101 protein-coding genes (1 of these 101 running past the window's edge) are annotated in these 114,345 nt (G+C 73.5%); 59 read left to right on the forward strand and 42 right to left on the reverse strand.

The window, feature by feature from the left end; all coding sequences use genetic code 11:
• Positions 1-277: 277 nt before the first annotated feature.
• The 3 genes from ABT263_RS00265 to ABT263_RS00275 all read left to right on the forward strand — a co-directional run bounded on the left by ABT263_RS00265 (position 278) and on the right by ABT263_RS00275 (position 3,843).
• Positions 278-1,663, forward strand: a complete 1,386-nt coding sequence (locus ABT263_RS00265) for a DUF1254 domain-containing protein (protein WP_352286114.1) — start codon at positions 278-280, stop codon at positions 1,661-1,663.
• 135 nt (positions 1,664-1,798) lie between these two features.
• A complete protein-coding gene (locus ABT263_RS00270; RefSeq protein WP_352286116.1) occupies positions 1,799-3,133 on the forward strand; it encodes a DUF1254 domain-containing protein in 1,335 nt (444 codons plus the stop codon).
• A gap of 38 nt (positions 3,134-3,171) precedes the next feature.
• Complete coding sequence (locus ABT263_RS00275) at positions 3,172-3,843, forward strand: GAP family protein (protein ID WP_352286118.1); 672 nt, start codon at positions 3,172-3,174, stop codon at positions 3,841-3,843.
• A 92-nt stretch (positions 3,844-3,935) separates the two neighbouring features.
• Here the strand turns inward: ABT263_RS00275 and ABT263_RS00280 are convergent, their stop codons facing one another.
• Complete coding sequence (locus ABT263_RS00280) at positions 3,936-6,014, reverse strand: sigma-70 family RNA polymerase sigma factor (RefSeq protein ID WP_352286120.1); 2,079 nt, start codon at positions 6,012-6,014, stop codon at positions 3,936-3,938.
• A 169-nt stretch (positions 6,015-6,183) separates the two neighbouring features.
• On the opposite strand from ABT263_RS00280, the gene radA reads away from it, so the two are divergent.
• Both radA and disA read left to right on the forward strand, forming a co-directional pair.
• On the forward strand, positions 6,184-7,695 hold the full coding sequence (gene radA, locus ABT263_RS00285; protein ID WP_352286122.1) for a DNA repair protein RadA: 1,512 nt from the start codon (positions 6,184-6,186) through the stop codon (positions 7,693-7,695).
• A gap of 140 nt (positions 7,696-7,835) precedes the next feature.
• Positions 7,836-8,942 carry a DNA integrity scanning diadenylate cyclase DisA gene (disA, locus tag ABT263_RS00290; RefSeq protein WP_329488361.1) on the forward strand — a complete coding sequence of 369 codons (1,107 nt, stop codon included), beginning with the start codon at positions 7,836-7,838 and terminating at the stop codon, positions 8,940-8,942.
• A gap of 185 nt (positions 8,943-9,127) precedes the next feature.
• Here disA and ABT263_RS00295 read toward each other — a convergent pair whose 3' ends face one another.
• A complete protein-coding gene (locus ABT263_RS00295; RefSeq protein ID WP_352286124.1) occupies positions 9,128-10,033 on the reverse strand; it encodes a hypothetical protein in 906 nt (301 codons plus the stop codon).
• Positions 10,034-10,270: 237 nt separating this feature from the next.
• Between ABT263_RS00295 and ABT263_RS00300 the strand changes: the two genes are divergently transcribed.
• On the forward strand, positions 10,271-11,218 hold the full coding sequence (locus ABT263_RS00300) for an iron-sulfur binding domain-containing protein (protein WP_352286126.1): 948 nt from the start codon (positions 10,271-10,273) through the stop codon (positions 11,216-11,218).
• Positions 11,219-11,321: 103 nt separating this feature from the next.
• Here the strand turns inward: ABT263_RS00300 and ABT263_RS00305 are convergent, their stop codons facing one another.
• On the reverse strand, positions 11,322-12,929 hold the full coding sequence (locus ABT263_RS00305) for an MDR family MFS transporter (protein ID WP_329488358.1): 1,608 nt from the start codon (positions 12,927-12,929) through the stop codon (positions 11,322-11,324).
• A gap of 237 nt (positions 12,930-13,166) precedes the next feature.
• On the opposite strand from ABT263_RS00305, the gene ABT263_RS00310 reads away from it, so the two are divergent.
• Positions 13,167-13,793 carry a TetR/AcrR family transcriptional regulator gene (locus ABT263_RS00310; RefSeq protein WP_352286128.1) on the forward strand — a complete coding sequence of 209 codons (627 nt, stop codon included), beginning with the start codon at positions 13,167-13,169 and terminating at the stop codon, positions 13,791-13,793.
• 81 nt (positions 13,794-13,874) lie between these two features.
• On the opposite strand, the gene ABT263_RS00315 is transcribed toward ABT263_RS00310, so the two are convergent.
• Positions 13,875-14,801, reverse strand: a complete 927-nt coding sequence (locus ABT263_RS00315; protein ID WP_352286130.1) for a M23 family metallopeptidase — start codon at positions 14,799-14,801, stop codon at positions 13,875-13,877.
• A 357-nt stretch (positions 14,802-15,158) separates the two neighbouring features.
• On the opposite strand from ABT263_RS00315, the gene ABT263_RS00320 reads away from it, so the two are divergent.
• Entirely contained in the window at positions 15,159-16,322 is a 1,164-nt protein-coding gene (locus tag ABT263_RS00320; RefSeq protein WP_352286132.1) for a threonine aldolase family protein, read from the forward strand.
• Between the two features lie 162 nt (positions 16,323-16,484).
• Here ABT263_RS00320 and ABT263_RS00325 read toward each other — a convergent pair whose 3' ends face one another.
• The 19 genes from ABT263_RS00325 to ABT263_RS00415 form a co-directional block, all read right to left on the reverse strand.
• On the reverse strand, positions 16,485-18,839 hold the full coding sequence (locus ABT263_RS00325) for an immune inhibitor A domain-containing protein (RefSeq protein WP_352286134.1): 2,355 nt from the start codon (positions 18,837-18,839) through the stop codon (positions 16,485-16,487).
• Between the two features lie 351 nt (positions 18,840-19,190).
• The gene (locus ABT263_RS00330; RefSeq protein WP_329488353.1) at positions 19,191-21,710 is read right to left on the reverse strand and encodes an ATP-dependent Clp protease ATP-binding subunit; all 2,520 of its coding nucleotides are present in this window, start codon (positions 21,708-21,710) and stop codon (positions 19,191-19,193) included.
• A gap of 709 nt (positions 21,711-22,419) precedes the next feature.
• Positions 22,420-22,770 carry a histone-like nucleoid-structuring protein Lsr2 gene (locus tag ABT263_RS00335; protein ID WP_329488352.1) on the reverse strand — a complete coding sequence of 117 codons (351 nt, stop codon included), beginning with the start codon at positions 22,768-22,770 and terminating at the stop codon, positions 22,420-22,422.
• 92 nt (positions 22,771-22,862) lie between these two features.
• On the reverse strand, positions 22,863-23,399 hold the full coding sequence (locus ABT263_RS00340; protein ID WP_329488351.1) for an amino-acid N-acetyltransferase: 537 nt from the start codon (positions 23,397-23,399) through the stop codon (positions 22,863-22,865).
• A 9-nt stretch (positions 23,400-23,408) separates the two neighbouring features.
• Positions 23,409-23,846: a BlaI/MecI/CopY family transcriptional regulator gene (locus ABT263_RS00345; RefSeq protein ID WP_352286136.1), complete on the reverse strand. Its 438-nt coding sequence runs from the start codon at positions 23,844-23,846 to the stop codon at positions 23,409-23,411.
• Between the two features lie 116 nt (positions 23,847-23,962).
• Positions 23,963-24,085 (reverse strand): hypothetical protein, encoded by a 123-nt coding sequence (locus ABT263_RS00350; protein ID WP_329488349.1) that lies wholly within the window; start codon positions 24,083-24,085, stop codon positions 23,963-23,965.
• Between the two features lie 4 nt (positions 24,086-24,089).
• Complete coding sequence (gene lysX / locus ABT263_RS00355) at positions 24,090-25,652, reverse strand: bifunctional lysylphosphatidylglycerol synthetase/lysine--tRNA ligase LysX (RefSeq protein WP_329488347.1); 1,563 nt, start codon at positions 25,650-25,652, stop codon at positions 24,090-24,092.
• Between the two features lie 123 nt (positions 25,653-25,775).
• Positions 25,776-26,504, reverse strand: coding sequence for a hypothetical protein (locus ABT263_RS00360; protein WP_352286138.1), 729 nt, complete (start codon positions 26,502-26,504; stop codon positions 25,776-25,778).
• A 99-nt stretch (positions 26,505-26,603) separates the two neighbouring features.
• Entirely contained in the window at positions 26,604-27,839 is a 1,236-nt protein-coding gene (locus ABT263_RS00365) for an ABC transporter permease (RefSeq protein ID WP_352286140.1), read from the reverse strand.
• Positions 27,836-28,531 carry an ABC transporter ATP-binding protein gene (locus ABT263_RS00370; protein ID WP_352286142.1) on the reverse strand — a complete coding sequence of 232 codons (696 nt, stop codon included), beginning with the start codon at positions 28,529-28,531 and terminating at the stop codon, positions 27,836-27,838. Before ABT263_RS00370 ends, ABT263_RS00365 begins: the two co-directional genes overlap by 4 nt.
• A complete protein-coding gene (locus tag ABT263_RS00375; RefSeq protein ID WP_352286144.1) occupies positions 28,528-30,090 on the reverse strand; it encodes a peptidoglycan-binding protein in 1,563 nt (520 codons plus the stop codon). The genes ABT263_RS00370 and ABT263_RS00375 overlap by 4 nt, the downstream gene beginning before the upstream one ends.
• A 323-nt stretch (positions 30,091-30,413) precedes the next feature.
• The gene (locus ABT263_RS00380) at positions 30,414-31,199 is read right to left on the reverse strand and encodes a type III pantothenate kinase (RefSeq protein ID WP_352286146.1); all 786 of its coding nucleotides are present in this window, start codon (positions 31,197-31,199) and stop codon (positions 30,414-30,416) included.
• Positions 31,200-31,234: 35 nt separating this feature from the next.
• Positions 31,235-32,197 (reverse strand): carboxylating nicotinate-nucleotide diphosphorylase, encoded by a 963-nt coding sequence (nadC, locus tag ABT263_RS00385; protein WP_329488339.1) that lies wholly within the window; start codon positions 32,195-32,197, stop codon positions 31,235-31,237.
• 4 nt (positions 32,198-32,201) lie between these two features.
• A complete protein-coding gene (locus ABT263_RS00390) occupies positions 32,202-33,875 on the reverse strand; it encodes an L-aspartate oxidase (protein WP_352286148.1) in 1,674 nt (557 codons plus the stop codon).
• A gap of 17 nt (positions 33,876-33,892) precedes the next feature.
• Positions 33,893-34,342: an aspartate 1-decarboxylase gene (gene panD / locus ABT263_RS00395; RefSeq protein ID WP_329488337.1), complete on the reverse strand. Its 450-nt coding sequence runs from the start codon at positions 34,340-34,342 to the stop codon at positions 33,893-33,895.
• A gap of 116 nt (positions 34,343-34,458) precedes the next feature.
• Positions 34,459-35,367 carry a pantoate--beta-alanine ligase gene (gene panC / locus ABT263_RS00400; RefSeq protein ID WP_352286150.1) on the reverse strand — a complete coding sequence of 303 codons (909 nt, stop codon included), beginning with the start codon at positions 35,365-35,367 and terminating at the stop codon, positions 34,459-34,461.
• Complete coding sequence (locus ABT263_RS00405) at positions 35,367-36,311, reverse strand: Rossmann-like and DUF2520 domain-containing protein (RefSeq protein ID WP_352286152.1); 945 nt, start codon at positions 36,309-36,311, stop codon at positions 35,367-35,369. Before ABT263_RS00405 ends, panC begins: the two co-directional genes overlap by 1 nt.
• Positions 36,312-36,504: 193 nt before the next feature.
• On the reverse strand, positions 36,505-37,194 hold the full coding sequence (locus ABT263_RS00410; RefSeq protein ID WP_329488334.1) for a response regulator: 690 nt from the start codon (positions 37,192-37,194) through the stop codon (positions 36,505-36,507).
• Between the two features lie 31 nt (positions 37,195-37,225).
• Positions 37,226-38,452 carry a sensor histidine kinase gene (locus ABT263_RS00415; RefSeq protein ID WP_352286154.1) on the reverse strand — a complete coding sequence of 409 codons (1,227 nt, stop codon included), beginning with the start codon at positions 38,450-38,452 and terminating at the stop codon, positions 37,226-37,228.
• A gap of 128 nt (positions 38,453-38,580) precedes the next feature.
• Here ABT263_RS00415 and ABT263_RS00420 point away from each other — a divergent pair, with 128 nt between their 5' ends.
• Together ABT263_RS00420 and ABT263_RS00425 are read left to right on the forward strand one after the other, a co-directional pair.
• Positions 38,581-39,600 (forward strand): SAM-dependent methyltransferase, encoded by a 1,020-nt coding sequence (locus ABT263_RS00420; RefSeq protein WP_352286156.1) that lies wholly within the window; start codon positions 38,581-38,583, stop codon positions 39,598-39,600.
• On the forward strand, positions 39,597-40,766 hold the full coding sequence (locus ABT263_RS00425) for an NADH-quinone oxidoreductase subunit D (RefSeq protein WP_352286158.1): 1,170 nt from the start codon (positions 39,597-39,599) through the stop codon (positions 40,764-40,766). The genes ABT263_RS00420 and ABT263_RS00425 overlap by 4 nt, the downstream gene beginning before the upstream one ends.
• 63 nt (positions 40,767-40,829) lie before the next feature.
• On the opposite strand, the gene ABT263_RS00430 is transcribed toward ABT263_RS00425, so the two are convergent.
• The gene (locus ABT263_RS00430; protein WP_352286384.1) at positions 40,830-41,666 is read right to left on the reverse strand and encodes a DUF3109 family protein; all 837 of its coding nucleotides are present in this window, start codon (positions 41,664-41,666) and stop codon (positions 40,830-40,832) included.
• Positions 41,667-41,923: 257 nt separating this feature from the next.
• Between ABT263_RS00430 and ABT263_RS00435 the strand changes: the two genes are divergently transcribed.
• From ABT263_RS00435 to ABT263_RS00475, 9 genes are all read left to right on the forward strand, one after another.
• The gene (locus tag ABT263_RS00435) at positions 41,924-42,340 is read left to right on the forward strand and encodes a hypothetical protein (protein ID WP_329488330.1); all 417 of its coding nucleotides are present in this window, start codon (positions 41,924-41,926) and stop codon (positions 42,338-42,340) included.
• Positions 42,341-42,521: 181 nt separating this feature from the next.
• Positions 42,522-45,407 (forward strand): toxin glutamine deamidase domain-containing protein, encoded by a 2,886-nt coding sequence (locus ABT263_RS00440; protein WP_352286160.1) that lies wholly within the window; start codon positions 42,522-42,524, stop codon positions 45,405-45,407.
• Positions 45,408-45,531: 124 nt separating this feature from the next.
• Positions 45,532-46,836: an SUKH-4 family immunity protein gene (locus ABT263_RS00445; protein WP_352286161.1), complete on the forward strand. Its 1,305-nt coding sequence runs from the start codon at positions 45,532-45,534 to the stop codon at positions 46,834-46,836.
• A 211-nt stretch (positions 46,837-47,047) separates the two neighbouring features.
• Entirely contained in the window at positions 47,048-47,908 is an 861-nt protein-coding gene (locus tag ABT263_RS00450) for a glycerophosphodiester phosphodiesterase (protein ID WP_352286162.1), read from the forward strand.
• Positions 47,909-48,016: 108 nt separating this feature from the next.
• Positions 48,017-48,979 (forward strand): Ppx/GppA family phosphatase, encoded by a 963-nt coding sequence (locus ABT263_RS00455; protein ID WP_329488325.1) that lies wholly within the window; start codon positions 48,017-48,019, stop codon positions 48,977-48,979.
• Between the two features lie 651 nt (positions 48,980-49,630).
• Positions 49,631-50,434 carry a sugar phosphate isomerase/epimerase family protein gene (locus ABT263_RS00460; protein ID WP_352286385.1) on the forward strand — a complete coding sequence of 268 codons (804 nt, stop codon included), beginning with the start codon at positions 49,631-49,633 and terminating at the stop codon, positions 50,432-50,434.
• Positions 50,435-50,462: 28 nt separating this feature from the next.
• A complete protein-coding gene (locus ABT263_RS00465; RefSeq protein ID WP_352286164.1) occupies positions 50,463-51,242 on the forward strand; it encodes a class I SAM-dependent methyltransferase in 780 nt (259 codons plus the stop codon).
• Between the two features lie 118 nt (positions 51,243-51,360).
• The gene (gene ilvD / locus ABT263_RS00470) at positions 51,361-53,205 is read left to right on the forward strand and encodes a dihydroxy-acid dehydratase (RefSeq protein WP_352286166.1); all 1,845 of its coding nucleotides are present in this window, start codon (positions 51,361-51,363) and stop codon (positions 53,203-53,205) included.
• Positions 53,206-53,311: 106 nt separating this feature from the next.
• Positions 53,312-53,845, forward strand: a complete 534-nt coding sequence (locus tag ABT263_RS00475) for a hypothetical protein (RefSeq protein WP_329488322.1) — start codon at positions 53,312-53,314, stop codon at positions 53,843-53,845.
• Positions 53,846-53,849: 4 nt separating this feature from the next.
• Here ABT263_RS00475 and ABT263_RS00480 read toward each other — a convergent pair whose 3' ends face one another.
• The gene (locus tag ABT263_RS00480; protein ID WP_352286168.1) at positions 53,850-55,199 is read right to left on the reverse strand and encodes an SCO2583/SCO2584 N-terminal domain-containing protein; all 1,350 of its coding nucleotides are present in this window, start codon (positions 55,197-55,199) and stop codon (positions 53,850-53,852) included.
• Positions 55,200-55,313: 114 nt separating this feature from the next.
• The gene (locus tag ABT263_RS00485) at positions 55,314-55,763 is read right to left on the reverse strand and encodes a hypothetical protein (protein ID WP_352286170.1); all 450 of its coding nucleotides are present in this window, start codon (positions 55,761-55,763) and stop codon (positions 55,314-55,316) included.
• A 187-nt stretch (positions 55,764-55,950) separates the two neighbouring features.
• On the opposite strand from ABT263_RS00485, the gene proC reads away from it, so the two are divergent.
• The 3 genes from proC to ABT263_RS00500 all read left to right on the forward strand — a co-directional run bounded on the left by proC (position 55,951) and on the right by ABT263_RS00500 (position 58,760).
• Complete coding sequence (gene proC, locus ABT263_RS00490; RefSeq protein WP_329488318.1) at positions 55,951-56,778, forward strand: pyrroline-5-carboxylate reductase; 828 nt, start codon at positions 55,951-55,953, stop codon at positions 56,776-56,778.
• A 22-nt stretch (positions 56,779-56,800) separates the two neighbouring features.
• A complete protein-coding gene (locus ABT263_RS00495) occupies positions 56,801-57,454 on the forward strand; it encodes an HAD family hydrolase (RefSeq protein ID WP_329488317.1) in 654 nt (217 codons plus the stop codon).
• Positions 57,455-57,554: 100 nt separating this feature from the next.
• The gene (locus tag ABT263_RS00500) at positions 57,555-58,760 is read left to right on the forward strand and encodes an MFS transporter (RefSeq protein WP_352286172.1); all 1,206 of its coding nucleotides are present in this window, start codon (positions 57,555-57,557) and stop codon (positions 58,758-58,760) included.
• 24 nt (positions 58,761-58,784) lie between these two features.
• Here ABT263_RS00500 and ABT263_RS00505 read toward each other — a convergent pair whose 3' ends face one another.
• Positions 58,785-59,264, reverse strand: coding sequence for a MarR family transcriptional regulator (locus ABT263_RS00505; RefSeq protein WP_352286174.1), 480 nt, complete (start codon positions 59,262-59,264; stop codon positions 58,785-58,787).
• 129 nt (positions 59,265-59,393) lie between these two features.
• Here ABT263_RS00505 and ABT263_RS00510 point away from each other — a divergent pair, with 129 nt between their 5' ends.
• The 6 genes from ABT263_RS00510 (at position 59,394) to ABT263_RS00535 (ending at position 64,027) form a co-directional block, all read left to right on the forward strand.
• Entirely contained in the window at positions 59,394-59,759 is a 366-nt protein-coding gene (locus ABT263_RS00510; protein ID WP_352286176.1) for an HGxxPAAW family protein, read from the forward strand.
• 86 nt (positions 59,760-59,845) lie between these two features.
• Positions 59,846-61,042: an acetoin utilization protein AcuC gene (locus ABT263_RS00515; RefSeq protein WP_352286178.1), complete on the forward strand. Its 1,197-nt coding sequence runs from the start codon at positions 59,846-59,848 to the stop codon at positions 61,040-61,042.
• A gap of 226 nt (positions 61,043-61,268) precedes the next feature.
• The gene (locus ABT263_RS00520; protein ID WP_148644250.1) at positions 61,269-61,478 is read left to right on the forward strand and encodes a helix-turn-helix domain-containing protein; all 210 of its coding nucleotides are present in this window, start codon (positions 61,269-61,271) and stop codon (positions 61,476-61,478) included.
• A gap of 190 nt (positions 61,479-61,668) precedes the next feature.
• Positions 61,669-61,767: a 30S ribosomal protein bS22 gene (locus ABT263_RS00525; RefSeq protein ID WP_003948845.1), complete on the forward strand. Its 99-nt coding sequence runs from the start codon at positions 61,669-61,671 to the stop codon at positions 61,765-61,767.
• 147 nt (positions 61,768-61,914) lie between these two features.
• On the forward strand, positions 61,915-63,009 hold the full coding sequence (locus ABT263_RS00530; RefSeq protein WP_352286386.1) for an NAD-dependent epimerase/dehydratase family protein: 1,095 nt from the start codon (positions 61,915-61,917) through the stop codon (positions 63,007-63,009).
• A gap of 7 nt (positions 63,010-63,016) precedes the next feature.
• The gene (locus ABT263_RS00535; RefSeq protein WP_352286180.1) at positions 63,017-64,027 is read left to right on the forward strand and encodes a lysophospholipid acyltransferase family protein; all 1,011 of its coding nucleotides are present in this window, start codon (positions 63,017-63,019) and stop codon (positions 64,025-64,027) included.
• Positions 64,028-64,229: 202 nt separating this feature from the next.
• Here the strand turns inward: ABT263_RS00535 and ABT263_RS00540 are convergent, their stop codons facing one another.
• The 3 genes from ABT263_RS00540 to ABT263_RS00550 form a co-directional block, all read right to left on the reverse strand.
• Positions 64,230-65,528, reverse strand: coding sequence for a DUF5667 domain-containing protein (locus tag ABT263_RS00540; protein WP_352286182.1), 1,299 nt, complete (start codon positions 65,526-65,528; stop codon positions 64,230-64,232).
• Positions 65,529-65,808: 280 nt separating this feature from the next.
• On the reverse strand, positions 65,809-66,693 hold the full coding sequence (locus ABT263_RS00545) for an ECF subfamily RNA polymerase sigma factor, BldN family (protein ID WP_352286184.1): 885 nt from the start codon (positions 66,691-66,693) through the stop codon (positions 65,809-65,811).
• A gap of 504 nt (positions 66,694-67,197) precedes the next feature.
• Positions 67,198-68,214: an HAD family hydrolase gene (locus ABT263_RS00550; RefSeq protein ID WP_352286186.1), complete on the reverse strand. Its 1,017-nt coding sequence runs from the start codon at positions 68,212-68,214 to the stop codon at positions 67,198-67,200.
• A gap of 151 nt (positions 68,215-68,365) precedes the next feature.
• Here ABT263_RS00550 and ABT263_RS00555 point away from each other — a divergent pair, with 151 nt between their 5' ends.
• The 7 genes from ABT263_RS00555 (at position 68,366) to hemB (ending at position 75,758) form a co-directional block, all read left to right on the forward strand.
• The gene (locus ABT263_RS00555; RefSeq protein ID WP_329488307.1) at positions 68,366-68,650 is read left to right on the forward strand and encodes a glutaredoxin family protein; all 285 of its coding nucleotides are present in this window, start codon (positions 68,366-68,368) and stop codon (positions 68,648-68,650) included.
• A gap of 150 nt (positions 68,651-68,800) precedes the next feature.
• Entirely contained in the window at positions 68,801-69,544 is a 744-nt protein-coding gene (locus ABT263_RS00560; protein WP_352286188.1) for a 3'-5' exonuclease, read from the forward strand.
• A 101-nt stretch (positions 69,545-69,645) separates the two neighbouring features.
• Positions 69,646-70,545, forward strand: coding sequence for a redox-sensing transcriptional repressor Rex (locus ABT263_RS00565; protein ID WP_329488305.1), 900 nt, complete (start codon positions 69,646-69,648; stop codon positions 70,543-70,545).
• Positions 70,546-70,645: 100 nt separating this feature from the next.
• Positions 70,646-71,980, forward strand: coding sequence for a glutamyl-tRNA reductase (locus ABT263_RS00570; protein ID WP_352286190.1), 1,335 nt, complete (start codon positions 70,646-70,648; stop codon positions 71,978-71,980).
• Between the two features lie 41 nt (positions 71,981-72,021).
• The gene (hemC, locus tag ABT263_RS00575; RefSeq protein ID WP_352286192.1) at positions 72,022-73,035 is read left to right on the forward strand and encodes a hydroxymethylbilane synthase; all 1,014 of its coding nucleotides are present in this window, start codon (positions 72,022-72,024) and stop codon (positions 73,033-73,035) included.
• Positions 73,032-74,699 carry a bifunctional uroporphyrinogen-III C-methyltransferase/uroporphyrinogen-III synthase gene (locus ABT263_RS00580; protein ID WP_352286194.1) on the forward strand — a complete coding sequence of 556 codons (1,668 nt, stop codon included), beginning with the start codon at positions 73,032-73,034 and terminating at the stop codon, positions 74,697-74,699. The genes hemC and ABT263_RS00580 overlap by 4 nt, the downstream gene beginning before the upstream one ends.
• 78 nt (positions 74,700-74,777) lie before the next feature.
• Positions 74,778-75,758: a porphobilinogen synthase gene (gene hemB / locus ABT263_RS00585; protein ID WP_352286196.1), complete on the forward strand. Its 981-nt coding sequence runs from the start codon at positions 74,778-74,780 to the stop codon at positions 75,756-75,758.
• Between the two features lie 68 nt (positions 75,759-75,826).
• On the opposite strand, the gene ABT263_RS00590 is transcribed toward hemB, so the two are convergent.
• The 3 genes from ABT263_RS00590 to ABT263_RS00600 all read right to left on the reverse strand — a co-directional run bounded on the left by ABT263_RS00590 (position 75,827) and on the right by ABT263_RS00600 (position 77,070).
• Entirely contained in the window at positions 75,827-76,084 is a 258-nt protein-coding gene (locus ABT263_RS00590) for a hypothetical protein (RefSeq protein ID WP_329488300.1), read from the reverse strand.
• Between the two features lie 221 nt (positions 76,085-76,305).
• Positions 76,306-76,650 carry a rodlet layer protein gene (locus ABT263_RS00595; RefSeq protein ID WP_329488298.1) on the reverse strand — a complete coding sequence of 115 codons (345 nt, stop codon included), beginning with the start codon at positions 76,648-76,650 and terminating at the stop codon, positions 76,306-76,308.
• A gap of 75 nt (positions 76,651-76,725) precedes the next feature.
• Positions 76,726-77,070 (reverse strand): rodlet layer protein, encoded by a 345-nt coding sequence (locus ABT263_RS00600; protein ID WP_313764319.1) that lies wholly within the window; start codon positions 77,068-77,070, stop codon positions 76,726-76,728.
• Positions 77,071-77,371: 301 nt separating this feature from the next.
• Between ABT263_RS00600 and ABT263_RS00605 the strand changes: the two genes are divergently transcribed.
• Positions 77,372-78,028, forward strand: a complete 657-nt coding sequence (locus ABT263_RS00605) for a hypothetical protein (protein ID WP_352286198.1) — start codon at positions 77,372-77,374, stop codon at positions 78,026-78,028.
• 89 nt (positions 78,029-78,117) lie between these two features.
• Here the strand turns inward: ABT263_RS00605 and ABT263_RS00610 are convergent, their stop codons facing one another.
• The 4 genes from ABT263_RS00610 to ABT263_RS00625 form a co-directional block, all read right to left on the reverse strand.
• Positions 78,118-78,504, reverse strand: coding sequence for a hypothetical protein (locus tag ABT263_RS00610; RefSeq protein WP_329488295.1), 387 nt, complete (start codon positions 78,502-78,504; stop codon positions 78,118-78,120).
• A gap of 119 nt (positions 78,505-78,623) precedes the next feature.
• A complete protein-coding gene (locus ABT263_RS00615) occupies positions 78,624-78,893 on the reverse strand; it encodes a chaplin (RefSeq protein ID WP_329488294.1) in 270 nt (89 codons plus the stop codon).
• A gap of 110 nt (positions 78,894-79,003) precedes the next feature.
• The gene (locus tag ABT263_RS00620) at positions 79,004-79,246 is read right to left on the reverse strand and encodes a chaplin (protein ID WP_329488293.1); all 243 of its coding nucleotides are present in this window, start codon (positions 79,244-79,246) and stop codon (positions 79,004-79,006) included.
• Between the two features lie 311 nt (positions 79,247-79,557).
• Positions 79,558-79,809, reverse strand: a complete 252-nt coding sequence (locus tag ABT263_RS00625; RefSeq protein WP_329488292.1) for a chaplin — start codon at positions 79,807-79,809, stop codon at positions 79,558-79,560.
• A 231-nt stretch (positions 79,810-80,040) separates the two neighbouring features.
• Here ABT263_RS00625 and ABT263_RS00630 point away from each other — a divergent pair, with 231 nt between their 5' ends.
• From ABT263_RS00630 to ABT263_RS00650, 5 genes are all read left to right on the forward strand, one after another.
• Complete coding sequence (locus ABT263_RS00630; RefSeq protein ID WP_329488290.1) at positions 80,041-80,280, forward strand: chaplin; 240 nt, start codon at positions 80,041-80,043, stop codon at positions 80,278-80,280.
• Between the two features lie 250 nt (positions 80,281-80,530).
• The gene (locus ABT263_RS00635; protein WP_352286200.1) at positions 80,531-82,216 is read left to right on the forward strand and encodes an RICIN domain-containing protein; all 1,686 of its coding nucleotides are present in this window, start codon (positions 80,531-80,533) and stop codon (positions 82,214-82,216) included.
• A 214-nt stretch (positions 82,217-82,430) separates the two neighbouring features.
• Positions 82,431-83,702, forward strand: a complete 1,272-nt coding sequence (locus ABT263_RS00640; protein WP_352286202.1) for a putative hexosyltransferase — start codon at positions 82,431-82,433, stop codon at positions 83,700-83,702.
• 111 nt (positions 83,703-83,813) lie between these two features.
• Positions 83,814-84,302 carry a MarR family winged helix-turn-helix transcriptional regulator gene (locus tag ABT263_RS00645; RefSeq protein ID WP_329488286.1) on the forward strand — a complete coding sequence of 163 codons (489 nt, stop codon included), beginning with the start codon at positions 83,814-83,816 and terminating at the stop codon, positions 84,300-84,302.
• Between the two features lie 93 nt (positions 84,303-84,395).
• Positions 84,396-85,913 (forward strand): DHA2 family efflux MFS transporter permease subunit, encoded by a 1,518-nt coding sequence (locus tag ABT263_RS00650; RefSeq protein WP_352286203.1) that lies wholly within the window; start codon positions 84,396-84,398, stop codon positions 85,911-85,913.
• A 627-nt stretch (positions 85,914-86,540) separates the two neighbouring features.
• On the opposite strand, the gene ABT263_RS00655 is transcribed toward ABT263_RS00650, so the two are convergent.
• Positions 86,541-87,785: a helix-turn-helix domain-containing protein gene (locus ABT263_RS00655; protein ID WP_352286205.1), complete on the reverse strand. Its 1,245-nt coding sequence runs from the start codon at positions 87,783-87,785 to the stop codon at positions 86,541-86,543.
• A gap of 111 nt (positions 87,786-87,896) precedes the next feature.
• Positions 87,897-88,070 carry a hypothetical protein gene (locus ABT263_RS00660; protein ID WP_329488283.1) on the reverse strand — a complete coding sequence of 58 codons (174 nt, stop codon included), beginning with the start codon at positions 88,068-88,070 and terminating at the stop codon, positions 87,897-87,899.
• A gap of 193 nt (positions 88,071-88,263) precedes the next feature.
• On the opposite strand from ABT263_RS00660, the gene ABT263_RS00665 reads away from it, so the two are divergent.
• The 4 genes from ABT263_RS00665 (at position 88,264) to yczR (ending at position 92,262) form a co-directional block, all read left to right on the forward strand.
• The gene (locus ABT263_RS00665; protein WP_352286207.1) at positions 88,264-89,241 is read left to right on the forward strand and encodes a ParB/RepB/Spo0J family partition protein; all 978 of its coding nucleotides are present in this window, start codon (positions 88,264-88,266) and stop codon (positions 89,239-89,241) included.
• A 210-nt stretch (positions 89,242-89,451) separates the two neighbouring features.
• A complete protein-coding gene (locus ABT263_RS00670) occupies positions 89,452-90,447 on the forward strand; it encodes an NAD(P)/FAD-dependent oxidoreductase (RefSeq protein WP_352286209.1) in 996 nt (331 codons plus the stop codon).
• 61 nt (positions 90,448-90,508) lie between these two features.
• A complete protein-coding gene (locus tag ABT263_RS00675; RefSeq protein ID WP_329488280.1) occupies positions 90,509-90,829 on the forward strand; it encodes a hypothetical protein in 321 nt (106 codons plus the stop codon).
• Positions 90,826-92,262: a MocR-like transcription factor YczR gene (gene yczR, locus ABT263_RS00680; RefSeq protein WP_352286211.1), complete on the forward strand. Its 1,437-nt coding sequence runs from the start codon at positions 90,826-90,828 to the stop codon at positions 92,260-92,262. Before ABT263_RS00675 ends, yczR begins: the two co-directional genes overlap by 4 nt.
• Before the next feature lie 16 nt (positions 92,263-92,278).
• On the opposite strand, the gene ABT263_RS00685 is transcribed toward yczR, so the two are convergent.
• Positions 92,279-93,556, reverse strand: a complete 1,278-nt coding sequence (locus ABT263_RS00685; protein ID WP_352286213.1) for an MFS transporter — start codon at positions 93,554-93,556, stop codon at positions 92,279-92,281.
• An 87-nt stretch (positions 93,557-93,643) separates the two neighbouring features.
• On the opposite strand from ABT263_RS00685, the gene ABT263_RS00690 reads away from it, so the two are divergent.
• The 10 genes from ABT263_RS00690 to ABT263_RS00735 all read left to right on the forward strand — a co-directional run bounded on the left by ABT263_RS00690 (position 93,644) and on the right by ABT263_RS00735 (position 105,002).
• Positions 93,644-94,621 carry an ArsR/SmtB family transcription factor gene (locus tag ABT263_RS00690; RefSeq protein ID WP_352286215.1) on the forward strand — a complete coding sequence of 326 codons (978 nt, stop codon included), beginning with the start codon at positions 93,644-93,646 and terminating at the stop codon, positions 94,619-94,621.
• Between the two features lie 53 nt (positions 94,622-94,674).
• Positions 94,675-95,961: an MFS transporter gene (locus ABT263_RS00695; RefSeq protein WP_352286217.1), complete on the forward strand. Its 1,287-nt coding sequence runs from the start codon at positions 94,675-94,677 to the stop codon at positions 95,959-95,961.
• A 355-nt stretch (positions 95,962-96,316) separates the two neighbouring features.
• Positions 96,317-97,018, forward strand: a complete 702-nt coding sequence (locus ABT263_RS00700) for a hypothetical protein (RefSeq protein ID WP_352286218.1) — start codon at positions 96,317-96,319, stop codon at positions 97,016-97,018.
• A gap of 89 nt (positions 97,019-97,107) precedes the next feature.
• Positions 97,108-98,364: an ATP-grasp domain-containing protein gene (locus tag ABT263_RS00705; protein WP_352286220.1), complete on the forward strand. Its 1,257-nt coding sequence runs from the start codon at positions 97,108-97,110 to the stop codon at positions 98,362-98,364.
• Positions 98,357-99,598 (forward strand): ATP-grasp domain-containing protein, encoded by a 1,242-nt coding sequence (locus ABT263_RS00710; protein ID WP_352286222.1) that lies wholly within the window; start codon positions 98,357-98,359, stop codon positions 99,596-99,598. Before ABT263_RS00705 ends, ABT263_RS00710 begins: the two co-directional genes overlap by 8 nt.
• Positions 99,595-100,335: a GNAT family N-acetyltransferase gene (locus tag ABT263_RS00715; RefSeq protein ID WP_352286224.1), complete on the forward strand. Its 741-nt coding sequence runs from the start codon at positions 99,595-99,597 to the stop codon at positions 100,333-100,335. The genes ABT263_RS00710 and ABT263_RS00715 overlap by 4 nt, the downstream gene beginning before the upstream one ends.
• A gap of 143 nt (positions 100,336-100,478) precedes the next feature.
• On the forward strand, positions 100,479-101,819 hold the full coding sequence (locus ABT263_RS00720; RefSeq protein ID WP_352286226.1) for a hypothetical protein: 1,341 nt from the start codon (positions 100,479-100,481) through the stop codon (positions 101,817-101,819).
• Positions 101,820-101,885: 66 nt separating this feature from the next.
• A complete protein-coding gene (locus ABT263_RS00725) occupies positions 101,886-103,106 on the forward strand; it encodes an ATP-grasp domain-containing protein (protein WP_352286228.1) in 1,221 nt (406 codons plus the stop codon).
• Positions 103,107-103,296: 190 nt separating this feature from the next.
• On the forward strand, positions 103,297-104,241 hold the full coding sequence (locus ABT263_RS00730; RefSeq protein ID WP_352286230.1) for an EamA family transporter: 945 nt from the start codon (positions 103,297-103,299) through the stop codon (positions 104,239-104,241).
• Between the two features lie 308 nt (positions 104,242-104,549).
• Positions 104,550-105,002 (forward strand): very short patch repair endonuclease, encoded by a 453-nt coding sequence (locus ABT263_RS00735; RefSeq protein ID WP_329492148.1) that lies wholly within the window; start codon positions 104,550-104,552, stop codon positions 105,000-105,002.
• Here ABT263_RS00735 and ABT263_RS00740 read toward each other — a convergent pair.
• Positions 104,995-106,332, reverse strand: a complete 1,338-nt coding sequence (locus ABT263_RS00740; protein ID WP_352286232.1) for a DNA cytosine methyltransferase — start codon at positions 106,330-106,332, stop codon at positions 104,995-104,997. The two genes, ABT263_RS00735 and ABT263_RS00740, sit on opposite strands and share 8 nt — an antisense overlap.
• 448 nt (positions 106,333-106,780) lie before the next feature.
• Here ABT263_RS00740 and ABT263_RS00745 point away from each other — a divergent pair, with 448 nt between their 5' ends.
• The 4 genes from ABT263_RS00745 (at position 106,781) to ABT263_RS00760 (ending at position 113,165) form a co-directional block, all read left to right on the forward strand.
• A complete protein-coding gene (locus ABT263_RS00745) occupies positions 106,781-108,169 on the forward strand; it encodes a PIN-like domain-containing protein (RefSeq protein WP_352286234.1) in 1,389 nt (462 codons plus the stop codon).
• Between the two features lie 90 nt (positions 108,170-108,259).
• Entirely contained in the window at positions 108,260-110,785 is a 2,526-nt protein-coding gene (locus ABT263_RS00750) for an ATP-binding protein (protein WP_352286236.1), read from the forward strand.
• Positions 110,782-112,551, forward strand: a complete 1,770-nt coding sequence (locus ABT263_RS00755) for a DEAD/DEAH box helicase family protein (RefSeq protein WP_352286238.1) — start codon at positions 110,782-110,784, stop codon at positions 112,549-112,551. The genes ABT263_RS00750 and ABT263_RS00755 overlap by 4 nt, the downstream gene beginning before the upstream one ends.
• A gap of 5 nt (positions 112,552-112,556) precedes the next feature.
• Complete coding sequence (locus ABT263_RS00760; RefSeq protein ID WP_352286240.1) at positions 112,557-113,165, forward strand: KpnI family restriction enzyme N-terminal domain-containing protein; 609 nt, start codon at positions 112,557-112,559, stop codon at positions 113,163-113,165.
• A gap of 796 nt (positions 113,166-113,961) precedes the next feature.
• On the opposite strand, the gene ABT263_RS00765 is transcribed toward ABT263_RS00760, so the two are convergent.
• Positions 113,962-114,345, reverse strand: partial view of a hypothetical protein gene (locus tag ABT263_RS00765; RefSeq protein WP_380383597.1) — the 3' portion only. It continues 246 nt past the right edge of the window; the window shows 384 of its 630 coding nt (coding positions 247-630); its start codon lies beyond the right edge, outside the window; its stop codon occupies positions 113,962-113,964.

Raw genomic sequence — 114,345 nt, forward strand, 5'->3', positions numbered from 1 at the left:
CGCCACAGGCTTCCGTTCGCGGCGGGCGGACGCACCCGGAGGTACCCCGGGCGTACCCCGGAGGCATCCGGACGCACCCGGAGCTGCCTCGGCGGTACCCCAGGCGTACTCCGGAAGCATCGCGAACCCACTCCGGACGTACCCCGGACGCCCGGGTGCGCGGGCGGGGCCCCTTCCGGCATCGCCGACATGCTGATCGACTGGGCCGCCCCTAGGATCCGTTTGAACCTGTATGTCCGGATAAGGGGCATGCGCCGAGGCAGGGGAGAGCGACAGCATGGGCAACCCGGCACTCGTGGATCCGGCCACCGTCCGCGCGACCGCCGCCGAGGCATGGATCTGGGGGTTCCCGCTCCTGGAGAACTACCGGACGCTCTACCCGCAGGCCGTCGACGACGCCGACCCGCGCCACATCGGCGGCTTCGGCGTCTTCCGGCACCATGCGCAGCCCTCCACCCCGGCGACCACCGATGTCGTCACGCCCGACAACGACACCCGGTACTCCTGGGCCTGGCTCGACCTCCGGGCCGAACCGTGGGTCGTCTCGGTGCCCGCCGAGGACCGCTACTACGTCCTCCCCCTGCACGAACTCGACACCTCCTACGCCGGGTTCATCGGTACCCGGGCCACCGGCCGGGAGGCCGGCGACTACCTGGTGGCGGGCCCCGGCTGGCAGGGCGCGGTGCCCGAGGGCACGGCCGGTGTCATCCGCACCGCCACCGAGCTGATCGGCATCGTCGGCCGCACCCACCTCGGCGGTACCTCGCCGGAGGCGGTCGAGGAGCTGAAGGGCCTCCAGCGGCAGTACCGGCTGCGCCCGCTGCACGAGTACGCGGGTACCGCGGCACCGCCGCCCGCACCCAACCCCGTCTGGCCGGTCTGGCGGGAGGAGGTGCTGGGCACCATCGAGTTCTTCGGCTTCCTCGACTTCCTGCTCGGCTTCTGCCCCGTGCTGCCCGCCGACGCCGACCTGCGCGGCCGGCTCACCGATCTGGGCATCGACGGCCGGGGCGAGTTCGAGCCCGCCGCGCTGCCGATCGAGGTCCGCGCCGAGATCGGGCGCGGCATCGCCGACGCCCGGGCCGAACTCACCCGGGCCGCCGAACGGGCCGCGGATCGGACCGAGGAACGGACCGAGGAAGGGGCCGGGCAAGGGACCGAGGAAGGGGCCGGAGACACGGCCGGCCTCTCCGGCACGCGGGAGCGGCTCGGCACGGACCACCTCCGGCGGGCCGTCGGCGCCTCGCGGGACCTGTACGGGCTGCCCGTCGAGGAGGTCTGGTACGGCGCCTGGACGGCCGACAGCGACGGCAACAGCCCGCCGAACACCGGCGAGCACGACTACGTCCTGCGCTTCGGACCGGACTCGCTGCCGCCCGCGCGGTTCTTCTGGTCGGCGACCATGTACGCGCTCCCCGGGCGCCGGCTGGTCGACAACCCGCTGGACCGCTACTCGATCGGCGACCGCACCCCCGGGCTGGCCCACGACCCGGACGGCGGCCTCACCCTCTACCTCCAGCACAAGCGCCCGGCCGACGCCCAGCACTCGGCCAACTGGCTGCCCGCGCCCGACGGCCCGTTCGAGGTGGTCGTCCGGCTCTACGGACCGGACGAGCGGGCCCGCGAAGGCCGTTGGGCGCTCCCACCGCTGACGCCACGCTGAGCCCGGCACCTCCTCCAGCCCCGCGAGCGGCACCACCCACCCACGACCCACCACCCACCCACGACCCGCCACCCACCCACGACCCGCCACCGACACACCCCGACCCCGCCACCCGGACCCCGGGAAGGACTACCGATGACCCAGCCCGAGCTGGAGGCCCTGGCCGCCGACGCCTACGTCTACGGCTACCCGCTGGTCTCCGACCTCACCATGGTCGAGCGCTTCACCGCAGGCGGCCTGGGGACCCTGCCGGCGGCCCCCTTCAACGACTTCAGCCACGCGACCAGACTGGCCGGCCCGGACGACCCCTTCGTCTCCGTCAACAACGACACCGTCTACTCGATCGCCCAGCTCGACCTCTCCGAGGGTCCGCAGGTGCTGCGGGTACCGGACACCGACGGGGCCTACTACGTCCTGCAGTTCGTCGGCGCGTGGACCGACAACTTCGCCTACCTCGGCCGGCGGGCCACCGGCACCGGCGCGCAGACCTGGCTGGTCGTCCCGCCCGGCTGGCACGGGACCCCGCCGGACCGGGAACGCGTGATCGTCTCGCCGACCACCGTGGCCACCGTCGTCGGCCGCTTCGCCTGCACCGGCCCGGAGGACCTGCCGCGCGTCCGGGCCCTCCAGGAAGGGCTGACGCTCGAACCGCTGGAGCCGGGCGGCCTGGCCGCCGGGCTGCCCGAGCCGGACCCCGCGGTGCCCGAGCGGCTGGCCTTCTTCGAACGGCTGCGGATCTGGATGGCGGCCTTCCCGCCCGCCGGGCCGGACGTCGAGTACCAGCAGCGCTTCGCCCCGCTCGGCCTGCTCGACACCGGACCGTCGCCGTACCGCGCCGCCGAGCCCGAGTGGACCCTCGCCCTCCTCAAGGGCCTGGCCGCGGGCCGGGAACGGGTCGAGGCCGCCACCCGGCCGCCGGAGGACCACCCGGCCGGCGAGTGGCGCTCCGGGCTGCACCTGTTCGACTTCAACGTCGACTTCCTCGGCCCCGGCACCATCGACGACCCGGAGTGGCGCATCCCGGACCGCCGCGCCGCCTACCTCAGCCGCGCCGCCGCCGCCCGCGCCGGACTCTGGGGCAACCACGCGTACGAGGCCACCTACGCGATGACGTACGACGACGCCGACGGGCGGCCGCTGAGCGGCGCCCACAGGTACACGCTGCGCCTGGACCAGCCGCCGCCGGCCGAGGCCTTCTGGTCCGTCACCATGTACGGCCTGCCGGACTACTACCTGGTCGCGAACCCGATCGAGCGCTATTCGATCGGCGACCGGACGCCGGGCCTGGTCTACGCCGAGGACGGCTCGCTGACGCTCCGGCTGCAGCACGACCGCCCCACCGACCCGGCGGAGGAGGCGAACTGGCTGCCGACCCCGGCGGGGGAGTTCCGGCCGATCATCCGGCTCTACCAGCCGAAGCCGGCCGCCCTCGACGGCACCTACCGGGTGCCGCCGATCCGGCGGAGCTGAGCGGGTTGTCCGCACACCGGTGACCGGGAGGAGTCGGGATGGGTGACGCTGTCGGCCAGATGCTGGCCTCGGCCGTCGGCATCGCGCTCAGCCCGATGCCGCTGATCGCAGTGATCCTGATGCTGGCCACCCCGCAGGGCCGGACCAACGGGCCGGCCTTCACGGGCGGCTGGGTGGTGGCGCTGGGAGCGGTGGTCGCGGTGGTGGTGTCGGCCGGCTCCGGGCTGAGTACCGGCTCCGCCCCGCCGGCCTGGGCGTGGTGGCTGAAGCTGGCGCTGGGCGCGCTGTTCCTGCTGCTGGGGTTCGAGCAGTGGCGGGGCCGCCCGCGCGAGGGCCATGTGCACGCGCCGCCGACGTGGATGCGGGCGATCGACCGCTTCACCCCGGTCCGGGCGGCCGGCCTGGGCGCCGCCCTGGTGGTGGCCAACCCGAAGAACCTGGTGCTGGCGGTGGGCGGCGCGGTCTCGATCGCCACCAGTACGGCCTCCGGCGGCGGCAAGGCGGGCGCGGCCGCGCTGATGGTGGTGATCGGCTCGCTCTGCACGGTGGTGCCGCTGGCGGTGTCCCGGTTCGGCGGCGACCGGTCGTCCCGGGTGCTGGGTGAGTGGAAGGCGTGGATGGCCGCGCACAACGCGGCCATCATGATCGTCCTCCTGGTCGTCCTCGGGGCGAAGTACCTCGGCGACGGCATCGCCGGGCTGACCGGCTGACCGGCTGAGCCACGGGGCCGGGGGCGGGCGACGGGCCGGGGGCAGTGCGTCCCCACCCCGGCCCGTGCCTCCCGCTCCGCTCCCCTCCCGGTTCAGCGCGGCGAAGCGGGCGCCGACGCGCCACCCCTCGGCGCCGGTGACGCCGACCCGCCCGACGACGCGGCCCCGCTGGGCGTGCCTGTCCCCGTCCCCGGCCCGGTCGGCGCGCCCGTGGGCGCCCCCGTGGGCGCCCCTGTCGGCGCGCCCGTCGGAGCCCCGGTCGGTGTCGCCGAGGGAGCGGTCGTCGGCGTGCCGCTCGGCGCGGCCGTCGCCGTCGGTCCGGTCGGCGCCCCCGTGGGCCCGGGCCCGGTCGGGGTACCACCGGTCGGCGGGCCCGTCGGCGTACCGCCGGTGGGCGTGGGCCCCGGATCGGTCGGGGCCGAGGTCGGCTCGCCCGGCGCCGAGGTGCTGCCGCCCCGGTGGTGCGGGCCGCCCTCCAGGGTGACCACCGCCTGCGAGGGCGGCAGGGCGATCCGGGCGGTCCAGTGCGCGTCCGGCGCGAGGTCCTCGTCGACGGTGACGATCACCGTGATCCGCTGGCCCGGTGCGAGCGTTCCGGCGTCCCGGCTGAGGCGCAGCCAGGCGGCGCCCACCTCGGCGTGCCAGCGGATCTCGGTGGCGCCGGAGTTGGTCAGGGTGAGGACGGTGCGGTTGCCGTACTCGCCGGCCTCGACGGTCAGCAGCCCGATCGGCGCGGTGGCCGGTGCCCCCGGACCACCGGCGGGGCCTGCGGCGCCCGGTGCGGTGCCTGGGCCGCCGGTGACGGCGGGGGCCGGTGCGGCGACCAGTGTCGGACTGCCGAGCGGGGTCGCGCCCCGGCCGGGGACCGGAATCGCGGGGCCCTGGATCCCCGGGAGCAACGTTTCTGCACCCCTGGCCCCGGCCAGTTCCAGCCCCGCCACCGCCGGGGCCGCGCCCACGGCCCCCACCACCCCGCCGGGCAGCCCGGACTGCCCGGCCACCGCCCCCGGCCCGCCCGGCCGGTGCCCGGCGGACCGCGCGTCGTCCTCGACCCGGACCGAGGAGACGGAGGCCGCCGCCCCGGTGCCGCCGCCACCCCGGTGGCCGGCCCAGAGCGCCACCACCGGCGCGGCCAGGACGGCGGCCAGCACCCCGGTGGTCACCACCCGGCGGCGTACCGCCCGGGCCCGGCCGCTGTCCGGCGCCCGGTGGCGCGGGAACCCGCCCTGGTCGAACCGGAGACCGGGCTCGACCACCGGGGCCGGCCCCGAGGTCCTCCGCCGCGCCGCCTCCTCCGCCGCACGCGGCAGGAACACCGCCCCGTCGGGCCCTGCCCCGGTCGCCGCCGGGGCCGCCGGGGCGGACAGGACCGGCAGCCCGGACAGGCCGTCGGCGCCCTGCGTCACCTCGCCGGCCACCCGCTCGGCGGTGCCCCGACAGGTCGGGCAGTCCGCCACGTGCTGCACCAGCTCGCGGCGCAGCGCGGGGCCGAGCACCCAGTCCCGCCAGCTCTCCGCCCCGGCCCCGCCGAGCCGGTCCAGCTCGGGGCAGCTGCCGACACCGAGCACCAGCAGGGCCGCCCTGGTCCGGCCGACCTCGGCCTCGGCCGAGGCGAGCAGTGCGCGGCAGCTCTCGAAGGGGACGCCCAGGACGGCCGCCACCTCGATCGGGCTCAGCCGGTGGCGCACCGACAGCTCCAGCGCCTCGCGCTGCTCGGGGTCGGTGCCGGCCGCCTCGGGCCAGGCCAGCGAGGCCAGCTCCCGGCGCCGACGGCCCGCCTCCGCGGCCGAGGGACCGGCGGCGTCCGACGGGCCCGCGCCGCCGGTACCCGCACCGGTCACCGCGTCGAGCAGGCCGGCGACGGCGGCGGCCCCGGCGGCGGCCCCGGCGGCGGCACCAGGACCGGCAGCGCCACCGCCGCCGAGTCCGCCCCCGTCCTCCAGGCGCCGCAGGCAGCAGTACCGGGCCAGCGAGTACAGCCAGGCCCGGACCATCCCCGGTTCGGCGAGCCGGGCCCCGTGCCGCCGCGCCAGCTCGCGCACCTCGCGCAGGGCGGCCGCGGCCGCGTCGTGCTCGCACAGCACCGAGAGGCAGTAGGTGAACAGGCCGTCCACCTGCCGGTCGTACGCCGCGAGCACGGGGTCGCGCGGCCCTTCGATACGCGTTGTCACCCGTCCGACGGTAGAGAGACCCGGGCCCCCGCCCGGGCTCTTCCCTGCTGTTGTACTTCTTTCGGGTAACAACATCGCCCATTCGTGGACCGGAGGTGCCCGCACCGTCCCGTCCCCGCGCCGCGGCCGCCGGACCCGCGTTGTCGTACCCAGGCGCTACGGTGACCGCATGGCTGCCCGCACCAAGACCACCGCCAAGCCGCGCCCGGCGTACCGCTGCACCGAGTGCGGCAACCAGCTGCCCAAATGGGTCGGCCGTTGCCCGGAGTGCAACGCCTGGGGCACGGTCGAGGAGTACGGCGCGGTGCCGATCAGGACGACGGCCGCGGGGCCGGTGAGCGCGCCCGCGCGCCCGATCGCCCAGATCGACGGCCAGGTCGCGACGGCCCGCTCCACCGGTGTGCCCGAGCTGGACCGGGTGCTCGGCGGCGGCCTCGTCCCCGGCGCCGTGGTGCTGCTGGCCGGCGAGCCCGGCGTCGGCAAGTCCACCCTGCTGCTGGACGTCGCGGCCAAGGCGGCCAGTGCCCAGCACCGCACGCTCTACGTCACCGGTGAGGAGTCGGCCGGTCAGGTCCGGCTGCGGGCGGACCGGATCAACGCGCTCTCCGAGCACCTGTACCTCGCGGCCGAGTCCGATCTCGGCGCCGTCCTCGGGCACATCGACGCGGTGAACCCGGGCCTGCTGATCCTGGACTCGGTGCAGACCATCGCCTCCGCCGAGCTGGACGGCGCGCCCGGCGGGCCGGCCCAGGTCCGCGAGGTGGCCGGTGCGCTGATCCGGGCGTCCAAGGACCGCGGCATGGCCACCCTGCTGGTCGGCCACGTCACCAAGGACGGCCAGATCGCCGGGCCCCGGCTGTTGGAGCACCTGGTGGACGTGGTGCTGAGCTTCGAGGGGGACCGCCACGCCCGGCTGCGGATCATCCGCGGCATCAAGAACCGCTACGGCGCCACCGACGAGGTCGGCTGCTTCGAGCTGCACGACGAGGGCATCGTGGGCCTGGCCGATCCCTCCGGCCTCTTCCTGACCAGGCGTGACAAGCCCGTCCCCGGGACCTGCCTGACCGTCACGCTGGAGGGCCGGCGTCCGCTGGTGGCGGAGGTGCAGGCGCTGATGGTGGATTCGCAGATCCCGTCCCCGCGCCGGACGACCTCCGGCCTGGAGTCGCCCCGGATCGCGATGATCCTGGCCGTGGTCGAGCGGCACGGCGGGGTCAAGCTCGGCAAGCAGGACATCTACACCGCCACGGTCGGCGGGGTGAAGCTGAGCGAGCCCTCGGCGGACCTCGCGATCGCGCTCGCCGTGGCCAGCTCCTCCTCGGACACCCCGCTCCCGAGCAACCTGGTGGCGATCGGCGAGGTCGGTCTGGCGGGCGAGGTACGGCGGGTGACGGGTGTGCAGCGGCGGCTGGCCGAGGCGCACCGGCTGGGCTTCACGCACGCGCTGGTCCCGCCGGACCCGGGCAAGGTGCCGGCGGGGATGACGGTCGTCGAGGTCGCGGACATCGGTGAGGCGCTGCGGGCCATCCCGGGCCGCCGCCGGGCCGCCGCCAAGCCGCGCGGTGAGGCGCCGTCGGCGCCGCCGACCCCGCGCCGGGCCGCCGCCGCGGCGCCCGTCGCGGCCTACCCGGAGGAGCTCATGGAGGGGTGGGAGCCGGTCGACTCGGACGAACTGCGCTGACCCAAGCCCTGTTAATGCCGCACGCAGTTAGACTTTCCCCTGTCTAATTGGCAATAAGGCAGTAATAAGCGACAGAGCGACAGACCGTAGGCCGGCGCACGGCGCGAGGCGCGCGGCACGGGGTCGACCGGAGGAGTCACGTGGCAGGCAGCGACCGGGTGGACAAGTCCTCCCGCGAGGAGGCCCTGCTGCGGGCCTCCCTCACCGCCATCGCCCCCGGCACGGGGCTGCGTGACGGCCTGGAACGCGTGCTGCGGGCCAACACCGGCGGTCTGATCGTGCTCGGCTTCGACAAGACCGTCGAGTCGATCTGTACCGGCGGGTTCGTCCTGGACGTCGAGTTCACCGCGACCCGGCTCCGCGAGCTGTGCAAGCTCGACGGCGCCGTGGTGCTGGACAAGGACATCACCAAGATCGTCCGGGCCGGGGTGCACCTGATGCCGGACTCCACCATCCCCACCGACGAGACGGGCACCCGCCACCGCACCGCGGAGCGGGTCAACCGGCAGACCGGGTTCCCCGTGGTCGCGGTGTCGCACTCGATGCGACTGATCGCGATGTACGTCAACGGCACCCGCCGGGTGCTGGAGGATTCCACCACCGTCCTCTCCCGGGCGAACCAGGCGCTGGCCACGCTGGAGCGGTACAAGCTCCGGCTGGACGAGGTGGCCGGCACGCTCTCCGCCCTGGAGATCGAGGACCTGGTGACGGTCCGGGACGTCACCGCCGTCGCCCAGCGGCTGGAGATGGTCCGGCTGATCGCCACCGAGATCGCCGGCTACGTGCTGGAGCTCGGTATCGACGGCCGGCTGCTCTCCCTCCAACTGGACGAGCTGATCGCGGGCGTGGAGCCGGAGCGCGAGCTGGTCGCCCGGGACTACTTCCCGGAGCGGGCCGCGAAGAAGGGCCGGACGGTCGCCGAGGTGCTGGCTGATCTGGAGGCGTTGACCCACGCCGAGCTGCTCGACCTGCAGACGGTCGCCAAGGCGCTCGGCTACTCGGGCTCGCCGGAGTCGCTGGACTCCGCGGTCTCGCCGCGCGGCTACCGCCTGCTGGCCAAGATCCCGCGCCTGCCCAACACCGTGATAGAGCGGCTGGTCGAGCATTTCGGCGGACTGCAGAAGCTGCTCGCGGCCAGCATCGACGATCTGCAGACGGTCGAGGGCGTCGGCGAGACCAGGGCGCGCTCGGTGCGCGAGGGCCTGTCCCGACTTGCTGAATCATCCATCCTGGAGCGCTACGTCTGACGACGACCAGTACGTGCGGGCGGCCCTCGGGGAACCTTCCCCGGGGGCCGCTCCGTGTCGCGGCGCCGCCCGTCGCGCCGCCCCGGCGAACCCCGTCCGGAGGTGGCCGGAAACGCGCCGAAGCCCCGGCGCGGCGTGCGCCGGGGCTTCGCGGGAGGGCGTCGGGAGCGGGGTGTTCGGGGCGCTCAGCTCTCCAGGCGGATCGAGGAGCGCGCCGACACCTGGCCGCCGGAGAGGCCGGTGAGGTCGGCGACCACCAGGTAGGTGCCGGCGGGCGCGGCCGCCGGATCGGCGGTGGCGCACTGCGGCTTGCTGCGGCCGCGGTCCCAGGTGAAGGTCTCGGTCAGGCCGCTGTTGGCCGGGATCTGCACCCAGTTGCCGCCGCGGTCGGCCGGGCAGTCGCCGGAGGACCAGACGCGGTCGCCGTTGCTGGCCGTCACCGTGATGGCGGAGGCCGTCCGCCCGAGGTCCACCCGGCAGTTGGCGCCGGAGGAGTTGTGGACGGTCAGCGTCAGCTTCGGCTTGTCCTTGGGCTGGTAGGAGTTCTGGGCACTGGCCAGCTCCAGCGTCACCTGGGAGGAGGCGCAGACGGGCAGCGCCATCACCTCGGAGGTGTTCACCGGGGGAGTGCCGCCGCCGCTGCCGCCGGAGCCGCCGGCCGCGCCGCCGCCCGTACCGCCCGCGGCGGACCCGCCGCCGGCCGATCCGCCGGCGGCCGAACCGCCGCCGGTGGCCGGGTTGGCCGCGCCACCGGAGCCGCCCGCACCGCCGGTGCTGAGGCTGGCGTCGCCGCCACCGGATCCGGAGACCGCGCCGCCGCCCGGGTTGGTGCCGCCCGTCCCGCCGCTGCCGGGGCGCGAGTTGTTCGCGGGCCCGGTCGACGACGCGCCCGGGGTGATCGTCTGGACCGGGGTCTGGGAGGGAGCGGCCTGCGCGCCCTTGCCCGCCGGTCCGTCACCACCACCGCCCTGATCGGACATCAGCCAGACGAGCAGGGCGACGACCGCGGCGACGGCGACGGCGACGACGAGACGCCGTCGCCAGTAGATCGAGGCCGGCAACGGTCCCACGGGTTGACGCAGAGAAGGCACGCCCAAACTCTACGAGACAGTGTGTGCCCTGTGACTCACCAACACCGCACACTCGCCCCTTCCTTCACATGATCCGCCATATGAGCCGTTCGGGGGAGTCCGGGTGGGAGCCTTCCGGGACAATCCGGAACCCGCCCGTCCGCTCCGAGCCTGATCAGAGGCAGCTCCGAGGCAACTCCGCGCCAGGCCCCGCACCCGCTTCGAGCGGCGCCGCGGACGTGGGAGGATCGAAGGGCCATGGCTGCCATCACCGTCACCCCCGCCGTCCCCGCCCCCTCGTCCGCGGCGGCCGCCGTACCGGCGCTGCCGCTGCCGCTGCCGGTGCTGCACTCGACCGTCCTCGGCTGGTACGACGCCCACCAGCGCGACCTCCCCTGGCGGACCCCGGAGGCCTCGCCCTGGGCGGTGATGGTCAGCGAGTTCATGCTCCAGCAGACCCCGGTGAAGCGGGTGCTGCCGGCCTACGCGGCATGGCTGGAGCGCTGGCCGACACCGGCCGACCTGGCGGCCGACGCGCCGGGCGAGGCGGTTCGGACGTGGGGCCGGCTGGGCTACCCGCGGCGGGCGCTGCGCCTGCACGGGGCGGCGGTGGCGATCACCGAGAAGCACGGCGGCGTCGTCCCGGACGACCACGCGACGCTGCTCTCGCTGCCCGGCGTCGGGGAGTACACGGCCGCGGCGGTGGCCTCGTTCGCCTTCCGCCAGCGGCACGTGGTGCTCGACACCAACGTCCGGCGGGTGTTCGCCCGCGCGGTGACCGGGGTGGAGTACCCGGCCCAGGCCACCACGGCGGCCGAGCGGCGGACGGCGACGGCGCTGCTGCCCGACGACGCCGACACGGCGGCGACCTGGGCGGTCGGCGTGATGGAGCTGGGGGCCCTGGTCTGCACGGCGCGCGCACCGGAGTGCGGCGGCTGTCCGCTGTTCAGCCACTGTGCGTGGCAGCGGGCCGGCCGCCCGCCGTACGAGGGCCCGGCCCGGCGCGGCCAGACCTACGAGGGAACGGACCGGCAGGTGCGCGGGAAGCTCCTCGCGGTGCTGCGGGACGCGCACGGCACGGTCGGGCAGGCACGGCTGGACGCGGTCTGGCCGGACGCGGTGCAGCGGGCCCGGGCGCTGGACGGACTGGTCGCCGACGGCCTGGTCGAGCCGGTCGAGCAGGGCGTCTACCGCCTGCCGCAGTAGCGCGGGGCGGCCCGTGGCGGCCTGCGGGACGGCGGACCGGAACCGCCCGCGCCCGGAGACGCGAGAGCCCCCCTCCCAGGGCGGGAGGGGGGCTTTCCGGGCGTCAGATCGCGACGGCCTCGATGTTGGGCTCGGTGCCCTTGGCGTCGTCCTTCGCCGGCGAGCCGGCGCCGCGCAGCGGCACCTCGCGCAGGAACACCGCCGCGGCGATCGAGATCACCGCGGCCGCGGCGCCCCAGAGGAAGACGGTGTGCATGCCGTTGGCCACGGCGTGGTGGTACGCGTCCTGGACCGGGGCGGGCAGTGCCCGCAGCGCGGCCGGGCTCAGGGAGCTCGGGTCGCCCTTGCCACCGCCGTTGGCGGCCGCGTCGCCGAGCCGCTCCTTCATGGTCTCGGTCACCCGGTTGTTGAACAGGGCCCCGAACAGCGCCACACCGAAGGAACCGCCGATGGTGCGGAACAGCGTGGCGGTGGAGCTGGCCACGCCCATGTCCTTGAGCTCCACGCTGTTCTGCGCGACCAGCATGGTGATCTGCATCAGGAAGCCCATGCCGGCGCCGAGCACCACCATGTAGCAGGCCGAGGCGAAGCTGCTGGTGTCGGTGGAGAGCATGGACAGCAGCAGCATGCCGCCGGTCATCACGATGGTGCCGATGATCGGGTAGATCCGGTACTTGCCGGTCTTGGTGACCGCCTGGCCGACCACCAGCGAGACGACCAGCATGCCGAACATCATCGGCATCAGCAGCAGGCCGGAGTTGGTCGCCGAGGCGCCCTGCACGGTCTGCTGGTAGAGCGGCAGGAAGACGGTCGAGCCGAACATCACGAAGCCGACGATGAAGCCGATCAGCGAGACCAGGGTGAAGTTCAGGTTCTTGAACAGGTCGAGCGGGAGCATCGGCTCCTCGACCCGCTGCTCGACGTAGCAGAAGGCGATCAGCGTGGCGGCGGCGAGCGCGCCCAGGCCCAGGATCTGCTTGGAGCCCCAGGCGTACTCCTGGCCGCCCCAGGTGGTGATCAGGGTGAGCGCGGTGATGCCGGTGGTGAGCAGGAGCGCGCCGACGTAGTCGATGCGGGCCTTGCTGCGGACCTTCGGCAGCTTCAGGGTGACCACGACGACGGCGAGCGCGATCACGCCGAGCGGCAGGTTGATGTAGAAGGTCCAGTGCCAGCTCAGGTGGTCGGTGATGAAGCCGCCGACCAGCGGGCCGCCGATGGTGGCGAGCGCCATCACCGCGGCGAACATGCCCTGGTACTTGCCGCGGTCACGCGGCGGGACCAGCGCGCCCATGATCGACATCACGCCGACCATCAGACCGCCGGCGCCCAGGCCCTGGAGGGCGCGGAAGCCGATCAGCTCGTTCATGTTCTGCGAGAGGCCGGACAGCGCCGAACCCACGAGGAAGATCACGATCGAGGTGAGGAAGATGCCCTTGCGGCCGTAGAGGTCGCCGAGCTTGCCCCAGATCGGGGTGGAGGCGGCGGTGGCCAGGGTGTAGGCGGTCACCACCCAGGACAGGTGCTCGGCGCCGCCGAGGTCGCCGACGATCGTCGGCATCGCGGTGCCGACGATCAGGTTGTCGAGCATGGCCAGCAGCATGGTGACCACCAGGCCGATCATGACCAGGCGGATCTCCCGGGGGGAGCGCGACTGCTGCTCCTCGGGCGTCGTCGTTTCCGGTGCCGGGGTGGCGGCCTTGGGTTGTGACATGGGGTGGTGTCTCCCGGACTGGAGGCGGACGACCGATCTGGCCTGCGGAAGGCTTACTTACTTGTCGCCCGGCTAGTTTGTGGACCGTCGGCACGGTAAGTTGTGCACTAGCCGGTCGTCAAGCCAGTTTCCAGGTCGACCACCGGAACGGGGAGAATGAGTTCGGACGGGCAGGCGTCGACCGGCGCCGGCCGAACGCAGCCACAGCAGTCACCGACGCAGTCAACGAGGCAGGCCATGGGTACGACGCACAGCCCCCGCAGCGACACCCGGGCCCGTATCGTCGCGGTCGCACTGGAGCTCTTCTCCGAACAGGGGTACGAGCAGACCTCGCTCCGCGAGATCGCCGACCGCCTGGGCGTCACCAAGGCCGCGCTCTACTACCACTTCAAGACCAAGGACGACATCGTCCACGGCATCGTGCAGAGCATGGCCGCGCCGATCGACGACACCATCGCCTGGGGCCGCGAGCAGGAGTGGACGCCCGCGCTGCGCGACGAGCTGATCCGCCGGTTCGCGGCGGGCATGTCGGAGCGGGCCCCGCTGCTGCGCTTCTTCCACGAGAACCAGCCCGCGCTGCGCGACTCGCCCGCCGGGGTGGAGTTCAAGGACCGCATGATCGCGATGGTCCGGCTGGTGCACGGCCCGGAGGCCACCTTCGAGGACCGGCTGCGCGCCGCGATGTCGCTGTTCACCATCAACTCGGCCCTGTTCCTGATCAAGCAGGACGCCGCCGAGTGCCAGGAGCCCGGGCACGTCCCGGAGCACGCGGTACCGGTGGCCACCGTGGAGGAGGCGATGGCGGCCGCGCAGCGGGTCGCGCTGGAGATCGGCGCCCTGATCAGCCCCCCGGTCCGGGTCTGAGCGGCCCGGCGCCCGCCCACGAACGCCCGAGGGGCGGACCGGTCGCGTGGACCGGTCCGCCCCTCGTCGTGTGCCGCGGCCTCAGAAGCCGGTGACCCCGTGCCCGGAGAGGTAGGCGATCGGGTTGACCACCGCGCCGTAGTGGTTGCTGGAGCGGATCTCGAAGTGCAGGTGGGGCCCGGTCGAGTTGCCGGTGTTCCCGGAGCGGCCGATCTGCTCGGCGGCCGACACCCGGTCGCCCGCCGACACCGAGATCGACGACATGTGCGCGTACTGCGCGTACCGCCCGTCGGCCAGCCGCAGCACGACCTCCTTGCCGTAGGCGCCGTCCCAGCCGGCCGACACGACGGTGGCGTTGCCGACCGCCAGCAGGGCGGTGCCCGGGGACACCGCGAAGTCCACGCCGGTGTGGTAGCCGGCCGCGTACTCGGGGTTGGCCACGCCGTACGGGTTGCTGGTCGGCGCGCCCGGCACCGGCGCGGACCACTCGGGCGCGGGGGCCGGAGCGGGTGCGGGAGCCGGGGCGGCCTCGGCGGCCGGAGCCTGGTCGGCGGACGGCGCGGCCGGGGCGGGCGGCTCCGGGGGCAGCAGGTTGGCGGCGACCGCCACGTACTCCTGCGCCGAGCCGTGCTCGTGCGGCAGCTTGTAGGCGCTCGGGCCGGCGACCTGCACCGGCGTGGGGGCGGGCACCGCGGCGGGCGAGGAGGTGAAGGCGGAGCTGCCGGGGGTGGTGGGTCTGACCGTCTGCGCCGAGGCGCTGCCGGGGGCGGCGACCAGCAGGGCGCCGGACAGTATCACCGCGCTCGCGCCGATCGCGGTGACGGTGCGGTGCCGGTCGGCCCGCAGCGGGCCCCCGGGGAGCACGTGGCGGGGCGCGGTGAGCGTGCGGAGCGGGGCGGCGTGGGTGCGGACGGCCTGGCCGAGCCGGGGCTGCCAGGCGGCCGCCCGGTTCGCCGCGTCGGCGGCGAGGCGGCGCAGGGCCGGCCCCATGGGCGGGACGGAAGACATCGGTAGCTCGACCTCACGGACGTACGGGGGCAGCGCAACGAGCCCGTTCGGGCGTGCTGAGCAGGGACCACTCAGGTGTAACCGTCACCGAGCGGACTCCCAAACGGTGTGACGTACTACGGCGTGTAGTCACCGTCCGGCCGGAGATTCAAGCCGACGGAGTAACGATCATGTGATCCGACAGTAGGGTCACGGCCCGGGTCTGCCGGGGCCCCGCCGCGTCGCGCTACTACCGCCGCTCGTACCACGGGGGGTGCCTGTGACCAGTGCCACCCGGCGCCGGGCTCCGGCCGGCCCCGCGGCGCCCGTGGTGTCCGCACCGCTGACCCCGCGCCGTCCCTGCGGGACCATCGACGCATGTATCCCAACAGGAGCGAAGAGACCGAAGCCGACTGCGGGCCCGGCGTCCAGGAGCGCCGGTACACCGCGCTGCGCGGCTGCGAGCGGCTGCTCTCCGGCACCCGGCCGCGAAGCCTGCGCGAGCGGCTCGCCGCCCTGGCCGAGGAGGGCGAGGGCGCCTACGACCTGGACCGGCGGCCGGACATGTACGGCGACGGCGTGGTGCGGGCCCTGGAGAACCGGGTCGCCGAGCTGCTCGGCACCGAGGACGCCGCGTTCTTCCCCACCGGCACGATGGCCCAGCAGGTCGCGCTGCGGATCCACGCCGAGGCCGCCGCGCTGCCGACCGTGGCCACCCACCCGCTCGGGCACACCGAACTGCACGAGCGGCACGCCCTGGGGCGGCTCAGCGGTCTGCGCAGCGTCTGGCCCACGGTCGCGCCGCGGCTCCCCACCGTGGCCGAGCTGCGGGCCTTCGACGAGCCGTACGCGGCGATGATCCTGGAGCTGCCGCTGCGCGAGGCCGGGTTCGTCCTGCCGTCCTGGGCGGACCTGCTGGCCGTGGCCGCGGTGGTCCGGGAGGAGCACGGCGCCGCGCTGCACCTGGACGGGGCCCGGATCTGGGAGTCGGTGGTGCACTTCGACCGCCCGCTGCCGGAGATCGCCGCCCAGGCCGACTCGGTCTACGTCTCCTTCTACAAGACGCTCGGCGGGATCAGCGGCGCCGCGCTGGCCGGCCGGGCCCGCTTCGTGCGGACCGCCAAGGCCTGGCGGCACCGCTACGGCGGCCAGCTGTTCCAGCAGTGGCCGGCGGCGCTCGCCGCGCTGGCCGGCCTGGACCGCGAACTGCCGCGCCTGGGGCAGTACGTCGCGCACGCCGGGACGGTCGCGGCGGCGCTCGCCGAGGGGTTCGCGGGCGTTCCGGGCGCCCGGGTCCACCCGGCCCCGCCGCACACCCATCAGTTCCAGCTCTGGCTTCCCTACCCCCCGCAGGAGCTGGACCTCGCGGGACTCCGGCTGGCGGAGGAGTCGGGGACGGCCCTGTTCGGCGGCTGGCGCGAGCAGGGCCTGCCGGGGCTGTCGATGACGGAGGTCACGGTGGCCGCGGACGCGCTGGAGTGGACCGGGAAGGACGTCACCGAGGCGGTGGACGCCTTCCTCGCCCTGCTGCCGGACCGGTAGGTCCGACCGGAAGTGCCTCGCGGACCCCGCCGGACGGGCGGACTCCGGGGGCCGCGCGGACCTCTCGCGGACAAGCGTCCGGCCCGCCCCCGCAGCTGCGGGGACGGGCCGGACTGGTGAATCAGTGCCTGGTCAGAGGCTGATCGTCACTGCTCGTTTCGATCAGTTGTCGACCGGGCGGACGCGGATCCAGGTCTCGAGGTAGTTCGAGGACTCGTTCTCGACCTCGATGCTGGTGCCGGTCTTCGGGACGATGACGCTGCTGTACGGGTTGTCCTTCGACCAGTACGACTTGAGGTCGCTGAACTCGTCGACGCCCTTGGCCTTCGGGACGACCGTCTCGACGCCGGCCTTGTGCAGGGTCAGGCTGTCGACCTTGCGCGAGCCGAAGGTCGAGTCGTAGCCCTGGATGCGCGGGCGCATCAGGGTGCCGTCGGCCCACTTGATCGGGGTCGGGTGCGAGTCGACCGGGAGGATCAGGCCGGAACCCGGGTGGTTGGTGACGTTGTTGTCGCTCTGGGAGGTGTCCCACAGCCAGATCAGCAGACCGGCCTGGTAGGGGTAGTGCTCCACCCAGTTCGGCTTGGTGTTGGAGAAGCCGAAGTTGTACGGGCCGGTCTTCAGGGTCCGGTCGTACGAGATGTGCTGGCGGTTCTCGGCGATGTAGTACTGCGCGTAGTCGTTCGAGAACTTGCCGGTGATGCGGGAGAAGCCGTTGGCCGTCCAGCCGTTGTCGCCGTTCTCGGCACCGTCGGTGAAGACGGTGGCGCCGTTGGCGGCGATGGCGATGTCGTCCAGGGCCAGGCCCTTGAGGTGCAGACCGCCGTCGGTGGTGTAGTGGAAGCGGACCTTGACGGCCTTACCCGCGTAGGCGTCGAGCGAGAACGACAGGTCGCCCCACTTGTTGCCCGAGTTGCCGGTCAGGCCGGCCTTGTCGGCGGCGTTCTTCGGGATCGCGACCCCGTTGAAGGTGCCGTTCAGGGCGGTCCAGTTGGCGCCACCGTCGGTGGAGACCTCGGCGTAGCCGTAGTCGAAGTCCTGCTCGATGTCGTACCAGGCCTTGGCCGTCAGCGCGGCACTGGTCTTGCCGGTCAGGTCGACGTCACGGGCCAGCGACACGTTGAGGTCGTCGGCGCTGCCGCTCCACCACTCGTTGGCACCCGCGAACGGGGTGTTGATCTCGGTGGTGACGGTCTTCTTCGGCAGGTCGACGACCAGGGCCTGCGGCAGGTTCGAGTTGTACTCGACCGGGCCGATGTGGTGGGTCGTCTCGGTGCCGGCCTTGGCCTTGTCGTACTTCAGCCAGCCGAGCTGGAGCTTGCTCCAGGCGTCGAGGTCGTTCGGCATGTCGCCGATCGAGTTCTTGCCCTCGCCGAGCCAGGAGCCGGAGGACATCAGCGACCAGAAGCCGACCGAGTTGTCGATCCCGCTGCCCGAGGTGTCGTACAGGTCCGGCAGGCCGAGGTCGTGGCCGTACTCGTGGGCGAAGACACCGAGGCCGCCGTTCTCCGGCTGCATGGTGTAGTCACCGATCCAGATGCCGGTGGAGCCGACCGGGGTGCCGCCGAGCAGGTTGTTGGCGGGGCCGGTGGAGCCGGCCTGGGTGCCGTAGACGTACGAGCGGTGGGCCCACAGCGCGTTGTCGCCCTGCTTGCCGCCGCCCGCCGACTGGTCCTCACCGGCGTGCACGATCTGGAAGTGGTCGATGTAACCGTCGGGCTCGTTGAAGTTGCCGTCGTGGTCGAAGTCGTACCGGTCCCACTGGTCGTACTGCGCGATGGTGGCCTTGATCTGAGCGTCCGTCTGGCCCTTGGCCTTCTGGTCGGCGACCCAGGCGTTGATGCCGTCGCGGATCAGGTCCTGCGCGTTGTTGCAGACGTGCTGGCCGCAGTAGTCCGAGCCGTAACGGGCCTCGTTCCACGGGACCTTCACCCAGTCGGTGACCTGGCCGTCGACGGAGTAGCGGCCCGAGGACTGCTTCTCGTAGAAGGTCTTCAGCGAGTCCTGGGTCTTGCTGAAGTACATGTCCTGGTAGTGCTGCTGGTTGTAGTCAGCCTGCCAGAGCGTCGAGTTGTTGGTCGCCGCGTCGGGCTTCTCGATCTGGTTGTGCTGCGGACCGGGGTCCCCACCGAACTTGATCTTGCCGTCCGGGGTCTTCGTGGTGTTGTCCACCTGGTCGCTGAAGTCGACCAGGATGGTGAAGATCTTGTCCGTGCGCTCGCGGGCGAGCTCGACGTACTTGTCCTTGCCCAGCTTGATGCTGGAGCTGCCGCCGTGCTCCTCGACCTTCGCGGTGCCGGCGAGCAGCTGCTCGGTGGCGGCCTTCTGCTCGGCCTCGACCTTCTCGGTCAGCGGGCCCGGCAGGTTGTGGTCCGTCTTGACCGACTGAACGGCGTCAGCGGGGTCCTTCGGCGTGGGCGCCGAGCCGGCCGCGAGGGCCGTGCTCGGGAACAGACCCGCGCCCAGAGCGGCTATGACCGCCCCGGCCGTGGCGGCCGCGGCGGCTTTCCTGGTCATCTTCAACGTTGTGACGTCCTCCCCAAACCGGTCCGGCTCTTGGCCTTCCGGTAAACCAATGAAAGACAGGTGGACGACATTTGATCCAAGCGTGGACGGAAAAGATAGACCTTGACCGTTACATGGCCACACCGCTATGCTCCGCGACTCGCTATCAACTGACGATCCGTCAACAGCATTGGCATTAAAGATGCCTGCTTACTGGGTCGCACTCGCACCACCGCCCGACCAGGCCTCCCACCTGCGAGCCCGTGGGGTGGATCACAGTTTTCGTAACGGCACGTAAACGGACTGAGCCCCCGGCGCGAACGCCGGGGGCTCAGACGGTGTGCTGTTATCTGTTAACTGTTACTACTTCGTCAGGTCCGGACCGGACGAGGCAACGGCCGCCGGAGTGTCCGCGACCGCGGACTTCTCCTCGCCGCGGAAGGTGAACTTCGCTTCCTTGCCCTCGCCCTCGACACCGACGACCACGATGTGACCGGCTCGCAGCTCGCCGAAGAGGATCTTCTCGGAGAGGTGGTCCTCGATCTCGCGCTGGATGGTGCGGCGCAGCGGACGGGCACCGAGCAGCGGGTCGTAGCCGCGCTTGGCGAGCAGCTTCTTGGCCTCGATGCTGAGCTCAAGGCCCATGTCGCGGTCCCGCAGCCGGCCGTCCACCTTGTCGATCATCAGGTCGACGATCTGGATGATGTCTTCCTCGGACAGCTGGTGGAAGACCACGATGTCGTCGACGCGGTTCAGGAACTCGGGGCGGAAGTGCTGCTTGAGCTCCTCCCCGACCTTCGCCTTCATCCGCTCGTACCCGGTGGTGGAGTCGCCCGTGGCCGCGAAGCCCAGGTTGAACCCCTTGGAGATGTCCCGGGTGCCGAGGTTGGTCGTCATGATGATGACGGTGTTCTTGAAGTCGACCACGCGGCCCTGGGAGTCGGTCAGGCGACCGTCCTCCAGGATCTGCAGCAGCGAGTTGAAGATGTCCGGGTGGGCCTTCTCGACCTCGTCGAAGAGGACGACGGAGAACGGCTTGCGGCGGACCTTCTCGGTCAGCTGGCCGCCCTCCTCGTAGCCCACGTAGCCGGGGGGCGAACCGAAGAGCCGGGAGACGGTGTGCTTCTCCGAGAACTCGGACATGTCGAGCGAGATCAGCGCGTCCTCGTCGCCGAAGAGGAACTCGGCGAGCGTCTTGGACAGCTCGGTCTTACCGACACCGGACGGGCCGGCGAAGATGAACGAGCCGCCGGGGCGCTTCGGGTCCTTGAGGCCCGCACGGGTGCGCCGGATGGCCTGGGAGAGCGCCTTGATGGCGTCCTTCTGGCCGATGACGCGCTTGTGCAGCTCGTCCTCCATGCGCAGCAGCCGGGAGGACTCCTCCTCGGTCAGCTTGAAGACCGGGATGCCGGTGGCGGTGGCCAGGACCTCGGCGATGAGCTCCTCGTCCACCTCCGCGACGACGTCCATGTCGCCGGCCTTCCACTCCTTCTCGCGCTTGGCCTTGGCCTGCAGGAGCTGCTTCTCGTCGTCGCGCAGGGACGCGGCCTTCTCGAAGTCCTGCGCGTCGATCGCGCTCTCCTTCTCGCGGCGCACGTCGGCGATCTTCTCGTCGAACTCGCGCAGGTCCGGCGGCGCGGTCATCCGGCGGATGCGCATCCGGGAGCCGGCCTCGTCGATCAGGTCGATCGCCTTGTCCGGCAGGAAGCGGTCCGAGATGTAGCGGTCGGCCAGGGTGGCGGCGGCGACCAGGGCGGCGTCCGTGATGGAGACCCGGTGGTGGGCCTCGTAGCGGTCGCGCAGGCCCTTGAGGATCTCGATGGTGTGCGGCAGCGACGGCTCGGCGACCTGGATCGGCTGGAAGCGGCGCTCCAGCGCGGCGTCCTTCTCCAGGTGCTTGCGGTACTCGTCGAGCGTGGTGGCACCGATGGTCTGCAGCTCGCCACGGGCCAGCATCGGCTTGAGGATGCTGGCGGCGTCGATGGCGCCCTCGGCGGCGCCCGCGCCGACCAGGGTGTGCAGCTCGTCGATGAACAGGATGATGTCGCCGCGGGTGCGGATCTCCTTGAGGACCTTCTTCAGGCGCTCCTCGAAGTCACCGCGGTAGCGCGAGCCGGCCACCAGGGCGCCCAGGTCCAGCGTGTAGAGCTGCTTGTCCTTGAGCGTCTCCGGGACCTCGCCCTTGACGATCGCCTGGGCCAGGCCCTCGACCACGGCCGTCTTGCCGACGCCGGGCTCACCGATCAGCACGGGGTTGTTCTTGGTGCGGCGGGACAGCACCTGCATGACCCGCTCGATCTCCTTCTCGCGCCCGATCACCGGGTCGAGCTTGGCCTCGCGGGCGGCCTGGGTCAGGTTGCGGCCGAACTGGTCGAGGACCAGCGAGGTCGACGGGGTGCCCTCGGCGGGCCCGCCGGCCGTGGCCGACTCCTTGCCGCCGCCGGTCTGGTACCCGGAGAGCAGCTGGATGACCTGCTGGCGCACCCGGTTGAGGTCGGCGCCGAGCTTCACCAGGACCTGGGCGGCGACGCCCTCGCCCTCGCGGATCAGGCCGAGCAGGATGTGCTCGGTGCCGATGTAGTTGTGGCCGAGCTGCAGGGCCTCCCGGAGCGACAGCTCCAGGACCTTCTTCGCCCGGGGGGTGAAGGGAATGTGACCGGACGGGGCCTGCTGGCCCTGGCCGATGATCTCCTCGACCTGCTGGCGAACGGCCTCAAGAGAAATCCCGAGGCTCTCCAGGGCCTTAGCGGCGACACCCTCACCCTCGTGGATCAGACCCAGGAGGATGTGCTCGGTGCCGATGTAGTTGTGGTTGAGCATCCGGGCTTCTTCCTGAGCCAGGACGACAACCCGCCGCGCGCGGTCGGTGAACCTCTCGAACATCGTTTATCGCTCCTCAGAGCGGTCGGGCAGTTCGGGGTCGGTCCCCGCCCTGTCCTTCCGCATGCTAGTCCCGCTCAGCGGCGCGGCCCACGGATTCACTCCCCGGTACGGGAGCGAGATGCTGCGCGACCAGCCGACACCAATCCCAACCTGATGCTGGGAGACGGTGTTCCCACAGGTGGGCCGGATGCACCAGATACCGCTACGCCATCGGCGAACAACACCGGCCCCGGCGGATCCGGAGGGTCTCCGGCGGGTCGCACGTACTGCCCCGGACGGTGCGCGGGGCGCCGTCCACCTGCATTCATACCCGGTATCGGGATGGTTCTCGCGCAGTTTCCGCGGTGGCGGTGTTCGCCTGGCGAGAAGTCGGCCGGCGGTGACGGTGGGTCAGCTCCGGCCCTCGGGGTCGGTAGGCCATCCCGGTGGTGTCGGCGTTACCGCTTCGCCCCTACAGCGTTGCACAGCTCGTGATTGTTCCGCCGCCCGATCCGGTGCTGCCCGGGCGGGTGCCCGAAGGGGCGCCCGTGCCCCGGTCCGCCGGCGTGCCCGCGGAGCCGGGCGGACGGCCCGCAGCGGCCGGGCGGGCCGGGCGGGCACGCGCCGCAGGGCGCGGAGAAGGTTCCTCCGCGCCCCGCGCATGTGCCAGGTGCGCCTCCGGCGACCACCGGGGCCCCGCATCCGCTCCGGCGGTCCGGCGCTGCCGGGATCAGGCCGCGTTGGCCTTGTCGTAGGCCTCGCGGACGGTGCTCGGCACCCGGCCGCGGTCGTTGACCTCCAGGCCCTGCTCCTTGGCCCACGCGCGGACCTTCGCGGTGTCCGGCGCGCTGCCGGACGGGCGCGGAGCCGCGCCGCGGCCCGGGCGCCGGGCGCCGGCGAGCCGGCCGCTCTGCTTGCGGCCCTTCTCCACGTACGGCGCCAGCAGACCGCGCAGCTTGTCCGCGTTGGCGCTCTTCAGATCGATCTCGTAGGCAACGCCGTCGAGCGCGAACGTCACCGTCTCGTCCGCCGAACCGCCGTCGAGATCGTCTTCAAGAATGACCTGCACCCTCTGTGCCACGGGCTTCCCTTTCCGCTAAACGACCCATTGCCTAAGGAAAGGAAAGCGCCTTTCTCCGGAAAACACAAACCCCTGCCCGGGTCGGGAGCCGCTCACAGGTGCAGCAGCATGCGCGAGTTGCCCAGTGTGTTGGGCTTCACCCGCTCCAGGTCGAGGAACTCGGCGACACCTTCATCGTACGAGCGGAGAAGTTCTTCATAGACATCCGTAGCGATCGCCGCCGGGTCTGTCGTACCATCATCGGTTTCCTGGACCTCGCCGATCTCGACGAAACCGTGTTTCGCGAAGAAGGGCACCTCGAACGTCAAGCAGAAAATCCGACGGACGCCGAGCCACCGCGCGGTCTGCAGCAGCTTCTCCAGCAGCAGGTGGCCGACCCCGTGGCCGCGGCAGGACGGATCGACCGCGAGGGTGCGCACCTCGGCGAGGTCCTCCCACATGACGTGCAGCGCGCCGCAGGCCACGACCGCCCCGGTGTCGTCGCGTTCGGCGACCCAGAACTCCTGCACGGATTCGAACAGGGTGACGGTGGGCTTGTCGAGCAGAATGCCGTCACGGGAGTAGGCGTCGATGAGCCCGCGCACTGCCCGCACGTCCGTGGTCCGCGCCCGGCGGATGGTGACCTCCATGGCGGGACGTTATCGTGCCGGCGCCGGTCCGGTCCCCCCGGTATCCGCCCCGGACTCCGCGGAATCCGGCCCGGCCGGATCGGTCGGGAACAGAGCGGCCACCCGCAACGCGTCGCGCAGCGCCTCCCGTTGCTCGGGCGACATGAGGCCGAAGAAGTGCACCAGGGCGGCCGCGGGATTGTCGCTGGTGGCCCAGGCGTCGTTCATCAGAGCCGCCGTGTACGCCTCGCGGGACGAGACCGGTTCATATCGATAGGCCCGCCCGGCGCGGTCCCGGCGCAGCCAGCCCTTTCTGTGGAGCTTGTCCAGGACGGTCATCACGGTGGTGTACGCGATTTCCCGTTCCGACCGCAGATCCAGCAGAACCTCGCGAACCGTGACCGGTCGGTTCCACCGCCACACCCGGGTCATGATGGCGTTCTCAAGTTCGCCGAGTTGCCGGACCATAGTGCGGCCAGGATAGGGAGTGAATGGGGCAAATCTTGTGAAGTGCGGCAAACCGGCGCGCCGCCACCCCGGAATCGGGAATGGCGGCGCGCCGGTGCTCGCGGGCGGGGACGGGGTCAGTCGACCGCGTCCTCCTTGGCCTTCTGGGCCCCGCCCTGGCTGCGGATGATGGCCCGCACCAGGAAGCCGAAGCCGATCGCCATGACCAGCGGCGGGACGATCGCGCTGACGTAGTCCATCAGGTCACTCCTCCTCGGTCCTGTCCGCCGCCGCGGTGGCGGCGGACGCCTTGGGCTCCGGCTTCACGAGCGGGAAGAGCACGGTCTCCCGGATGTTCTTGCCGGTGAGCAGCATGATCAGGCGGTCCACCCCGAGGCCGAGGCCGCCGGTGGGCGGCATCGCGTACTCCAGGGCCCGCAGGAAGTCCTCGTCGACCTGCATCGCCTCGACGTCGCCGCCGGCGGCCAGCAGGGACTGCGCGGTCAGCCGGGCGCGCTGCTCGACCGGGTCGACCAGCTCGGAGTAGGCGGTGCCGATCTCGGTGCCGAAGATCACCAGGTCCCACTTCTCGGCCACGCCCGCGACCGAGCGGTGCTGGCGGGTCAGCGGCGAGACCTCGGTCGGGTAGTCCTTGATGAAGGTCGGCGCGACGGCGTTCTCCTCCAGCAGGCGCTCGACCATCTCCAGCACGATCTGGCCGTGGCCCCAGTCCTTCTCGAACGGGATGCCGTGCGCGGCCGCCAGCTCGCGCAGCTCCTCGACGCCGGTCTCCGGGGTCACCTCGGTGCCCAGGTGCGCCGAGATGCCGGGGTACACGCTGACCTCCGCCCACGGCTCGGCCAGGTCGATCTCGTGCTCCACGCCGTGCGGGTCGAGGCCGCGGATCACCGTGGTGCCCAGCGCGTCCCGGGCGGCGTTGATGATCGTCGCCCGGATCAGCTCGGCCTGGGTGTCGTAGTCGCCGTAGGCCTCGTAGGACTCCAGCGAGGTGAACTCCGGGTTGTGGGTGGAGTCCGCGCCCTCGTTGCGGAAGTTGCGGTTGATCTCGAAGACCTTCTCCGCGCCGCCGACCACCAGCCGCTTGAGGTACAGCTCGGGGGCGATGCGCATGAACAGGTCGATGTCGTACGCGTTGATGTGGGTCTTGAACGGACGCGCGTTGGCGCCGCCGTGCACCGGCTGCAGCATCGGGGTCTCGACCTCGATGTAGCCGCGCTCCTCGTAGGTGCGGCGGATCGAGCGGACCACCTTGCTGCGCAGGTGCAGGATCTCGCGGGCCTCGGGGTTGACGATCAGGTCGACGTACCGCTGGCGGACCCGGGCCTCCGGGTCGGTCAGGCCCTTGTGCTTGTCCGGCAGCGGGCGCAGGCACTTGGCGGTGAGCGCCCAGGCGTCCACCATGACCGACAGCTCGCCGCGGCGGGAGGTGATCACCTCGCCCTCGACGCCGACCTGGTCGCCGAGGTCGATGTCGGACTTCCAGGCCGCCAGCCGCTCCTCGCCCAGCTTGTCCAGGGAGAACATCACCTGGAGGTCGCCGCTGCCGTCGCGCAGGGTGGCGAAGCAGAGCTTGCCGCCGGTGCGGGAGAGGATCACCCGGCCGGTGATGCCGACCCGCTCGCCGGTCGCCGTGTCCGGCGCCAGGTCCGGGTGCTTGGCCCGGAGGTCGGCGATGGTGCTGGTCCGGGGGAAGCCGACCGGGTAAGGGTCGACGCCGGCCGCCCGGAGCCGGTCCAGCTTCTCGCGCCGGACGCGCATCTGCTCGGGGAGGTCGTCGGTCGCGGGGATGGGGCTCTGATCGCTCACCCCCCCAGGGTAGCCAGCCCCGGACCGCCGCTCCGCCACGGGTTGGCCGTGCCGCTCGCGGCGTCGGCCGCACGCCGGAGGGGGAGACCGCCGGTGCGGTCTCCCCCTCCGGGGGCGGGGCGGTCAGCCGGTGCCGGTGGCCAGCTCCAGCTCCTCGTCGGGAGTGGCGGGCGGGGCGGGCCGGGCCGGCGGCCGGGGGCGACGGCCGAAGAGCTCGGCGGGGGTCGGCATCCGGTGCGGACGGGGCTGGGGGGCGTCGGGCTGCTCTGCGCCGGGCTCGGTGCTGCTCATCGGGATCCGTCCTCCAACAGGGGTGGGGAGACTGCTCGGGGGTGCGGCGGGGCTCGGTACGGCGACGAGGTGGCGCTGGCCGGTGGTGAGGGCGAGTCGCTCGCGGACGGCCGCCTCGGCCAGTGCGTGGCAGCGCCCGGCCAGCCGCGAGCGGCGGGTCCGCTCGGTCTGGCCGCACGGCTGACGGGTCAGCCCGCGCAGCGCGGTGAGGTCCTCGGGCGCGGGGAGGTAGCCGTCGGCCACCGCCTCCTCCAGGCGTTCCAGGTAGCCGGCGGCGCTGCCGGGCAGCGCCGCCCGGTAGCGGGCGAGGTCGGCGAGCAGGAAGGCGCGCAGCCGGCCGCCCTCCTGGACGGCTTCGTCGATCGCCTCGGTCAGGCGCAGGGCGTCCTGGACGTCCTCCGCCCACAGCTCGGCGCCCGCGCCGGCGAACGGCAGCCGGTCGGAGACCTGGAAGTGGACGGGGACGGCGGGGTGCAGGGCTTGGGCGAGGGCGCGGCGCAGCACGCGGACTTCGTCGGCGCTGAAGGCCATGCCGCCGCGCGATCCGTGTGGCGTAGGCATGGGCTGACCCTACGTGAGGAATATCCGATTTGTCGGTAACGTCGCGCCGATCCCCCACGTTTGGCCCGGTGAAGGTCCGGTGGACGAACGACCGCCCGTTCAGCGCCGCAGGGCCTCGGCGGGCTGGATCCGGGCCGCGCGCCAGGCCGGGTAGGCACCGGCCAGCAGCCCGGTGGCCAGCCCGGCGACCGGGGCGGCGGCCACCGTCGCCGGGGACACCACCGGGGTCCAGTCCCGGGCCAGCGCCACGCCGAGCACCGTCAGCACCCCCAGCGAGCTGCCGACCAGGCCGCCCAGCAGCCCCAGGGAGCCGGACTCGCAGAGGAACTGGCCGGTGATGTGCCGGCCGCGGGCGCCCAGCGCGCGGCGCAGCCCGATCTCACCGGTCCGCTCCAGCACCGCGACCAGGGTGGTGTTGGCGATCCCGACGGCCCCGATCACCAGGCAGATCCCGGCGAGCAGCAGGAAGAGCCGGTCGAGGTCGGAGGTGACGCCCGAGCGCAGGGTGCGCGGGTCCGGGGGCGGCGTCACGGCGAAGTGCTCCGGGTGGGCCGGGTCCAGCGCCAGCGCGGCCTCGTCGGCGATCTGCCGGGCGGCGCCGATCCTGGTGGCGACGAGCATCTTCGCGCGGTCCCCGGTGGGGCCGCCCCAGAGCCGGGCGGCGGCCCCGCGCGGCACGACCACCGAGAGCAGCAGCTCGGGCCGGCGCCGGACGTCGTCGACGATGCCGATGACGGGGAACGGCCGGCCGGCCAGGAACACGGCGGGCTGGGTGTCGAGCGTGCCGATCCCGAGCCGGGCGGCCAGGGCGGAGCCGAGCACCGCCACCTGCCGCCCGGTGGTGTCGTGCCAGGCGTCGAAGGTCCGGCCCTGGGCCAGGTGCGGCCCGGCCGCCGTGAGGAGGCCGGCCGAGGCCGCGACCACGGTCGCCTGCTCGCCGCCGGAGGGCCGGCCCACCGGCGCGGCCCGGACCGACCCGGCGGGCAGCTGGACCGGCCAGTAGACGCCGGCTGCCTCGACCCCGTTCAGCCGCTGGATCCGGGCGTCGGCGTCGGCGGGGAAGGAGAGCGGGGTGAGGTCCGGTCGCGGGCCGCCGGTGTCCTCGACGCTCACCTCGGTCGCGGTGAGCACGCTGAAACGGGAGTCGATCCGGGCCGAGGCGGTGGCCGTCAGCCCGAGCACGGCGACGAAGGCGCCGACCCCGAGGACGGTGCCGAGCGCGGTCAGCGCCGAGCGGGCGGGCCGCTGGAGCACTCCCGCGAGGGCCTCGGCGAGCAGGTCCCGCGCAAGCAGCCGGGTGGGCTCGACGGGGCGGGGGCGGCCGCGCCGCCTCATCCGGCGCCCACCTCCCGCAGCACCCCGTCGCGGATCGCCACCGTCCGCCGGCCGCGGGCGGCCACCTGCGGGTCGTGCGTGATCAGCAGGAGGGTCAGGCCCTGCGCGTGCAGGTCGTCCAGCAGGGCCAGGACGGACCGCGCGGTGGCGGTGTCCAGGTTGCCGGTCGGCTCGTCGCAGAGCAGCAGCGCCGGCCGGCCGACCAGCGCGCGGGCGATCGCGACCCGCTGGCGCTCGCCGCCGGAGAGCCGGGACGGCAGGGCGTCCGCCCGGTGGCCGAGGCCCACCCGGACCAGTGCCTCGCGGGCCCGCTCGCGCCGCTCGGCCGCCGCCCGGCGGCCCCGGGCGGCGGTGTACAGCAGGGCGAGCGCGACGTTCTCCGCCGCGCTCCGGTGCGGGAGCAGGTGGAAGGACTGGAAGACGAAGCCGATCCGGCGCCCGCGCAGGGCGGTGCGGTCGCCGTCGGCGAGCGGGCCGGTGTCGACGCCGTCCAGCAGGTACCGGCCGGTGGTGGGGGCGTCCAGCAGGCCGGCGATGTTGAGGAAGGTGGACTTGCCGGAGCCGGACGGGCCGGTCACCGTGACGTAGTCGCCCGGGTCGACGGCCAGGTCGCAGGGGGCCAGGGCGGTGACCGGCGGCGGTCCGGGGTAGGTCAGGCCGACCCGGCGGAACTCGACCAGCGGGGCGCTCACCGGGTGCCCGCCCGGACCCCGACGATCACCTGGTCGCCGGGCCCGAGCGCGCCCCCGGCCAGCGGGCGGACCTCGGTGCTGCCGCCGCCGACCATGCCCGGGGTCACCTCGACCCGTCGGCGCCCTCCGCCCTCGTACACCGTCACCACCGTCCGGCCGTCCGCCGTCGCGGAGACGGCGGAGAGCGGGACGACCAGCACCGGACCGGCCGAGGAGGCCGCCCGGACGGTGAGGCGGACGTCCTGGCCGGCCAGTCTCGGGTCGAGCGGGGCGTCCGGTTCGACCACCAGCGGGTAGCCGGTCCGGTCCGTGCCGGGCTGCCGGGTGCCGCCGCCGGGCGCGGTGCCGGTGCCGCTGCCGGACGGGGGTCCCTCGCCGGGGGTGTCGGCCACCGCGGTCACCGTCGCGGTCGCGGTGGTGCCGGTCACCTCGGAGAGGATCTCCACCTGCTGGCCCGGGTGGACCAGGCCCTTGTCGGGGGCGGTCAGGCTGCCCTTCACGACCAGCGCCCCGGCCGAGACGGTCAGCACGGTGCCGGTGACCTCGCCGCCGACCCGGCCGGCGACGCCGTCCACCCGGGCCGGGAAGCCGGTGAGGAAGAGCAGTTCGGCGGCGGGGACCATCGGGCCGACGGTGGCCCGGACGTCGGCGGCCTTCTTCCGGAGCCCGGTGAGGTCCTCGCCGGCGCGGGTCACCTGTTTGCGGGCCGTCTCGACGGCGGTGCGGGCCGCGTCCACCGGGCTCTCGCCGGCCGGTTCGCCGGCCGGGGCGCCGGGCGTCGGCGCGGCGGACCGGGCCCGCTCGGCGGCCAGCGCGTCGTCGAGCCGCTTCTGCGCGGCCTTCAGCGCGTCCCTGCCGTCCGCCAGGGCCCGCTCGCCGCCCGTCACCGCGTCCTGGGCGGCCGACACCTGGGCGTCGCCGTCCGGCGAGGCCGGCCGCGGGTCGTAGCCGCGGGCGGCGTAGAAGGCCGTCACCGCCGCCCCGGTGGCCGCGCCGTAGCGCCCCGCGGGGTCGCCGTCCGAGCCGAACCCGAGCTCCTTCAGGGCCTGTTGGAGCTGCTCGACGTCCTGCCCGGTGGCGCCCGGCCGGAGGTCCCGGTACACCGGGAGGCCGCCGCGGAGGGCGAACACCGGCCGCCCCGAGACCTCCAGCACCGACTGCCCGGCCGCGACCTGGTCGCCGGTCCGCACCGGGAGCTTGGTGACCACCGGCTTGGCACCGGCCGGACCGCCGCTCCCGGCCGGGGCCACCTCGACCGTCTGGCCGGCGCCGACCTGGCCGCGGAGCACCACCGAGTCGGTCAGCACGCGCTGCTCCACGGCGGCCGTCAGGACGTCGGGCGGCGGGGGCTCGCTCTCGGCGGCGGCCTGCGCGGGCGACCTGATCACCAGTGAGGCGGCCAGCCCGGCCCCCGAGACGGCCGCGGCGACCAGCGTGACGGCCAGCAGCAGCCGCCCGCGGCGGCGCAGCACCGACCCGCCGGGGCCCGGCGGCGGCGCCCCGGGGCCGGTGGCCGGGCCGTCGTCCTGAGCGGCCCCGGACCCTTCGACGATCGACACGCCCCACCCTCGATCCGGCTTCCGGGCCGCCCGACCGAGTGGCCCCGTACGGTTCGCCCCCCCCGTACGTGACGGGGCGGCAGTGCCTCGGCCTGGGCGGGCGGGCTCGTCGGGCGGGCCGGACGCGCGCCCGCACCCCCCGGTGCCCGCCGGTCCCCCCGGCCGCGGGACGGGCGTGCTGCCCCGTCCCGGGGCGTGAAACTAACACAGCGCGGGGGCCCGCCGGCCGGGTTCGCCCGCAACGGCGGGGCGGCTGCGGGGAACTGCGGGGGAATGTCCCGTTCGGGCCGTGCGGCGCCGGGCGGGTGCGGCGAACTCCCGGCTCAGCTGGGCCGGTTGCGCTCGTACACCAGGCGCAGGCCGATCAGCGTCAGCCAGGGCTCGTGGACGTCGATGGTGCCGGCCTCGCCGAGCACCAGCGGGGCCAGTCCGCCGGTGGCGATGACCTGGACGTCGTCCGGGTCCTTGGCGAGCTCCTTGGCCATCCGGTCGACCAGGCCGTCGACCTGGCCGGCGAAGCCGTAGAGGATGCCGGACTGCATGCCCTCGACGGTGTTCTTGCCGATCACGTTGCGCGGGCGGGCCAGCTCGATCTTGCGCAGCTGGGCGCCGCGCGCGCCGAGCGCCTCGACCGAGATCTCGATGCCGGGGGCGATCGCGCCGCCCACGTAGTCGCCGCGGGCGTTGATCGCGTCGAAGGTGGTGGCGGTACCGAAGTCGACCACGATGCACGGGCCCCCGTACAGGTGGTTGGCGGCCAGCGCGTTGACGATCCGGTCGGCGCCGACCTCCTTGGGGTGGTCCATCAGGACGTGCACGCCCGTCTTCACCCCCGGCTCCACGATCACCGCGGGGACGTCGCCGTAGTAACGGCGGGTCACCTCGCGGAACTCGTGGAGCACGGAGGGGACGGACGAGCAGATCGCCAGGCCCTCCACCGCGGCCTCGTTGACCGCGGTGTGCGAGCCCATCAGGCCCTGCAGGAGCACCGCCAGCTCGTCGGCCGTGCGGCGCGGATCGGTGGAGATCCGCCAGTGCTCGACCACGTCCTCGCCGTCGAACAGGCCGAGCGTGGTCTGGGTGTTGCCGACGTCGATGGTGAGCAGCATGGGGTGCCTTCTGCGTGAGGGGTGATCAGAGGTGATCAGGCGCGCAGGTCCAGGCCGATGTCCAGGATCGGCGAGGAGTGCGTGAGCGCGCCCACGGCCAGGTAGTCGACCCCAGTCTGGGCGACCTCGCGCGCGCTGGCCAGGGTCAGTCCGCCGGACGCCTCCAGCCGGGCGCGCCCGGCCACCAGCTCGACGGCCTCCTTCAGCTGCGGCACGGTGAAGTTGTCCAGCAGGACGAGGTCGGCGCCGGCCTCCAGCACCGGCGGGATCTGCTCCAGGGTGTCCACCTCGACCTCCACCGCCAGGTCGGGGTAGGCGGCCCGGACGGCCCGGAACGCCTCGGCGACGCCGCCGGCCGCGACCACGTGGTTGTCCTTGACCAGGGCCGCGTCGGAGAGCGCCATCCGGTGGTTGGCGCCGCCGCCGCAGCGGACCGCGTACTTCTGCAGCGCCCGCAGGCCCGGGGTGGTCTTGCGGGTGTCGCGGACCACCGCGCCGGTGCCCTCCAGGGCGTCCGCCCAGGCGCGGGTCGCGGTGGCGATGCCGGAGAGGTGGCAGAGCAGGTTGAGCGCGCTGCGCTCGGCGGTCAGCAGGTCGCGGGTGCGGCTGCGGACGGAGAGCAGCACCTGGCCGGCCTCGACGCGGTCGCCGTCCTCGACGTGCCGCTCGACCTCGAACTCCTCCTCGCAGACCAGCGAGACGACCGCCTCGGCGATCCGCAGGCCCGCGACCACGCCGGCCTCGCGGGCGGTGAAGTCGGCGGTGGCGACGGCGTCGGCGGGCACCGTGGCGACCGAGGTGACGTCCTCGCCGCCGGCCAGGTCCTCGGCCAGCGCCAGGGTGGCGATGTCCTCGACCTCGATCGGGTCGAGGCCGGCCTCCTCCAGCAGCTCGGCGAGCCGCGGGTCCAGGCCGGTCTCGTAGCCCTCGCCGTCCCCGCACGCGCAGCCGTCGCCGCAACCGCCGGCCATCGGGAGTTCCTCGTGGGAGTGGGTCATGGTTCTACTGCTCCTCAGGGGTGCTGACAAGGTCGCCGGAGGCGGTGAGGGTGGTGATCAGGTGGCGCTGCCAGTGGGCGTCGTCCCGCTCGGGGAAGTCCTCGCGCCAGTGGCAGCCGCGGGTCTCGGCGCGCCGGGCGGCGGCCGTCACCAGGGCGGTGCCGACCAGCAGCAGGTTGGCGGCCTCCCAGGTCTCCACCCGGGGATCGGCCGGCTTCTCCTCGGCGACGTGCGCCAGGGCCTGCTCGGCGATCAGGGCGAGTCCGGCGGCCGTGCCGGCCATCGACGAGGCCGAGCGCAGGACGCCCGTGCCGCGCGACATCAGCCGCTGGATCTCGGCCCGCGCCTCGGGGGCGGGCAGCGGCACCGGGCGGGCGGCCCGCGCGGCGGCGACGTCCACCGAGCGCTCGGGCAGTTCGTCCGCGCGGTGCCGGGCGGTCAGGTCGGCGGCGATCCGCTCGGCGAAGACCAGGCCCTCCAGCAGGGAGTTGGAGGCCAGCCGGTTGGCGCCGTGCACCCCGGTGCAGGCCACCTCGCCGCAGGCGTACAGCCCGGGGACGGTGGTGCGGCCGGTCGGGTCGGTGCGGATGCCGCCGGAGGCGTAGTGCGCGGCCGGGGCGATCGGGATCGGCTCGGTGACCGGGTCGATGCCGTGCGCGCGGCAGGTGGCGAGGATGGTCGGGAACCGCTCCTCCCACATCCCGGCGCCGAAGTGCCGCCCGTCCAGGTACATGTGGTCGGTGCCCAGGAGCCGCATCCGCTGGGTGATGGCCTTGGCGACGATGTCGCGCGGGGCCAGTTCGGCCAGCTCGTGCTGCCCGAGCATGAAGCGGGTGCCGTCCCCGTCGACCAGGTGCGCGCCCTCGCCGCGGACCGCCTCGGAGACCAGCGGCTGCTGGCCCTCGGCGTCCGGGCCGAGCCAGAGCACGGTCGGGTGGAACTGCACGAACTCCAGGTCGGTGACCTCGGCGCCGGCCCGCAGCGCGAGCGCCACGCCGTCGCCGGTGGAGACCGCGGGGTTGGTGGTGGCGGAGTAGACCTGGCCCATGCCGCCGGTGGCGAGGACCACCGCGCGGGCCCGGATGGCGCCGACGCCGTCGCGCTGGCCCTCGCCCATCACGTGCAGGGTGAGGCCGGCGGCGTGGCCGTCGGCGTCGGTGAGCAGGTCGAGGACGAGGGCGTGCTCGATCAGCTCCAGGCCCGGGTCGGACCGGACGGCGGTGACCAGGGCGCGCGATATCTCGGCGCCGGTGGCGTCCCCGCCGGCGTGCGCGATCCGGCGGCGGTGGTGCCCGCCCTCGCGGGTGAGCTGGATCTCGCCGTCGTCGCCGCGGTCGAAGGCGGCGCCGGTGGCGATCAGGTGGCGGACGGCCTCCGGGCCCTCGGTGACGAGGGTGCGGACGGCCTCCTCGTCGCAGAGCCCGACACCGGCCACCAGGGTGTCGGCCAGGTGCTGCTCGGGGGTGTCGCCCTCGCCCAGGGCGGCGGCGATGCCGCCCTGGGCCCAGCGGGTCGACCCGTCGTCGAGCATCGCCTTGGTGACCACCATGGCCCGCAGGCCGGCCTTGCGGACGTTGAGGGCGACGGTGAGTCCGGCCACGCCGGAGCCGACCACGACGATGTCGGTGGTGGCCGTCCAGCCGGGGGCGGGGGCGGTGAGGCGGTGCGTGACGGGCATGGCGTTCAGTGGCTCCTTCAGCGCGCGGCGGTCGGGGCCGCGCCGTTGCCGTCACGGTACGCCGCGTCGCCGCGGAGCAGCCCGGTGCCCTCCCCGGCCTCGGCGGGGTCGCCGCCCATGCCGGTGATCCGGTTGTCGGCGTCCACGAAGACCACCTTCGGCAGGTAGCCCTTGGCCTCGGCGGTGTCCATCTGCCCGTAGGCGATGAGTATGACGAGGTCGCCGGGGTGGACCAGGCGGGCGGCGGCGCCGTTGATGCCGATCACGCCGGAGCCGCGCGGGCCGGCGATGGTGTAGGTCTCCAGCCGGGCGCCGTTGTTGATGTCGACGATGTGGACCAGCTCGCCGGGGAGCAGGTCGGCGGCGTCGAGCAGGTCCTCGTCCACCGTGACGGAGCCGACGTAGTGCAGGTCGGCCTGGGTCACGGTGGCCCGGTGGATCTTGGACTTGAGCATGGTGCGGAGCATGGGGTCACGCCTCCAGTGAGTGCATGCCTGAGGGAATGTGCTGCCGGACGGTCCTGCGGGTGGTGCGACTGCGGGTGGTGCGACTGCGGGGAGCCCACGGGTGGTGCGTCGCCGCGTCAGCGGCAGATGATGCGGACGTTGTCGATCAGGCGGGTGGAGCCCACCTTCGCGGCGACGGCCAGCACCGCCTCGCCCCGGAAGTCGTCCGCCGCTTCGGTGAAGTCGTGCGGGTCGATCAGGGCGAGGTAGTCCAGGGTGACACCTTCGGCGGCGTCGAGGGCGGCCGCGGCGGCCTCGCGCACGGCCTGCGGACCCTGCGCGGCCACGTCGCGGCCGGCGAACAGGGCCCGGGACAGCACGAGCGCGTGCTCGCGGTCCTCGGCGGAGAGGAAGCGGTTGCGGGAGGAGAGCGCCAGCCCGTCCTCCTCGCGGACGGTCGGCACGCCGACGATCTCGACGTCGAAGTCCAGGTCGGCGACCATCCGCTGGACGAGCGCCAGCTGCTGGGCGTCCTTCTCGCCGAAGAAGGCGAAGTCCGGGTCGGTGATGTGCAGCAGCTTGGCCACCACGGTCAGCACCCCGTCGAAGTGCCCGGGCCGGGTGGTGCCCTCGAAGCGCTCGCCCATCGGGCCGGCCGCCAGGCGCACCTGCGGCTCGCCGTTCGGGTAGACCTCCTCGACGGACGGCGCGAAGACGACGTCGGCGCCGTTCTCCTCGGCCAGCCGGACGTCCGCCTCCAGGTCGCGCGGGTAGCGTTCGAGGCCCTCGCCGGCGCCGAACTGCAGCGGGTTGACGAAGACGGTCACGGCGACCCGGCCGTCCCGGCCGACCTGCTTGCGGGCGGCCCGGATCAGCGCGCCGTGGCCCTCGTGCAGCGCGCCCATCGTCATCACGACCGCGTTGTCCACCGGCTGCTCGTCCGGCCAGAAGGCCGCCTCGAAGTCGGTGACGCTCCGGGTGACGACGGCCCGGTGGACCTTGGGTGCCCGCTGGGCCTTGCCGGCCTGCTTGCCGCGTGCTGCCATCAGTTCTCCTCGTTCAGTACGTCCAGCAGCGCCGCCGCCGACGCTTCGTCGATCGTCCCGTGGGCGAGCGCCCGCTGGGCGGTGGCGCGGGCCATCGCCCGGTAGGCGGCCGGGATGTCCGGGGACACCGTACTGAGCTGCGCCAGGTGGCGCCGAACGGTGCCCGCGTCGCCCCGCGCGACCGGGCCGGTGAGGGCCGCGTCGCCGGAGCGCAGGCTGTTGTCCAGGGCGGCGCCCAGCAGCGGGCCGAGCAGCCGGCCGGGCTCGGCGACCCCGGCCGTGCGCAGCAGCTCCAGCGCCTGGGAGACCAGGGTGACCAGGTGGTTCGCGCCGTGCGCGAGGGCCGTGTGGTAGAGCGGGCGGACGCCCTCCGGCACCCATTCGGGCTCGCCGCCCATCTCGACCACCAGGGCCTCGGCCACCGGGCGCAGCTCCTCGGGGGCGGTCACCCCGAACGGGCAGCCGGCCAGCCGGGCGAGGTCGACCGTGGTGCCGGTGAAGGTCATCGCGGGGTGCAGTGCCAGCGGCAGCGCCCCGGCCCGGGTGGCGGGCTCCAGGACGGCGACGCCGTGCGCGCCCGAGGTGTGCACCACCAACTGGCCGGGGCGGACCGAGCCGGTCGCGACGAGGCCGGCCACCAGGTCGGCCAGCGCGTCGTCGGGGACGGTGAGCAGCACCAGGTCGGCGGCGGCGAGCACCTGCGGCGGGGTGACGATCCGCACGCCCGGCAGCAGCTGTTCGGCGCGGCGGCGGGAGGCGGCGGACACCCCGGAGGCGGCGACCACCCGGTGCCCGGCGAGCTGCAGGGCGGCGCCCAGCGCGGGGCCGACCCGGCCGGTGCCGACCACCCCGACGGCGAGCCGGGCCGGCCGGTTGCCGGGGTCGGCCGGGTCGCCGAAACCGTCGTCGAGCGGGCCGGGGCCGACGCTGTCGGAGGCGCTCACGCGGCCACCTCCGGGTCGTTCCCGGGCCGGGGGGCACCCCGGCGCTCGGCGGGGGCAATCGCCATGGCGCACCTCTCGACGGTGAGCCCGGTTCGCTCGCTCACAGCTCGGCCCTGGTCCTCACTCTTACCGTTCCGGTCCTCTGCGGGTACCGGACGCACCGGCCCATTCTACGGCCGGGGCGGACGGCGGATTAATCCGCGGCGCCGGCCCGGATCAGGCCCGCCTCGTAGGCGAGGACGACGGCCTGGACCCGGTCGCGCAGGCCGAGCTTGGCCAGGATCCGGCCGACGTGGGTCTTCACCGTGGCCTCGGACAGGACCAGCCGGGCGGCGATCTCACCGTTCGAGAGGCCCTGGGCGACCAGCAGGAACACCTCGCGCTCGCGCTCGGTGAGCGGGCCCAGGGTGTCCGGTCCCGGCGTGCTCGCCGCGGTGGGCAGCACCTCGGCGAAGCGGTCGATCATGCGGCGGGTGGTGGTCGGCGCGACCACCGCGTCGCCGCCGTGCACCGCCCGGATCGCGGCCACCAGCTCGGTCGGCGGCACGTCCTTGAGCAGGAACCCGCTGGCCCCGGCCTTGAGCGCGGCGAAGGCGTACTCGTCCAGGTCGAAGGTGGTGAGGATGAGCACGTGCGGCGCGTTCGGCAGCGGGCTGCCGTCCTCGGCGAGGCAGATCCGGCGGGTGGTCTGCACCCCGTCCAGGCGGGGCATCCGGACGTCCATCAGGATCACGTCCACCTGCGTGTGCCGCAGCCGCTCCAGGGCCTGCGCGCCGTCGCCGGCCTCGGCGACGATCTCGATGTCGCCCTGGGACTGCAGGATCATCCGGAAGCCGGTGCGCAGCAGCTCCTGGTCGTCGACGAGCATCACGCGGATGGTCAAGGTGGCTCCTAGTTCGTGGGCGGCAACGGGGTCAGTGTGCTGCCTTGAGGGGCAGGACGGCGCGGATCCGGAAGCCGCCGCCGGGGCGCGGCCCGACGTCGAGGCTGCCACTGACCATGCCGACCCGCTCGCGCATGCCGATCAGGCCGTGCCCCTGGCCGTCCGTCCCGCCGGCGGCGAGCTGCTCGTCGGTCGAGCCGCGGCCGTCGTCCTCGATCAGGACGGCCAGCTCGCGCTCGCCGAAGTCGACCGCGACCCGGGCGTGCACATCGGGGCCGCCGTGCTTGCGGACGTTGGTCAGTGCTTCCTGGACGATCCGGTAGACGGTCAGCTCGACGCCGCGCGGCAGTTCGCGCGGGTCGCCGGAGGTGGCGAAGTCCACCTGGAGGCCGGCCGTGCGGACCTGGTCCAGCAGCTCGGGCAGCTCCTCGACGCCGGGCTGCGGCACGTACTCCTCGGCGGTGTCCGCGGTGCGCAGCACGCCCAGCAGCCGGCGCATCTCGACGAGCGCCTGGCGCCCGGTGGAGGCGATCGTGCCCAGCGCCTCCTTGGCCTGCTGGGGCGAGTTGTCCAGCACGTAGGCGGCGCCGTCGGCCTGGACGATCATGACGGAGACGTTGTGCGCGACCACGTCGTGCAGTTCGCGGGCGATCCGGGCGCGCTCGGCGGCGACCGCCACCTTGGCCTGGGCGTCGCGCTCGCGCTCCAGCCGGGCGGCGCGGTCCTCCAGCTCGACCAGGTAGGCGCGGCGCACCCGGGTGAGCCGGCCCCAGGCCCAGCAGAGGATGAACGGGCTGCTCATCGCCGCGGTGAGCAGCAGGAACTCGCCCAGGCTGTACGAGCGCTGCTGGGCGTCGCCGTTCGGGTCGATCACGGTCTTGCTGAGGTGGAGCTGCCAGTACGTCAGCGGTCCGGCCGCCAGCCCGGCGGCAAGGGCCAGCCGGGAGATCCAGGCGGAGCCGAAGGCGGCGCCGGTGTAGGCGAAGACCAGGTACCCGATGCTGGACCCGGCGGGCAGGATGCCCAGCGTGATCTGACCGATCCCCAGCGCGGTGGCGGCGGCCACGGTGGCGTCGGGGTAGCGGCGCCGGAAGACCATCAGCAGCGGGATGAGCAGGGCGATGACGAACTGGGCGGGGGCCCGCCAGGCGCTGTTGTCGCCGCCGTCCGGCAGGAGCCCCAGGAACAGCACGATCGCCGCCCAGGCGGAGTCGACCACCATGGGGTGACGGCGGAGCCAGGCGTTGAGTCGTTGCACGTCTCAAGCGTAGGCAGTCGCGGAGCGTGGTCAGGTCCGCCGGGAGGGCGATCCGTCCTACTCCCTAGGTCGGAGAGGCCCGGACTCCGGTTGGGAGGGGAACCCCGGCACCGGTAGCGTCCCGCCGCATGACTTGGATGCGGTGGCGGCCCGCCATGGAAGAGGCCCTCTACGCCCCCGTCGGCGGCTTCTACCGCAGGCCGGAGGGGCCGGCCGGGCACTTCCGCACCTCGGTGCACGCCTCCCCGCTGTTCGCCCGCGCGGTGGCCCGGCTGCTGCTGGACGTGGACGCGGCCCTCGGCCGTCCGGAGGAGCTGGCCTTCGTGGACGTCGGGGCGGGCCGCGGCGAGCTGCTGACCGGTGTGCTGGCCGAGCTGCCGGACGGCGTGCTGGCCCGGCTGCGGCCGTACGGGGTGGAGATCGCGGCGGACCGCCCGGCGGGACTGCCGTCCACAGCCCTGTGGACGGACGAGGTGCCGCGCGGCGTCAGCGGGCTGCTGTTCGCCAACGAGTGGCTGGACAACGTGCCGCTGGACCTCGGCGAGGTGGACGAGGACGGGGTGCTGCGCTACGTCGAGGTGGACACCGCGACCGGCGAGGAGCGGCTCGGGTCCGCGGCGGACGCGGCCGACGCCGCCTGGGCCGCGCGCTGGTGGCCGGCCCCCGAGCCGGGTGACGTCGTGGAGTTCGGCGCCCCGCGCGACGCCGTCTGGGCCTCGGCCGTCGCCGGGCTGGAGCGCGGTCTCGCGGTCGCGGCGGACTACGGGCACACCGCCGCGAGCCGCCCGCCCCTCCCCACCCTGACCGGGTTCCGGGCGGGCCGGGAGGTGCGCCCGGTGCCGGACGGCTCCTGCGACCTCACCGCGCACGTGGCGCTGGACGCGGTGGCCGCGCCCGCCGTCCACAGCCTGTGGACGACGCAGCGCGAGGCGCTGCGGGCGCTCGGCGTGAGCGGTGCCCGACCGCCGCTGGCGCTGGCGTCCACCGACCCGGCGGCCTACCTGCGGGCGCTCGGCGGCGCCGGGGAGGCCGCCGAGCTGACCGACCCGGCGGGCCTGGGCGCGTTCGGCTGGCTCGCCCAGGCCGTCCGCATGCCGGTACCGGAGACCCTCGCCGGCCTCGGGGGATGGCAGACTCTCGGGTCATGAGGGAGACCACGGTCGGCATCGGGGCGGGAGCCGAGAACTTCACCGGCGCGGCGGGCAGCACCGACATGGTGCTCAACATCGGCCCGCAGCACCCGGCGACCCACGGTGTGCTGCGGCTGAAGCTGGTGCTGGACGGCGAGCGGATCGTCACCGCGGAGCCGGTGATCGGCTACATGCACCGCGGCGCGGAGAAGCTCTTCGAGGCCCGTGACTACCGGCAGATCATCATGCTGGCCAACCGGCACGACTGGCTCTCCGCGTTCGCCAACGAGCTGGGCGTGGTGCTCGGCGTCGAGCGGATGCTCGGCATGGAGGTGCCCGAGCGCGCGGTCTGGATCCGCACCCTGCTCGCCGAGCTGAACCGCGTCCTCAACCACCTGATGTTCCTCGGCTCCTACCCGCTGGAGCTGGGCGGGATCACCCCGATCTTCCACGCCTTCACCGGCCGTGAGGACCTCCAGCACGTGCTGGAGGAGGCCTCCGGCGGCCGGATGCACTACATGTTCAACCGGGTCGGCGGCCTCAAGGAGGACCTGCCGGCCGGCTGGCTCGGCCGGGTCCGGGCAGCGATCGCCACCGTCCGCTCGCAGCTGCCGGTCTTCGAGGAGCTCGTCCTCGGCAACGAGATCTTCCGGGCCCGCACCGCCGGCGTCGGCGTGCTCAGCCGGGCGCACGCCGAGGCGTACGGGGTCAGCGGCCCGATCGCGCGCGCCAGCGGACTCGACTTCGACCTGCGCCGCGACGAGCCCTACCTGGCGTACGGCTCGGACGAGCTGCGCGCGGTGCTGACGGTGGTCACCCGTGAGGAGGGCGACTGCCTGGCCCGGTTCGAGTGCCTGCTGGAGCAGACCGTCAACGCGCTGGACCTCGCGGACGCCTGCCTGGACAAGCTCGCCACGCTGGCGCCCGGCCCGGTCAACCTGCGGCTGCCCAAGGTGCTCAAGGCCCCCGAGGGCAGCACCTACGCCTGGACGGAGAACCCGCTCGGCGTCAACGGCTACTACCTGGTCTCGCGCGGCGACAAGACGCCGTGGCGGCTGAAGCTGCGCTCGGCGTCCTTCAACAACATCCAGGCGCTCACCGAACTGCTGCCCGGCACCCTGGTCGCCGACATGGTGGCCATCCTGGGCTCGATGTTCTTCGTCGTCGGCGACATCGACAAGTAGGCGGCATCGACACGTGGCGGTGGGGCGCCGGGCGCCGGGCGGCGGCGAGGGCGTACCGGCGGGCTACTTCTTGCGGCCCGGCTTCCGGCCCGGGTCGGCCGGGTGCGGCGCCACCTTGCGGTCGCCCTTGGTGGCGATCCGCTGCTCGCAGAGGCCGGCCAGCACCTCGTACCCGGCCTTGCCCATCAGCTCGGTGAGCTCGGGGCGGTAGCTGATGTACACCGGGTCCGGGCCGGTGTGCGCGTCCGGGCTGCCGGTGCACCACCAGTGCAGGTCGTGGCCGCCCGGGCCCCAGCCCCGGCGGTCGTACTCGCCGATGGTGACCTGGAGGTAGCGGGTGTCGTCCGGGCGGTCGATCCAGTCGTAGGTGCGCCGCACCGGGAGCTGCCAGCAGACGTCCGGCTTGGTCTCCAGCGGCTCCTTGCCCTCCTGGAGGGCGAGGGTGTGCAGCGCGCAGCCGGCGCCGCCGGCGAAGCCGGGGCTGTTGAGGAAGAGGCAGGCGCCGTTGACCCGGCGGGTCTGCCGGTCGCCGTCCTCGTCGAACATGGTGATGCCGCCGTCGAGCCGGATCCGGCCCTTGGCGTCGGTGCCGTGCGGGTGGTTCTCCCAGATCTCGGGCGTCAGCCGGGCCGCGTGGCCGGCCACGCGCCGCTCGTCGTCCTCGTCCGAGTAGTGCGCGCCGAGCGTGCAGCAGCCGTCCGACTCGCCGCGGCCCTCGCGGATGCCCTGGCAGCCCCGGCCGAAGATGCACGTCCAGCGGGAGGTCAGCCAGGTGAGGTCGCAGCGGAAGACCTGCTCCTCGTCGGCCGGGTCGGCGAACTCGACCCAGGCCCGGGGGAAGTCGAGCGGGACCTCGGGGCGCGGGGCGTCGAGCGGGACCTCGACGCGCAGGGTCGGCATCGCGAGGTCGACCGGGGTCGCGCCGGCCTTGGTCTTCTTCTTGGAGGTCTCTGCTGCTGCCACCCGGCAAGGGTAGAGCCTTCACGGCGGTGCGAACCGCCTGCGGGCGGGGGATTTGCGGTGGTTTCGCCGAGCGGCGGCGGTCGGAGCCGCCGTCGGGCGAGGTGAAGGCGGGGTGAAGAGGTCTCCGGCGCGCTGCGGCCCGGACCGGCCGCCCCTCTAGGATGGCGGCCGGTCCGCTACGGGGAGGTACGGGGATGGCGAGCGGCAGTGGCAACGGCGATGCCGGAGGCGGCACCTTCGCCCTCAAACCGTGGGAACTGCACGGTGAGGGGCGCGAGTTCGAAAAGATCTCGGAGGACTTCGGGAAGGCCGCCAGCACCTTGGAGCAGTCGCTCGCGGCGCTCGGCAGCCCGTGGGGGCAGGACCGGCCGGGCAGCGGATTCGCCGCCGCCTACAAGGACGCGCGCGGCGGTCTGCTCGGCGGTCTGCGCGGGCTGGCCGGGCAGCTGGGGCAGGTCGGCTCGGGGCTGCACACCATGGCCGAGCGGACCGTCGACGCGGAGACCGCGGCGGCCGCCGGCTTCGGCGGCGCGGCGGGGCAGGGCGGGCCGGTGACGCCCGCGGCAACCCCGGGGGCCCGTACGACCGTCCCCAAGGACAGGTCGGCCTGACGGCCGGGGCCGTCCGCCGGACGCGGACCGCGGGTGACGCGGTCCGTGCGCGGCGGTCGGCACCCCGTGTTCCGTCGCCGCCGTGCTCCGCCACGCCGTGGCCCGCACGTCGTGGCCCGCACACCGAAGTCCGCACGCCGCGGTCCGTACGTCGAAGTCCGTACGTCGAAGGGGGAAGCGCATGTCCCGCAAGCTGCCCGAGGAGCTGGCACCGCTGCTGGCCAGGACCGGCCACCAGTGGCCGCAGGCCGACGAGGACGGGCTGCGCAGGGCGGCCGGCCTCTGGCGCGACTTCGGCGTCGAGGCCGAGCGTCTCGGCAAGCGCGGCGGGGACTCCGCCAAGCGCGTCACCGGGGAGAACTCCGGCCGCGCAGTGGACGCCTTCGGCGAGTACTGGCGGGCGTTCAGCGGCCGCGGCACCGGCCACCTGGACGACGCGCACAGCGCCACGGTCCTGGTGGCCGGCGCCTTCGACAAGGCCGCCCGGGCCGTGGACAGCTGCAAGGCCGACCTCGTCGCCACCCTCACCGAGCTGGCCGCCGAGCTGAAGAAGGCCGAGGAGCAGGCGGCCCGGGCCAAGGCGGCCGCGGCCGAGGTCGCCACCGCCGCCCGCGGCGACGGAGCGGCGCCCGGCGGGGTCTTCGGCGGGCTGCGGCAGGGCCTCGGCGCGGTGGCGGCCGGGGTGCGCGACGCCGCCACCGAACACGTCGCCGAAGCGGTGGCGGCGGCCGCCGTCGAGTCCGCCGGGCTGAAGATCGGCGGCCTGCTGGACGAGCTCGGCCGGGCGATGAAGGACGGGCTGGACGGCACGCTCAAGGAGCCCGCCGTGGTCGCGCTGCTGCGCCTCGCGCCGGGCGGCGTCCCGGGGGTGCGTCCGGCGTCGTTCACCGGCGGGGCCTTCGACCCGGTCGCCGCCGGGCTGCCCGCCGTGCTCGGCGAGCCGGGCGTGCTGGGCGCGGACGGCGCGGGCCTGGCGGTGGTGCTCGGTCAGGACGGCCGGCCCGTGGTCGGCGTGCCGGGGCTGGCGGTCAAGCTCGACGAGGCCGGCCGGCCGGTGCTCGACGAGCACGGAGACCCGGTCATCGTCCGGGCCGACGGCACGACGGTGACGGACCCGAGCGGGCTGCTCGTCGTCCAGGGCCCGGACGGCAAGCCGGTGGTGGGGGTCGAGGACCTCGCCGTGAAGGTGGACGGGCAGGGGCGGCCGGTGCTGGGCAGGGACGGCCTGCCGGTGCTGACCGACAAGGACGGCAAGGAGGTCCGCGGCATACCGCTGACCGACCCCGCGGCGGGCCGCGGGAACGGCCACGGACTGGACGGCAAACCGGGCGGGCCGCTCGCCGACGGGCCGGGCGCGGTGCTGCCGGGCGCACCCGGGGCGCCCGGCGTCCCCGGGGCCGGCACGCCCGGGGCCGGGCCGGACGGCGTGGTCGTGATGGACGGCGCCGGCCGCCCCGGCCCGGGCGGTCCGGGGGAGCACCCGGACCGGACCCCGGACGGGGGCGGTACGGGGCCGCTGCGGACCGGTGCGGCCGGCGGCGACCGGACGCCGGACGGCCCGGGCCGTCCGGCCGCCCCGGCACAGTTCGCCAGTGGTGGCGGCGACGGTGGTGGCGGTGGCGGCGCGGTCGGCTACGGCGGCCGGGCCGACGACGACTACCACCTGCCGCCCGCCCACCCGGGGGGTGGCGGCGGCGCGCCCGTGACCGTACGGACCGACTCGGTGCTCGCGCCGCCCGCACCGCAGGCCCCCGCCGCGCCCTCGCACCTCGGCGCGCCGGACGTGCCGTCCGGCGGCGGACCCGTCCAGGGCGGCCCGCACGGCACCTCCTACGGCGCCCAGTTCACCGTTCCGGTGGCCGTCGGGCCGACCGGCCCCGGTCCGCTGGCCGGCCCGTCCGGCGGTTCCTACCCGGGCCCGGTGGCGGCCGGGCACGGTCCGGCGCCGTTCGGCAGCGGGGTCGGCGCCGGCCCGCCCGCCGCCGGGGGCGCCCCCGGCGCCGTCCCGGCCGGGCCCGTCGGCGCGGTCGGCCCGGTCGTCGTCCCCGGCCCGGGCACCCCGGCGGCCGGGGCCCCGGGCGCGTCCGGGACGCCCGGCGCCCCCGCCTCCGGACAGCAGGCGCCCGCCGAGGGCCGGCCGGGCGCCGGGGTGGGCGCGGGCGCCCCGCGGGGGGCCACCGGCACCCCGCACCCGGTCACCGCGCCCGGCCCGGTGACCGTCCTGCCGCCGTCGGCCCCGCCGGTCGCCGGCCCCGGCCGCCCCGAGGAACACCCGGAGGACCACCGCCGGCGCCCCGGCGGCGCCCCGGCCGAGGGCGGGGACAGCCTGGCCTGGGCCGCCGTGCCGGTCGCCACCGCGCACGCCCTGGCGCTCCAGCTGGCCCGGCGCGCCCTGCGCGGCGGCGGCGCTGAGGAGGAGTTCCAGGCGCGCCTGCGGACCATCGCCGACAGCCGCCCCTACGGACTGCCCGGCGGCCTGGCCCCGGTCGACCCGGAGCACCAGCGCGAGGTCGAGCGCCGGGCGCCCCGGGACGCGGCCGGTCTGCCCGTCCGCCACCCCGACCCGGCGGCCGGCGGCTGGACGGAGGTGGTCAACGCCGACGGTCCGCACGCCCCGGGCCGGGCGAACAACAGCCTGGAGATCGCGCTGTCCGCCGTCGACACCTTCACCGGCCGCCCGACCTGCGCCGCGCCCCGGATCCCCACCGAGGGCGACGCGGGGGAGCGCGGCGGCCGGGACCGTGCCGAACGCGAACTCGGCGCGCCCTTCCGCGACCTCGGCGACGGCGGCCCGGCCTTCGGCCGTCTCACCGGCGAACTGCGGCGGGCCGGCCACGGCGCCCAGGCCGTGCTGCTCACCCTGGACGGCTTCGGTCGTCCGCACGCCTGGAACGCCGTCAACCACCGGGACACCGTGACCTACCTCGACCACCAGGTCGGCCGCCGGGGGGCCGAGCCGCTGCACGACGCCGCCCACGGCCTCTGGGCGATCGCCCTCGACCCGGACGGGTGCCCGCTCGACCTCGCCGCGCGCCGTCCGGAGCCGGCGACGAGCGGCGCCCGGTGACCGCCGTCCTGAGCCGTCCCGAGCCGGCGGCGACCGCCGGCCGGCGGTGCCCGGTGACCCTCCGTCCGCCCCTCTCCGCCCGCGCGCCCCTCCCGGCCCGCGTCCATGCAAGGAGCACCACCCTGTGACCACCCGCGCGCAGGCGGTCGAGGCCGCCCACCGCTGGATCAACGGCGAGCTGCCGAGGGCCTCCGCCGACGGCTCGACCGGGAGCCGGCGGGTGCACTCGCACGAGTTCGACCTCGGCTGGGTGGTCTGGGCGGAGCCCTCGCCGGTGGGGGTCGACCCGCTGACGGGGGAGCGGCGCGCACCCGAGGAGGTGGGGGCGGCCTGTGCGGTGGTGGACCGGATCACCGGGCGGTTCACCGTCTGGCCGTCCGTACCGGTGGACGAGGTGACCGCGCTCTACCGGGACTTCGTGGGCGCCGGCGCCCACGACCCGGCCCTGCCGCCGGCCACCGGCCGGGGCACCCGGGCCGAGCTGACCTACCGTGACGACCTCGGCGAGGTCCGCTCGCTGGCGCTGCGCTCGGCGCCCGGGCTGCCGCACCCGGCGCTGCGCGGCTGGTGGTGGCTGCGCGAGCGGGGCGTCCGCCCGGAGGACGTGCTGGCCGTCCGCACCGACCTGCGGCTGAGCGCCCTGCCCGGCGGCTACTGGGCGTACGCGCTGGCCGCCGAGCTGCCGGGCGCCCGGGTGGAGGCCGAGCTGTCCTACGGACCGCGCTTCGACCACCGGGCGGCGGCCGTCCGCGCGCTCCCGGCCGAGCCCGGCGGACCGGTCCGCAACCGGGTGCCCTTCCCGCGCGGCGGCCCGGCCCCGGCCGCCGGAGCGGACGACGGGCTCGCGGCGCTGCTGGTGGAACGCTTCGGCGCCGGCGGCGTCCGGCGCTTCGACCCGGCCGACGTCGCCCGGGCCGACCTGCCGGAGGCCACCGCCCGGGTACTGCTGACGGTCGGCGTGCCCGTCGCGGTCGAGGGCTTCTTCGCGCTGCACCACCCGCGGCCGGACGCCATCGCCGACGGCACCCGGCCCGGTGCGGTGCTGCCGCCGCTCGCCGCCCACCTGGCGCAGACCGGCCGCGGCACCCGGGTGGCCGAGCGGGAGCGCCTCGCACTGGCCCCGCAACTGCTGCTCGGGACGGACGGCTGGGCGCTGATCGCCCTGGACACCGCCTGCGGCGCCGTCCGGGCCGTCGACCCCGACTACGCCACCGCCCGGCACTGCAACGCCGGGCCGGCGGCCTTCGTCCGCAGCCTGGCCCTGTTCGCCGGGTGGCTGCCCGGTCTGCCCGGGCTGGACCCGCGGGCCGCCGGCACCGCCGTCGCCGAGCTGCAGCGCGCTCTGGCGGCGATCGACCCGACGGTCTTCGACGACCCGGAGAACTGGTGGGCCGTCATCGTCGAGCAGCTGTGGGACGGTCTGCTGTGACGCCGCGGCGGCGCGTCCGGGTGACCCGCGGTGCGCCGCCGCCGGGCCGGAGCGGGCGGCGGGCGCACGCTGGAGGCGACCGCCGGCACGGTCAGGTTGTCGGACCGGTTCGCTGATCCCCCGCCGACGCGTCGACGATGTCCCGGACGCCCGGCACCCCGCCGGACACCCGCGTCCGCCCGGCGTCCGAACCAGAGCTGGAGCCCGAGCCGTGACCGCCTCGCCCCGCACCGCCCACGCGGCCGTCCTCGCCGCCCTCGCGGTGCTGGCCGGCGGCTGCGCCCCCGCCCCCGAGCTCCGCGCCCACCCGGTCGCGGCCGAGCGGAGCTGCGACGCCCCGACGGTGATCGGCCACCGGGGCGCCCCGCTCGACGCCCCCGAGAACACCATGGGCTCCTTCGAGACGGCCCTCGACCAGGGCGCCGACTGGCTGGAGACCGACGTCCAGACCACCCGGGACGGCGTGCCGGTCCTGATGCACGACCCCACCGTGGACCGCACCACCGACGGCCACGGCGCCGTCGCGGACCTGACCGCCGCTCAGGTCGCCGGGCTGCGGGTGACCGTCGGCCCCGGCCCGGCCGAGGCCGTGCCGACGCTGGAGCACCTGCTGAACCGGCTCGCCGGCAGCCCCGTGACGCTGCTGATGGAGATCAAGTGGCAGCGGGCCGAGGACGTCGCCCGGATCGCCCGGATCGCCGCCGCCAGCGGCGCCCGGGTCTACCTGTACTCGTTCTCCGCCGAGCACCTGCGCCAGGCACACGCCGCCGCCCCCGCCCTGCCGGTCGTCCTCATCCAGGGCGCCTCGCTCGCCGACGATCCCGGTGACCTGCCGCTGCACGGCATCGCCCTGGAGGGGGCGCTGGCCACCGCCGACCGGATCGCCGCCGAGCGCGCGGCCGGCCGCGAGGTCTACGTCTGGACGCTGGACGACGAGGCGTCCTGGCAGCTGATGACCGACCGGGACGCCGACGGCCTGATCACCAACGCCCCCGGCCGGGCCCGCCGCTGGGCCGACGCCGGCTGCCGCACGCTCCACCCGGCCGCGCCGCGGGGCACCCACGGGCCCTGAGCCGGCGCCGCTGGTCCGGACCAAGTCACCGGGCCCGGACCGCCGGACCAGCACGAATACCGACGCGCCAGGTCTGTCCGGAGGCGGGATCGCGTAGCGTGAAGGGCTATGCGACTCGGTGTTCTCGACGTAGGTTCCAACACGGTCCACTTCCTCGTGGTGGACGCGCACCCCGGTGCCGCCCCCGTCCCCGCCTACTCCCACAAGGCGGAGCTGCGGCTCGCCGAACTCCTCGACGACCGGGGCGCGATAAGTGAGCCCGGGGTGGCGAAGCTGGTCGGCATGGTCGCCTCCTCGCTGCGGGTCGCCGAGGACAAGGGCGTGCTCGACATCCTGCCGTTCGCCACCTCCGCCGTCCGGGAGGCCGCCAACGGCGAGGAGGTGCTGCGCCGGGTCGCCGAGGAGACCGGGGTCGAACTGCGGGTGCTCTCCGGGCAGGACGAGGCGCGGCTCACCTTCCTCGCCGTCCGCCGCTGGTTCGGCTGGTCCTCCGGCCGGCTGCTCAACCTGGACATCGGCGGTGGCTCGCTGGAGATCGCCTGCGGGCTGGACGAGCAGCCCGACGTGGCCTGTTCGCTGCCGCTGGGCGCCGGCCGGCTCACCGGCCGCTGGCTGCCCGGGGACGTCGCCGACCCGGAGGGCCTGCGCGAGCTCAGACGCCACATCCGGGCCGAGATGGCCACCGTGGTCGGCGAGATCGCCCGGCTGGGCTCCCCCGACCACGCGGTCGCCACCTCCAAGACCTTCAAGCAGCTCGCCCGGATGACCGGCGCGGCCCCCGCCGACGCCGGCCCGTACGCCGACCGCCGGCTGACCCGCAGCAACCTCTCCGCCTGGCTGCCCCGGCTCTCCGCGATGACCGTCGCCGAGCGGGCGCAGATCCCCGGTGTCTCCGAGGGCCGCGCCAAGCAACTGCTGGCCGGCGCCCTGGTCGCCGACGCCGCGATGGACCTCTTCGGCCTGGACGAGCTCGACATCTGCCCGTGGGCGCTGCGCGAGGGCATCATCCTGCGCCGCCTGGACACCATGGACGGCGCGGTCGACCGACGCCGGCCCGCGCTCGCCACCTGAGGGGCGGTCCGGCCGGCCCGCGCCGGGAGGGCCGCTCCCCGTTCCGGGCGCGGTCCGCTTACGCTGTCTCCCGTGGCGCAACCAGCGGACGAGGACGGGACGCGGGAGGGCCGCGCTCCCGGGGACGGGCAGCCGCGGCCGGACACCCCGCGCCGCACGGACCCGCCGCCCGCGGCCGCCGGCGGCGAGCCGGCCGGGACCGGCGGTGCCGGACGGGCCCGCAAGCTGGGCAAGGCCGTGAAGGGCGCGAAGAGCGCACGGAGTGCGAAGAGCGCCGGGCCGGCCGGGGAGGCCAGGACGGCCGGGGCTTCCGGGGCTTCCGGGGCTTCCGTGGCGCCTGAGGATTCTGCTACTTCTGGGGCGGCGGCCGCAGCGAAGTCCGCCCGGGCGGCCCGGAAGGCCACCGGCGGAGCGGTGAAGAAGGCGGCGAAGAAGGCGGCGAAGAAGGCCCCCGGGCAGCCGCCCGCGGCGGGGACCGCGACCGGCGGGACCGGCGCGGCGCCCCGCGGGACCCGGACCGCCCGGGCGGCCGGCGCCGCCAAGGCCGCCGTCCAGTCGGTGAAGTCCGTCAAGGCCGCCCGGCAGGCCGCGGCCCACCCGGCCCCGCTGCTGCGCACCACCGACCGCCTGGTCCTGCCCCCGCACCCCGGCCTGCGCATCCCCGACACCAAGGTCGCCCTCTCCACCGCCTCGGTCTACCCGGCCAACACCGCCATCGCCTTCGAGCTGGCCGAGCGGCTCGGCTACGACGGCGTCGAGGTGATGGTCTGGAACGACCCGGTCAGCCAGGACATCGAGGCGCTGCGCCGGCTCTCCGACGCCCACCGGATGCCGATCCTGGCCGTGCACGCGCCCTGCCTGCTGATCACCCAGCGGGTCTGGACCAGCGACCCGTGGACCAAGCTCGTCCGGGCCCGCGCGGCGGCCGAGAAGCTCGGCGCGAGCGCCGTCGTCGTCCACCCGCCGTTCCGCTGGCAGCGCCAGTACGCCCGGGACTTCGTCGAGGGCATCAACCGGATGGCGGGCGAGACCGACGTCCGCTTCGCCGTCGAGAACATGTACCCCTGGCGCTACCGCGACCGCGAGATGCTGGCCTACGCACCCGGCTGGGACGTCACCGAGGAGGAGTACCGGCACTTCACCATCGACCTCTCGCACGCCGCGACCTCCCGGATCGACGCGCTCGCCATGGTCGACCGGATGGGCGACCGGCTCGCGCACATCCACCTGGCCGACGGCAGCGGCTCCGGGAAGGACGAGCACCTGATCCCCGGCCGGGGCAAGCAGCCCTGCGCCGAACTGCTGGAGCACCTCGCCCGGACCGGCTTCGACGGCCACGTGGTGCTGGAGGTCAACACCCGGCGCTCCGCGTCCCCCGCCGAACGCGAGGCCGACCTCGCCGAGGCGCTCGCCTTCACCCGGCTGCACCTGGCCACCCCCGCCCGGGTACGCTGACCGCGAACTGCCGTACCGAGGGGGACATATGACGGACAGCACGGACTACCGCCGGCTCGCCGGCTCGTTCGGCGGGGTGGCCGCCGAGTACGACCGGGCCCGTCCCTCGTACCCCGACGAGCTCTTCGACGCGCTGGAGCGCCTGGCCGGCCGCACCCTGAAGGGCGCCCGGGTGCTGGACGTCGGCGCCGGCACCGGCATCGCCACCCGGCTGCTGGCCGGCCGCGGCGCGGACGTGATCGCCGTCGAGCCCACCCCCGGCATGGGCGCCCAGTTCCTCACCTCCTCGCCGGGCCTGCCGCTGGTCCGGGGCGACGGCGACGACCTGCCCTTCCACGACGGCTCGGCCGACTTCGTCACCTACGCCCAGGCCTTCCACTGGACGCACCCCGAGCGGTCCGTCCCCGAGGCGATCCGGGTGCTGCGCCCCGGCGGCGCGCTCGCGACCTGGTGGAACGTGAAGGACAGCGGCGTCGCCTGGGTGGCGGCGATGGGCGAGCGGCTCGCCAAGGCGCTCGCCGGGACGTACCACGGCTACGGCGCGGTCAACGAGATCGTCTCGCACCTCGCCCCCCACGACCTGCGGATCGGCACCGCCACGCTGCGCTGGGAGCGCCGGGTCACCGTCGACCACGTGATCACCGACCTGGTCTCGCGCTCCTACCTGGCCTCCCTCGCCCCCGAGGAGCGGGCGCCGCTGCTGGCCGTCGAGCGCGAGGCGCTGCTGGCGGAGTTCCCGGACGGCTGGGTGGTCGAGCCGTACGTCCTGGACCTCACCGTGGCCCGGACCCCGGACGCCACGGCCTGACCGCATCGCGGACGCGGTGTCCGCCCGCCGGACGGCGGGCGTAGTCTCGAAAGACACAGCGGCCGCGCACCCTCCTCACCAGCGGGGCCGCCAGCAGCCTCCGAAGGAGTGGAGCACAGTGCCCGAGCTGAAGTCCCGTACGGTCACCCACGGTCGCAACATGGCAGGCGCCCGGGCGCTTCTCCGGGCCGCCGGCGTAGCCCGCGAGGACTTCGGCAAGCCGATCATCGCGGTCGCCAACTCCTTCACCGAGTTCGTCCCCGGGCACACCCACCTCCAGCCGGTCGGCCGGATCGTCTCCGAGGCGATCAAGCAGGCGGGCGGCATCCCGCGCGAGTTCAACACCATCGCGGTGGACGACGGCATCGCGATGGGCCACGGCGGCATGCTCTACTCGCTGCCCTCGCGGGACCTGATCGCCGACTCGGTGGAGTACATGGTCAACGCGCACTGCGCGGACGCCCTGATCTGCATCTCCAACTGCGACAAGATCACCCCGGGCATGCTGATGGCCGCCCTGCGCCTCAACATCCCGACCGTCTTCGTCTCCGGCGGCCCGATGGAGGCCGGCAAGGCCACCCTGGTCGACGGCACCGTGCGCAGGCTGGACCTGGTCGACGCGATCTCCCAGGCGGTCAACGAGAACGTCTCCGACGAGGACATCGCGATCATCGAGGAGAACGCCTGCCCGACCTGCGGGTCCTGCTCGGGCATGTTCACCGCCAACTCGATGAACTGCCTGACCGAGGCGATCGGCCTCTCGCTGCCCGGCAACGGCTCGGTGCTCGCCACCCACACCGCCCGCCGGGCGCTGTACGAGAAGGCCGGGCGGACCGTCGTCGAGATCACCAACCGGCACTACCATCAGGACGACTACAGCGTCCTGCCCCGCTCGATCGCCACCCGGTCCGCGTTCGAGAACGCCATGGCGCTGGACATCGCGATGGGCGGCTCGACCAACACCATCCTGCACCTGCTCGCCGCCGCCCAGGAGGCCGAGCTGGACTTCGACCTGCGGGCCATCGACGCGGTCTCCCGCCGGGTGCCCTGCCTCTCCAAGGTCGCGCCCAACGGCTCGTACTACATGGAGGACGTCCACCGGGCCGGCGGCATCCCCGCCATCCTCGGCGAGCTCTACCGCGGCGGCATGCTCCACGAGGACGTGACCACCGTCCACTCCGACTCGCTCGCCGAGTGGCTGAAGACCTGGGACGTCCGCGGCGGCTCGCCGTCCGCCGAGGCCGTCGAGCTCTGGCACGCCGCCCCCGGCTGCGTCCGCTCCGCCGAGGCCTTCTCCCAGTCCGAGCGCTGGGAGTCGCTGGACACCGACGCCGCCAACGGCTGCATCCGCAGCGTCGAGCACGCCTACTCGGTCGAGGGCGGCCTGGCCGTGCTGTACGGCAACCTCGCCGAGGACGGCTGCATCGTGAAGACCGCCGGTGTCGACGAGTCGATCTGGACCTTCAGCGGCCCCGCGGTCGTCGTCGAGTCCCAGGAGGACGCCGTCGACGCGATCCTCACCAAGCGGATCAAGGAGGGCGACGTCGTCGTCATCCGCTACGAGGGCCCCAAGGGCGGCCCCGGCATGCAGGAGATGCTCTACCCGACCTCGTTCCTCAAGGGCCGGGGCCTCGGCAAGGCCTGCGCCCTGGTCACCGACGGCCGCTTCTCCGGCGGCACCTCGGGCCTGTCGATCGGCCACGCCTCCCCGGAGGCCGCCTCCGGCGGCACCATCGCGCTGGTCGAGGACGGCGACATCGTCGCCATCGACATCCCCGGCCGGACGATCTCGCTGGAGGTCCCCGCCGAGGTGCTGCACGAGCGCCGGCTGAAGCTGGAGGCCGGGGGCGGCTACCGTCCGAAGAACCGCGAGCGCCAGGTCAGCCAGGCGCTGCGGGCCTACGCCGCGATGGCCACCTCCGCCGACAAGGGCGCCGTCCGCGACGTCTCCAAGCTCGGCTGACACCCCCGCGCCACGAGGAGCCGTTCCGCCCCGGGCGGGGCGGCTCCTCCCGCGTCGGCCGCCGGATGCTGTCTCACGGGCGGGGCGCCGGGTGATAATCGGCCGTGTGAACGAGGACCCCACCCCCACCCCCAGGCCCGCCGGCGCCCCCGAGCCGGAACCGATCCGCTGGTTCGGCACCAGCTGGGTCGGCCGTGGCACCGACTACCGGCTGCGCCGGGTCGTGGTGCCGCTCGGCGCCCTGCTCGCGGCGGTGGCCGGGGCGTTCGTCCTGCGCTTCGCCGTCGAGGGCGTCCAGCTGTCCGACAACGGCGGGTTCGTCAACGGCCTGCTGGTCGCCGCCGTGGCGATCTGCTCCTGCCTGGCCGGGCTGCGCAACTGGAAGCTGCTCAGCGAGGGCAGGGACCAGCTGACCGGCTGGATGGCCGAGGACAAGTCGCTCGGCGTGGTCTGGGTCATCGGCGGGGTCGGCGCGCTGTTCGCCTACTTCCTGCGCGGCCTGGTCGAGGCCCCCGGCGAGGCCGTCAAGCGCGCCCGGTACGAGCGCGCCACCGCCCAGTACGGGCGGCGGCAGGCGGGCCGCGGCGGCCGGCCCGGCGCGAAGAAGGCGGCGCCGGGCCGGGGCGGGCGCAAGCGCTGAGCGCTCAGCTGCGGGTGATCGTGCCGCACTCGCCCCGCGCGGTCAGCTCCTTGGAGCGGTCGTACGGGTCGGTGGCCGGTCCGGTCCGCTCCGGGCCCGGCTGGGCGAACTGGGGGAACCGCGGGTGGAGGAAGCCGTCGTAGACCTCGCAGGCGGTGTTGCCGACCTCGGACCGGCGCTTGCCGAAGTTGATCTTCTTCGGGTTGTTCTGGTACCTGCCCGGGTCGTAGAACCGGAAGTCCTCCGTCTTGCGCACGATGGTGCGGGCGGTCCGGGTGTCCCCGGGGACGTCGGCCACCGGGAGCAGCAGGCCGACCGGCTTGACCGCGCCGTCCCCGGGCGCGGGCGGCGCGGGCGGCGCCGACCGCGGGGACTGCGCCGGGGCGCCCGGCGTCGGCCGCTGGGCCGTGGCGCGCTGGGCCGCCTCCGGGCCGGGACGCAGCGCGTAGACGTAGGTGAAGTCGGTGTGCACCACGACCCCCTTCTCACCGTCGCCCTCGACGCTGATCCGGCCCTGCAGCCTGACCCCGTCGGCCACCTGGACCGCCTCGCGCGGATCGAAGCGGTCGAACGCCGAGGTGGGGTCGTCCTCCTTGCTGGGGCGGGCCAGCGCGATCTCCAGCTTGTCCCGGCTCTCCCGCTCCAGCATCGCCAGCGCGGCGTCCGGCCGGCCGCCCGCGATCACCTTCGGATCCAGGTTGGCCGCCGCCAGGTAGTCCTTCACCAGCCTGACCTGGGCGGCCACCTGCTCGGCGCCGAACACCCCGATGGCGCCGGGGGCCTGCGGCAGGTCGAAGGCGTCCATCGTGGTCGGCCAGTCCTTGGCGGGGGAGCCGGCCCACGGGCGGTCGACGGTGGGCTGCTCCTCGTCGACCGCTGAGGGCGCGCCGGTCGGCCGCGCGGTCTCCGGGGCGACCGGCGCGGCGGACGTGCCGGACCGGTCCGGGCCGGCGCCGAAGGTCGTCGAGAACCAGGAGCGCACGCCGTCGACGTTGAGCGCGCCCAGCAGCACGACCACCGTCAGCAGCACGTACAGCGGTGCCTGCCACCGCGGCCGCGGACGGGCGTTGCCCCAGGGGTCGACCGGCTTCGGGGCGCGCCCGAAGCGCCCGGCCTTCCTCGGGCCGTCGTTCACCGAGCGCCGGCCGCCCGGGTCGACCGGCGGGGTGTGCTGCCACCGGGCGGAGAGCATCCGGGTGCGGCCCGCGGGCTCCTTGACGGCGGCCCCGCGGACGAACTCCTCGTCCAGGACGAGGTCGGCGAACGGGTCCTTCCCGCCCGCTCCGGACGGGTCCGCCCCGTCCGGGGCGCGGCCCTCGGACGGGCGCGGTTCTGGATCTTCGGCTATCGGCATCGCGCCAGTATGCCGACGGGGTGTGACAGGGAATCGATCGGGGGCACACCGTGTGGTGAACTCGGGTGCGGCGTGCGGGAATCACCCCGTTTTGTCCGGCTCGCGGGCCGGTACTCAGCCCTTGCCGCGGGCCTGCTTCACCGAGCCGACCACGCCCGCGACGGCCAGCAGGAGACCGGCCGGCAGCAGCGAGAGGAAGAACGCGCCGAACAGGCCCGCGTCCCCGAGGATCGTCTGCGCCAGCATGTTCAGCACCAGCAGCCCGCCCGCGGCCGGCAGCGCCGACTTCCACGGATGCGCGTCCGCCCACCGGCGCAGCCGCCGGTCGGCGGTGTCCTTGCGCAGCTGGCCGCCCACCGTGCCGACCAGGAAGAAGAAGAACAGGGCCCAGCCGGCCGGTCCGGCCAGCATGCTCAGCGACCAGTCGCCGGTGATCGCGTCGATCCCCAGGGCGGTCGCCCCCACCACCGCACCGACTCCCGCGGCCGTCCGCCACGGCCCCAGCGTCGCGGCGGCGACGGCGGCTTGCCGGTTCTCACGTCGGGACATCTCTCCGTGTGCCATGCCTCCACGGTGCGCCCGCGCACGGCCCGAAGCCATAGGGGAGAACCCCGAGTTTCTCCCTAGGGCGGACGCCCCCGGGCCCGGCCCCGGGGCGGACGCCGCCGTGCCCTTCCGCAGGGTGGACGGTCCCGCCGCGGGCGGGGGACCGGTGCGAGGATGGCGGCAGGAACGGATGCAAGGAGCGGGCATGGGCAGCGGCGCGGCGCACGGGCAGAAGATCGCCTTCCTCGGGACGGGCAAGATCGGGGAGGCCCTGCTCTCCGGTCTGCTGCGGGCCGGCAAGGACCCGGCGGACGTCCTGGTGACCGCCCGCCGGCCGGAGCGGGCCGCCGAGCTGGCCGCGAAGTACGGCGTCGGCGTGGTGGCCAACCACGAGGCCGCCAAGCTCGCCGACACCCTGATCCTCGCGGTGAAGCCGCAGGACATGGGCACCCTGCTGGACGAACTGGCGCCGCACGTCGGCGCGGACCGGCTGGTCATCTCGGCCGCGGCCGGCATCCCCACCGCCTGGTTCGAGGAGCGGCTGGCGCCCGGCACCCCGGTGGTCCGGGTGATGCCCAACACGCCCGTCCTGGTGGACGAGGGCATGAGCGTGATCTCCGGCGGCTCGCACGCGACCGAGGCGCACCTGGAGCGGGCCGAGGAGATCTTCCGCTCGGTCGGCAAGGCGCTGCGGCTGCCGGAGTCCCAGCAGGACGCGGCGACCGCGCTCTCCGGTTCGGGCCCGGCGTACTTCTACTTCCTGGTCGAGGCGATGACGGACGCCGGCATCCTGCTCGGCCTGCCCCGGCACGTGGCGCACGACCTGATCGTGCAGTCCGCGATCGGCGCCTCGGTGATGCTGCGGGACTCCGGCGAGCACCCGGTGAAGCTGCGCGAGGCGGTCACCTCGCCGGCCGGCACCACCATCGCGGCCATCCGCGAGCTGGAGAACCACGGGGTGCGGGCCGCGCTGCTGGGCGCCCTGGAGGCGGCCCGGGACCGCTCCCGGGAGCTGGCCTCCGGCGGCCGGTAGGCCGCCCAGTAGGCTCGGCCGCATGGCCTACGACCTGGTGATCTTCGACAACGACGGCGTGCTGGTGGACAGCGAGCCGCTCTCCAACCGGTTGCTCGCCGAGTACCTCACCGAACTCGGCTACCCGACCACGATCGAGGACTCGTACCGGGACTTCATGGGCACCGCGGCCCACCGGATCCACGACGTGATCGCCGAGCGGCACGACGGCGCGAAGCTGCCGGAGGGCTTCGACGAGCTGTTCCACGGCCGGGTGTTCGCCGCCTTCGACGCCGAACTCACCGCCGTGCGGGGCGCGGAGACGCTGCTGAAGGAGCTCGGGCAGCGCTCCGTGCCGTTCTGCCTGGCCTCCTCGGCGCACCACGCGTGGATCCGCACCGCCCTCGACGTCACCGGTCTGCGCGGGTACTTCGCCGAGGAGCGGATCTTCAGCGCGCAGGACGTCGGCGTCGGCAAGCCGGCCCCCGACCTCTTCCTGCACGCCGCCCGCGCCCTCGGCGTCGACCCGGCCCGCTGCCTGGTGCTGGAGGACAGCGTCAACGGCGTGCTGGCCGCCCGGGCGGCCGGGATGGACGTCTACGGCTACACGGCGCTGACCGACCCGGCGCGGCTGACGGCGGCGGGCGCCACCGGTCTGATCGGGGACCTCGCCGAGGCCGCCGCGCTGCTCGGCTGAGCGGCCTGGCCCGTACCGGCGTGCGCACCCCCTCCCCAAAAGCCGCGCCACCCCCTACGCTCTCGCCAACATCGTTGTACCGGCCAGTAGCGAGGTGTGCGTGAAGATCGGGACGGCGCCCGGTGCCGCGGCACCGCCACGGCTGCGGGCGGGCCGGGCCGCGCTCACCGCGAGCTTCCTGCTCCAGGGCGTCACCTTCGCGCTGCTGGTCACCTGCATCCCCGAGATCCAGGACCGGTACGGGCTGAGCGACGCGCTGCTGCCGGTCTTCCTGGCCGCCGTGCCGATCCTGGCCGGCGTCGGGTCGATCGTCTCCGAGCAGCTGGTGCGGCGGGCCGGCGCGCGGGCGGTGCTGCGGGTCGTCCAGCCTGCCGTCTGCCTCAGCCTGGCCTGCGCCGGGTTCGGCCGCACGCTCTGGCAACTCGCGCTCGCGCTCGGCGCGTTCGGCCTGCTGGTCGGCGCGCTGGACGCCAGTATGAACATGCTCGGGGTCGGCCTGCAGCGCCGCTACGGGCGCTCGATCATGCTCGGCTTCCACGCCGCGTTCAGCCTCGGCGGCATCCTCGGCACGGTCGTCACCGGCCTCGGTTCGCACTACCACCTCGGCCTGCCCGTGCTGTTCGGGACGGCCGCCCTGGTGATCGCTCCGCTCGCGGTGCTGGCCGGGACGCGGTTCGCCGGGCCCGCCGAGCTCGGTGACGCCGTCCGGGAGGCCGCCGAGGCCGCGGCCCGGAGCGTCCCGTGGCGGCCGCTGCTGCCGCTCTGCCTGGCGATGGCCTTCGCGTACATCGCCGACGCCTCGGTCTCCAACTACAGCGTCAAGTACCTCACCGACGGCCTGGGCAGCGCCGAGGACGTGGCGAAGCTGTCCTACCTCGGCTACATGGTGGCGATGCTGCTCGGCCGTGCGCTGGGCGACCGCGCGGTGCAGCGCTGGGGCGCCGTCCCGGTGGTCCGCGGCGGCGCCGCGCTGGCCGCGCTGGGCTTCGCGATCGCCGCCGCCGCGCCCGGTGCGGCCGCCGGCATCACCGGGTTCACCGTGCTCGGCTTCGGGATCTGCGCGATCATCCCGCAGGTCTTCGCGGCCGGCGGGCGGCTCCTCCCGGACGACTCGGACGCCGCCGTGGCCCGGCTCAACCTCTTCAACTACGTGGGCTTCCTGATCGGTTCGCCGCTGGTGGGCGCGATCGCCGATGCCAGCTCGTACCGCTGGGCGCTGCTCGCCCCGATGCTCCTGGTGCTCGCCGTCCTCCCGCTGGCCGACCGCTTCGCCCCCGCCCCGGCGCTCGTCCCGGCGCGGGCCTGACGGCGGCGCCGCGCCGCGTGGCGCTCAGCCTTCGCGGATCTCGTCCAGCGACTCCCGCATCAGGGCCTTGGCGCGGGTGAACCAGTCCGCGAGCACGGCGATCTCGTCCGGGGTGTAGTCGGCGAACAGGCGGCCGAACCGCTCGTACATCGGGCCGTAGACCTGGAGGATGCGGGCCTGCGCGGAGTCCTCCATCACCACCCGTACCCGGCGGCGGTCGGCCGGGTCGGCCTCGCGGCGGGCGTACCCGGACTTCTCCAGCCGGTTGAGCACGCCCGTCACCGCACCGGTGGTGAGCTGCGCCCGCTCGGCGAGGTCGCCGGCGGCGAGCGGCTCCCCGGCCATGGCCGCCTCGATGACGAAGCCGAGGCAGGTGAGGTCGGTGACGTTCAGCCCGAGCCGGGCGGCGACGTCCTGCTGTCCGAACTGGGCGAGCGCGATCATCCGGTCCATCGCGTACTGCGCCTGCTCGGTCGTCGCCCGCGGGCGCGGCTTGCCCTCCACGGAGCATCTCCTTAGTATCTAAGTTACTTAGCTCGCGAGATAAAACGTCGGTCGCGGCCCGCTCCCCGGGCGCGCCGAGCGTCCGCGAAGCCCATCACAGCGGAACCCCATCACACCAAAGAGGGAGACATGGGCGCACACGACGAGCACGACATGGGCCACACCGTCGCCGGCTGGACGGGCGTCGCGATCGCGATCGCCGGCAGCGCGGTCGCCGGGGTGGCCTTCGCGGCGGGCTCGGCCGCCGCGTTCTGGACCGGCCTCGCCGTCGCCGCCGTCGGGGCGCCCGCCGCCTGGCTGCTGCACCTCGCGGGCTGGGGCAAGGCCACCGGACCCCGCCCGGCCGGCCGCCGGCACTGGCGCACCCGGGACACCGCCGCCCGGGCCGGCCACACCGACTGCCTCGGCTGCCGGCTGGCGGGCCGCACCGGCGTCGCCGCCGCGCCCGCGCCGGCGCCCGCGCCGGGCCCGGCCGCCCGGCTCTCCCGGAGGTAGGCCCGCACCCGGGCGGGCCGTTCACCGACCCCCGGGGGTGTGACCTGGCGGCGGTCGCGGCGCGCGCACGCACTACCGTGGACGCCATGCCCGAAGCCGAGCGTGACACCCCCTGCGGCCTGCACCTCTTCTGGGACGAGGCCGTCACCGCCTACGACTTCGGTCCCGGCCACCCGATGGACCCGGACCGGCTGGCGCTCACCATGCGCCTGGTGGAGTCCCTCGGGCTGAGCGCGGGGCCCGGCGTCACCGTCCGGTCCGCACCGCCCGCCGGCGACTCCACCCTGCGGCTGGTGCACACCCGGGAGTACGTCGCGGCGGTCAAGCACGCGGCCGCCCACCCCGAGGAGGTGGACCTGCGGCACGGGCTCGGCACCGACGACAACTGGGCCTTCCCCGCCGTCCACTCCGCCTCCGCGCTGATCGCCGGGCAGTCGGTCGCCGCCGCCGAGGCGGTCTGGCGCGGCGAGACCCCGCACGCCGTCAACTTCGCGGGCGGACTGCACCACGCGATGCCCGCCCGGGCGTCCGGCTTCTGCATCTACAACGACCCCGCGCTCGCCATCGCCCGGCTGCTCGAACTCGGCGCCGAGCGGGTCGCCTACGTCGACGTGGACGTCCACCACGGGGACGGCGTCCAGCAGGCGTTCTGGGACGACCCCCGGGTGCTCACCGTCTCGCTGCACGAGCACCCCGCGACGCTCTTCCCGCAGACCGGCTGGGCCACCGAGACCGGCGGCCCGGCCGCGCCCGGCTCGGCGGCCAACCTGCCGCTGCCGGCCGGTACCGGTGACTCCGGCTGGCTGCGCGCCTTCCACGCCCTGGTGCCCGAACTGCTGGCCGCCTTCCGCCCGCAGGTGCTGGTCACCCAGCACGGCGCGGACACCCACCTGGAGGACCCGCTCGCCCACCTCGCCGTCACCGTGGACGCCCAGCGGATGATCGCCGAGGAACTGCACACCCTGGCCCACGAGCACGCCGACGGCCGCTGGATCGCCCTGGGCGGCGGCGGGTACGCCGTCGTGGACGTCGTCCCGCGGACCTGGACCCATCTGGTCGCGATCGCCGCCGGCCGGTCCGTCGACCCGGCCACCGAGACCCCGGAGGCCTGGCGCGCCGAGGTCTACCGGCGCACCCGCCGGCCGGCCCCGCTGCGGATGACCGACGGCGCCCGGCCGGTCTGGCGGGACTTCGACGCGGGATACGATCCGGCCGACCGCCTCGACCAGGCGATCCTGGCCAGCCGCCGCGCCGTGCTGCCGCACCACGGCCTGCTGCCCTGAACCCCGGCCCCCGGTTGTGGAGGCGCCGGGCGGTGCGCACGACCCCTGCGACAGACCGCCGAGTGACTACGTAATGCAACAGGACTATCTCTCACCGTACGAGGACTGGGCTTCTCCCTCTTCCCACTGGTACCACCCATAACTACTCTGGGGATACACGTGTGCCGGTGGAGTCACCGGAGGGGAAGCCGGTGCCTTGCACACGGGTAAGGGTCGGGTGATGGTCATGAGTTCCGGCGAACGCCCCCTGCAGGAAGTCGTCTTCCTGACCGTGGCCGAAGTGGCCGCGGTCATGCGGGTGTCGAAGATGACGGTGTACCGATTGGTGCACAGCGGAGAGCTGCCGGCCATCCGGGTCGGTCGGTCCTTCCGGGTGCCCCAGCAGGCGGTGCACGAGTACCTCAAGGAGTCCTACGTGCGGCTCGAAAGCGCGTAGGACTCGGCTGACGTGGGCGGGGGTCACAGCCGGTGGCCCCCGCGCTCGTTTGCCGCGGATTTCCCGCGAGTTTCCCGGTCCGGGGAGCACGATTACGGCCCTGGCCGCGTGGACGGTAGGCTAGGCCCTCCGTCAGTCGTATGGACTCCGTCTCTCACGGACGGGAGTCTCAGTGAGCGAGGGTTGTTCCGTGGGCTCTGTCATCAAGAAGCGTCGTAAGCGTATGGCCAAGAAGAAGCACCGCAAGCTTCTGAAGCGCACCCGCGTGCAGCGTCGCAACAAGAAGTAAGCGCCCGCCGCGCCCTGCGCGCCCGGTGCTTCCACCGCCCGTCCAGGCCCTCGTGGCCCGGGCGGGCGGTGTCGTCTCACGGCCCGCCACGGCGGCGCGGTACGGTGCACGCAGGCCCGCCGAGGCCGAGGAATGGGGTGCAGCACTGTGGGCATGGTCGTGCTCGTCACCGGCGTGGCGCGCCACCTCGGAGCCCGGTTCGTCGCGGAGCTCCGCCGCCGGCCCGACGTCGACCTGGTGGTCGGCGTGGACGTGCAGCCGCCCCGGCACCCCGTCGAGGAACCGGACGGCCCCGCCGCCCCGTACCGCTTCCACCAGCTGGACCTGCGCCGCCCGGCGGTCGCCCGGGTGATCGCCGAGCACCGGGTCGACACCGTCGTCCACCTCGCCGTCAGCGCCACCGGACTGGGCTCCACGAACCGCTCCTCGGTCAAGGAGTCCAACGTCATCGGCACCATGCAGCTGCTCGGCGCCTGCCAGAAGGCCCCCGGAGTGCGCCGGCTGGTGGTGAAGTCGACCACCGGCGTGTACGGCTCGGCGCCGCGCGACCCGGCCGTGTTCACCGAGCGGACCCAGCCCAAGAACCTGCCGGGCGGCGGCTTCGCCAAGGACGCGGTGGAGGTCGAGGGCTACGTCCGCGGCTTCGCCCGCCGCCGCCCCGACGTCGCGGTGACCGTCCTGCGGTTCGCCAACATCGTCGGCCCCGGCGCGGACACCCCGCTCGTCGAGTACTTCGCGCTGCCGGTCCTGCCCACCGTCCTCGGCTACGACCCCCGGCTGCAGTTCGCCCACGAGGACGACGTCGTCGAGGTGCTCTGCCGGGCGGCGCTGCCGCCGGAGCCGGACACCGTCAACACCGGCACCTTCAACGTGGCGGGGGAGGGCGTCCTGCTGCTCTCCCAGTGCGCCCGCCGGCTCGGCCGGCCGACCCTGCCGCTGCTGCTGCCCGCGATCAGCTGGATGGCGGCGCTGGCCCGGCAGACCAGGATGGTCGACTTCTCGCCGGAGCAGCTGCGGCTGCTCACCCACGGCCGGGTGGTGGACACCGCCCGGCTGCGCGAGACCTTCGGCTACCGGCCGCGGTTCACCACCGCCCAGGCCTTCGCCGACTTCGCCGCCGCCCAGTCCGCCGGCCTGCTGCCGCCCGCGCGGCTCGCCGCCGTCACCGACGGGCTGGCCGCGCTGCTCGGGCCGGAGTACGCGCGGGCCGCCCGTTCCCATGCCAGCCGACCCAGGAGCTGAACCCGCGATGAGTGCCGCTGCCGAGAACGCGCCGGGCCAGGCCAAGGTCATCCCGATCGAGTCCGCGCCGAGCTGGAGCGAGCCCGACCGCCCCGCCGGCCTGGCCGACCAGCTCGCCGACGCCGTCGGCGGGGCGCTGGCCGGCCGGCTCGGCCCGGCCGCCACCCGGCTGTTCGGCAAGGGCTGGGAGGGCCGGGCCGCCGAGCGCCTCGCCTTCCTGCGCCGCCGGGTCACCGGTGACTACGAGGTGGACGAGTTCGGCTTCGACCGCGAGCTCACCGAGGAGGTGCTGCTCTCGCTGCTGCGCCCGCTCGCCGAGAAGTACTTCCGGGTCGAGGTGCGCGGGATCGAGAACATCCCGGCCGAGGGCGGCGCGCTGATCGTCGCCAACCACTCCGGGACGATCCCGTTGGACGCCCTGATGACCCAGGTCGCCATCCACGACCACCACCCGAGCCGGCGGTACCTGCGGATGCTCGCCGCCGACCTGGTGTTCGTGCTGCCCGGCATCAACGAGCTGGCCCGCAAGGCCGGTCACACGCTGGCCTGCAACGAGGACGCCCAGGCGCTGCTGGAGCGCGGCGAGCTGGTCGGGGTCTGGCCGGAGGGCTTCAAGGGCATCGGCAAGCCCTTCTCCGAGCGGTACAAGCTGCAGCGCTTCGGGCGCGGCGGCTTCGTCTCCTCGGCGCTGCGGGCCCGGGTGCCGATCGTCCCCTGCGCGATCGTCGGGGCGGAGGAGACCTATCCGATGATCGGCAACTTCCGGACGCTGGCCCGGCTGCTGGGGCTGCCGTACGTGCCGGTGACGCCGACCTTCCCGTGGCTCGGACCGCTCGGCGCGGTGCCGCTGCCGACCAAGTGGACGATCCAGTTCGGCGAGCCGATCGCCACCGACGGCCACCCGGTGGAGGCGGCGGACGATCCGATGCTGACCTTCGACCTCGCCGACGAGGTGCGCGAGACCATCCAGCACACCCTCTACAAGCTGCTGGTGCAGCGGCGTTCGGTGTTCTTCTGAGGCCGTCCGCCGGTGCCCGTGAGGCACGGACGCGGGAGGGGCCCGGCGGATGCCGCCGGGCCCCTCCCGCGTCGCGGGGCCGGTGGTGCGGGGCGGCTCACGCCGTACCGCACCACCGGCCCGTCGACCGTCCGGCATTTCGGCCGGATCGGCCCGTCCGGCCGGTCGAGCTGATTCAGCCGATGCAGCCGGTGCAGCCCGTTCAGCCGCCGAGGATCCGCAGACCGGGCAGCAGCCCGGGGATCAGCGGCGGCACGTCGACACCCTGCGGTGCCGTGCCGGGCGCGGCACTGGGCGAGCCGGACGGCTGCGGGGCCGCCTGGTCCGGTGCCGGGTCCGCGCTCGGCGAGGGCTTCTGACCGGTCAGCCCGCTGGTGAGGTTGTCGACCAGCCCGCCGACCGCGCCCGCCGCGTTGCTCGGTGCGCTGCTGGGCGCACCGGCGCCGCCACCGGGCGTGCTCGCCCCGGCGGACGGTGCCCGCTCGGTGCTGCCGGGCTTGCCACCGTTCGTGCTGCCCGCGCCGCCCTGGGCCGTCCCGGCGCCCGGTGCGGCGTTGCCGCCGACGGCCGGGGCGTCGCCCTGCGAGCCGCCGTCGGCCGGATGACCCGCGCCGCCGCCCGCCCCGCTGCCGGCCGGTCCACCGCTCTTGGCGGGGGGCTGGGCCAGTCGCAGGGGCGCGACGTCCTCGCTTATGTCGTCGAACAGCTGGTCCACCAGGTGGGCCTGCGAGGTCAGCTGGACCGGCAGCTTGCTCTGCAGCTCCGTCCAGTGGCCGTCCTCGTCCTGGGCGAAACCGGCCAGGGCCCGCATCGGGTCCAGCGAGCCGTTGCTGCGGTAGACCGAGCGCAGCAGGTCGCGGCCCTTGAGGGCGTCGGCGTGCATGTCGTCGAGCGCCCTGCGGACCTGGTCGACGGTGCCCGGGCTGAGCGAGCCGCCCGGGTCCGTCCGGCCGACCAGGCTCTTGGCCTCGCCGAGCCGGGTGGCCGCGTTGTCCAGCAGCAGCTCGCCGCGCTCGCTGTCGGTGTCCGCGAGGTCGAGCCGGAGCCCCTCCAGACCGCGCTTCATGCCGTACAGCGTGTCCCCGGGGAGGGCGTTGGCGCTCGCGGCGGCCGCGCCGGCGAGGCTGCCGACGGCGAGCCCGGCGACCAGGCCGCCGATCGCGAACCGGCGGCTCCAGCGGCCGCGCGGGGCGGTCCGGACCGCCCGGTGGCCGCGCTGGCGGGGCACCGCGGCACCCGGCCCACCGGCGAAGACCTGCTCGAACGCGGCCATCAGCTGAGCGCGTTGGACCGTTCGGACCTCCTGGTCCAGTGCCGGTCCGGGCAGCGCGCCGAGTGCGCCGACCATGCCGACCAGCTCCGCCATCGCGGTCGAACCGGCGCCGGTGGAAGCGGCGTTGGCCGCCGCGGAACCGGCGGCGCCGCGTTCCTCTGCCTGGTGGGCCTCCAGCGCCTCGGCGAAGGCCTTCGCCCGCCGGTGCTCCAGCACGTTTGCCGTCACGGGCCACACCTCCCTTCGTCGTTGTCGACACCCCGGCCTGCCGGACGGTTGCCTCGGCGGGCCAAAGCCACTCCATCGGGTGAGAGGTCGCAATTCGACTTGACCGTACGCCTGGTGGAGGCTTGCACGCTGGCCAACGAGCGGTGCGGGCGGTCGGTTACGCACGGCTGATCATCGGATCGACCGTTCACCCGGACGTGTCGGACCGCCGCCGTCGGTGACGGCCCGCCGGATATCTCGCCGGTGCCGTCCGCGGCACCGCCCCCGGTCTTCGCGCCGCTCACCGCGCGTCGGGCGGCAGCAGCCGGGCCAGCGTCCGTACCGCGCGGTACTGGAGCGTCTTGATGGCGCCCTCGTTCTTGCCCATGATCCGGGCCGTCTCGGCCACCGAGAGCCCCTGCAGGAAGCGGAGCGTGACGCACTCCTGCTGCTGCGGGTTGAGCCGCCGCACCGCGTCCAGCAGCGCCGCGTTGGAGAGCGACTCCAGCACCGAGTCCTCCGGGCTGCGTTCGCACTCGTTGGAGTCGAGCATCTCCCCGGTGGTGACCTCCAGCCGGAACCGGCTGGACTTGAAGTGGTCGGCCACCAGGTTGCGGGCGATGGTCACCAGCCAGGCGCCGAAGTCGCGGCCCTGCCAGGTGAAGGTGCCGATCCGGCGCAGGGCGCGGAGGAAGGTCTCGCTGGTGAGGTCCTCGGCGGTGGCCCGGCTGCCGACCCGGTAGTAGATGTAGCGGTAGACGGTGTCCGCGTAGTGGTCGTAGAGGCTGCCGAAGGCGTCGCTCTCGCCGGCCTGGGCCCGCTCGACCAGCTCCATGATCGGGTTGTGCTCGGTCTCGTAGCCGGGGGCCGGGGCCGTCCGTGCCCGGCTGCGGCCGCTGCTGCCGGTGGCTCCGGTCCGTCCGCGCGAGCCGGTTCCGGTGGAGCCGGCGGCCGTGGTGCGCAGGGCGAGACCGGCCGGCTGCGGCTGCTGGCCGAACGGGACTCCGGCGGGCACCAGTTGGGGTGAGGTGGCGAGCTGGCTGCGGAGCAGGGTGCGCAGCAGGTCCAGGCCGGTGGAGATCTGCCGGGCCGAGGCCGGGCGGCCGCGCAGGCTGGTGCGGGAGCGCAGGGTGGCGGGCGACGGGCGGGAGGGTGCAGGCGCGTCGTTCCGGACGGGTGGGTACACGGGACTCCCAGAGGCAGAACTGTGGACGGATCACCTCCGCCTGCGCGGAGAGCACGCCCGCGCCGCCCGTTCGAGCGGGGCGCGTGGGTGACGTGCATCCAGGAGAGAATAACGCTTTGTGCAATGACAGCTACACCGTGTGGTCGAAGTGGTCGTTTGGGATCCACATGGCGTGCATATTCGGCTGACACTGACCGAACGTGTCATCGTTCATCCGGCTCAACGTGATCGAACATGTGCACCGGGTGACCAATTAGGCGGTCGGACGGCCGGTTTCCCCTTGGTTGGCCTTGGTAATCCCCGACTTTCCCCTTCTGACGAACGATCAGAACCGGTCACCCAGTGGCAGCTTCGTTCAGGCTCTTCGGGCTCCCGGCCGGCGGAGGGGAGTTAGCCCGTACGGGGGCCGTGTTCGGTGTACGGATTGACGGCCGGTCACCCTCGCAGGGGGGTGGTTCGGCGGTGGCCGCCGGGCGTGGCCCCCACCCCGGTCCGGTCCGCGGTTCAGGCGCGGTGGCGGCGCTGCAGGGCGATGCCGGCGGCCGTCGCCCCGGCGGCCACCCCGAGCGCGGCGGCGGCCGGGAGCCCGACCCGGGCCGCCTTGCGCCCGGTCCGGAAGTCCCGCACCCGCCAGCCCTGGGCCCGGGCGTGGCGGCGCAGCGCGCCGTCCGGGTTCACCACGTACGGGTGGCCGACCAGCGAGAGCATCGGGATGTCGTTGGCCGAGTCGCTGTACGCGGCGCAGCGCTCCAGGTCGAGCCGCTCGCGCCGGGCCAGCGCGCCGACGGCGGCCGCCTTGGCGGGCCCGTGCAGCAGGTCGCCGACCAGCCGGCCGGTGTACAGGCCGCCCCGGGCCTCGGCGACGGTGCCGAGCGCGCCGGTCATGCCCAGCCGCCGGGCGATCACCCGGGCCACCTCCAGCGGTGCGGCGGTGACCAGCCAGACCCGCTGGCCGGCGTCCAGGTGCATCTGGACCAGGGCCCGGGTGCCGGGCCAGATCTTCTCGGCGATGACCTCCTCGAAGACCTCCTCGCAGATGGCTTCGAGTTCGGCGGTGCGCTTGCCGGCGACGAGGCCGAGCGCGGTGTGCTGGGCGTCGGCCATGTGGTCCGGGTCCTCGGTGCCGTGCAGCCGGAACCAGGCCTGCTGCCAGGCGAACCGGGCGATGTCGCGGCGGGTGAGGAAGCCGCGGCGGTAGAGGCCGACGCCGAGGTAGAAGATCGCGGCGCCGCGCAGGATGGTGTTGTCGCAGTCGAAGAAGGCGGCGGCGCGCGGGTCGTCCCGCTCGGGGGTGTGGTTGCCGGCGGGTGCCTTGGGAGCCTTCGCGGGCCGCTCGTCGGAGCCGTCCGGGGCGGCCGCCGCCTGCGCGGCGGTCGGCGTGGCGGGGGCGTCCGGGTCGTGCGGGGCGTCCGTGGCGGCCCGCAGGGCGGCCTCCGCGGCCTCGGCGGCGGCCTCGCCGGCCAGGGCGTTCCGCTCGGTGGTGGAACGCCTTGACTGGGTGAGCCTTCGGAGCACGGCCATGCCGTCGAGCATATCGAGCCGGGCCGGGAGGGGCCGTGACGGCGACGTGCCCACCGGGTGAACAGCGACCGGTCCGGCGCCGGGTCCCGGCGGGCGGTGCCCGGGCCGGCCGGGCGTCGGGGCCGGTGTGGGGCGGGCGCACAATGGCGGGGTGAGCCCACTGCTGCGACGTGACAAGAACCAGAGCCCCGAGCCGGCCGACCGCACCGTGACCCTGGTCGGCAAGCCGGGCTGCCACCTCTGCGACGACGCCCGGGAGGTGATCGTGCGGGTGACCGGCGAGCTGGGCGCGACCTTCGAGGAGAAGGACATCACCCAGGACGAGGAGCTGTACCGCGCGTACTGGGAGCAGATCCCGGTCACCCTGATCGACGGGCGTCAGCACGACTTCTGGCGGGTCGACGAGCGCCGCCTGCGCGCCGCGCTCGGCGCCTGACGGCGGCGGACCGCCCCCGCCGACCGGCGGGGGCGGTTCGCCGAATCGTTGTGAAGAATCCCGTACCGGGCCTGGGAACGGCGATGTTCGTCGGCTTACGATCGAACTCGTCTGCGCCCATGGGGGGCTGAGCACACGAGGAGTGCCGCCATGCTTCCCGGTCCGACCCCAGGGACGCCCGTGCCCGCAGCCGGCGGGGGCTTCGCGGTGGTGGACGTGGAGACGACCGGTCGCAGTCCGTGGCGGCACCGGGTGGTCGAGGTCGCCGTCGTCCTGCTGGACGAGCGGCTCCGCCCCGAGGGCGAGTTCTGCACCCTGCTGGATCCGGCCGGTCCGGTCGGCCCCACCCATGTGCACCGGATAGCCCAGGCCGACGTGGAGGGCGCCCCCCGGTTCCGCGAGGTCGCGCCGCGGCTGCTGGAGCTGCTGGCCGGCCGGGTGCTGGTCGGCCACCACGTGACCTGCGACCACGCCTTCCTCGATCGCGAGTTCGCCCGGATCGGGGTGGCCCTGCCGCCCGTCCCGCTGCTCTGCACGATGCGGCTGGCCCGCGCGCACCTGTCGGAGGCGGGCGGCTTCGGCCTGGCGGCCTGCACGGAGGCGGCCGGGCTGGGCCGGTTCCCCGCGCACACCGCGCTGGGCGACGCCCGGGCCACCGCCGGGCTGCTCCGGCACTGCCTGGACGCGCCGTCCTGCCCGCCCGACGACTGGGCGGCGCCCCTGCGCGAGGCGGCCCGGGTGCCGTGGCCGAGGCTGGGCCGGGCCCGCTCGGACGCCGCCGGGGCGGTCGTCCCGCAGCTCCGCCGGGAGCCGCCGTACGGCCTCCGGCCGCCCGGTGCGCAGCCCCCGGCGGCGGTGCCGACGGGGACCGGTGCTATGGACTCGTCGGCGTGATGCGCATCACTGTGCGGGGACAAATCGGACACCATCTTTGTGCACACGTTCACAAACGCATAGCCTGGCTGCCAAAGCCCAGCTTCACCCACAGGAGCACCGTGGCAATCGGCCGATCACCACAGAGCAGTTCGCAGACGCCCGACCAGGGCGCCGCGCGCCGACCCTCGCGTGCCCGGGGCATCCCGGAGGCGACCGTCGCCCGCCTTCCCCTCTACCTGCGGGCACTCACCGCGCTCTCCGAGCGTTCCGTGCCGACCGTCTCCTCGGAGGAGCTGGCGGCCGCCGCCGGCGTGAACTCCGCGAAGCTGCGCAAGGACTTCTCCTACCTGGGCTCGTACGGGACCCGCGGCGTCGGCTACGACGTCGAGTACCTCGTCTACCAGATCTCCCGCGAGCTGGGCCTGACCCAGGACTGGCCGGTCGTCATCGTCGGCATCGGGAACCTCGGCCACGCGCTCGCCAACTACGGCGGCTTCGCGTCCCGCGGGTTCCGGGTGGCGGCCCTGCTGGACGCCGACCCGGCCGTGGTCGGCAGCAGCGCCGCCGGGCTGCCGGTGCGCCACATGGACGAACTGGAGTCCATCGTGGAGAACCAGCACGTCTCGATCGGCGTCATCACCACCCCGCCCGGCGCCGCCCAGCAGGTCTGCGACCGCCTGGTCGAGGCCGGTGTCACCAGCATCCTGAACTTCGCCCCGACGGTGCTCACCGTTCCGGACGGCGTGGACGTGCGCAAGGTGGACCTCTCCATCGAGCTGCAGATCCTGGCCTTCCACGAGCAGCGCAAGGCGGGCGAGGAGCCGGACCGCACCGAGTCGGTGCTGGACCGCGCCCCCGGCCCGGTCCGCGCGGCCGCGGCCAAGCTGCGCCGCGCCGCAGCCGGCTCCGGCAAGGCCCGTCCGGCCGCCGAGCCGGCCAAGGACGACGAGGCGCCGGCGAAGGCCAAGCCCGGCAAGGCCGGCGGCGAGGGCGAGCTCTCCGCGGTGATGCCGGCGTGAGCGAGCGAACCATCGGGAAGGTGCGCGTGGTGCGGAGCGGTCGTCGGTCGCAGCGGGCCGGGCGCGTGCGGTGCGGGATCCGTGGCACCGGGGGGCGGGCATGAGCCTCCTCGTCGTAGGCCTGAGCCACCGCACCGCCCCGGTCGGCGTGCTGGAGCGCGCCGCCCTGACCGGTGACGTCCCGACCCGGCTGCTGCACGACGCGGCGGCCACCGCGACCGTCGCCGAGGCGGCGCTGCTGAACACCTGCAACCGGATCGAGCTGTACGCGGACGTGGACAAGTTCCACGCCGGCGTCGCCGAGCTGTCGCTGCTGCTGGCCCACCACAGCGGGGTGGACCTGGAGGAGCTGACCTCCCACCTCTACGTCCACTACGAGGACCGCGCCGTCCACCACCTCTTCTCGGTGGCCTGCGGCCTGGACTCGATGGTGGTCGGCGAGGGGCAGATCCTCGGCCAGCTGCGCGACGCGCTGGCCAAGGCCCAGGAGCAGCACACCGCCGGGCGCGGCCTGAACGAGCTGTTCCAGCAGGCCCTGCGGGTCGGCAAGCGGGCGCACAGCGAGACCGGAATCGACAAGGCCGGCCAGTCGCTGGTCACCTTCGGCCTGGAGCAGGTCGCGGCCGGCGCGGGCGAGATCGCGGGCAAGCGCGCCCTGGTGGTCGGGGCGGGCTCGATGAGCTCGCTGGCCGCCGCCACGCTGGTCCGCGCCGGCGTCACCGATCTGCTGGTCGCCAACCGGACGCCCGAGCGCGCCGAGCGCCTGGTCGAGATCCTCGGCGCCGACGTGGCGCGGACGGTCGAGCTGGCCAAGGTGCCCGAGGCGCTGGCCGACGTCGACCTGGTGATCTCCTGCACCGGCGCGGCCGGCGTGGTGATCGGGGCCGAGGACGTCGCCGCGGCGGTCGCCGCCCGCGCCGGCGGGACCCCGCTGGCCCTGCTCGACCTCGCCATGCCGCGGGACGTCGACCACGCCGTGCACGAGCTGCCCGGCGCGCTCCTGGTCGACCTCGAGAGCCTCTCGCAGGCCCACGCCGCCACCCCCGGCGCGGGCGACGTCGACGCCGTCTCCGGCATCGTCGCCGACGAGGTCGCCGCCTTCGGCGCCGCCCAGCGGGCCGCCCGGATCGCCCCGACCGTGGTGGCGCTGCGGGCGATGGCCTCCGACGTGGTCGCCGCCGAGCTGGGCCGTCTCGACTCGCGGCTGCCCGCCCTGGACGAGCGGTCCCGCGCCGAGATCACCCAGACCGTCCGCCGTGTCGTCGACAAGCTGCTGCACGCCCCCACCGTGCGGGTGAAGCAGCTCGCCGCCGAGCCGGGCGGCGCGTCCTACGCGGACGCGCTGCGCGAGCTGTTCGACCTCGACCCGGCGGCCGTGCACGCGGTCTCGGGCACCCCGATCGGCACCCAGCCTTCGGGCGGGGGCGCCAGATGAACCGTCAGCCATCCCACGAGTACCACCGGGACGATCACCTCATGAATGGTCAACCGCTCACCGACCAGGCCCCGGCCGCCACCGCAGCAGCGCTGCGGCTCGGCACCCGGCGCAGCGCGCTCGCCATGGCCCAGTCGGGCATGGTCGCCCGCGAGGTGGCCAGGGTCACCGGGCGCCCCGTCGAGCTGGTGGAGATCACCACCTACGGCGACACCTCCAAGGAGGCGCTGGCGCAGATCGGCGGCACCGGCGTCTTCGTCTCCGCCCTGCGGGACGCGCTGCTGGAGGGCCGGATCGACTTCGCCGTGCACTCGCTGAAGGACCTGCCCACCGCCGAGCCCGAGGGCCTGGCGCTGGCCGCCGTCCCCGCGCGCGAGGACGCTCGCGACGCCCTGGTGGCGCGCGAGGGCCTGGCCCTGGACGAGCTGGTGGAGAAGCTGGCCGGCGCCGGGCGCACCGCCCGGATAGGCACCGGCTCCCCGCGCCGGATGGCCCAGCTCAACGCCTGGGCCCGCGGCCGGGGCGCCCAGATCGAGACGGTGGCGATCCGCGGCAACGTGGACACCCGGATCGGCTTCGTGGCCTCCGGCGAGCTGGACGCGGTGGTGCTGGCCACCGCCGGCCTGAACCGGCTCGGCCGCGCCGCCGAGGTCACCGAGCACCTCGACCCGGAGCTGATGCTCCCGGCACCCGGCCAGGGCGCGCTCGCCATCGAGTGCGCCCGCGCCGACGGTGAGCTGGCCGCCGCGCTGTCGGCCCTCGACCACGCCCCCACCCGGGCCGCGGTCGCCGCCGAGCGCGCCCTGCTGGCCACCCTGGAGGCCGGCTGCTCCGCACCGGTCGCCGCGCTGGCCACCTGGGGCCACGAGTACGAACTGCGGCTGGAGGGCGTGGTCGGCACCGTCGACGGCGCCACCCTGCTGAAGATGTCCGCCAACGGTCCGATCGTCCTCGACGAGACCGCCGAGCGGCAGGCGGCGGCCCTCGGCCGCGCGCTGGCCGCCCGGCTGCTCGACGCGGGCGCGGCCGCCCTGATGGGGGAGCGAGCCCGATGAGCCCCACCGCCGCCACCGAGACGCCGTTCCCGGCCGACAGCCCCTTCCCGGGCGGGACGCCCGCCGCGGGCCGGTGCACCTTCCTGGGCGCGGGCCCCGGGGACCCGGGCCTGCTGACTCTGCGCGCGGTCGAGGTGCTGTCCTCGGCCGACGTCCTGGTCGCCGACCCGCTCACCGCCGCCGCCGTGCGCAGCCACTGTCCGGCCGGTGTGCAGGTGCACACCCCCGGCGCCGAGGGCCCGGAGTTCGACCTGGCCGAGCTGGTCGCCGAGGCGGTCCGCTCGGGCAAGCACGTCGTGCGCACCGTCGACGGCGACCCCGGCCTGGACGGCTGCGCCGCCGAGGAGATGCTCGGCTGCGCGGGCCACGGCATCCACTTCGAGGTGATCCCGGGCGTCGCCCAGTCGGTCGGCGTGCCGGCCTACGCGGGTGTCCCGCTGCGCGGTGTGGGCGGTACCGACGTCCGCTTCGTGGACGGCGCCGCGCTGCTCGCCGGCAGCCCGGTGGACCTGGGCGCGCCGGAGACGACCCTGGTGGTGCGCACCACCCTGGGCCAGCTGCCGGCCACCGCCAACGCGCTGGTCTCCAACGGCCGCAAGCCGGAGTCGGCGCTCAGCGCGACGCTCTCCGGCACCACCACCCGCCAGCGCACCTTCACCGCCACCCTGGCCACCATCGCGGCGGACCTCAAGGCGGCCCGGGTACTGCCCTCGCCGGTCTCCGCCCCGGTGGACCCGGCGACCTCGGTGATAGCCGTGGTGGGCGAGCAGGTCGCGCACCGCGCCTCGCACTCCTGGTTCGAGACCAAGCCGCTGTTCGGCTGGAACGTCCTGGTGCCGCGCACCAAGGAGCAGGCCACCGGCCTCTCCGAGCAGCTGCGCTCGTACGGCGCGGTGCCGCAGGAGGTGCCGACCATCGCGGTCGAGCCGCCGCGCACCCCGCAGCAGATGGAGCGGGCGATCAAGGGCCTGGTCACCGGCCGCTACGAGTGGATCGCCTTCACCTCGGTGAACGCGGTGCGCGCCGTCCGCGAGAAGTTCGAGGAGTACGGCCTGGACGCCCGGGCGTTCGCCGGGATCAAGGTGGCGGCGGTCGGCGAGACCACCGCGCAGGCCCTGGTGGACTTCGGCGTGAAGCCGGACCTCGTGCCGTCCGGCGAGCAGTCCGCCGCCGGGCTGCTGGAGGACTGGCCGCCGTACGACCCGGTGTTCGACCCGATCGACCGGGTACTGCTGCCGCGCGCCGACATCGCGACCGAGACCCTGGTCGCCGGCCTGGTCGAGCTGGGCTGGGAGGTCGACGACGTGACGGCCTACCGGACGGTGCGCGCCTCGCCGCCGCCGGCCGAGACCCGCGAGGCGATCAAGGGCGGCGGCTTCGACGCGGTGCTGTTCACCTCGTCCTCGACCGTGCGGAACCTGGTCGGCATCGCCGGCAAGCCGCACAACGTCACGGTCATCGCCTGCATCGGCCCGGCCACCGCCAAGACCGCCGAGGAGCACGGCCTGCGGGTCGACGTGATGGCCCCGGCGCCGTCGGCGGCCGCGCTGGCCCAGGCCCTGGCAGACTTCGGGGCCAGGCGTCGCGACACCGCGACCGCGGCGGGCGAGCCGGTCTACCGGCCCAGCGAGCGCCGTCCCGGTTCGCGCCGCAAGGCGCGCTGAGGCCGGCGCCCACCAACCGGGGCCGGGGGCGGCCGACCGTCGCCCCCGGCGCCGCCCAACCGTTCGGAGAGAGAAGCCGTGTCCGCTGAATTCCCGTACGTTCGCCCGCGCCGGCTGCGCTCGACCCCGGCGATGCGCCGGCTGGTCGCCGAGACCCGGCTGCACCCGGCGGAGCTGATCCTGCCGCTGTTCGTCCGCGAGGGCGTGCGCGAGCCGGTCCCGGTGTCGTCGATGCCCGGCGTGGTCCAGCACACCCGCGACACGCTGCGCAAGGCCGCGGTCGAGGCGGCCGAGGCGGGCCTGGGCGGCCTCATGCTGTTCGGCGTGCCCGCGGTGCAGGACGCGGTCGGCAGCGAGGGCACCAACCCGGACGGCATCCTGCAGCAGGCGATCCGGGACGTGGTCGCCGAGGTCGGCGACTCCCTGGTGGTCATGTCCGACCTCTGCCTGGACGAGTACACCGACCACGGCCACTGCGGCGTGCTGGCCGCCGACGGCAGCGTGGACAACGACGCGACCCTGGAGCGCTACGCCGAGATGGCCCGCGTGCAGGCGGACGCGGGCGTCCACCTGGTCGGCCCGTCCGGGATGATGGACGGTCAGATCAGGGTGATCCGCAAGGCCCTGGACGAGGCCGGGCACCAGGACACCGGCATCCTCGCCTACACCGCCAAGTACGCCTCGGCGTTCTACGGCCCGTTCCGCGAGGCGGTCGGCTCCTCGCTGAAGGGCGACCGCAAGAGCTACCAGCAGGACCCGGCGAACGCCCGGGAGTCGCTGCGCGAGCTGGAGCTGGACGTCGCCGAGGGCGCCGACCTGGTGATGGTCAAGCCCGCGATGGCCTACCTGGACATCCTGCGCCAGGTGGCCGACGCCTCGCCGGTGCCGGTCGTCGCCTACCAGGTCTCCGGCGAGTACGCGATGGTCGAGGCCGCCGCGGCCAACGGCTGGATCGACCGGGAGCGGATGATCCTGGAGACGCTGACCTCGATCCGCCGGGCCGGGGCCGAGCAGATCCTCACCTACTGGGCGCTCGAAACCGCCGCGATGATCAAGTAGTCGGAGCCGTGAGCACGACGGAGGCCGGACCCCGGGCGGGGTCCGGCCTCCGTCGTACCACCCGGGCGTCAGCCGACGTGGGCGAAGCCCTCCAGGCCACCGAGCGCGTCGGTGGAGGTGGCGGCGCCGAACGCATGCGCGCCGGTGTGGATGTGCGAGGTGTGGGCGAGGCCGTACCACTCACCGGCGGCGAACACCGGGTGCGCGGAGGCGACGAACTCGCCGCCGCCGGCCAGGCCGACGTGCGCGAACGCCGGGGTGGCGACACCCGCGAGCGCCAGCGCGCCGAAGGCGGTCAGCGCGGCCTTGCCCAGCTTGTTCTTCATTGGATCTGCCCTCTCTTCCGGAGCGCTCGGTCGGAGCGCCCTGCCACTGACACGTGAACACACGCTGCCGTCGGCCGCGGCGCTCCACGCGCCGCCCCGACGGCCTGTCACCCGGACGGCCCGCGCCCGTGGGTACGGGCCGACCGGACAGTCGATCCACCGAAGCCCGGAGGGCCCGGGGACACGTCCCCGGGCCCTCCGTCGCTGTCCTGTGGCGGCAATCAGCCGATCAGGTGCGAGACGCCCGCGTCGCCCGAGGACTGGGTGTTCTGGCCGACGTTGCAGATCTGCTTCGGGGTGCTGTTCAGGACCGGGACCTCGACCGGAACCGCGACGCCGATGACGGCGACCGCGATGTTGTGGACCTCCGGCAGGCAGATGTTCGCGTTGTCCAGGGTGTGGAAGTTCGGCGAGCTGTTGCCGTGGGTGCCGGTCTGGTTGGTGCCGCCGTTGCCCTGGGCGGAGACGGCCGAGCCGTCCGAGTCGGCGATGGCGGAGGCCGAACCGGCGGACATCGCGATGGCGGCGGCGGCCAGGCCGGCGGCGGCGAGGGTCTTCTTGATCATTTCGGGTTTCCTCTCGGGGGATGAATCGGGGAGCGATTCGAAGGGTGGTTCAGGAGGTGGTGCGGGGTCGGCAGGTCAGCCGATGAGGTGGGAGACGCCGGAGTCGCCCTTGCTCTGGGTGCCCTGGCCCTGGGTGCAGTACTGCTTGCCACCGCTGTTGGCGATCGGGACCTCGACCGGGACGGCCACACCGAGCACGCCGACCGCGATGTTGTGGATCTCGGGGAGGCAGACGTTCGCGTTGTCCAGGAAGTGGAAGTTCGGGCTGTTGTCACCGACGGTGCCGGTGAAGTTGGTCCCGCCGTTGCCCTGGAGGGACGCGGCGGAGCCGTCCGAGTCCGCGATGGCCGAGGCCGGCGCCGCAGCGGCGGCCAGCGCGGCGACGGCCAGGCCGGCGGCGGCGAAGGACTTCTGGATCATGGGGAGATCCCTCTCTGGAATGCTTTTGGTTTCCGTGCGTACAACGCGTAGAACGCTCAGGCCCGGTCTGCGGTCACTGACATTCAGATCAAAGAATGACGCCACGGAAGGTTACGGGGATTCTTGAAAAGAGTCCGGGAGGCGCGACTTCCGGGGGATTCCGGTCGGATTATTAGGCCGAACCGGTTAACGGGCGCAATCAGGGCTCCGGGTGTCTCGTTGAGACAGAGTGCTTTCGGCTGCGCCCTGCGCGCGGCCGACCCCCAGATCCCCAGTACGGACAGGCAGAACGGTGAAAAGCATGAAGTTCTCCAAGCGGGCCGGCGCGATGCTGCTGGCGGTCGGTGCGGGCGTGCTCGCCTCCCAGGGCGCGGCCTCCGCCGCCGCGGTCAGTCCCGACCAGGTCGGGGCCCTGGAGGACCGGCTGGCCACCCAGCAGGTCCCCCTCGACGTCCCGCTCGCACCCCTGGACAGCCGCATCTCCGGTGGCATCCCCACCTCCCTGGTGATGCCGGCCGTGCCCGGCCGCACCACCGGCAACGAGCTGCTCCCGGAGCGGATCGTGCCCCAGCTCGGCACCGGCAAGGTGGGCCCCTCGGCCAAGGCGGAGCTCCCGCTGCCGCTGGTCGACCAGGGCGCCGACCTCGGCGAGCTGCTGCTGGAGGCCCCGGCCGCCCCGCTGCACGCCGACACCCCCGGGATCGGCTTGGGCGAGCCGCTCGCGCTGGCCCAGGACGGCACCGGGCAGCTGGCCGACGGCACGCTCAAGGTCGGCGAGATCGACCCGCGGCTGGTCACCGGCGCGGTGCAGGCCGTCCCGGGCGCCAAGGCGACGCTCGGCAACGAGGACGAGCGGATCTCCGTCACCGACTCGGTGGGGAACCTCGCCACGACCGCCACGGCGACCACCACCGGTGTCGTGGAGCAGAGCGGTCTGACCGGGCTCGCCCAGCTCTGAGCCGGTCCGGACCGACCCGGCGCGCACGGGAGCCCGGCGCCCCTCCCCGCGGAGGGCGCGCCGGGCTCCCGGCCGTGCGGCGCCGGTGCTCAGCCCGGCAGGGCGCCGAGCAGCTGACCGACGACCGGCAGGTCGCGCGGACCGCCGCCGGCGCTCAGCGGACCGGTCAGCGTGCTGGTGCTGACCGGGGCCAGGCCGGTGTCCTCCGGCTGGACGGTCGCGCCGTTGTTCAGCACGTCGGCGGAGGAGTTGGCCCAGGGGTCGACGCGCAGGTCCTTGACCGGCGCGATGCCGTAGCCGAGACCGGTGGTGGTGCCGCCCAGCGCCTGGGCGAGGTCGGTCTTGGCCAGGCTGGCGCCGCCCTCGGCCGGCGCCGCGTGCGCCGTGCCGGCGCCGGCGCCGAGCAGCATCGCGGCGCCCAGGGCGGCGGCCAGGCCGGCCCCGCTCTTCATCGAAACCATGCTCTTCGCAACCATGCTCAGTCACCTTCGGGAGATCGGGTCCCCGGGCGGCCGTACTGCGCCCGGGTATGCCGAACTGCCCCCCGACCGGCTGGACGGGGGGCAGTTCGGCCGGTACGCGTGCCGATCGGGGATCAGCAGTCGTCGGCGGGCTGCGGGTGCGCCTCGACGTTGGCGCAGCTGTTGCCGAACGCCGGGTTCAGGGCGCCGATCACGTTGACGGAGTTGCCGCAGAGGTTCACCGGGATGTGCACCGGGATCTGCAGCTGGTTGCCGGAGAGCACGCCGGGCGAGCCGGCGGCCACGCCCTCGGCACCGGAGCTGGCGGCGGCGGAGCCCGCCGCGCCCAGCACCAGGCCGGCAGCGGCGGCGGAGAGGACGGCGGCCTTCTTCACGTTCTGCATGGGGTTGATCTCCTCGATCACACACGGGTTGAGCGGGCCGCACCCCGCCCGGGGGCGGGATGCGGCACGGACTCGGTGGAACTGCCGTCGCCGGTGCGGCGACCGCCGGTTCAGCCGATGTTGGCGCAGTTGTTGCCGAACGCCGGGTTCAGGATGCTGATGACCCCGATGGAGTTGCCGCAGACGTTGACCGGGATGTGCACCGGGATCTGGATCTGGTTGCCGGAGAGCACACCGGGGGAGCCGGCGGCGACGCCCTCGGCACCGGAGCTGGCGAACGCGCCGCCGGCCGCGCCGACGACCAGGCCGGCGGCGGCGAGGGACAGGGCGGCGGCCTTCTTGAGGTTTCGCATGTGGTTCTTCCTCCGTTTTCTGCCCGACCGTAAATGGAATGAGTCGGGAGCCGGGCGAAGGGAAATCATCGCCCGCTGGTTTCTGGGATTGCCGTGATTGTCACTCTGGCGGCCCAAGTGGCGCGTGTCGCCCGTGGCTTGGACGATGGGAGGCCGCCGCTGCACCCGCGCGTCGCGAGGAATTCCCGCACGGCCGGGAACAACTCGCGCAGACGCGCGACCAGGAGCGATTCCGGACGGGCTCGGACCGGCGGCGGATCTCCCGGAGTCGATGGGTCGCCCGGTGGGCCGGGCGGCCGTTCCGCGCCGGCTCAGGCGTTCGCGCAGTGGTTGCCGAAGGCCGGGTTGAGCAGGCCGGCGACGTCGACGGAGTTGCCGCACAGGTTCACCGGGACGTGCACCGGGATCTCGAACTGGTTGCCCGAGGCCACCCCGGGCGAGCCGGCCGCGACGCCCTCGGCGGACGCGCCGTGGGCGTGGTGGGCGACGGCGACGCCGGCGCCGGCGGCCAGCAGGGCGGCGGTGGCCGCCGTGCCGAGGGCGCCGTGGGCGAGCTTGCGCATGTGCGGTACTCGATTCGTCTCGTGGGCCTGTGCGGAACGGGTTCCGAGAGGGAGAACGAGGCAGTGGCCGGAGGGAAACGGTCGGGTCCGGTGATCACCCGAATGCCGGGAGGCCCGGGCCTGTTGGGCCAGTCGGGTGACAAAGGGGGCGGTGCAGCAACCGGGCCGGACGGGTGTCGTTCTAGATGTCGCACTCCCCGTGCAGTTCTGTCGATCAGTCAGGAGGCTCCTATGAGCATCAAGAAGACGGCCGCCGTCGGTGCCGCCGTGGTAGGCATCGTGGCGGCCGGTGCCGGCACCGCGATGGCCAGCTCCGGCGCCGAGGGTGTCGCCGCGGGTTCCCCCGGCGTCATCTCCGGCAACCAGGTCCAGGTGCCGGTCCACGTCCCGGTCAACCTCTGCGGCAACACCATCGACATCATCGGTCTGCTGAACCCGGCGTTCGGCAACCACTGCGTCAACGCGGGCTGACCGACGCCCGGTTCGGCCGGCGCGAGCCGCCGTTCCGCGCTTCCCTCCTGGGGCGCGGGGCGGCGGCTCTCCGCGTTCTCCGGCGCCGCCGGCGGACGCGGGCCCGGCCGGGGGCGTCCCGGCCGGTGCTGTCCGGAGCCTTGTTGCGTTACTTGTCAGTACCTAGAATATGAGACCTGCTCACCTTTCTTTGCTCCGAGCCGTCCGGCGTCCCCGGTCGGGCGGTCCCCCACCCCGCAAGGAGTCACGAGTGATCAGGTCACCCCTGTCAGGCGCGCGCGGATCCCGGTCGGTCGCGGGCCGCTCCCCCTACGGCGCACTGCTCGCGACGGGCGCCCTCGTCGCCGCCCTCGGTCTGGTCGGCGCCCCCACCGCCCTCGCCGACTCCGGCGCCTCCTCCGCGGCCTCCGCCACCGGCCGCCCGGCCGCGGTCGTCGCCCTCGGCGACAGCGCCATCTCCGGGGAGGGCGCCGGCACCGACACCGGTGACGGCTACTTCCCCGAGACCGACTCGCCCACCAACTACTGCCACCGGCACCCCAAGTCGGAGATCTTCGTCACCGGCATCCCCGACGTCACCCCGATCGACCTGGCCTGCTCCGGCGCCCAGACCGGCGACCTGGTCAGCGATCCCGCACTGGCCGCCATCACCGGCTCCGGCAGCGGGGACTTCGGCGAGCCCAAGCAGGACGTCCAACTCGCCGACGTGGCAGGCCGGTACGACGTCAAGATGGTCGTCGTCACGATCGGCGCCAACGACGACTTCGACTTCAGCGGGATCATGATGCACTGCCTCGCGCAGTACTTCCCCGTCCCCAAGGACCAGGGCTGCCGCGACACCATCGGCAGCGCGGAGATCGCCGAGCGGGCCAGGGCGGTCCAGCCCAAGGTGGTCGCGGCGCTGCGCGACATCCGGCAGACCATGCGTTGGGCCGGCTACGCCGACAACGCCTACCAGCTGGTCTACCAGTCCTACTTCAACCCGATCACCCCGGACATCCGCCGCAACGACTACGTCGGCAAGGTCGCCGACGGCTGCCCGGCGTTCCCCGAGGACCTCGCCTGGGGCCACAACTGGGTGGTGCCGCTCTTCAGTGACACCCTGCGCGCCGCGGCCGAACAGGTGCCCGGCGTCCGGTACCTGGACCAGCGCCGGGTCGCCTTCGGCCACGAGGTCTGCGCCGAGTGGACCAGCTCGCCGTACGAGTACACCAACGGCGACGTGATCAACCTCGCCGAGTGGATCCGCAACGGCTGCGACCAGCAGATCGGCATCCCCGGCCTCTGCATGAACATGGTCCGCCAGTCCTACCACCTGAGGGTGGCCGGCTACCGCGGTGAGGGCGTCTGCCTCGGCCAGTTCTACGCCAGGCCGGACCAGCAGCAGGCCTACTGCACCCTCGACCAGCGGAACACCACGTCCATCCAGCCGCTCACCCCGGGGAAGCCGTTCGGCGACGGGCCGGAGGACGGCGCCTGGTACCAGCTCACCTCCGCCGCCGACGGCAAGGCGCTCGACTTCTCCGGCGGCGGCACCTACGGCGACTCCACCAACGGCCGCGGCGCCCTCACCTACACCCCCACCGGCGGGCTGAACCAGTCCTTCGTCCTGGAGGCCCAGCAGGGCGGCGGCTACGAGCTCGACTTCAGCGGCAACCGGAACATGTGCCTGGACGCCGACGCCGGCTCCACCGCCCCCGGTACCCGGCTCCAGCAGTGGGGCTGCAACGGCGGCGGCAACCAGCACTGGGTCTTCGAGCCGGCCGGCGACGGCCTCTACAAGCTGGCCGACTCCCAGGACCGCACCAAGGTCGCCACCGCCGGCGGCAGCCGCGACGCCAAGGGCAACACCCTGGTCGAGCTCGCCGCCGACACCGGCGCCGCCAACCAGCTCTGGCGGCTCACCAAGCTCGGCATCGTCTACCTGCACGGCTGACCCGCCCCGCCCACCCCGCCGCCGCCCCACCCGGGCGGCGGCGGCCCGCTGCCCGGGGCCGCGCCCGGTCCGGGGCGGGTCCGGGGCGGGTCCGCGACCGGCCCGGGGAGGCACCGGAAGGTCGGCCGGAGAGGCCCGATCCCGTGCCGTAGGCTCGCTCGGCGGCACGATCGTGGCCGCGCCGACCACGAGCGGGGGCGGGAGTCCAGAGCTGATGAGCACGGCATCGAGTACATCGAGCGCGGAGCCGGCGAGCGCCGAGCCGTCCGGCACCGGCGCCCCCTCGGCCGAGGCCGGGCGGCAGGGCCGCCTCGGCGCCGTCGTGGACCGGTTCGCGCCCGCGCTCGGCGCGTACGCGGTGGTGAAGGCCACCGGCCTGGCCGTGCTCCTGCTGCTGCTCTCGCACACCGGTGACTTCCTCCGGAAGGAGCCGGGCCGCGGCGGGGGCGCCCAGCCCTGGGACGTGCTCGGCACCTGGGACGGCGTCTGGTACCAGCGGATCGCCGAGAACGGCTACCACCCGCAGCTGGTCCCGCTGCACGGCTTCCCGCTCGCCACCTACTACGAGAACTCGGCCGCGTTCTTCCCGCTCTACCCGTGGCTGATGCGCCTGGTCGGCGCCGTCACCGGGCTCGGCCCCTACGGGTCGGGCATCGCGGTCTCGGTGGTGGCCTCGTTCGTCGCGGCGGCCGGCGTCTTCGCCGTCGCCGAGCGGCTCGGCGGGTTCCGGGCCGGGGTGATCGCGGCGGTGATCTGGGGCCTCTTCCCGGGGTCGGGCGTCGAGTGGGCGGTCTACTCGGACTCGTTGTTCGTCGCCATCTCCGCCTGGGCCTGCTACTGCGTGATGACCCACCGCTGGCTCACCGCCGGCCTGCTCGCCTTCGCGGCCGGCCTCAACCGGCCCACCGCCGCCGCGCTGATCGCGGCCGTCTCGATCGCCGCGCTGGTGGCACTGGTCCGGCGCACCGACGGCGTCGCGCGACCGCTGACCGCGATGCTGGTCACGCCGTGGGGCCTGGTCTGGTACGTCGGCTGGGTCGGCTACCGGATGGGCGACTGGGGCGGCTACTTCAAGCTGCAGCGGGGTGCCTGGAACCGCTACTTCGACTGGGGCGCCTCCACCTCGCGCACCTTCCTGGACGTGATCACCGGGCACTGGGACTTCTGGCAGTCCAACCCCGCGCCCGACCTGATCGCGGTGGCCCTGCTGATGCTCCTGCCGGCGCTGCTGGTGCTGCTGCTGCGCATCCGGCCGCCGCTGGTCCTGGTGGTCTACACGCTGCTGACCGTCTTCACCGCGCTGAGCAGCAACCAGATCTTCGGCAACATCTCGCGCTACCTGCTGCCCGCCTTCCCGCTCTTCATCGGGCTGGCGGTCGCGCTGCGCCGGGTGAAGGTGCCCACCCTGCTGGGCCTGGGCGCGATGCCGACGCTCGCGGCGGGCTGGTACGCCGGGTACGCGCTGTTCGAGCTCGGCATTCCGTAGGCCGGGCCGCGCCCGCCGCCCCGCCCGCCCGCCGGTACCGTGGGCCGCCGCTCGCGGGATCGTTGTTCACGGGATCATCTGCCGGCAGACGGCCTTGCTACGCTCGGACGTATGACGACGAGCCCGCCGGTGCGCCGGATCCGAGACCTCTCCGGCCTGCTGGACCACGCCAGCCATGTCCTGGCGACCCGGATGGCGGCCGCCTTCACCGAGCTCGGGATCACCCCGCGCGCCTACTGCGTGCTGTTCCACGCGCTGGAGACCGAGCGCACCCAGATCCAGCTGGCCGAGCTGTCGGACCTGGACAAGACCACCATGGTCGTCACCGTGGACGAGCTGGAGAAGGCGGGCCTGGCGGAGCGCCGCCCGTCCGCCACCGACCGCCGGGCCCGGATCATCTCGGTCACCGAGGCGGGCGAGCGCGCCGTCGAAGAGGGCACCGCGATCGCCGACCGGGTGCACCGCGAGGTGCTGGAGTCGCTGCCCGAGCCCGAGCGGACGGTCTTCGTCTCGGCGCTGACCCAGCTGGTGGGCGGACATCTGGCGGAGCCGGTGGAGAGCGACCGGACGGTCCGGCGAGCCCGTCGCTCCCGGAGCTGAGCATCTCGAAAGAGACCTTCCCGAGAAAGATAGTCCCGAACAAAACAATCTGCTAGCGTCATACCCGGTACTCGACGAACCGGGAGACCCGCCATGACCACGCACGCCCCCAGCACGCCCACCCCGGGCGCACCGGCCCGGAGCGCATCCGCCCCGGACGCGCCCGCCCCGACCCGGGCCGCCTCGGCCCGTTCCCGTGCGCTCGCCCTGGCGGTGCTCTGCGCGGGGATGCTGATGATCATCCTGGACGGCTCCATCGTCACGGTGGCGCTGCCGGCCATCCAGGCGGACCTCGGCTTCTCCTCGGCCGACCTGACCTGGACGGTCAACGCCTACCTGATCGCCTTCGCCGGACTGCTGCTGCTGGCCGGCCGGCTCGGCGACCTGATCGGCCGCAAGCGGGTCTTCGTCGCCGGGCTCGCCCTCTTCACCGCCGCCTCGGTGCTCTGCGCGGTGGCCACCGGCCAGGGCATGCTGATCGCGGCCCGCTTCCTCCAGGGCGTCGGCGGGGCGATGGCCTCCGCGGTCAGCCTCGGCATGATCGTCACGCTCTTCCCCGAGCCGGGCGAGCGCGGCCGGGCGATCGGCGCCTTCAGCTTCGTCGGCGCGGCCGGCGCCTCGATCGGCCAGGTCCTCGGCGGCGTCCTCACCCAGGCCCTGAACTGGCACTGGATCTTCCTGATCAACCTGCCGCTCGGCCTCGCCGCCGTGCTGCTCGCGGTGCGGGTGCTCGACACCGACCGCGGCCCGGGCCTGCGGGCCGGCGCCGACACCCTCGGCGCCGTGCTGATCACCGCCGCCCTGATGCTCGGCATCTACACCATCGTCGGTACCGGCGAGCACGGTTGGGCCTCCGCCCGCACCCTCGGCCTGGGCTCGCTCGCCGCCCTGCTGCTGGCCGGCTTCCTGCTGCGCCAGGCCCGCGCCGCCCAGCCGCTGCTGCCGCTGCGGATGCTCCGCTCCCGGACCGTCGCCGGGGCGAACGTGGTGCAGGTCCTCGCGATCTCCGGGATGTTCGGCTTCCAGATCCTGCTCGCGCTCTACCTGCAGAACGTGCTCGGCTACGGCGCGGCCGCGACCGGTCTGGCCATGCTCCCGGCGGCGGTGTCCATCGGAGCCGTGTCGCTCTTCCTCTCCGCCCGGCTGAACGCCCGCTTCGGCGAGCGCAACGTCCTGATGGCCGGACTGGCCCTGCTGGTCGCCGCGCTCGGGCTGCTCGTCCGGCTGCCGGCGGACGCCGACTACGCCGTCCACCTGCTGCCGACCATGCTGCTGATCGGCGGTGGCGGGCTGGTGCTCTCCGGCCTGACCGCGCTGGGCATGTCGGGCGCGGGCGCGGCGGACGCGGGCACCGCCTCCGGCCTCTTCAACACCACCCAGCAGGTCGGCGCGGCCCTCGGCGTCGCCGTCCTCACCACCCTCGCCGCCGCCCGGACCGGAACCCTGAGCGGTGCCGGACACCCCGCGGCCGAGGCGCTGACCGGCGGGTTCCGCCTGGCCTTCGCGGTCGCGGCCGGGCTGCTGGCGCTGGCCCTGCTGGTCACGGCCGTCGTCCTGAAGCCCGCCGGGGCCGCGAGCTCCGCCGAACGGCCCGCGGCGGCGGTGCTCTGACCCGCCGAACCGGACGGGCCACCGGGGCATCCGCCCTGGTGGCCCGCAGGGCTGTCGCGGCGTGGACGGGGCCGGCTGTCAAGGATTCGGAAGGGATTCCGGGGCAATTCTCATGTCGCCCGTCGGGACATGTCGGCTATGCCGGTCTTCGTGGGTTCGCGGAACGGTGCTAAGTGGCCGGAGATCTTCCGGATATGGGCATTAGGTGTGATCATCGCCAAATTCAGGACGGAATCCGTGGCGAGGGGGAAAGGCACCCGGCCGTCCTCCCGCTCCGGAGCGCGGCGCGGCGGCGGGGGAGCCGCAGGGAGCGCGGAGGAGCGCGGGAGCGCACGAAAGGGCACCGCGAGCCGTGCGACGGGGCAGTACGCGAGGGCAGCGTGAGGGCGGTGCGGGGGCAGCACGAGACGACCGGCGGCGAGGAACGGCGACGGCGGAGGAGGCGGGGTGCTGCGCGGGTGGCGGCCGGCGGGGTCGGCACGGGGGCCACCGAGGGGGCGCGGTGCGCGAGTGCTGAGCCGGGTTCTCCGGCCGCCGGCACATCGCGTCGCGACGTTCGAGCGGGGTCCGTACTCCACCGGTGGGTCGGATCGTGACCGACGGTGACCGGAAGGCGGACCGGTCGGCTCAGGCGGGGCGTTCGGCCTGGGCCAGCGTGACGGCGAGGGAGCGCCAGACCTCGGAGGCGAGGTCGATGTTGGCCGCTTCCTGGGCCTGTTGGGCGAGTTGTTCGAGTTCCCGGATGGCGGCGTCGCGCTCACCGTTCAGGATGCGCAGCTGGTTGCGCAGCATGAGGTGCCGGACGCGGTCCCGAAAGGACAGGTGCTCGGGGTGGTCGCCGAGCCGTTCGCAGAGCTCCCGGGCGGCCGGGTGGTCGTCCTGGTGGAAGGCCAGGTGGGCCCGGAGGGTGAGGAACTCCTGCTGGTGGACCGGCAGGTTCAGCAGCTCGACGGCCGGGGCGGCCTCGCGGAGCCGGCGTTCGGCCTGGTCGGTGCGGCGCGGGTCCATCCGCAGGTAGAGCGAGGCGGCGGCGAGTCTCAGTCGCATCCAGAGCACGAGTTCCTCGTTGCCGGCGCCCAGCAGGTCCATGGCCTGTTCCAGCAGGGCGGCGGCCTCGGCGTGCCGGCCCTGGCGGATCCGGATGCTGCCGGCCGTCCAGAACGTCTCGGCGCGCAGGGTGACCGGGAGTTCGTCGACGAGCCGGAGCACCTGGTCGGTGTGGTCCAGGGCCTCGACCAGCCGGCCGGTCTCGGCCTCGACGGAGATCAGGACGAGCAGGGTGCGGGTCAGGTCGCTGCGGGAGAGCTGGTGCTCGGTGGCGAGCGCGTAGGCCTCGGTGGCCATCCGGTGGGCGGCGGGGACGTCGCCGGTGGTCCTCTGACATCGGGCGAGCTGGACCCTGGCTCTGACCTGCAGATGCGGGTGTTCGATCTGGTCGCTCAGCTCGGTGAGCGACTGCAGGGTGCGCTGCTGGTCCTGGCGGGCGCCGCTCTTGCGCTGGTTCTCGGCCAGCATCCAGAGGGACTGCCAGCGCAGCGCGGGGTGGGTCGGGACGCCCTGCTGCACGGTGTCCAGCAGCATCCGGGTGGCGTCCTCGGCGTCGCTCCCGGAGACCACCATGGCGAGCGTCTCGGCGGTGCGGTCGGTCGGTTCGGCCTGGAACGACGAGAGCGGCAGGTCCAGCTTGTCGCAGAGGTAGGCCACCGCGCGGTCGGTCGGCGGGCGGCTGCCCGACTCCAGACGGGAGAGGTAGGCGGCGGACATGCCGGGCCCTGTCAGCTGGGCCTGCGAGATGCCTCGGTTCTGCCGGATCGTCCGTAGCCGGATGCCGAAGTAGGGCTGTGGCAGGGTTTGGAGGGACGTCTGGAGCATGGCGACGACACTGCCACAGCGCCACCGTCATTTGTCAAGCCCGCACCGGGGCCCCGGCAATTCTGTCAACCGGGGCCCGCGCGCAGTGGAATCAGGGCTGGTCGGAGCGGCTCACGGCCACTCGATGTCGCCCTCCTTGCCGTCCGGTACGACGATCGTGATGTCCTTTCCGGCCGTGGTGGCGGAGCCCGAATGGGCTGTCAGGGCATGGATGCTCTGGGCGGCGCCGAATGCGAGGACCACCGCCAGTCCGGTGAGCGCGAGCGTGCGGCGGAGTGTGTTCATCGTGCTTTCCCTAGGGTTGTTCAGCAGTGAATCCTGGCGGCGGTGCGGGCCGGCTTCCCCCCGATCACTCCGCAGCGGCAACGTAGCCCACCTGGGGTTCTTTGACAAGCATCTGCCAAAGAGATTGACAAACTTGGCAAGCGATCGAAGGGTGCTGTCTTATGAGGCTGTAGCGGAGAAGGGGGTGGTGGCAGTGACGGGGGCTGTCACGTCCGAGGTCAACAGCGTGCCGATCGCGGAGTTGAGGCCGGCCGACTCGCCGCGGCTCGCGGGCGAGGACAGCGGACATGTCGAGACGCTTGCCCAGAGCGGGACGGCCTTCGACCCGATCCTGGTGCACCGGGCCACCCGGCGGGTGGTCGACGGCATGCACCGGTTGCGCGCCGCCGCCATGCGCGGCGAGCGCCAGATCAGGGTGCGGTACGTGGACGGGCCGGAGGAGGAGATCTTCATCCGCTCGGTGGAGGCCAACGTGGCGCACGGCCTCCCGCTGACCCTGGGGGACCGCCGGGCGGCGGCCACCCGGATCCTCGCCTCCCACCCGGGCTGGTCGGACCGGGCGATCGCCCGCACCACCGGGCTGTCGCCGAAGACCGTGGGGGCGATCCGGCGCCGGTCGAGCGAGGAAAATCCTCAGTCGAGCGCCCGGGTCGGCCAGGACGGGCGGATCCGTCCGGTGGATCCGGTCGAGGGGCGCCGGGCTGCGGTCGCGCTGCTGACCGAGCGGCCCGAGGCGACCCTGCGGGAGATCTCGCAGGCCGTCGGCATCTCGTCCAGCACCGCGCACGAGGTGCGCCGGCTGCTGCGGCAGGGCGAGGACCCGCTCCGGCTGGCCGGCCGGGTCCCGCGGCAGGACCGCCGCGCCCTCCCGGCCCGGACCGCCCAGCGGTCCCGGACCCCGGAGCCGGCCGACCGGTCGGGCATCCTGGAGCGGCTCGCCAAGGACCCGTCGCTGCGGTTCACCGAATCCGGCCGGCTGCTGCTGCGCTGGCTGGGCACCCACGACTTCGACGCGCGGACCGGTCAGGAGCTGATCGCCGCCGTGCCGCCGCACTGCGCCGCCGCCGTGGCCGACCTGGCGAGCAGCTTCGCGCGCGAGTGGAGCCGTTTCGCCGAGGAGCTCGCCCAGCGCGCCGACGTCCCGGACGATGGCCGACCCAAGGCTTCTTGACGCTCGATCAGGGGCGTTGCGAGGATCGACGCGCTGCTGCCGTGAGTGCGACGAGAGCCACCGGCGCGGTGGCTCTCCGCGCGTCCGTCCCGCCTTCTCCCGTGCCCGGCGCCCGCAGCGCGCCGGCACCGCCGGCCCCGGATCCCGGGCCGGCGCCCTGGCCGGCCGGACCGCGACCATCCCTGCTTCCGAACACCAAAGGAGACGGCCGTGGCGCCAGCCACCGAGTCCACTGTCGACATCGCCATCGTCGGAGCCGGCCCCGCGGGCCTGTACGGCGCCTACTACGCCGGCTTCCGCGGCCTGACCAGCGCGGTCATCGACGCGCTGGAGCAGCCGGGCGGCCAGGTCGCCGCGCTGTACCCCGAGAAGCGGCTGTACGACGTGGCCGGCCATGTCGCGGTCAAGGGGCGGGAGTTGGTCGACAACCTGCTGGAGCAGGCGGCCACCTTCGACCCCCGCTACCTGCTCGGGCAGACCGCCACCACCCTCACGCCGAACGGCACCGGGTGGGAGATCACCACCGACGCGGGCAGCCGGGTCCTCGCCGGGGCGGTGGTGATCTCGGCCGGCATCGGCCGGGTGGTGCCCCGCACCCTGCCGTGCTCGCTGCCCTTCGAGGGCCGGGGCGTCGCCTACCACGTGCCCCGGCTGGAGGAGCACCGCGACCGTGACGTGGTGATCGTCGGCGGCGGCGACAGCGCGGTGGACTGGGCGCTGGCACTGGCCCCGATCGCCCGGTCGGTCACCGTCGTCCACCGGCGCGGCAGCTTCCGGGCCCACGAGCACAGCGTGAAGCAGCTGTACGCCGCCCCGGTCCGGGTCGTCACCGACGCCCAGGTCACCGCCTGCCACGGCGCGGACCGGCTGGAGGGCGTCACCGTCCGGGGGGCCGAGGGCGAACTGGAGCTGCCCGCCCAGGCGCTGGTCGCCGCGCTCGGCTTCTCCTCCCAGCTGGGCCCGATCGCCGACTGGGGCCTGAAGCTGGAGAACCGCCAGATCCTGGTCGACCCGGCGATGCGGACCAGCCTGCCGCAGGTCTACGCGGTCGGTGACGGCTGCACCTACGAGGGCCGGGTCCCGCTGATCTCGGTCGGGTTCGGCGAGGCCGCCACCGCCGTGAACCACGCGGCCGTGGCGCTGCGCCCCGGCGCCCAGCTGGCCCCGGAGCACTCCTCCGACTTCCCGCAGTCCGGTCCGGCCTGAGCCGACGACCGCCCCGACGCGCCCCGGCGCGTGCCGCCACACCGATGAGAGGAAGCCAATGATGACGACACCTCAGATTGATTCGGGCCAGTTCAGCGACGTGATCCCCGGAGTGGTCGACGGGACGGTCACGGCCACGCTCGACGCGGAGGGCAACGTCTCCCTCCACGTCCTGGTCGGCCGGCACGGCCGGAACTCCGAGCGGTGCGACCGCATCGAGTTCATCCTCACCGAGGAGAACGCCCGGCAGCTGGGCGAGATGCTGACCAACGCCACCGCCGCCCGGACCGGTCCGGTGCCCTGCTCGGTGGGCGTCCGGCTGAACTCCCCCTTCAGCGGGACCGAAGCGGACCTCGCCTCCGCCGGTCCGTCGGCGCGTTGAGCTACGCGCTGACGGCCTCCCAGGTCGTGCGGATGCTCGGCGAATGGAGAGCGGCCGGCCCGGCCTACGCGGACCTCGCGGAGGCCTTCCAGGTGCTGATCTCCGACGGCCGGCTGCCGGCCGGGGCCCGGCTCCCGGCCGAGCGGACCTTCGCCGTCCAGTGCGGGCTCAGCCGCAACACCGTCACCGCCGCCTACCGGATCCTGCGTGAGCGGGGCTTCCTGGCGAGCGACCGCGGGGCGGGCTCGTTCGTCCGGCTGCCGGAGCCCGGCCGGCGGACGCGGGCCCCGTACTCGCTGGCGGCCCGCAGCGCCGGGTCGATCGACCTGGCGGTGGCCTCGCTGCCCGCGCCGGAGGCCGTCCTCGGCACCGCGACCCGGCTGGCCGCCGGTGACCTCGGCCGCTACTCCCACCTGCTCGGCTACGACGTGGCGGGGGTGGCCGACCTGCGCCGGACGATCGCCGAGGACTTCACCCGCCGGGGTGCGCCGACCGACCCCGGCCAGATCCTGGTGACGGCCGGCGCCGACCACGCGCTCGGCCTGCTCATCCGCCTGCTGTCGCGCCCGGGCGAGGCGGTGATGACCGACAGCCCGACGTACCCCAACGTGCTCGACCTGACCAGGGCGCTGGGCCGCCGGCTGCTGACCGTGGGCCTCGGCGCCGACGGCTGGAACACCGACGTCTGGAAGTCCGCGCTGCGCCAGGAGGCGCCGCGGCTGGCCTACCTGATGCCGGACTTCCACAACCCGACCGGCCTGGTGATGCCGGACTCCGCGCGGTCCGCGATCGTCGACGCCTCGCGCCGCTCCGGGACGTACCTGGTGGTGGACGAGGCGCTGCGCGAACTCGCGCTCGACGGCGGCGAGCTTCCGCCGCCGATGGCCGCCTGGTCGACGCCCGATCACGTCATCACCATCGGCACCATGAGCAAGACCTGCTGGGCCGGCCTGCGGGTCGGCTGGATCCGCGCCTCCAAGTCCGTGATCGCCCGGCTGATCGGGCTGCGCAACCTCGTCGACACCGGCAACTCGCTGCTCACCCAGCTCATCGCGCTGCGGGTGCTGGAGGCCGGCGCCGGCCTGCTGCGGGAGCGGCGGGAGCTGCTGCTGGAGCGCCGCCGGGTGCTGGTCGACCTGCTGGCGCGGGACTTCCCCGACTGGCGGTTCACGCTGCCGCACGGCGGGCTCTCGCTCTGGGTGGACCTCGGCGCCAGGCTGGGCTCGCCGCTGGCGCAGGCGGCGGGCCGGCGCGGGCTGGAGATCCTCTCCGGCGGCCGGTTCGGCGTGGACGGCACGCTGGAGAGCCATATCCGGATCCCCTTCGTCGCCGACGAGCGGACGCTGGTCGCGGGCTGCGAGCGCCTCGCGGAGGCCTGGCGGGAGGTCCAGCTGACCGGCCGGGGGAGCCGGCGGACGCAGGCGGCGGCCTGATGCCGGCGGGCCGGCGTCACGGGGCCAGCGCCAGCGGCGCCCCGCCCGCCGGCGCGGGTGCGACCGGCAGTTCGCGCATCCGCCGCAGCGGCGAGAGGAGGACCGGCAGGACGGCGAAGAGCTCGCCGATCACGCCCACCCACATCGCCTGGCGGACGCCGATGCTCTGGCCCAGCACCCCGCCGATCAGCGCGCCCAGCGGCATCGCCCCCCAGACCAGGAAGCGCACCGTCGCGGTCATCCGGCCCAGCAGCGGCTTCGGGCAGAGCTGCTGGCGGAACGCCACCCCGGTGATCTTGAAGGTCATGAAGACCACCCAGCCCAGCGCCTGGAGCGCCAGGGCGACCGCGAACCGCCAGTCGGCCTGGTACATCGGCAGCGCCAGCAGCCAGAGCACGGCGCTGGTGATCATCGCCGCGCACATCGCCGGCCCCTGGCCGAACCTGGTCACGATCCGCACCGTGACCAGGCTCCCGATCAGGCCGCCGACGGCCTCCGCGGTGAACACCAGACCGCACAGGAACGGCGACAGGTGGAGCTCGCCGGCCAGCAGCACCAGCAGCATCGAGGCGCCGATGGTGCCGCACATGTTGGAGATCGCCGCGGTCAGCGTGATCGAGCGCAGCAGCCGGTCGCCGAAGACGAACCGCAGCCCCTCGCCGATCTCGGCCCGCAGGCTGGCGTCCGGGTGGATCTCGGGCCGCTCCTCGGGCCGCTTGATCCGGCCCACGAAGAGCGCCGAGAGGACGAAGCTCACCGCGTCGACCACGATCGCGACCGGTGCGGTCAGCGCGCCGACCAGCACCCCGCCCGCGCCCGGCCCGCCGACCTGGATGGTGCTGCGGCTGGCCTCGATCTTGACGTTGGCCTCCACCAGCTGGTCGTCCTCCACCAGGTGCGGCAGGTAGCTGCCGTGCGCCGCGTCGAAGAACGCGGTGCAGACCGACATCCCGAAGGCCACCCCGTACAGCTGGAGGAGCGTCAGGCAGTCCAGCCAGGAGGCGATCGGGACGGAGGCGAGCAGGGCGGCCCGGCCGAGGTCGCCGAGGACCATCACCCGGCGCCGGCGCACCCGGTCCACCCAGGCGCCGGCCGGCAGGCCGATGAGCAGGAAGGCCAGGTACTCGAAGGTCACCAGCAGACCGGCCTGGAAGGGCGTGGCCTCCAGCGTGCCGATCGCGACGAGTGGCAGGGCGATGAGCGTGACGGCGGTGCCCGCCTGGCTCACCGAGTCGGCCGCCCAGAACCGACGGAAGTCGGTATGGCGGAGGAGACTGGTGCGAGGCGGCGTCATGGCGGCCAACACCACCACCCTGGAGCCGGAACGGCCATTGTTTTAGTCTGGGCGAAAACCTCGCAGGGGCGGGCGGAGGACGAGGCCATGGGTGAACTGCGGTTCGGCGTGCACGACATCGTCAACATCAGGTTCGCGATCTCGCCGCTCTGGGAGACGGTCGCCAGCCTCCGGGCGGTCGCCGACCCGGGCCGGCACGTGGTCCATCTGCCTTGGATCAGAAGGGCGCTGGCGCTGCGGCAGGACCGCTCGCTGGTCGTCCGCACGGCGGCGCTCTCCGCCCTGCTGCCGAGGCGCGACCACGGGCCGGCCTTCCTGACCCCGTCGCCGCGCTGCCCGCTGGCCGAGATCGAGGAGGAGCTGGCGATCATGCTGGCCACCCCCGCGGAGGAGGTCCGGGCCGGCCTCGACCCGGCCTGCCCGGGCCGGCCCACCCCGCCGTTCGAGCGGCTGCTGGCCGAGGACCCGGAGCGGGCCCTGCCCGAGCTGGCCGAGGCCGTGCACGCCTGGTGGCTGGCGGCGGTGAAGCCGCACTGGCCGCGGATCCGCGCCGTCCTGGAGGCGGACATCGCCCACCGCACCCGCCAGCTCGCCGAGGACGGCATCCAGCAGGTGCTGGGCGGCCTCCACCCGAGCCTGCACTGGGTCGGCGACCGCCTGGTCTCGCCGGACCTCCCGGCCGCCGGGCTCGACCTCGGCGGCGCGGGCATCACCCTCACCCCCAGCGCCTTCGCGGGCCGCTGCCACCTGCTGACCGCCCGTCGGGCCACCCCGCCCGGCGCGGTCTACCCCTCCCGGGCGCTCGGGGTGCTCTGGGAGCGCCGGGAGAGCGCCGGCGACGGTCTGGCCCGGCTGCTCGGCCGCAGCCGGGCCCAGCTGCTGGCCTGCACCGCCTCGCCGGCCACCACCACCCAGCTGGCCGCCCGCACCGGGCTCAGCCTGGGGGCGGTCTCCCAGCACCTCGCGGTGCTGCGCGACGCCGGACTGGTCACCAGCCACCGGTACCGGCGCGAGGTGAATTACACGGTCAGTGACCTGGGGACGGCCCTCTTGCAGCAGGCGTAGTTCCGGGCGGTATCGCGTTGACAGACCGACCGGCCGCGCAGCATGCTCCTCTGGTGTCCCAATCGAGCCCGGCGCCCAAAAAGAGCCTGATTTCCCACCACGATTTCCGGCAACTCTGGGCCGGCCAGTCCATCAGCCAGATCGGCTCGGCGGTCACGCTGCTGGCCCTGCCGTACCTGGCGATCAAAGAGCTGGACGCCACGCCTTTCCAGGTGACACTGCTCACGATGTTCCAGTACCTCGCATTCCTGCTGCTCGGCCTTCCGGCCGGCGCCTGGGTCGACCGAATGCGGCACCGCCGGGTGATGATCGTGGGCGATGTGGGCCGCGCGATCCTGCTCGGCTCCATTCCGGTCGCCCACGCCTTCGACGCGCTCACGCTGACGCAGCTCTACGCCGTCACGTTCGGCACCTCGGTGCTCACCCTCTTCTTCGACGTGGCCTACCAGAGCGTGCTGCCGTCGCTGGTGGCCGACGAGCAGCTGGTCGAGGGGAACGCCAAGCTCGAAGCGACCCGCAAGGTGGCCGAGGTCGGCGGGCCCGGGCTGGCCGGCGCGGTCATCAACGTGCTCAGCGCGCCGCTGGCCATCGCGATCAACTCGGTCAGCTTCCTGGGCTCCGCGTTCTTCCTGACCAGGATCCGCCGGCCCGAGCGGCGCGCCGAGCCCCGCCCGGACAGCAACCTGCGCAAGGAGATGGGCGAGGGCCTGCGCTTCGTGCTCGGCCACCCGATCCTGCGGCCGATCGCCGCCACCGCGACGATCTCCAACCTGTGGGGCACCATCGGCATCTCGCTGCTGGTCGTCCTGCTGGCGGACACCCTGCACCTGTCGGCGCTGCTGGTCGGCCTGGTGTTCAGCGCCGCGGCGGCGGGCGGCATCGCCGGCGCGGTCCTGGCGGAGCGGGTGGTCGCCCGGCTGGGCCAGGGGCCGGCCATCTGGATCTGCATGGTGGCCAGCACGGTCTGCTGGTTCCTCGCCCTCCCGCTGTACCAGGACGACTGGCGGCTCGCCCTCGGCATCGTGCTGCACGGCCTGGGCTGGATCCCGTTCATCATCTACAACGTCACCCAGGTCAGCTTCCGGCAGCGGGTGACGCCCAAGCACCTGATGGCCCGGATGAACGCCACGATCCGCTTCATGGTCTGGGGCGTGGTGCCGATCGGCGCCCTGCTGGCCGGTGTGCTGGCCGAGAAGTACGGAGTCCGGGCGGCGATGTGGGTGGGCGTGGTCGGCGAGCTCTTCGCCGTCCTGCCGGTGGTGGTCTCGCCGCTGCGCTCGATGCGGGAGCTCCCGACGGCGCCGGAGGACGAGCCCGCGGCGGCCCCCGCCACCGTCTGACCTCCGCTTTCCCCGCATTCCCCGGCCGGATGATCTCCGGCCGGACCGCGGCGACCCCGTGCCATTCGCGCACGGTTTCTCCGGACGCCGCCCGATTTTTCCCGCAGGTGGTTTCTCCGGACCCCGGTATTTCCCGGCCGGTGGCCGGCTCGATCCGTCGAGCCGGCCACCGGCCTTTTCGCGTCCTGGCACCCGGCGGGGCCATGGTGCCAAGCATGGTGAATTGGCACTGTCCGACCACCGCGCCGGTTGCTAGCGTCCTTATCGACGGGGAATGCGCCATTGAGCCGCACATTCGGAGCAGTATGTGGCGTCTCCCTGGCATGGCAGCGCATTGGTACTAGGAGGAAAACAAGTGGCAGCGGAAACCCTGGACCGCGAGAAGCTCGAAAACCTCGCGGCCGAGCTGATCGAGAAGCAGTTCCAGCGCGTCCCCAAGATGCGCGAGCTGCACGCCGGCGAGTGGACGGACCGGGACTTCTACATCCGTCACATCACCGAGACCGTGCTTCGCATCCGGCTGAACAACGAGGTCGACACCTACGCCCTCTTCAAGGTCGGTTCGAAGGACGACACCCTCGCCGCCCACCTCGCCAAGTACCTGGCGGAGGAGTTCGGCCACGAGAGCATGTTCACCCGTGACCTCTTCAAGTTCGGCCTCACCCAGGAGGACATCGACGCCACCGATGTCTTCCCGTCGACCAAGAAGCTGATGGGTTACCTGCGTCTTGAGGCCGACTCGCGCGGCCCGGCGCCCACGACGGTCTGGGACTGGCTGGTCGAGTGGTACTCCGACCGCTACAACCCGATCATCACGAACAAGGCCGCCGAGGACTTCGGCCGCGAGTTCGTCGCGGGCACCGCGACCCACATCGAGTTCGACGAGTCGCACGACCACGACGAGCTGATGTTCCGTACGGTCGCCCGCGCGGTCGAGGTGTTCGGCACCCCGAAGCAGGCGTACCAGGACCTCACGACCTTCGTGGAGCTCATCGGCGACTACTTCGCCGAGCTCTACGAGCTGACCGTGGGCAGCAAGCAGCCCGCCGGGGTCTGAGTGAGAACGGCACGGGCGCGGCCTCCCGCCGCGCCCGTGCCGGCCGCCCCTGATCATGTCGCGCACCCGTCCGTGAGGGTTGAACACTGATGTCTGAACAACTGCCCGCCTCGCGCGGGCGCGTCCTGATCGTCGAGCCGAGTTCGTCAGGGGTCGCCCTGCTCGCGGAGGCGCACGCGCTCGGTTTCGAGACCGTCGTGGCGTCGGCGGACGTCGACGACCGGCGCCTCCCGGACGCGGCCCGCACCCACGTCGACCGCCTGGTCGTGGTGGACACCAACGACGAGCAGGCGCTGGCCGAGGTCGCCGCCGCGCTCCACGCCGAGCGCCCGCTGGCGGGCATCGTGCCGGGCTTCGAGTTCTACGTGGACACCGTGGCGCGGCTGGCGCCGGCCCTGGGCCTGCCCGGTCTGCGGGCCGACACCGCGCGCGGGCTGCGCAACAAGGCCACCATGCGCCGCCTGGTCGAGGCGGCCGGGCTGCGGGTGCCGCGGCACGCCGAGGCCACCGACGAGCGGGAGCTCCTCGCCGCCGCGGCCCACGTCGGCTACCCGGCGGTCCTCAAGCCCACCGAGTCCGCGGGCAGCATCCACGTCAGCCGCGTCGACTCGCCCGAGCAGCTCCTCGCCGCCTTCCGCAGCCTGCGCGCCGACCACCGCACCGACCTCGGCCGGGTGCTGGACGGCCCGGTGCTGCTGGAGGAGTACCTGGACGGACCCGAGGTCAGCGTCGAGGGGTACGTCGAGAACGGCCGCGCCGTCGTCCTGGCGGTCACCACCAAGATGCTCGGCCCGGAGCCCTACTTCGTGGAGCTCGGCCAGATCATGCCGCACCCGGCGGCCCCGGAGGCCCGGGCGGCCATCGACGCGTACGTCGCCGGCGTCTGCGAGGCGCTCGGCGTCACCCGGGGACCGTTCCACTGCGAGCTGCGGCTGCCGGCGGGGGAGCCGGTCCTGATCGAGCTCGGCGCCCGGCTGGCCGGCCACCGCATCCCGAACCTGGTGGAGGCCGTCACCGGGATCTCCCAGGTGCGGATCATGCTCGCCGGCTACACCGGTCTGACCGCCGAGGAGGTGGGCGCCGAGTCGGCGCCGACCGCCAAGTACGTGGGCATCGCCTGCTTCACCGCCTACGGGCTGACGCGGTACCAGCACATCGAGGGGCTGGACGAGTTGCGCGACCACCCGGACACCCTGGAGGTGAAGCTCTACGTCCGGCCGGGGGAGCCGATCCCGCCGGCCGAGGACTTCCGCTGCTTCCTCGGCCATGTGGTCTACAAGGCCGAGTCGTACGAGGACGCCGCGACGCGCTGGCACGCCGTCCGGGACGAGGTGCGCTTTGTCTAGTCGAGAGATCCCCCAGTACCTGGTCGTCAACCGGTTCGACGACGAGTTCGGCGAGTACCACCGGTTCGTCGAGCCGGGCAGCTGCCGGCTGGCGTACATCACGCTGCCGTGCGGCCTGCCGGTCCTGGACGAGGAGAGCGCCCTCGACCTCGTCGTGGTCGACGACCTGGAGATCGGGACGCTGCTGCCGATCGCCCGCCGCCTCGCCGAGCTGCACGGCGGCTTCGACGCGATCGTGGGCCCCTCGGAGTACGACGTGCTCTCCACCGCGCAGCTGCGGGAGGAGCTCGGAGTCCCGGGCTGGCGGCCGGAGTTCGTGACGGCCTTCCGCGACAAGGCCCGGATGAAGGACCTCGTCGGCGGCGCGGGCCTGCGGGTGCCGCGGTTCTGCCGGCTGGACGCGGGCAGCACCGCCGCCGGGATCGCCGCCGAGGTCGGGCTGCCGCTGATCCTCAAGCCCCGGGCCGGCTGGTCGGCGCGCGGTGTGGTGCTGGTCCGCGACGAGGCCGAGCTGGCCGCGCTGCTGGTCGAGCAGGGTGCGGAGCTCGAAGGCTTCGAGTGCGAGGAGTACGTCGAGGGCGCGATCCTGCACGTGGACGGGATCCGCCGGGACGGCAAGTTCCACTTCGTCAGCGCGTCGGAGTACATCAACACCTGCCTGGACTTCCTGACCGGCACGCCGCTCGGGTCGGTCCTGCTCGACCCCGGCGCCCGGCTGGACCGGGTCACCGAGTTCACCGGCGGCTGCCTGGACGCGCTGGACCTCGTCGACGGCCCCTTCCACCTGGAGCTCTTCGACACGCCCGGCGGCGAGCTGGTCTTCCTGGAGGTCGGTCTGCGCCCGGGCGGCGCGGAGGTGCCCTTCGTGCACCGCGACCTGTTCGGCATCGACCTGTTCGCCGAGGCGTTCCGGGCCACCATCGGCCTGCCGCCCGCGGTGCCCGCCGAGGCGCTGCCCGACGGGGTGGCCGGCGGCTGGGTCAGCATCCCCGAACCGCGGCCGTACCCCAGCACGGTGGTGTCCCGCAGCTCCCTGCTGGACACCGTCGACGAGGTGTACGCGGAGGTCGTCCCCGACATCGGCACCGTCTTCGACGGCAGCGGCGGGTACGAGCACATCGGCGGCCGGTTCCGGCTGCGCGGCACCGACCACGCCGCCGTGCGGCGCGCGGCGCTCGCCGTGATGGACCGCTACCGGCTGGTGGTCGAGCACGAGGGGCCGGACGCCCGATGACCTCTGCTCTCACCAGTCCGGTCGGGATCCTGATCGCCCGGGGCGGGCCGGACATCGACGAGGTGAAGATCCGCCGGGCCGGCGCCGCGCACCTGGCGGCGGTCCGCGAGCTGACCGGGGCGGCGGGCGCCGCCCTGCCGGTCCGGCCGGAGGCGTTCCACGCCGAGCGGATCGAGGAGTTCTGCCTGATCGAGCAGCTCGGCACGGTGATCGCCTGCGTCGGCGTCCACCGCACCGACGAGGGCGCCGAGCTGTACGACCTGGCGGTGGCGCCGGACCGGCGGGGCATCGGCCTCGGCCGGCTCCTGGTCGCCGCCGTGCTGCTGATGCTCAGCGGCGAGCCGGTGGCGGAGGTCCGGGTGGAGCCGGGGGAGGCCCGGGAGTGGTTCACCGGGCTCGGCTTCACCGAGCTGTCGCCGACGGTGCTGCGCCGGGACACCGCCGGCGGCTACGACGCGCTGGAGACCCTGGGCCGGATCGCCGACCTCCAGATCGAGTTCCAGCGCTCGGGCCGGACGCTGCGCTGGGAGCCGTCCTCCACCGCGCTGCTGATGTTCGCGCAGCGCGGCGGGCTGAAGCCCGAGTCGCTCTGCTGGGCCGGGGTCTGCGGGACGTGCGCCGTCCGGATCAAGCGCGGCACCGTCAGCTACAACACCGACCCGGGCGTCGACCCCGAGGACGACGAGGTGCTGCTCTGCATCACCCGGCCGGTCACCGACCTGGTGCTCGACCTCTGAGCGGACCGTGGCCGGCACGGGGGCCGGTACGGGGGTGGCCGCGGACAGGGGCGCCGGCACCGGGGGTGCCGGCGCCCGTGGGCGGCCGTGCGGGACGCGAGTACGGAAGCGAGTACGGAGAACGTGATGACGGAGAACAGACGATGACCAACCGCGTGACCGAGGCGTACAACGCCGCCTGCAAGATCCCGGGCAACGGCCTGGTCGACGTCATGCGGACGCTGGCGGCGAACCCGGCGATCCCGACCTGGAAGCGCCCCTACCCGCCGCGGCCCAACTTCGTCGAGGAGCGCGAGATCCGCGCGTTCGCCGACGACCTGATGGCCCTGCTGGGCATGCTCACCACGCTGCCCGACCGGCTCTTCGACGGCGACCTGGACCGCTTCCTCGACGCCGTCGGCGTGCACGGCGCCCGCGCCGAGCTGATGCGCCGCCACGCGCACCAGACCCCGGTGGTCTTCGGCCGCGCCGACGTCTACCACGACGGCGACGCGTTCAAGCTGCTGGAGTTCGGCATCGGCAGCGACCTCGGCGGCTGGGACTGGGCCGGCGAGGTGCCGCGCGGCCTGCTGGAGATCGACGCCTTCGCGGCCTTCGCGAAGGAGCACGGCCTCGGTTACGTGCACACCGGCCGCGAGACGGTGCGCACCATCAAGGAGGCCGCCAAGGCCGTCGCGGGCGACCGCGAGCCGGTCGTCGCGATCATCGAGGGCCCGGGCGGCCTGGACACCTTCGGCGCGGCCACCTGGTACAACGTGCACCGCGTGATGCGCGGCCTCGGCCTGGACCTCCACCTCGGCGAGCTCGACGACCTCAAGGTGAAGGACGGCCGGCTGGTGCTGGACGGCCACGTCATCGACGTGGTGTGGCGCGCCTTCGACACCGACCAGCTGCTGGAGGACCCGGCGTTCGTCGAGCTGGCGGAGCCGGTCTTCCGGGCCCACGAGGCGGGCACGGTGCTGCTCTGGCACACCCTGCAGAGCAACCTCTTCGGCGAGAAGGGCTGCATGGCGCTGCTCTCCGACCCGCACTACGCGAGCGGCTTCACGGCCGCCGAGCGGCAGGTCATCGACCGCGCGCTGCCGTGGACGAGGTCCCTCCAGCGCGCCGAGGACCTGCTGGTCCCCGGCCGGCTGGACGACCTGATGGCCCGCCGCGACACCCTGATCCTCAAGCCCAACAACCTCTTCGGCGGGCACGGCGTCGTCGCCGGCTGGGAGACGGCCGAGGACGCCTGGCGCACGGCCCTCACCGAGGGCGCGGCCGCGGGCTGCGTGGTGCAGGAGCGGGTCGTCCCGCGCACCGAGTCCATGGTCGACCCGGCCACCGGCGAGGAGCGGCCCTGGCAGACCCTCTGGGGCGTCTTCTACCAGCCGGACGGCTACGCCGGTGCCCAGGCCCGGGTCGTCCCGGCCGGTTCCACCGAGGTCATCGGGCACCGCTCCATCGACCAGGTCCACACCGGCTCGGTGCTGACGTACTGAGCCGTCCGCGCCGAACCGCCGTACAGAATCAGGATGGGTGAAGTGAGAACGTCGGAAGACCACGGAATGTCACACGTCATCGTGATGAACCGTTGGAAGGACACCTACGCCGACTACGCGGCCTACCTCGACCACACGCGGTGTGCCGTCACGTACATCACCAGCCCGCTCGGGCGCGGGGCCGTCCCCGAGGGCGCGGCCGAGGTCGTGACCCTGGACGACATCCAGGACCTCGCGCAGCTGCGGGCCGCCGTCCTCGGCCTCGCCGAGCGCCACGGCACGCCGGACCGCCTCATCACGCTGAAGGAGGAGGACCTGGAGAACGCCTCCGTCGTCCGGGCCGAACTCGGGCTCCCGGGGATGCGGCTCGACGAGGTCCTCGCGTTCCGCGACAAGGTGGTCATGGGCGAGCGGATCGCCGCCGCCGGCCTGCCGATCCCGGCCTTCGCCGCGGTCTCCGCGGCCGAGGACATCACCGCCTTCGCCGCCGAGCACGGCTGGGACCTCGTGGTGAAGCCGCGCGACGGCAGCGGCAGCGCCGGCGTCGTGGTGGTCTCCGGCCCGGAGGACCTCGACCGGATCGAGTTCCGCCGCTGGAAGCTCATGGCGCAGGTGCGCAACCCGCACCCGATCTGCCACGTCGACGGCGTGTTCGACGGCGAGCGGCTGCTGGTCTGGCGCGGCTCGCGCTACGTCAACACCTGCCTGGACTTCGCCCAGGGCACCTTCTACGGCTCGATCGAGGAGGCCGATCCGGAGCTGCACCGGATCATCGGCGAGGCCACCGAGCGCTACATGCGCGCCCTCACCGACCGGGCCACCCCGTTCCACCTGGAGCTGTTCCTGGAGGAGACCGGGACCGGGGCCACCTGCTCCTTCCTGGAGACCGGTGCCCGGGTCGGCGGCGCGGAGACGCCGTTCCTCTGGCGCGAGGTGCACGGGTACGACCTGATGAAGGCGGCGTTCCACCTCCAGCTCGGGGTGCCGCTGGAGGAGGGCCCCGACTGGGACACCCAGGACGTCGCCGGCTTCCTGGTGGTGCCGGCGCCCGCGCCCCGGCCGTGCCGCTTCACCCACATCACCTCGATGGTCGGGCGGACGCCGGGCCCGTACGCCGAGTCGCTGGCCAAGGTGGGCGACGTCCTGCCGGTCGCGCACGGCTACGAGCACGTCGGCGGCCGCTTCCGGTTCCGCGGCGCCACCGCCGAGGACGTCCTGGAGTCGATCACCGAGACCTTCAAGGGCTACACCGTCTCGGCGGAGACCGTGGAAGCCGCCGCGGTGTGACGCCGGCTCGGGAGCCCGGTGTCCCGGATCTCCGGCCGCCGCGGCCCGTACATCTCGCGACGGCCTGTCAGGAGGCCCGCGACGTGCGTACGGTGACCGTGGCGGACGGCCGTGGGCCACCCCCCACGGCCGGATCCGAGACCCGAGACCCGAGACCTGCGCCGAGTACCCGCGGAAGGACCACCACCTCATGCCCCCAGCGACCACCACGACGGGCCGTGCTCGGAAGGCACTTCCGGGCACCTACGGCGCCGCCGCCCTCGCCGTCGGCGCGATGATCTGCGTCCAGTCCGGTGCCGCGGTGTCGACCTGGATGTTCCCGACGGCGGGACCGCTCGGCACCGCCTCGCTGCGGCTCGCCTTCGCGGCCGCGATCATGCTGATCTGGGCCAGGCCCCGGCTGCGCGGGCGCAGCCGGCAGGACCTCCTGCTCGCCGCCGCGCTCGGCGCGGTCAGCGCGCTGATGACGATCTCCTACTTCGTGGCCATCTCCCGGATCCCGCTCGGGGTCTCCAGCGCGCTGGAGTTCCTCGGGCCGCTCGCAGTCGCCGTGGCCGGCCTGCGCCGGCGGATCGACGTGATCTGGCCGCTGCTCGCGGTCTGCGGCGTGCTGGCGCTGACCCAGCCGTGGAACGGCTCGGTCGACCTCGTGGGGCTCGCCTTCGGGGCGCTGTCCGGGGCGGCGCTCGGCGGCTACGTGATCTTCACCCAGCGCGTCGGCGACCGGTTCTCCGGCGTCGACGGGGTGGCCATCTCGCTGTCGGTTGCGGCCCTGTGCGCCGCGCCCTTCGGGCTGGTGCAGGCCGTGCCGGTGCTCACCCCCGGCATCGTGGCCGGGGCGGCCGGGGCGGCGGTGCTGCTGCCGGTCCTGCCGTACGTCCTGGAGATGCTGGCGCTGCGCAAGCTCACCACGGCCGCGTTCGGGACGCTGCTGAGCTTCGAGCCGGGCTTCGCCACGCTGATCGGCTTCGTGCTGCTGCACCAGACCATGAGCCTGCTCCAGCTCGCCGGCGTCGTCTGCGTGGTCGCGGCCAGCCTCGGCGCCGTGCGCCGCGGCGAGCGCACTCCGGAGGCGCCCGCCGGCCCCGGATCCGACGCGGCCGTCCCCGCGCCGGAGAAGGCCGCCGCCGGCTGACCGGCCGGCAACCCGCCCCCGTCCGCCCCGGAGCACCCGCCCCGGGGCGGACGCGCGTGCGGTCCTTCGAGGCGGTCCGCAAGGGCGGCGGTGGCCTCTGCCACCTCCCTAAGCGGGTGAAGGAACCCTGCTCAAGGCCGCCTGGGCGAAGCGTCTTGGCGGACTCCTGAGCAGCGGCACTAGGCTGGCACCGACTAATGGGTGGAGCAGCACTGAGGACTGCGGAAGGCGTCGTGCCAGGCGTCGGAGGGCGGTCCTCCCGAGTAACAGGAGCCGGTACCGTGGCCAGTGGCACACCGGACCAGTCGGTGCCGGACTGGATCCCGCCGACCGGGTCCTGGGCGTCGTCGGCGGCCAACCGCCGGAGCATGCTGGGCAACCGCAGCCGGGACACCCAGCCGGAGCTAGCGCTCAGGCGGCTCGTCCATGCGGCAGGACTGCGGTACCGCGTGGCGGCGAAGCCTCTGCAGGGGATGCGTCGCAGCGCGGACCTGGTATTCCGGTCTACACGGGTCGCGGTGTTCGTCGACGGCTGCTTCTGGCACGGGTGCCCGGAGCACTTCGTTCCGCCCAAGACGAATCCGGACTACTGGCGGGACAAGATCGGCCGCAACGTTCAACGCGACCGGGACACCGATGCCCGCCTCGCGGCCCAGGGCTGGCTAGTCCTGCGCTTCTGGGAACACGAGTCGGCGGAGGCCTGCGCGCCGACGGTGGTGGACAGCGTTCGCCAGCGGCGCGCAGGCGGCACCGTCAGCTGACCTTCCCCCGGTGCTGGGCGAAGTAGTCGTGGCGGGCGTGGTCCTGCTGGCCGATGAAGGCCTTGAACTCGCCGAGCTGGTAAGCCAGCTCGCCAGAACTGCGGGCTGCCTTCTCCACGTGGAAGTCCCGCTCGATGTGGGCGATGCGCCGCTCGATCTCTGGCACGGGCAGCTTCTTCCCGCCGGATCTGGCGATGAGGTCGGCGATCCTCTGGGCGGTGAGGGCCTTGTCCGGGTGGTGGCGCAGCAGAACGTAGACGGGGTCGAGGTCCGGGCGCCCCGACTCGACTGAGTCGGGGCGCTTCTTCTCCTTCCGCAGAGCGCTCGCGATCGCCCTGCCGAGAGCCTCCGCGACCGGCGGCGGGAAGGCGTTGCCGATCTGGCGGTAGACCGTGGTCTTACGACCTGGGAACTCCCAGTGGGCGTTGTCGCCGCACCAGCCCTGGATCCGGGCGACCATGGCCGTGGTCAGCCTCGGAATGTGGTCGCCGTCCTTCTCAGGGCCCGGGGCGGTATCCGCGACGCCCATCCCGTCGACCCCCAGTTTCAGCCAGGCGGCCTTGGCCCTGGTCGGGCCTAGGTCCGCGCCGCCGTGCTTCTTGGAGCCTCCGACGATGGTGGGGGCGATTGCCGAGGCCTTCTTGGCCCAGGCCTCCACGTGTTCAGCAGCCCAGTCATTTGCTTCCATGAGGTCCTTGAGAAGCTCCCCCACGGTGGGGGGCGGCACCGTGGACGGTTCGGGCCACTGGAAGTACTCGGCGAACTCCTTCCGCAGGGCGACCAGGACGAACCGCGGCCGCAGCTGGGAGACCCCGAACTGGTGTGCCTCCAGCAGGCGCCATTCACCGACGTATCCGGCATCGTGGAGCAGCTCGAGGATGTGCTGCCGGTAGGCGGAGAAGCGGTTGCCGCTCAGACCCTTGACGTTCTCCAGGAGTAGGGCCTTCGGCTGGATGTCCCTGCACAGGTGCACGGCCCAGGCGAACAGGTCGCGCTCGTCGGTAGCACCGAGCTGGTTGCCGGCGATGCTGAAGGGGGGGCAGGGGACGCCTCCTGCGAGGAGGTCGACATCCTTGTGCGCAGCGTGATCCCAGAGTGACTCGTCGGCCACGTCCCCGACCCGGACGACGGACTCGGCCTCGCGATCAGCGTCCTCGGGACTGGAGCCCTCCTCCTTCAGGAGCCGGGAGAGGTTGTGGCGGAGGGTCTTCGCGGCGTTCTCGTCGAGCTCAAGGGCGAGCTTGTGCCTGAATCCGGCGTTGTGCAGGCCGAGGGACTGACCGCCCGCGCCCGCACAGATCTCGACCACCTCAAGGCGCTCAGATGCCATGAGACCTCCTCTCGGTGGCGCCGCACTCAGGGCGGACGCCGACGTGTTCCTCTGCCATCCGCAGCCGTCTGCTCGCTACTGCCGGTGACAGCCGTGCCAGCACTTGCCCGGGCCGGCTCATCCGGTAGCCGCAGCAGCTCTACGAGCAGGCGCTGCCAGTAGAACCAGAAGCGTAGGCGACAGCACTGACACCGCCCAAACGCCGGACCCGCGTGGACAAGGTCGTCTCAGTCGTGGCCGGGGCGTCCTGCTGTCCCAGCCCTGCGCTTCCGGGCAAGATCGAAGGAGTGTACGAAGGATGCCTGTGTCGTAGTCACGAGGGCGGGGAGCCCGTCGCGGCGACTCCGCTCCGTAATTGCGCCTTGACGGGTTTCACTTGCCTCGACAGGATAGGGAGCCCGCAGCCGGGAGGGACGGAAGAAGCGTGGGCCAGGCAGATCTACCACTGGTGGAGCAGTTCAGATCCTGGATCCTCCCCGACGGCGGTGCGCGCGAGGCTGACCGGAAGGCGTTCTTCGAGGACGCTGTCGTCGTGCTCGACACCAACGTGCTCCTCAGTCTCTACGAGTACAACCCTGCTGTGCGGAACCAGGTCCTGGCGGCTCTCAAGCAGATCTCCGACCACCTCTGGCTGCCCTACCAGGTGGGGCAGGAGTTCGTGCGCGGTCGGCGCCGCGTGATCATCGCGCGCAGCAAGGAGCTCGGCGGTGCCGCGGTCGTCATCGACCGACACCTGCAGCAGGCCTACAAGGCTGTCGAGGCTGCCAGTGGCCACGTGAAGCACTTGCTGAAGAAGTATGCCAACGACGATGCTGCGCAGAGCATTCTGGATGCAACGGTCAACCAGGCGACGTTCAAATCCCTGCTGGCCGAGTGGCAGGACCTCCTGAAGGGGCATGCCAAGCGGCTGAAGTCCGACCACGACCTCCTGCCTTCCGCTGTCGAGTCGGACGATCCGGTCCTGCCGGAGGTCGCAGCGCTGTTCGGGGACCGTATCGCGCCGCCGACGGATTATGCGGTGGTGCAGCAACGGCTGGAGGAGGCCGTCTCCTTTCGGTTCCCGAATGAGATCCCGCCAGGATTCGCTGACGCCGGGAAGGGGAAGCCGCTGGACCAGGTGGGCGACTACCTCGTCTGGGCTGAAATCCTGGACATGGCAGCCGATCCCGAGGTGAAGCGGGTCCTGTTCGTATCCGCTGATACGAAGAAGGACTGGTACGAGGAGCTCGACGGCAAGGACGCTAAGCGCCCGTGGCCGCAGCTCTTCGAGGAACTTCGGCAGAGGACGGGGGCAGAGCTCCGTATCGAGCAGCCGGGGCAGTTCTTCCAAGGCGTCGAGGAGTTCCTCGCGCCGAGTATCGAGCTCACCACTGCCACCTACGACGAGATCGACCGGGCTGCGGAGGCGGTGGCGCAGCGCAGCACCGAGGGCCTTCCTGCGGTAAGGGACGACAATGCCCACGCCGCAGTGCCGCCGGACGGGCTAGCCGTTGAGGCGTACCGGGCAGCAGGGCTCACCACGAGGGCGGCTCGGCAGTTCGCGGAGTCGGAGCGCCGCCGCCACTTCCAGTGGTGGCTGATCGGGGCGACGGCCGAACTCGGCTTCCGGGCTCCCGCCGACGAAGAGCCGCTGGTCGATCTCTGTGCGGCGGTCCGGTCGAAGGTCCGGCCGGCACCGGAGTGGCACCCGGGAACGGTGCTGGCACAGGGCGAGTGGCCGTACCGGAGCGACACCTGGGTGGCCCCGTGGTTCGTGCAGCTGGTGCGCGAGCTCGGCGAGACCGACCGGTTGCCGCTGCAGCGCCTGGCTGCGCGACAGGTGCAGTCGAGGGCCTGACCGCCAGTGCCTACCTCGATAGATCGCAATAGGCCGCTCCACTGACGGTGTGAGCCCAGTGACCGACCTCGAACACGGAGCCCGCAGAAGATGGCGCACAGGCCGATCGATATCACTCCCAACCCGCAGGTGCTTGTGGCGCTCACCCGCACCCCGATCCTGCCGATCGACGCGCTGAGCGAGCTCATCGACAACGCCGTCGACTCCTTCCGGACCGCAGCCACCTCGGGGGCTCCGTCGGCGGTACGCCAGGTGATCATCGAAGTCCCAGGGCCTGCCGAGGTCGCCCGGGCCGAAGGGATGATCCGCGTACGCGACACCGGACCGGGTCTCACCGAGAGCCAGATCGCCAACTCGATGCGGGCCGGCTACACCTCAAAGAACCACTACGACACCCTCGGCCTGTTCGGCATGGGCTTCAACATCGCGACCGGGAAGCTCGGGCGCATCACGCGGGTCATCTCCGCACGCGCGGAGGACAACCACGCGGTCCAGGTCACCCTCGACCTGCCGGAGCTCATGCAGTCCCAGACCTTCTCGGCTAGGGCCGAGCAGATCGAGAAGCCGGCGGGCCTGCGCCACGGGACAGTGGTCGAGATCCGGAGCTGGTGGCCGGACGGCGACGCCAACAGCGGCTTCATCCGAGAGCTCGCGAAGATGTCGAAGAAGACCTTGCGAAGTCGGCTCGGGAGGCGGTACGCCAGCCTGCTGCGACCGGGGGCGGCAGACCCGGTGGTGATCACCGTCAACAACGAGCGCTGCCAGCCGTACGAACACTGCGTGTGGTCGCCGGAACGCTTCGTCGAACGGCGAGCCCACGGCAAGATCCCCGCTCGTATCAGTTTCGACCAGGTGATCAGCAGCGCTCGGCGCTGCCTGCACGACGGCACGGACTTCGGAGACCAGGGTGCCTGCCCGCGGTGCGGAGGTGTGGAGAGCCGGGAGATAAACCACCGGGTACACGGGTGGGTCGGCATCCAGCGCTTCGACGACCAGAACGACTTCGGAATCGACCTGATCCGCAATGGGCGGGCCATCCGCCAGGCGGAGAAGACGGCGTTCTTCGAGTTCTCCGATGAGACCACCGGGCGTGCTGAGCGCGAGTACCCCGTGGACCAGCAGTACGGCCGGATCGTCGGTGAGGTCCACCTCGACCAGGTGCCGGTGGACTTCCAGAAGCAGCACTTCCAGCAGGCCTCGGACGAGTGGCAGGAAGCCATCGGGTTCCTGCGAGGCGGCTCGCTGCTGCCGAACAACTGGAGTGACGGCGTGGTGAACGAATCACCTGTGTCGCTGCTCTTCCAGGGATACCGCAAGGTCCGCAACTTCGGTCGCGGGGACATGTACATGGGTCAGTACAACCCCGCCAAGGGCAAGGCTGACCGGATCCCCCGCAGTGTCGAAGCCGACTACTACCAGCGCTTCCTCGACCGGGTACCCGGCTACTACGACGACGCTAAGTGGTGGGAGCTCGTCGAGGCGGCCGGGGAGCCGCCGATCCAGGTGCTCCCGGAATGTGCGGAGTGCGGTTTCCAGAACACGTCGACGGCCGAGGAGTGCGGCGGCTGCGGGGAGGTGCTCGACGGCAAGCCATGCCTGGACACCGGATGCGGCAAGCAGATCCTGCGCTCGGCGACGGTCTGCCTGCACTGCGGCACCTCCCAGGTGCCCAAGGTGCAGCTGCCGTGGAAGTGCACCTTCTGTGCACTGGAGAACAAGGCGGGCGCCGAGCGGTGCGAGGCATGCGGGCATGTCAAGGACGCCCCCCATCCAGCCAGTCCCGAGGCTCTGGACGCGGTGTCCTCCGACGCCGAGGAGCTCAGCGCGGACCAGGTGGCTGTGGTACTGGCGGACGGGAAGGCGAGCAGCCCGCTCGACGTCCGGGTCCGTACAGCGCACCGGCCGATCCTCCCGGCCTTCGGGCAGGCCGCCGTTCCGCTCGTCACACGCGCAGACACCCGGCAGATCACCGTCTACATCGATCCGACCCACACGGTGTTCACGGCGATGGGGCTGAGGCCCGAGTACCTGATCGCGACCGAAGCCGCCCAGTTCTTGCACTCCCTCCACCGCAACCTGCAGAGCCGTCCCGGACACACGGTGGCGGTCCTCACCGCGGAGGTCCTCAGGAAGGGGTGGGGAGACGCGGTCACAGACAGCGCTGACAGCGTCCGGACCGCGATCAAGGCTCTCTTTGACCAGATTACGGAGAGGATCCTGCGGGCTCCGTACGCGGACAGCTTCTATGACGAGCTGGACGCCGGCCAACAGCTGGCGCTTGCCGATTCCATGATCAAGTCCGGGGCGGAGCTCACGGAGCTCGGGCGCCTCAGAGCTACCGGGGGCTATCTCCGTTACTGCGACCGGGAGACGGTCACTGCCTTCTTCGCCCACCATGCCGAAGGCTGGTTCAGCGGCCTGGTGTGGGAGGATCCGTGGCCCAGCGAGCAGGAGGCGGGGCCGGTGATCGCCGGGAAGCTGCAGGAGGACCTTCGGGTGAAGTACCTGCGCTGCCTGGAGGACTGCGCTTCGTACCTCCGGTACGACCAGCCGGAGCGGCTGATCGTCGTCCGGGCACGTGCGGCCGTCGACTTCCTGGTCGGAAAGCTCGCATGACCCAGCGCATTGTCACCGACCTCAATCTGGCCGGGACCGGTTGGCAGTCCTTCGAGCGGACCGTTCAGCGTCTGATCACGGCACGCGGTTACTCGGGGGTCCAGCTGGCCGGCGCCTCCGGCGATGGCGGAGCCGATGTGATCGGCAGCCTCAAGGGGCGGCGATGGCTGTTCCAGATGAAGCGGTGGCGGTCCCCGGTGGGGCCCGAGGTCATCGCGCAGACCGTCGACGCCTGTCGGCGCTACGACGCGGAGATCCCTGTGGTGGTCAGCTTGAACGGGTTCGAGGCCTCAGTCAGAGCCCAGCAGGAGCAGCTCGCGGCGAAGGGCATCCCCCTGCAGCTGTGGGACCGGCGCACACTCCAGCGGCAGGCGGACCGTATTCCGGAGACTCCGCCCGCGCTGCAGGATCCGCAGCGCCTCCAGCTCCGCCCTTACCAGGAGCGGGCTGTCGACGGACTGATGGACGAGCTGGTGAACGGCGCCCGCAGTGCGCTCATCGTCCTCGCGACCGGGCTCGGCAAGACCTTCGTGGCTGCCGAGTTCCACCGGCGTGCCCGTGCCCTGCGGCCCGGGGCGAGAACGCTGGTCCTCGCGCACCGCAATGAGCTCGTGTACCAGCTGGAACGGGCCTTCTGGCCGCTCCTCCCGGCCTCGGCGGCTACCGGGGTGTGGAACGGCTACGAGCGCCCGGACAAGGACGCTCTCAACGACCTGGACGTCGTGTTCGCCTGCGTGGACAGTGTCGCTACTGCCGTAAGGGCTGGACGGGACCTGCCCCACTTCGGGCTCGTCGTGGTCGACGAGTGCCACCATCTCGGCACCGCCGCCTACGACGCGGTGCTCGGCGAGCTGTCGGCCGCCGACGGGGGGGCGTTCCTCCTGGGGATGACCGCGACGCCCTGGCGGCCCGACGGGAAGTCCCTACGGAACTGGTTCGACTTCCCGGTCGTGGATATCGACATGGTGCGCGGACTCCGTGAGGGGTACCTAGCCAACGTCGACTACCGGATGTTCACCGACAATATCGACTGGGACGCACTCGCGGCCGGGCTCAGCAAGACCGCACCCGCGCTCACCCCCCGTGGTATCAACCGCACTGTCTTCATCGACGAGTGGGACGACGCAGTCGTCGACCGCCTCGCCGAGGCGTGGGCCGAGCAGAAGAAGCCCAGGGGCATCGTCTTCTGCGGGACAATCGACCACGCGGAGCGGATGGCAGGTCGGATCAACGCGCTCGGGTTCACCAGCGCCGAGGTGATCGCGTCCCGGACGGCACAGGGCAAGGCGGTGGACGCGGCCACCCGGAACCGTGTCCTCTGGGACTTCGCCGACGGCCGTACCGGCATCCTGTGCGCGGTCGACGTCCTCAACGAAGGGGTGGACGTCCCTGACGTCAACATCGTCGTCTTCCAGCGGGTGACTCACAGCCGACGGATCTTCGTCCAGCAGCTCGGCCGTGGACTCCGTCTGGCTCCCGGCAAGGAGAGGGTGGTCGTCCTCGACTTCGTCTCCGACATCCGCCGTTTTGCCGCTGGCCTGAGCCTGCAGGAGTCGCTCAGCGCCCGTATCGGTGCCGCTCGCGACCCCCGGGTAACCATCGGCAGTCAGGTCAGGTTCATGCGGGCCAACCGCACGGACCAGGAAGGCGAGCAGTTCCTCCGTGAATGGCTCGACGACCTCGGGGCGGTCGAGGACGCCGGCGAGGATGTGCACATCCTTCGCTACCCGCCTGACAGCTCGATCACGGCTGCGTCGAAACGATAGGACTGGTGAACGTGACAGACCGCCGACCCGACCCCGCGTCAGACTGGCACCGGCTCAAGCCGGACACGCTCCTTGCGGTTCAGGGCGTCCTCGGCCTGCTTGAGAAGGAGGATGCCGACGCCCAGAACCTGCTGGACGCGTACCTCTACGCAAAGCGTCTGCTGGCTGAGTCGATGCAGGCCCTTGTACGGACCGCTCTGCCTGAGGCGTGCAGCACCTTCTCGGACCTCCGTACGCAGCTTGCCGAGCGTATGGCCGAGGAGTACGGCGAACGGATCCCGCAGCGCTACCTGACCGTCCCCTACGGCAGCCGGACCCATGAGGAGCTGTTCGCCATGCTCCTGCAGCGGATTCGGCAGCCGGTCAGCGCTGCCCTCCTGCGGGTGGTTACGGGGGACTCTGTACACACCGAGCGCCGTACCCGTGAACTGCGGGAGTTGGGCCTCGACATCGTCACCAGCCGTGAGGGCGGAGGCGATGTCTACACGCTCAGGTCGCTCGATCTCGACATCTCGCTGATCCCGACGATCATCATCAACAACCTCCGGGACAAGAAGGCGCCTGCCCGTGAGAAGGAGGCGGTCTTGGCGGTGCTCCCGCAAGCGGCTGGCTGACCCCCGACCCGCCAGTGGAAGGCTGATGGCGTTCTCAGCGCGGTCCGGCCTGCCGCCGTCGGCCTGGCGGACCGGGCTCGCCAGGTGCTGCCTTGGATCCGAATCCCGAGCTTGCACAAGCCTCCAGAGCGGTTGCCGCAGTCGGGGTCTGCAGCGCGGTGGTCGCCTTTCTGCCCCCGGCGGAGCCCAGCCCCCGCGACGACCTCCGCCGGGGGCAGTCAGCCCGGAAGCCGGGCACGAAGGTGAGCGTGCCAGTGCTTCGCCTGGCCGGTAGCCAAGGCTGATGCGGGGGCCGGCCATCGATGGCTGTCGGGGATCGGACGTCAGTCCTAGCCCCGTCAGCCATCGTTAGGGCCAGAGCGCCTTTCACGCTGGATCCGCTGTTCGGTCGGCGTTGGTGTGCCAGAGCGGGCCGCCGAGGCCGAGGCGCAGTCGAGCGCTCCCGCACCCGCTCCGCCTCGTCTTCCTGGGCCACGTAACGCCAGTGGCAGCGTCAGGTGGTGCTCGGGCTGTGCGGAGCGCTCGGCGGCGCCTTCGTTTATTCGGTATCCCCGTGGACGGCGCCGCGGAGCAGACAATCGGCACATCGCGACGGCCGCCATGACAGGCGTGTAGCGCTGGTAACCAGCGCTCGACTAGCCAGGCGTTCGCCCTGGGCGATGAGTTCGGTCGCCGACCAGGCATGTCGGTGTCGTCCTGCAGGGCTTCTCCAACGGCTGCGGCATCCGCAGCCCGGTGCCCCCGTCCGCCCCGGAGCACCCGCCCCGGGGCGGACGCGCGTGCGGGCGGGGGGAGGTTACGGCCAGACCAGGCAGTACAGCTGGTGCCCCGCGTCGTGCAGCCGGTTGGCGAAGTCCTGCCACTCGTGCAGCATGCTGTAGATCACGAAGGCGTCCCGGGGGCCGCGGCGGTCGGGCACGGTGGACCAGATGAACGCGGCGGCGCCGAGTTCGGTCTCGTCCGCCTTGCGCAGCGGTTCGACGACGTTCTGCGGGAGCTGCACCACCGCGTAGTCGGGGTGCAGCACGACCAGCTCCAGCGGCGGCACCTGGTGCAGCGGCACGCCCTGGATGCCGGTGAGGACCATGGCGCTCATGGTCTCCGGCTTGATCTTGGTGGAGAGGTGCCCGTTGGGCGAGCCGCTGGTCTCCATCAGGTCGCCGAGCCGCCCCAGCGAGCC

The sequence above is a fragment of the Kitasatospora sp. NPDC001603 genome, assembly GCF_040298365.1.
Taxonomy (GTDB): domain Bacteria; phylum Actinomycetota; class Actinomycetes; order Streptomycetales; family Streptomycetaceae; genus Kitasatospora.

Bases quoted from the DNA above. Each gene is read 5' to 3' on its own strand.
- ABT263_RS00750 (WP_352286236.1), top strand. From the start codon at position 108,260: ATGGCGCACAGGCCGATCGATATCACTCCCAACCCGCAGGTGCTTGTG.
- ABT263_RS00510 (WP_352286176.1), top strand. From the start codon at position 59,394: ATGGGCGCACACGACGAGCACGACATGGGCCACACCGTCGCCGGCTGG.
- ABT263_RS00660 (WP_329488283.1), bottom strand. From the start codon at position 88,070: ATGAACACACTCCGCCGCACGCTCGCGCTCACCGGACTGGCGGTGGTC.
- hemC (WP_352286192.1), top strand. From the start codon at position 72,022: ATGAATGGTCAACCGCTCACCGACCAGGCCCCGGCCGCCACCGCAGCA.
- ABT263_RS00440 (WP_352286160.1), top strand. From the start codon at position 42,522: ATGTCCCGCAAGCTGCCCGAGGAGCTGGCACCGCTGCTGGCCAGGACC.
- ABT263_RS00600 (WP_313764319.1), bottom strand. From the start codon at position 77,070: ATGATCCAGAAGTCCTTCGCCGCCGCCGGCCTGGCCGTCGCCGCGCTG.
- ABT263_RS00535 (WP_352286180.1), top strand. From the start codon at position 63,017: ATGAGTGCCGCTGCCGAGAACGCGCCGGGCCAGGCCAAGGTCATCCCG.
- ABT263_RS00270 (WP_352286116.1), top strand. From the start codon at position 1,799: ATGACCCAGCCCGAGCTGGAGGCCCTGGCCGCCGACGCCTACGTCTAC.
- ABT263_RS00690 (WP_352286215.1), top strand. From the start codon at position 93,644: ATGGGTGAACTGCGGTTCGGCGTGCACGACATCGTCAACATCAGGTTC.
- ABT263_RS00610 (WP_329488295.1), bottom strand. From the start codon at position 78,504: ATGGTTGCGAAGAGCATGGTTTCGATGAAGAGCGGGGCCGGCCTGGCC.
- ABT263_RS00580 (WP_352286194.1), top strand. From the start codon at position 73,032: ATGAGCCCCACCGCCGCCACCGAGACGCCGTTCCCGGCCGACAGCCCC.
- panC (WP_352286150.1), bottom strand. From the start codon at position 35,367: ATGGCAGCACGCGGCAAGCAGGCCGGCAAGGCCCAGCGGGCACCCAAG.
- ABT263_RS00595 (WP_329488298.1), bottom strand. From the start codon at position 76,650: ATGATCAAGAAGACCCTCGCCGCCGCCGGCCTGGCCGCCGCCGCCATC.
- ABT263_RS00305 (WP_329488358.1), bottom strand. From the start codon at position 12,929: ATGTCACAACCCAAGGCCGCCACCCCGGCACCGGAAACGACGACGCCC.
- ABT263_RS00705 (WP_352286220.1), top strand. From the start codon at position 97,108: ATGTCTGAACAACTGCCCGCCTCGCGCGGGCGCGTCCTGATCGTCGAG.
- ABT263_RS00455 (WP_329488325.1), top strand. From the start codon at position 48,017: ATGCGACTCGGTGTTCTCGACGTAGGTTCCAACACGGTCCACTTCCTC.
- ABT263_RS00685 (WP_352286213.1), bottom strand. From the start codon at position 93,556: ATGACGCCGCCTCGCACCAGTCTCCTCCGCCATACCGACTTCCGTCGG.
- radA (WP_352286122.1), top strand. From the start codon at position 6,184: ATGGCTGCCCGCACCAAGACCACCGCCAAGCCGCGCCCGGCGTACCGC.
- ABT263_RS00550 (WP_352286186.1), bottom strand. From the start codon at position 68,214: ATGGCCGTGCTCCGAAGGCTCACCCAGTCAAGGCGTTCCACCACCGAG.
- ABT263_RS00275 (WP_352286118.1), top strand. From the start codon at position 3,172: ATGGGTGACGCTGTCGGCCAGATGCTGGCCTCGGCCGTCGGCATCGCG.
- ABT263_RS00420 (WP_352286156.1), top strand. From the start codon at position 38,581: ATGACTTGGATGCGGTGGCGGCCCGCCATGGAAGAGGCCCTCTACGCC.
- ABT263_RS00390 (WP_352286148.1), bottom strand. From the start codon at position 33,875: ATGCCCGTCACGCACCGCCTCACCGCCCCCGCCCCCGGCTGGACGGCC.
- ABT263_RS00485 (WP_352286170.1), bottom strand. From the start codon at position 55,763: ATGGCACACGGAGAGATGTCCCGACGTGAGAACCGGCAAGCCGCCGTC.
- ABT263_RS00380 (WP_352286146.1), bottom strand. From the start codon at position 31,199: ATGCTGCTCACCATCGACGTCGGCAACACCCAGACCACGCTCGGCCTG.
- ABT263_RS00655 (WP_352286205.1), bottom strand. From the start codon at position 87,785: ATGCTCCAGACGTCCCTCCAAACCCTGCCACAGCCCTACTTCGGCATC.
- panD (WP_329488337.1), bottom strand. From the start codon at position 34,342: ATGCTCCGCACCATGCTCAAGTCCAAGATCCACCGGGCCACCGTGACC.
- ABT263_RS00435 (WP_329488330.1), top strand. From the start codon at position 41,924: ATGGCGAGCGGCAGTGGCAACGGCGATGCCGGAGGCGGCACCTTCGCC.
- ABT263_RS00310 (WP_352286128.1), top strand. From the start codon at position 13,167: ATGGGTACGACGCACAGCCCCCGCAGCGACACCCGGGCCCGTATCGTC.
- ABT263_RS00720 (WP_352286226.1), top strand. From the start codon at position 100,479: ATGACCAACCGCGTGACCGAGGCGTACAACGCCGCCTGCAAGATCCCG.
- ABT263_RS00560 (WP_352286188.1), top strand. From the start codon at position 68,801: ATGCTTCCCGGTCCGACCCCAGGGACGCCCGTGCCCGCAGCCGGCGGG.
- ABT263_RS00755 (WP_352286238.1), top strand. From the start codon at position 110,782: ATGACCCAGCGCATTGTCACCGACCTCAATCTGGCCGGGACCGGTTGG.
- ABT263_RS00515 (WP_352286178.1), top strand. From the start codon at position 59,846: ATGCCCGAAGCCGAGCGTGACACCCCCTGCGGCCTGCACCTCTTCTGG.
- ABT263_RS00630 (WP_329488290.1), top strand. From the start codon at position 80,041: ATGAGCATCAAGAAGACGGCCGCCGTCGGTGCCGCCGTGGTAGGCATC.
- ABT263_RS00315 (WP_352286130.1), bottom strand. From the start codon at position 14,801: ATGTCTTCCGTCCCGCCCATGGGGCCGGCCCTGCGCCGCCTCGCCGCC.
- ABT263_RS00495 (WP_329488317.1), top strand. From the start codon at position 56,801: ATGGCCTACGACCTGGTGATCTTCGACAACGACGGCGTGCTGGTGGAC.
- ABT263_RS00590 (WP_329488300.1), bottom strand. From the start codon at position 76,084: ATGAAGAACAAGCTGGGCAAGGCCGCGCTGACCGCCTTCGGCGCGCTG.
- ABT263_RS00365 (WP_352286140.1), bottom strand. From the start codon at position 27,839: ATGAGGCGGCGCGGCCGCCCCCGCCCCGTCGAGCCCACCCGGCTGCTT.
- ABT263_RS00340 (WP_329488351.1), bottom strand. From the start codon at position 23,399: ATGGAGGTCACCATCCGCCGGGCGCGGACCACGGACGTGCGGGCAGTG.
- ABT263_RS00650 (WP_352286203.1), top strand. From the start codon at position 84,396: ATGACCACGCACGCCCCCAGCACGCCCACCCCGGGCGCACCGGCCCGG.
- ABT263_RS00360 (WP_352286138.1), bottom strand. From the start codon at position 26,504: ATGCCTACGCCACACGGATCGCGCGGCGGCATGGCCTTCAGCGCCGAC.
- ABT263_RS00570 (WP_352286190.1), top strand. From the start codon at position 70,646: ATGAGCCTCCTCGTCGTAGGCCTGAGCCACCGCACCGCCCCGGTCGGC.
- ABT263_RS00300 (WP_352286126.1), top strand. From the start codon at position 10,271: ATGGCTGCCATCACCGTCACCCCCGCCGTCCCCGCCCCCTCGTCCGCG.
- ABT263_RS00325 (WP_352286134.1), bottom strand. From the start codon at position 18,839: ATGACCAGGAAAGCCGCCGCGGCCGCCACGGCCGGGGCGGTCATAGCC.
- ABT263_RS00350 (WP_329488349.1), bottom strand. From the start codon at position 24,085: ATGGACTACGTCAGCGCGATCGTCCCGCCGCTGGTCATGGCGATCGGC.
- ABT263_RS00520 (WP_148644250.1), top strand. From the start codon at position 61,269: ATGAGTTCCGGCGAACGCCCCCTGCAGGAAGTCGTCTTCCTGACCGTG.
- ABT263_RS00330 (WP_329488353.1), bottom strand. From the start codon at position 21,710: ATGTTCGAGAGGTTCACCGACCGCGCGCGGCGGGTTGTCGTCCTGGCT.
- ABT263_RS00725 (WP_352286228.1), top strand. From the start codon at position 101,886: ATGTCACACGTCATCGTGATGAACCGTTGGAAGGACACCTACGCCGAC.
- ABT263_RS00480 (WP_352286168.1), bottom strand. From the start codon at position 55,199: ATGCCGATAGCCGAAGATCCAGAACCGCGCCCGTCCGAGGGCCGCGCC.
- ABT263_RS00640 (WP_352286202.1), top strand. From the start codon at position 82,431: ATGAGCACGGCATCGAGTACATCGAGCGCGGAGCCGGCGAGCGCCGAG.
- ABT263_RS00625 (WP_329488292.1), bottom strand. From the start codon at position 79,809: ATGCGCAAGCTCGCCCACGGCGCCCTCGGCACGGCGGCCACCGCCGCC.
- ABT263_RS00605 (WP_352286198.1), top strand. From the start codon at position 77,372: ATGAAGTTCTCCAAGCGGGCCGGCGCGATGCTGCTGGCGGTCGGTGCG.
- ABT263_RS00730 (WP_352286230.1), top strand. From the start codon at position 103,297: ATGCCCCCAGCGACCACCACGACGGGCCGTGCTCGGAAGGCACTTCCG.
- ABT263_RS00740 (WP_352286232.1), bottom strand. From the start codon at position 106,332: ATGGCATCTGAGCGCCTTGAGGTGGTCGAGATCTGTGCGGGCGCGGGC.
- ABT263_RS00345 (WP_352286136.1), bottom strand. From the start codon at position 23,846: ATGGTCCGGCAACTCGGCGAACTTGAGAACGCCATCATGACCCGGGTG.
- ABT263_RS00430 (WP_352286384.1), bottom strand. From the start codon at position 41,666: ATGCCGACCCTGCGCGTCGAGGTCCCGCTCGACGCCCCGCGCCCCGAG.
- ABT263_RS00425 (WP_352286158.1), top strand. From the start codon at position 39,597: ATGAGGGAGACCACGGTCGGCATCGGGGCGGGAGCCGAGAACTTCACC.
- nadC (WP_329488339.1), bottom strand. From the start codon at position 32,197: ATGACCCACTCCCACGAGGAACTCCCGATGGCCGGCGGTTGCGGCGAC.
- ABT263_RS00615 (WP_329488294.1), bottom strand. From the start codon at position 78,893: ATGCAGAACGTGAAGAAGGCCGCCGTCCTCTCCGCCGCCGCTGCCGGC.
- ABT263_RS00675 (WP_329488280.1), top strand. From the start codon at position 90,509: ATGACGACACCTCAGATTGATTCGGGCCAGTTCAGCGACGTGATCCCC.
- ABT263_RS00620 (WP_329488293.1), bottom strand. From the start codon at position 79,246: ATGCGAAACCTCAAGAAGGCCGCCGCCCTGTCCCTCGCCGCCGCCGGC.
- proC (WP_329488318.1), top strand. From the start codon at position 55,951: ATGGGCAGCGGCGCGGCGCACGGGCAGAAGATCGCCTTCCTCGGGACG.
- ABT263_RS00320 (WP_352286132.1), top strand. From the start codon at position 15,159: ATGTATCCCAACAGGAGCGAAGAGACCGAAGCCGACTGCGGGCCCGGC.
- ABT263_RS00265 (WP_352286114.1), top strand. From the start codon at position 278: ATGGGCAACCCGGCACTCGTGGATCCGGCCACCGTCCGCGCGACCGCC.
- ABT263_RS00465 (WP_352286164.1), top strand. From the start codon at position 50,463: ATGACGGACAGCACGGACTACCGCCGGCTCGCCGGCTCGTTCGGCGGG.
- ABT263_RS00715 (WP_352286224.1), top strand. From the start codon at position 99,595: ATGACCTCTGCTCTCACCAGTCCGGTCGGGATCCTGATCGCCCGGGGC.
- ABT263_RS00645 (WP_329488286.1), top strand. From the start codon at position 83,814: ATGACGACGAGCCCGCCGGTGCGCCGGATCCGAGACCTCTCCGGCCTG.